This is a genomic window from Streptomyces sp. 3214.6, assembly GCF_900129855.1.
GTDB lineage: Bacteria > Actinomycetota > Actinomycetes > Streptomycetales > Streptomycetaceae > Streptomyces > Streptomyces soliscabiei.
Map to the genome: position 1 here is coordinate 8,172,625 of NZ_LT670819.1, position 115,343 is coordinate 8,287,967.

General features: G+C 70.8%; 97 protein-coding genes, 3 rRNA genes, 1 pseudogene and 1 riboswitch (2 of these 102 only partly in view). Of the genes and pseudogenes, 63 read left to right on the forward strand and 38 right to left on the reverse strand.

The features are described from left to right. The 4 genes from B5557_RS36970 to fxsA form a co-directional block, all read left to right on the forward strand. A protein-coding gene (locus tag B5557_RS36970; RefSeq protein ID WP_079663570.1) for an Lrp/AsnC family transcriptional regulator crosses the window boundary here: on the forward strand, window positions 1–398 show its 3' portion. 43 nt of this gene lie to the left of the window's left edge; the window shows 398 of its 441 coding nt (coding positions 44–441); the start codon falls outside the window, past its left edge; its stop codon occupies window positions 396–398. Between the two features lie 49 nt (window positions 399–447). Further along, entirely contained in the window at window positions 448–2,049 is a 1,602-nt protein-coding gene (locus B5557_RS36975) for an amidohydrolase (RefSeq protein ID WP_079663571.1), read from the forward strand. Between the two features lie 566 nt (window positions 2,050–2,615). Next, window positions 2,616–3,506 (forward strand): polyprenol monophosphomannose synthase, encoded by an 891-nt coding sequence (locus tag B5557_RS36980; protein WP_231976132.1) that lies wholly within the window; start codon window positions 2,616–2,618, stop codon window positions 3,504–3,506. 46 nt (window positions 3,507–3,552) lie between these two features. Next, window positions 3,553–4,092 carry an FxsA family membrane protein gene (gene fxsA, locus B5557_RS36985; protein ID WP_079663572.1) on the forward strand — a complete coding sequence of 180 codons (540 nt, stop codon included), beginning with the start codon at window positions 3,553–3,555 and terminating at the stop codon, window positions 4,090–4,092. A 227-nt stretch (window positions 4,093–4,319) separates the two neighbouring features. Here the strand turns inward: fxsA and B5557_RS36990 are convergent, their stop codons facing one another. The 4 genes from B5557_RS36990 to yczE all read right to left on the reverse strand — a co-directional run bounded on the left by B5557_RS36990 (window position 4,320) and on the right by yczE (window position 7,794). Continuing rightward, entirely contained in the window at window positions 4,320–4,694 is a 375-nt protein-coding gene (locus B5557_RS36990) for an RNA polymerase-binding protein RbpA (RefSeq protein WP_020128921.1), read from the reverse strand. A 278-nt stretch (window positions 4,695–4,972) separates the two neighbouring features. Beyond that, on the reverse strand, window positions 4,973–6,322 hold the full coding sequence (locus B5557_RS36995; protein ID WP_079663573.1) for an MFS transporter: 1,350 nt from the start codon (window positions 6,320–6,322) through the stop codon (window positions 4,973–4,975). A gap of 54 nt (window positions 6,323–6,376) precedes the next feature. After that, window positions 6,377–7,144, reverse strand: coding sequence for a glycerophosphodiester phosphodiesterase (locus B5557_RS37000; protein ID WP_079663574.1), 768 nt, complete (start codon window positions 7,142–7,144; stop codon window positions 6,377–6,379). After that, window positions 7,141–7,794 (reverse strand): membrane protein YczE, encoded by a 654-nt coding sequence (gene yczE, locus B5557_RS37005; protein ID WP_079663575.1) that lies wholly within the window; start codon window positions 7,792–7,794, stop codon window positions 7,141–7,143. The genes B5557_RS37000 and yczE overlap by 4 nt, the downstream gene beginning before the upstream one ends. Before the next feature lie 99 nt (window positions 7,795–7,893). Between yczE and B5557_RS37010 the strand changes: the two genes are divergently transcribed. Then, window positions 7,894–9,393, forward strand: coding sequence for an SCO1417 family MocR-like transcription factor (locus B5557_RS37010; RefSeq protein ID WP_079663576.1), 1,500 nt, complete (start codon window positions 7,894–7,896; stop codon window positions 9,391–9,393). Between the two features lie 327 nt (window positions 9,394–9,720). Here B5557_RS37010 and B5557_RS37015 read toward each other — a convergent pair whose 3' ends face one another. Both B5557_RS37015 and B5557_RS37020 read right to left on the reverse strand, forming a co-directional pair. Next, entirely contained in the window at window positions 9,721–11,283 is a 1,563-nt protein-coding gene (locus B5557_RS37015) for a hypothetical protein (protein ID WP_079663577.1), read from the reverse strand. A gap of 43 nt (window positions 11,284–11,326) precedes the next feature. Next, a complete protein-coding gene (locus tag B5557_RS37020) occupies window positions 11,327–11,521 on the reverse strand; it encodes a hypothetical protein (RefSeq protein ID WP_079663578.1) in 195 nt (64 codons plus the stop codon). A gap of 262 nt (window positions 11,522–11,783) precedes the next feature. Here B5557_RS37020 and B5557_RS37025 point away from each other — a divergent pair, with 262 nt between their 5' ends. The 5 genes from B5557_RS37025 to B5557_RS37045 all read left to right on the forward strand — a co-directional run bounded on the left by B5557_RS37025 (window position 11,784) and on the right by B5557_RS37045 (window position 17,454). Then, the gene (locus B5557_RS37025) at window positions 11,784–12,176 is read left to right on the forward strand and encodes an ankyrin repeat domain-containing protein (RefSeq protein WP_079663579.1); all 393 of its coding nucleotides are present in this window, start codon (window positions 11,784–11,786) and stop codon (window positions 12,174–12,176) included. A 324-nt stretch (window positions 12,177–12,500) separates the two neighbouring features. Further along, entirely contained in the window at window positions 12,501–13,922 is a 1,422-nt protein-coding gene (locus tag B5557_RS37030; protein ID WP_079663580.1) for a hypothetical protein, read from the forward strand. A 219-nt stretch (window positions 13,923–14,141) separates the two neighbouring features. Beyond that, window positions 14,142–15,269, forward strand: a complete 1,128-nt coding sequence (locus tag B5557_RS37035) for a glycosyltransferase family 4 protein (RefSeq protein ID WP_079663581.1) — start codon at window positions 14,142–14,144, stop codon at window positions 15,267–15,269. Further along, complete coding sequence (locus B5557_RS37040) at window positions 15,266–16,549, forward strand: glycosyltransferase (protein WP_079663582.1); 1,284 nt, start codon at window positions 15,266–15,268, stop codon at window positions 16,547–16,549. Before B5557_RS37035 ends, B5557_RS37040 begins: the two co-directional genes overlap by 4 nt. After that, window positions 16,546–17,454 carry an SGNH/GDSL hydrolase family protein gene (locus tag B5557_RS37045; RefSeq protein ID WP_079663583.1) on the forward strand — a complete coding sequence of 303 codons (909 nt, stop codon included), beginning with the start codon at window positions 16,546–16,548 and terminating at the stop codon, window positions 17,452–17,454. The genes B5557_RS37040 and B5557_RS37045 overlap by 4 nt, the downstream gene beginning before the upstream one ends. 30 nt (window positions 17,455–17,484) lie before the next feature. Here the strand turns inward: B5557_RS37045 and B5557_RS37050 are convergent, their stop codons facing one another. Genes B5557_RS37050 through B5557_RS37070 form a run of 5 tightly spaced genes read right to left on the reverse strand, consistent with a single transcriptional unit; the run spans window position 17,485 to window position 21,965 of the window. Continuing rightward, window positions 17,485–18,354 carry a biotin-dependent carboxyltransferase family protein gene (locus tag B5557_RS37050; protein ID WP_079663584.1) on the reverse strand — a complete coding sequence of 290 codons (870 nt, stop codon included), beginning with the start codon at window positions 18,352–18,354 and terminating at the stop codon, window positions 17,485–17,487. Continuing rightward, window positions 18,351–19,013 (reverse strand): 5-oxoprolinase subunit B family protein, encoded by a 663-nt coding sequence (locus tag B5557_RS37055; RefSeq protein ID WP_079665196.1) that lies wholly within the window; start codon window positions 19,011–19,013, stop codon window positions 18,351–18,353. Before B5557_RS37055 ends, B5557_RS37050 begins: the two co-directional genes overlap by 4 nt. A gap of 2 nt (window positions 19,014–19,015) precedes the next feature. Beyond that, on the reverse strand, window positions 19,016–19,792 hold the full coding sequence (locus tag B5557_RS37060) for a LamB/YcsF family protein (RefSeq protein ID WP_079663585.1): 777 nt from the start codon (window positions 19,790–19,792) through the stop codon (window positions 19,016–19,018). A 20-nt stretch (window positions 19,793–19,812) separates the two neighbouring features. Then, window positions 19,813–20,667, reverse strand: a complete 855-nt coding sequence (locus B5557_RS37065; RefSeq protein ID WP_443031309.1) for a putative hydro-lyase — start codon at window positions 20,665–20,667, stop codon at window positions 19,813–19,815. Then, window positions 20,664–21,965 (reverse strand): MFS transporter, encoded by a 1,302-nt coding sequence (locus B5557_RS37070; protein WP_079663586.1) that lies wholly within the window; start codon window positions 21,963–21,965, stop codon window positions 20,664–20,666. Before B5557_RS37070 ends, B5557_RS37065 begins: the two co-directional genes overlap by 4 nt. Before the next feature lie 136 nt (window positions 21,966–22,101). Here B5557_RS37070 and B5557_RS37075 point away from each other — a divergent pair, with 136 nt between their 5' ends. The 4 genes from B5557_RS37075 (at window position 22,102) to B5557_RS37090 (ending at window position 30,172) form a co-directional block, all read left to right on the forward strand. After that, window positions 22,102–22,803, forward strand: coding sequence for a GntR family transcriptional regulator (locus tag B5557_RS37075; protein ID WP_079663587.1), 702 nt, complete (start codon window positions 22,102–22,104; stop codon window positions 22,801–22,803). A 129-nt stretch (window positions 22,804–22,932) separates the two neighbouring features. Beyond that, the gene (locus tag B5557_RS37080) at window positions 22,933–24,462 is read left to right on the forward strand and encodes a hypothetical protein (RefSeq protein WP_079663588.1); all 1,530 of its coding nucleotides are present in this window, start codon (window positions 22,933–22,935) and stop codon (window positions 24,460–24,462) included. A 106-nt stretch (window positions 24,463–24,568) separates the two neighbouring features. Beyond that, complete coding sequence (locus tag B5557_RS37085) at window positions 24,569–25,447, forward strand: hypothetical protein (RefSeq protein WP_079663589.1); 879 nt, start codon at window positions 24,569–24,571, stop codon at window positions 25,445–25,447. A 102-nt stretch (window positions 25,448–25,549) separates the two neighbouring features. Beyond that, complete coding sequence (locus tag B5557_RS37090; RefSeq protein WP_079663590.1) at window positions 25,550–30,172, forward strand: hypothetical protein; 4,623 nt, start codon at window positions 25,550–25,552, stop codon at window positions 30,170–30,172. A 155-nt stretch (window positions 30,173–30,327) separates the two neighbouring features. On the opposite strand, the gene B5557_RS37095 is transcribed toward B5557_RS37090, so the two are convergent. Then, window positions 30,328–30,987, reverse strand: coding sequence for a hypothetical protein (locus B5557_RS37095; RefSeq protein WP_079663591.1), 660 nt, complete (start codon window positions 30,985–30,987; stop codon window positions 30,328–30,330). A 420-nt stretch (window positions 30,988–31,407) separates the two neighbouring features. Between B5557_RS37095 and B5557_RS37100 the strand changes: the two genes are divergently transcribed. The 5 genes and pseudogenes from B5557_RS37100 to B5557_RS37120 all read left to right on the forward strand — a co-directional run bounded on the left by B5557_RS37100 (window position 31,408) and on the right by B5557_RS37120 (window position 39,428). Continuing rightward, window positions 31,408–34,329, forward strand: coding sequence for a nitrate- and nitrite sensing domain-containing protein (locus B5557_RS37100; protein ID WP_079663592.1), 2,922 nt, complete (start codon window positions 31,408–31,410; stop codon window positions 34,327–34,329). Then, entirely contained in the window at window positions 34,326–34,757 is a 432-nt protein-coding gene (locus B5557_RS37105) for a roadblock/LC7 domain-containing protein (RefSeq protein ID WP_079663593.1), read from the forward strand. The genes B5557_RS37100 and B5557_RS37105 overlap by 4 nt, the downstream gene beginning before the upstream one ends. A gap of 9 nt (window positions 34,758–34,766) precedes the next feature. After that, complete coding sequence (locus B5557_RS37110) at window positions 34,767–35,162, forward strand: DUF742 domain-containing protein (RefSeq protein WP_079663594.1); 396 nt, start codon at window positions 34,767–34,769, stop codon at window positions 35,160–35,162. Window positions 35,163–35,186: 24 nt separating this feature from the next. After that, window positions 35,187–38,842 (forward strand): annotated as a pseudogene (locus B5557_RS37115) (hydantoinase B/oxoprolinase family protein). Next, complete coding sequence (locus B5557_RS37120; protein WP_079663595.1) at window positions 38,823–39,428, forward strand: GTP-binding protein; 606 nt, start codon at window positions 38,823–38,825, stop codon at window positions 39,426–39,428. The pseudogene B5557_RS37115 and the gene B5557_RS37120 overlap by 20 nt, the downstream one beginning before the upstream one ends. Window positions 39,429–39,578: 150 nt before the next feature. Here B5557_RS37120 and glpK read toward each other — a convergent pair whose 3' ends face one another. The 5 genes from glpK to B5557_RS37145 all read right to left on the reverse strand — a co-directional run bounded on the left by glpK (window position 39,579) and on the right by B5557_RS37145 (window position 45,724). Further along, window positions 39,579–41,099, reverse strand: coding sequence for a glycerol kinase GlpK (gene glpK, locus B5557_RS37125; protein ID WP_079663596.1), 1,521 nt, complete (start codon window positions 41,097–41,099; stop codon window positions 39,579–39,581). 47 nt (window positions 41,100–41,146) lie between these two features. After that, the gene (locus B5557_RS37130; RefSeq protein WP_079663597.1) at window positions 41,147–41,896 is read right to left on the reverse strand and encodes an MIP/aquaporin family protein; all 750 of its coding nucleotides are present in this window, start codon (window positions 41,894–41,896) and stop codon (window positions 41,147–41,149) included. 410 nt (window positions 41,897–42,306) lie between these two features. After that, window positions 42,307–43,980 (reverse strand): GGDEF domain-containing protein, encoded by a 1,674-nt coding sequence (locus tag B5557_RS37135; protein ID WP_079663598.1) that lies wholly within the window; start codon window positions 43,978–43,980, stop codon window positions 42,307–42,309. Window positions 43,981–44,111: 131 nt separating this feature from the next. Next, complete coding sequence (locus B5557_RS37140; protein WP_079665198.1) at window positions 44,112–45,302, reverse strand: lipid-transfer protein; 1,191 nt, start codon at window positions 45,300–45,302, stop codon at window positions 44,112–44,114. Continuing rightward, window positions 45,299–45,724: a Zn-ribbon domain-containing OB-fold protein gene (locus B5557_RS37145; RefSeq protein WP_079663599.1), complete on the reverse strand. Its 426-nt coding sequence runs from the start codon at window positions 45,722–45,724 to the stop codon at window positions 45,299–45,301. The genes B5557_RS37140 and B5557_RS37145 overlap by 4 nt, the downstream gene beginning before the upstream one ends. A 99-nt stretch (window positions 45,725–45,823) precedes the next feature. Here B5557_RS37145 and B5557_RS37150 point away from each other — a divergent pair, with 99 nt between their 5' ends. Together B5557_RS37150 and B5557_RS37155 are read left to right on the forward strand one after the other, a co-directional pair. Continuing rightward, window positions 45,824–46,633 (forward strand): M15 family metallopeptidase, encoded by an 810-nt coding sequence (locus B5557_RS37150; protein ID WP_079663600.1) that lies wholly within the window; start codon window positions 45,824–45,826, stop codon window positions 46,631–46,633. Between the two features lie 47 nt (window positions 46,634–46,680). Next, window positions 46,681–47,217, forward strand: a complete 537-nt coding sequence (locus tag B5557_RS37155) for an NUDIX domain-containing protein (RefSeq protein ID WP_079663601.1) — start codon at window positions 46,681–46,683, stop codon at window positions 47,215–47,217. 2 nt (window positions 47,218–47,219) lie between these two features. Here B5557_RS37155 and B5557_RS37160 read toward each other — a convergent pair whose 3' ends face one another. Further along, window positions 47,220–49,586, reverse strand: coding sequence for a glycoside hydrolase family 31 protein (locus tag B5557_RS37160; RefSeq protein WP_079663602.1), 2,367 nt, complete (start codon window positions 49,584–49,586; stop codon window positions 47,220–47,222). Between the two features lie 214 nt (window positions 49,587–49,800). Here B5557_RS37160 and B5557_RS37165 point away from each other — a divergent pair, with 214 nt between their 5' ends. Then, entirely contained in the window at window positions 49,801–51,768 is a 1,968-nt protein-coding gene (locus tag B5557_RS37165; protein ID WP_079663603.1) for an acetoacetate--CoA ligase, read from the forward strand. Window positions 51,769–51,792: 24 nt separating this feature from the next. Here the strand turns inward: B5557_RS37165 and B5557_RS37170 are convergent, their stop codons facing one another. Beyond that, entirely contained in the window at window positions 51,793–53,112 is a 1,320-nt protein-coding gene (locus B5557_RS37170) for an aminotransferase class I/II-fold pyridoxal phosphate-dependent enzyme (RefSeq protein WP_079663604.1), read from the reverse strand. A gap of 109 nt (window positions 53,113–53,221) precedes the next feature. Between B5557_RS37170 and B5557_RS37175 the strand changes: the two genes are divergently transcribed. Both B5557_RS37175 and B5557_RS37180 read left to right on the forward strand, forming a co-directional pair. Then, a complete protein-coding gene (locus tag B5557_RS37175; RefSeq protein ID WP_079663605.1) occupies window positions 53,222–54,430 on the forward strand; it encodes an MFS transporter in 1,209 nt (402 codons plus the stop codon). Window positions 54,431–54,454: 24 nt separating this feature from the next. Further along, window positions 54,455–55,348: a hypothetical protein gene (locus B5557_RS37180; protein ID WP_079663606.1), complete on the forward strand. Its 894-nt coding sequence runs from the start codon at window positions 54,455–54,457 to the stop codon at window positions 55,346–55,348. An 86-nt stretch (window positions 55,349–55,434) separates the two neighbouring features. On the opposite strand, the gene ptsP is transcribed toward B5557_RS37180, so the two are convergent. Beyond that, window positions 55,435–57,105, reverse strand: coding sequence for a phosphoenolpyruvate--protein phosphotransferase (gene ptsP, locus B5557_RS37185; RefSeq protein WP_079663607.1), 1,671 nt, complete (start codon window positions 57,103–57,105; stop codon window positions 55,435–55,437). Between the two features lie 79 nt (window positions 57,106–57,184). After that, a complete protein-coding gene (locus B5557_RS37190) occupies window positions 57,185–57,634 on the reverse strand; it encodes a PTS sugar transporter subunit IIA (RefSeq protein ID WP_079663608.1) in 450 nt (149 codons plus the stop codon). A 569-nt stretch (window positions 57,635–58,203) separates the two neighbouring features. Between B5557_RS37190 and B5557_RS37200 the strand changes: the two genes are divergently transcribed. The 14 genes from B5557_RS37200 (at window position 58,204) to B5557_RS37265 (ending at window position 74,094) form a co-directional block, all read left to right on the forward strand. Then, window positions 58,204–59,729, forward strand: a 16S ribosomal RNA gene (locus B5557_RS37200). A gap of 303 nt (window positions 59,730–60,032) precedes the next feature. Beyond that, window positions 60,033–63,153, forward strand: a 23S ribosomal RNA gene (locus tag B5557_RS37205). A 93-nt stretch (window positions 63,154–63,246) separates the two neighbouring features. Continuing rightward, window positions 63,247–63,363 (forward strand): 5S ribosomal RNA (rrf, locus tag B5557_RS37210). The 16S, 23S and 5S rRNA genes sit together here, the layout of an rRNA operon. Window positions 63,364–63,472: 109 nt before the next feature. Next, on the forward strand, window positions 63,473–64,081 hold the full coding sequence (locus tag B5557_RS37215) for a CDP-alcohol phosphatidyltransferase family protein (RefSeq protein WP_079663609.1): 609 nt from the start codon (window positions 63,473–63,475) through the stop codon (window positions 64,079–64,081). 113 nt (window positions 64,082–64,194) lie between these two features. Beyond that, the gene (locus B5557_RS37220) at window positions 64,195–66,690 is read left to right on the forward strand and encodes a mannose-1-phosphate guanyltransferase (RefSeq protein WP_079663610.1); all 2,496 of its coding nucleotides are present in this window, start codon (window positions 64,195–64,197) and stop codon (window positions 66,688–66,690) included. Window positions 66,691–66,855: 165 nt separating this feature from the next. Continuing rightward, window positions 66,856–67,692 (forward strand): DUF881 domain-containing protein, encoded by an 837-nt coding sequence (locus B5557_RS37225; protein ID WP_079663611.1) that lies wholly within the window; start codon window positions 66,856–66,858, stop codon window positions 67,690–67,692. Then, a complete protein-coding gene (locus tag B5557_RS37230; RefSeq protein WP_020133151.1) occupies window positions 67,689–68,021 on the forward strand; it encodes a small basic family protein in 333 nt (110 codons plus the stop codon). Before B5557_RS37225 ends, B5557_RS37230 begins: the two co-directional genes overlap by 4 nt. 5 nt (window positions 68,022–68,026) lie before the next feature. Continuing rightward, a complete protein-coding gene (locus tag B5557_RS37235) occupies window positions 68,027–68,860 on the forward strand; it encodes a DUF881 domain-containing protein (protein ID WP_079663612.1) in 834 nt (277 codons plus the stop codon). Window positions 68,861–68,942: 82 nt separating this feature from the next. After that, complete coding sequence (locus B5557_RS37240) at window positions 68,943–69,827, forward strand: FHA domain-containing protein (protein ID WP_079663613.1); 885 nt, start codon at window positions 68,943–68,945, stop codon at window positions 69,825–69,827. 42 nt (window positions 69,828–69,869) lie between these two features. Continuing rightward, the gene (gene ftsR, locus B5557_RS37245) at window positions 69,870–70,607 is read left to right on the forward strand and encodes a transcriptional regulator FtsR (protein WP_079663614.1); all 738 of its coding nucleotides are present in this window, start codon (window positions 69,870–69,872) and stop codon (window positions 70,605–70,607) included. An 84-nt stretch (window positions 70,608–70,691) separates the two neighbouring features. Further along, window positions 70,692–71,165: a bifunctional nuclease family protein gene (locus B5557_RS37250; RefSeq protein ID WP_004934251.1), complete on the forward strand. Its 474-nt coding sequence runs from the start codon at window positions 70,692–70,694 to the stop codon at window positions 71,163–71,165. Window positions 71,166–71,409: 244 nt separating this feature from the next. Beyond that, on the forward strand, window positions 71,410–72,093 hold the full coding sequence (locus B5557_RS37255) for a MerR family transcriptional regulator (RefSeq protein ID WP_173877778.1): 684 nt from the start codon (window positions 71,410–71,412) through the stop codon (window positions 72,091–72,093). Between the two features lie 69 nt (window positions 72,094–72,162). Beyond that, a complete protein-coding gene (locus B5557_RS37260; protein WP_173877779.1) occupies window positions 72,163–73,575 on the forward strand; it encodes a DNA polymerase IV in 1,413 nt (470 codons plus the stop codon). 120 nt (window positions 73,576–73,695) lie between these two features. After that, window positions 73,696–74,094, forward strand: a complete 399-nt coding sequence (locus B5557_RS37265; protein WP_231976133.1) for a nucleotidyltransferase domain-containing protein — start codon at window positions 73,696–73,698, stop codon at window positions 74,092–74,094. A gap of 5 nt (window positions 74,095–74,099) precedes the next feature. On the opposite strand, the gene B5557_RS37270 is transcribed toward B5557_RS37265, so the two are convergent. Further along, complete coding sequence (locus tag B5557_RS37270; protein WP_079663616.1) at window positions 74,100–74,471, reverse strand: PRC-barrel domain-containing protein; 372 nt, start codon at window positions 74,469–74,471, stop codon at window positions 74,100–74,102. 112 nt (window positions 74,472–74,583) lie between these two features. Continuing rightward, window positions 74,584–74,679, forward strand: a riboswitch (glycine riboswitch). 182 nt (window positions 74,680–74,861) lie between these two features. Between B5557_RS37270 and gcvP the strand changes: the two genes are divergently transcribed. Further along, window positions 74,862–77,747 (forward strand): aminomethyl-transferring glycine dehydrogenase, encoded by a 2,886-nt coding sequence (gene gcvP, locus B5557_RS37275; RefSeq protein WP_079663617.1) that lies wholly within the window; start codon window positions 74,862–74,864, stop codon window positions 77,745–77,747. A 294-nt stretch (window positions 77,748–78,041) separates the two neighbouring features. On the opposite strand, the gene B5557_RS37280 is transcribed toward gcvP, so the two are convergent. The 4 genes from B5557_RS37280 to B5557_RS37300 all read right to left on the reverse strand — a co-directional run bounded on the left by B5557_RS37280 (window position 78,042) and on the right by B5557_RS37300 (window position 82,191). Continuing rightward, the gene (locus tag B5557_RS37280) at window positions 78,042–78,461 is read right to left on the reverse strand and encodes a TOBE domain-containing protein (RefSeq protein ID WP_079663618.1); all 420 of its coding nucleotides are present in this window, start codon (window positions 78,459–78,461) and stop codon (window positions 78,042–78,044) included. Between the two features lie 142 nt (window positions 78,462–78,603). Continuing rightward, complete coding sequence (locus B5557_RS37285; RefSeq protein ID WP_079663619.1) at window positions 78,604–78,999, reverse strand: TOBE domain-containing protein; 396 nt, start codon at window positions 78,997–78,999, stop codon at window positions 78,604–78,606. Window positions 79,000–79,576: 577 nt separating this feature from the next. Next, window positions 79,577–80,128, reverse strand: coding sequence for a hypothetical protein (locus B5557_RS37295; RefSeq protein ID WP_079663621.1), 552 nt, complete (start codon window positions 80,126–80,128; stop codon window positions 79,577–79,579). A 107-nt stretch (window positions 80,129–80,235) separates the two neighbouring features. Continuing rightward, entirely contained in the window at window positions 80,236–82,191 is a 1,956-nt protein-coding gene (locus B5557_RS37300) for an APC family permease (protein WP_079663622.1), read from the reverse strand. A gap of 397 nt (window positions 82,192–82,588) precedes the next feature. On the opposite strand from B5557_RS37300, the gene B5557_RS37305 reads away from it, so the two are divergent. From B5557_RS37305 to B5557_RS37320, 4 genes are all read left to right on the forward strand, one after another. Beyond that, window positions 82,589–83,881: an extracellular solute-binding protein gene (locus tag B5557_RS37305; RefSeq protein ID WP_079665201.1), complete on the forward strand. Its 1,293-nt coding sequence runs from the start codon at window positions 82,589–82,591 to the stop codon at window positions 83,879–83,881. Between the two features lie 6 nt (window positions 83,882–83,887). Further along, window positions 83,888–84,886, forward strand: a complete 999-nt coding sequence (locus B5557_RS37310) for a carbohydrate ABC transporter permease (RefSeq protein WP_079663623.1) — start codon at window positions 83,888–83,890, stop codon at window positions 84,884–84,886. Between the two features lie 104 nt (window positions 84,887–84,990). Continuing rightward, window positions 84,991–85,755, forward strand: a complete 765-nt coding sequence (locus B5557_RS37315) for a carbohydrate ABC transporter permease (protein ID WP_231976499.1) — start codon at window positions 84,991–84,993, stop codon at window positions 85,753–85,755. A 55-nt stretch (window positions 85,756–85,810) separates the two neighbouring features. Beyond that, window positions 85,811–86,884 (forward strand): endo-1,4-beta-xylanase, encoded by a 1,074-nt coding sequence (locus tag B5557_RS37320; protein ID WP_079663624.1) that lies wholly within the window; start codon window positions 85,811–85,813, stop codon window positions 86,882–86,884. On the opposite strand, the gene B5557_RS37325 is transcribed toward B5557_RS37320, so the two are convergent. From B5557_RS37325 to B5557_RS37335, 3 genes are all read right to left on the reverse strand, one after another. Beyond that, on the reverse strand, window positions 86,877–87,917 hold the full coding sequence (locus B5557_RS37325; protein ID WP_079663625.1) for a LacI family DNA-binding transcriptional regulator: 1,041 nt from the start codon (window positions 87,915–87,917) through the stop codon (window positions 86,877–86,879). The genes B5557_RS37320 and B5557_RS37325 overlap by 8 nt on opposite strands. A 243-nt stretch (window positions 87,918–88,160) precedes the next feature. Continuing rightward, the gene (locus tag B5557_RS37330; protein ID WP_055632223.1) at window positions 88,161–88,349 is read right to left on the reverse strand and encodes a DUF5999 family protein; all 189 of its coding nucleotides are present in this window, start codon (window positions 88,347–88,349) and stop codon (window positions 88,161–88,163) included. Between the two features lie 389 nt (window positions 88,350–88,738). After that, window positions 88,739–89,329, reverse strand: a complete 591-nt coding sequence (locus tag B5557_RS37335) for a hypothetical protein (protein WP_079663627.1) — start codon at window positions 89,327–89,329, stop codon at window positions 88,739–88,741. Window positions 89,330–89,898: 569 nt separating this feature from the next. On the opposite strand from B5557_RS37335, the gene B5557_RS37340 reads away from it, so the two are divergent. Together B5557_RS37340 and B5557_RS37350 are read left to right on the forward strand one after the other, a co-directional pair. After that, the gene (locus B5557_RS37340) at window positions 89,899–91,416 is read left to right on the forward strand and encodes a glutamate-cysteine ligase family protein (protein ID WP_079663628.1); all 1,518 of its coding nucleotides are present in this window, start codon (window positions 89,899–89,901) and stop codon (window positions 91,414–91,416) included. 416 nt (window positions 91,417–91,832) lie between these two features. Further along, window positions 91,833–92,573, forward strand: coding sequence for a CPBP family intramembrane glutamic endopeptidase (locus B5557_RS37350; RefSeq protein ID WP_079663629.1), 741 nt, complete (start codon window positions 91,833–91,835; stop codon window positions 92,571–92,573). A 28-nt stretch (window positions 92,574–92,601) separates the two neighbouring features. Here B5557_RS37350 and B5557_RS37355 read toward each other — a convergent pair whose 3' ends face one another. Then, window positions 92,602–93,411: a PhzF family phenazine biosynthesis protein gene (locus B5557_RS37355; protein WP_079663630.1), complete on the reverse strand. Its 810-nt coding sequence runs from the start codon at window positions 93,409–93,411 to the stop codon at window positions 92,602–92,604. A gap of 190 nt (window positions 93,412–93,601) precedes the next feature. On the opposite strand from B5557_RS37355, the gene B5557_RS37360 reads away from it, so the two are divergent. The 8 genes from B5557_RS37360 to B5557_RS37395 all read left to right on the forward strand — a co-directional run bounded on the left by B5557_RS37360 (window position 93,602) and on the right by B5557_RS37395 (window position 101,769). After that, on the forward strand, window positions 93,602–96,412 hold the full coding sequence (locus B5557_RS37360) for a LuxR C-terminal-related transcriptional regulator (RefSeq protein ID WP_079663631.1): 2,811 nt from the start codon (window positions 93,602–93,604) through the stop codon (window positions 96,410–96,412). Window positions 96,413–96,499: 87 nt separating this feature from the next. Continuing rightward, on the forward strand, window positions 96,500–98,128 hold the full coding sequence (locus tag B5557_RS37365; protein ID WP_099938263.1) for an MFS transporter: 1,629 nt from the start codon (window positions 96,500–96,502) through the stop codon (window positions 98,126–98,128). Between the two features lie 45 nt (window positions 98,129–98,173). Then, window positions 98,174–98,695 carry a hypothetical protein gene (locus B5557_RS37370; protein WP_079663632.1) on the forward strand — a complete coding sequence of 174 codons (522 nt, stop codon included), beginning with the start codon at window positions 98,174–98,176 and terminating at the stop codon, window positions 98,693–98,695. 230 nt (window positions 98,696–98,925) lie between these two features. After that, window positions 98,926–99,141, forward strand: a complete 216-nt coding sequence (locus B5557_RS37375) for a hypothetical protein (RefSeq protein ID WP_079663633.1) — start codon at window positions 98,926–98,928, stop codon at window positions 99,139–99,141. Beyond that, the gene (locus B5557_RS37380) at window positions 99,138–99,770 is read left to right on the forward strand and encodes an HdeD family acid-resistance protein (protein ID WP_099937735.1); all 633 of its coding nucleotides are present in this window, start codon (window positions 99,138–99,140) and stop codon (window positions 99,768–99,770) included. The genes B5557_RS37375 and B5557_RS37380 overlap by 4 nt, the downstream gene beginning before the upstream one ends. A gap of 169 nt (window positions 99,771–99,939) precedes the next feature. Further along, window positions 99,940–100,374, forward strand: coding sequence for an SHOCT domain-containing protein (locus B5557_RS37385; RefSeq protein ID WP_079663635.1), 435 nt, complete (start codon window positions 99,940–99,942; stop codon window positions 100,372–100,374). 108 nt (window positions 100,375–100,482) lie between these two features. Then, window positions 100,483–100,917: a DUF7144 family membrane protein gene (locus tag B5557_RS37390; protein WP_079663636.1), complete on the forward strand. Its 435-nt coding sequence runs from the start codon at window positions 100,483–100,485 to the stop codon at window positions 100,915–100,917. A 15-nt stretch (window positions 100,918–100,932) separates the two neighbouring features. Further along, window positions 100,933–101,769, forward strand: a complete 837-nt coding sequence (locus B5557_RS37395; RefSeq protein ID WP_079663637.1) for a class II glutamine amidotransferase — start codon at window positions 100,933–100,935, stop codon at window positions 101,767–101,769. 39 nt (window positions 101,770–101,808) lie between these two features. Here the strand turns inward: B5557_RS37395 and B5557_RS37400 are convergent, their stop codons facing one another. Beyond that, entirely contained in the window at window positions 101,809–102,612 is an 804-nt protein-coding gene (locus tag B5557_RS37400; protein ID WP_079663638.1) for an SDR family NAD(P)-dependent oxidoreductase, read from the reverse strand. 122 nt (window positions 102,613–102,734) lie between these two features. Between B5557_RS37400 and B5557_RS37405 the strand changes: the two genes are divergently transcribed. Next, on the forward strand, window positions 102,735–103,343 hold the full coding sequence (locus tag B5557_RS37405) for a PadR family transcriptional regulator (protein ID WP_079663639.1): 609 nt from the start codon (window positions 102,735–102,737) through the stop codon (window positions 103,341–103,343). An 87-nt stretch (window positions 103,344–103,430) separates the two neighbouring features. Here the strand turns inward: B5557_RS37405 and B5557_RS37410 are convergent, their stop codons facing one another. Further along, entirely contained in the window at window positions 103,431–103,859 is a 429-nt protein-coding gene (locus tag B5557_RS37410; protein ID WP_079663640.1) for a type II toxin-antitoxin system Rv0910 family toxin, read from the reverse strand. A 139-nt stretch (window positions 103,860–103,998) separates the two neighbouring features. Next, on the reverse strand, window positions 103,999–104,187 hold the full coding sequence (locus tag B5557_RS45480) for a hypothetical protein (RefSeq protein ID WP_079663641.1): 189 nt from the start codon (window positions 104,185–104,187) through the stop codon (window positions 103,999–104,001). Between the two features lie 250 nt (window positions 104,188–104,437). On the opposite strand from B5557_RS45480, the gene B5557_RS37420 reads away from it, so the two are divergent. From B5557_RS37420 to B5557_RS37430, 3 genes are all read left to right on the forward strand, one after another. Beyond that, a complete protein-coding gene (locus tag B5557_RS37420; protein ID WP_079663642.1) occupies window positions 104,438–104,971 on the forward strand; it encodes a Clp protease N-terminal domain-containing protein in 534 nt (177 codons plus the stop codon). A 142-nt stretch (window positions 104,972–105,113) separates the two neighbouring features. Beyond that, complete coding sequence (locus B5557_RS37425; RefSeq protein ID WP_079663643.1) at window positions 105,114–106,118, forward strand: EamA family transporter; 1,005 nt, start codon at window positions 105,114–105,116, stop codon at window positions 106,116–106,118. Window positions 106,119–106,293: 175 nt separating this feature from the next. Beyond that, window positions 106,294–107,268 (forward strand): DMT family transporter, encoded by a 975-nt coding sequence (locus tag B5557_RS37430; protein ID WP_079663644.1) that lies wholly within the window; start codon window positions 106,294–106,296, stop codon window positions 107,266–107,268. An 18-nt stretch (window positions 107,269–107,286) separates the two neighbouring features. Here the strand turns inward: B5557_RS37430 and B5557_RS37435 are convergent, their stop codons facing one another. Then, the gene (locus B5557_RS37435; RefSeq protein WP_079663645.1) at window positions 107,287–107,919 is read right to left on the reverse strand and encodes an FMN-binding negative transcriptional regulator; all 633 of its coding nucleotides are present in this window, start codon (window positions 107,917–107,919) and stop codon (window positions 107,287–107,289) included. Next, window positions 107,919–108,602, reverse strand: coding sequence for a pyridoxamine 5'-phosphate oxidase family protein (locus tag B5557_RS37440; protein ID WP_079663646.1), 684 nt, complete (start codon window positions 108,600–108,602; stop codon window positions 107,919–107,921). The genes B5557_RS37435 and B5557_RS37440 overlap by 1 nt, the downstream gene beginning before the upstream one ends. 35 nt (window positions 108,603–108,637) lie before the next feature. On the opposite strand from B5557_RS37440, the gene B5557_RS37445 reads away from it, so the two are divergent. Then, window positions 108,638–109,972, forward strand: coding sequence for an aminotransferase class I/II-fold pyridoxal phosphate-dependent enzyme (locus B5557_RS37445; protein WP_079663647.1), 1,335 nt, complete (start codon window positions 108,638–108,640; stop codon window positions 109,970–109,972). 16 nt (window positions 109,973–109,988) lie between these two features. Here B5557_RS37445 and B5557_RS37450 read toward each other — a convergent pair whose 3' ends face one another. After that, entirely contained in the window at window positions 109,989–110,957 is a 969-nt protein-coding gene (locus tag B5557_RS37450) for a DMT family transporter (protein ID WP_079663648.1), read from the reverse strand. A 74-nt stretch (window positions 110,958–111,031) separates the two neighbouring features. Between B5557_RS37450 and B5557_RS37455 the strand changes: the two genes are divergently transcribed. Next, on the forward strand, window positions 111,032–111,934 hold the full coding sequence (locus B5557_RS37455) for a LysR family transcriptional regulator (protein WP_079663649.1): 903 nt from the start codon (window positions 111,032–111,034) through the stop codon (window positions 111,932–111,934). A gap of 30 nt (window positions 111,935–111,964) precedes the next feature. Here B5557_RS37455 and B5557_RS37460 read toward each other — a convergent pair whose 3' ends face one another. Further along, window positions 111,965–112,432, reverse strand: a complete 468-nt coding sequence (locus B5557_RS37460) for a pyridoxamine 5'-phosphate oxidase family protein (RefSeq protein WP_079663650.1) — start codon at window positions 112,430–112,432, stop codon at window positions 111,965–111,967. Between the two features lie 121 nt (window positions 112,433–112,553). Here B5557_RS37460 and B5557_RS37465 point away from each other — a divergent pair, with 121 nt between their 5' ends. Then, window positions 112,554–113,180, forward strand: a complete 627-nt coding sequence (locus B5557_RS37465) for a cysteine hydrolase (protein ID WP_079663651.1) — start codon at window positions 112,554–112,556, stop codon at window positions 113,178–113,180. A gap of 22 nt (window positions 113,181–113,202) precedes the next feature. On the opposite strand, the gene B5557_RS37470 is transcribed toward B5557_RS37465, so the two are convergent. Continuing rightward, window positions 113,203–113,706, reverse strand: a complete 504-nt coding sequence (locus tag B5557_RS37470; protein ID WP_079663652.1) for a Rieske (2Fe-2S) protein — start codon at window positions 113,704–113,706, stop codon at window positions 113,203–113,205. A gap of 192 nt (window positions 113,707–113,898) precedes the next feature. On the opposite strand from B5557_RS37470, the gene B5557_RS37475 reads away from it, so the two are divergent. The 3 genes from B5557_RS37475 to fabG all read left to right on the forward strand — a co-directional run. Next, the gene (locus tag B5557_RS37475; RefSeq protein ID WP_079663653.1) at window positions 113,899–114,654 is read left to right on the forward strand and encodes a HipA family kinase; all 756 of its coding nucleotides are present in this window, start codon (window positions 113,899–113,901) and stop codon (window positions 114,652–114,654) included. Then, window positions 114,651–115,067 (forward strand): DUF3037 domain-containing protein, encoded by a 417-nt coding sequence (locus B5557_RS37480; RefSeq protein WP_079663654.1) that lies wholly within the window; start codon window positions 114,651–114,653, stop codon window positions 115,065–115,067. Before B5557_RS37475 ends, B5557_RS37480 begins: the two co-directional genes overlap by 4 nt. 155 nt (window positions 115,068–115,222) lie before the next feature. Continuing rightward, window positions 115,223–115,343, forward strand: the 5' portion of a protein-coding gene (fabG, locus tag B5557_RS37485) for a 3-oxoacyl-ACP reductase FabG (protein WP_079663655.1). The gene runs 641 nt beyond the window's last position; the window shows 121 of its 762 coding nt (coding positions 1–121); it begins with the start codon at window positions 115,223–115,225; the stop codon falls past the right edge of the window.

The following is a 115,343-nucleotide window of genomic DNA, read 5'->3' on the forward strand; positions in this document are numbered from 1 at the left end:
ACGGGCGGATGAGTTACACCGATCTGGGCAAGGCCACGGGCCTGTCCACGTCGGCCGTGCACCAACGAGTGCGCCGGCTGGAACAGCGCGGCGTCATCCGTGGGTACGCGGCCGTCGTCGACCCCGAGGCCGTCGGGCTGCCCCTGACCGCCTTCATCTCGGTGAAACCCTTCGACCCCAGCGCCCCCGACGACATCGCCGACCGGCTGGCCGGCGTACCCGAGATCGAGGCCTGCCACAGCGTGGCCGGTGACGAGAACTACATCCTCAAGGTGCGCGTGGCCACCCCGCACGAGCTGGAGGAGTTGCTCGGACGGCTCCGGGCACTCGCGGGGGTGTCGACGCGGACGACGGTCGTTCTGTCCACCCCCTACGAGGCCCGGCCGCCGCAGATCTGAGGGGTCCCCCGTGCCGGGCGGCCGGGGGAGAGGCGCGAGACTGTTGCGCATGAGTGAGCGCGCCCCCCAGTCGAAGACCGTCCTGCTCCGCCGAGGAGAGGTCCACAGCCCCGCCGACCCGTTCGCGACCGCGATGGTCGTCGAGCGCGGCCAGGTCGCCTGGGTCGGCTCCGAGGGCGCCGCCGACGCCTTCGCGGACGGCGTCGACGAGGTGGTCGACCTGGACGGCGCCCTCGTCACCCCGGCGTTCACCGACGCCCATGTGCACACCACCTCCACCGGCCTCGCGCTGACCGGCCTCGACCTGTCCAGTGCTCCCTCCCTGGAGGCCGCCCTCGCCCGCGTGCGGGACTTCGCGGCGGCCCGACCGCAGGACAAGGTGCTGCTCGGGCACGGCTGGGACGCCTCCCGCTGGCCCGGCGGCCGTCCCCCGACGCGAGCCGAACTCGACACCGCCACCGGCGGCCGTCCCCTGTATCTGTCCCGCATCGACGTCCACTCGGCGGTCGTCACCACGGCCCTGCTGGACCTCACCCCCGGCCTCGTCGCCCCGGACGGCCCGCTCACCGCCGACGCCCACCACGTCGTCCGCGCCGCCGCGTTCGCAGCCGTGACGCCCGCACAGCGCACCGAGGCCCAGCGGGCCGCCCTCGCGCACGCCGCCTCCCTCGGCATCGGCTCCGTCCACGAGTGCGCCGGCCCCGAGATCTCCTCCGAGGACGACTTCACGGACCTGTTGCGGCTCGCCGCCGAGGAGAGCGGCCCGCGGGTCGTGGGCTACTGGGCCGAGCAGGATGTCGACAAGGCACGGCAGCTGGGCGCGCTCGGCGCCGCCGGCGACCTGTTCGTCGACGGGGCCCTCGGCTCGCACACCGCCTGTCTGCACGCCCCGTACACCGACGCCGGACACACCGGCGCCGCCTACCTGGGCGCCGCCGAGGTCGCCGCGCATGTGACGGCCTGCACCGAGGCCGGCCTCCAGGCGGGCTTCCACGCCATCGGGGACGCCGCCGTGACCGCCGTCGTGGAAGGCGTGCGGGCCGCCGCGGAGAAGGTCGGCCTCGCCCGGATCAGGGCCGCCCGCCACCGCGTGGAGCACGCCGAGATGCTCACACCCGAGACGATCGCCGCCTTCGCCGAGCTCGGCCTCACCGCCTCCGTCCAGCCCGCCTTCGACGCCCTGTGGGGCGGCGAGGAGGGCATGTACGCCCAGCGTCTCGGCGCCGAGCGGGCCCGCACCCTGAATCCCTTCGCGGCCCTCCTGCGCGCCGGTGTTCCGCTCGCCTTCGGCTCCGACAGCCCGGTCACCCCTCTCGACCCGTGGGGCACGGTCCGCGCCGCCGCCTTCCACCGCACGCCCGGGCACCGCGTCTCCGTACGCGCCGCGTTCACGGCCCACACGCGCGGCGGCTGGCGGGCGGTCGGCCGCGACGACGCGGGCGTCCTGGTTCCGGGCGCCCCCGCCGACTACGCGGTCTGGCGTACGGAGGAACTGGTCGTCCAGGCCCCCGACGACCGGGTCGCCCGCTGGTCCACCGACCCTCGTTCAGGCACCCCTGGACTGCCCGATCTGACCCCCGGCGCCGACCTCCCGGTATGCCTTCGGACGGTGGTGGGCGGCCGGACCGTGTTCGTGCGGCCGAGCGAGTGATCTCCCGGGGTGGCGCGGGGAGGATCACCCGTCCGCCCGTCGTCGCGCGACCTGCGTCTCCGCTCCGCTGACCAGGGCATTGGTGAAATACCCGCAGGTCGAACGGCTGTTGACAGCCGACGGCGGAAGGCCGGTAGGTTCGGCGGAGTCCACCACCGGACGCCCCGCCGGGGAATGTCCGCGCACTCGCCGCGGCGCCGCTGGGTCAGGGACGGTGTGCCGCACCGGCGCACCGCCACTGGCAGCCAGGCTCAGCGCCCGAGCCGCAGCGAGGGAACGTTCCGGCCGGTCGGGGAGGTGTGACCCGGGTGGGGCCCGGGCGCTCAGTAGACAACGGCATTCGGTCGACCCGCAGCCAGCGGGTCCCGGGCCGGCCCGAAGGGCGCCGGGCCCCCATCCGCAGCAGGCCTGTACGCACCCGCGGGGAAGGTGCGTACAAACAAGCTCAAAAGCACGTACATACCCGGCTCTCCCCCGTTCGACACCAGGAGTCGGTCGTCCTGGCATGTCGGCGCAGGCGAGGGCCACTATGGTGGTCCCCTGCGTACGGACACGAAGGGGCAGCAGTGAACGACGGCGACGGGACCCTCGCGGCACAGGACCGAGGGAGGCAGTTCGGTCCGCTCGGCACCGCCTTGGTGATCATTCCGACCTACAACGAGGCGGAGAACATCAAGAGCATCGTCGACCGGGTCCGCAAGGCTGTCCCCGAGGCCCACGTCCTCGTGGCCGACGACAACAGCCCCGACGGCACCGGCAAGCTCGCCGACGAACTGGCCGTCGGGGACGACCAGGTGCAGGTGCTGCACCGCAAGGGCAAGGAAGGCCTCGGCGCGGCCTACCTGGCGGGCTTCCGCTGGGGCCTGGAGAACGGCTACGGCGTGCTGATCGAGATGGACGCCGACGGCTCCCACCAGCCCGAGGAACTGCCCCGCCTGCTCACCGCGCTCAAGGGCGCCGACCTGGTCCTGGGCTCCCGCTGGGTGCCGGGCGGCCGGGTGGTGAACTGGCCCAAGTCCCGCGAGGTCATCTCCCGCGGCGGCAGCCTCTACTCCCGCCTCGCCCTCGACCTCCCCCTGCGCGACATCACCGGCGGCTACCGCGCCTTCCGCCGCGAGACCCTGGAGGGCCTCGGCCTCGACGAGGTCGCCTCCCAGGGCTACTGCTTCCAGGTCGACCTCGCCCGCCGCGCGGTCAAGGCCGGCTTCCACGTCGTCGAAGTCCCCATCACCTTCGTCGAGCGCGAGCTCGGTGACTCCAAGATGAGCCGCGACATCCTCGTGGAGGCGCTCTGGCGGGTCACGGCGTGGGGCGTGGGGGAGCGGGTCGGCAAGATCACCGGCCGCTCCGCCGACCAGCCGTCCGCCAAGCCGCTCAGCGCCACCGAGCCCCCCAAGGACGCGGCGCCCCCCAAGGACGAGCCTCACAAGGGTGCGGAGCCTCACAGCGGCGGTTGAACGTCCTCTTATGCCGCTCTGAGCCGGGTCCGGGCACACTGGGGGCATGACGACTGGCGCTCCGATCCCGACGTACCCCGCTTCCGCATCAGCATCCGCCCCCACCCGGCCCCGTCGCTCCCGTCTGCGGACGTTCCTGCCGCTGGGGCTCGCCGCGTGGCTGGTGCTGGAGATCTGGCTGCTGACCGTGGTCGCGGGCGTGGCGGGCGGATTCACCGTCTTCCTGCTGCTGCTCGCCGGGTTCCTGCTCGGCTCGGTGGTCATCAAGCGCGCGGGCCGGCGAGCCTTCCAGCAACTGAACGAGGCGCTCCAGCGCGGCACGGCCCCCACCCGGGGCGGCGGCAACGGCCTGATGATGCTCGGCGGCCTCCTGCTGATGATCCCGGGCCTGGCCTCCGACGCGCTCGGCCTGCTCCTGCTGCTCCCGCCGGTCCAGAAGGCCGTCGGCGCCTACGCGGAACGCACGGTCGACCGCAAACTCCGCGAGGCGAGCTCGGGCAGCCTGGGCGACGCCCTCCAGCAGGCCCGCATCCACCGCCCGGACGGCAAGGTGGTCCAGGGCGAGGTCATCAGGGACGAGCAGTAACACCACCCGGCCTGTCCCGCGTTCGATGACGAGGCCCGGGGGCCTGCCCCGGGCCGACGCGGTCCCCATGGGGTCCCGAGATGGGGTCCCGATGGGGGTCTGGGGGCGGAAGCCCTCAGAGCCGGTCAGCCGGGACCGGCGGAGCGCAGCACAACGACCGCGGGCGCCGTACGCATATCACGTACGGCGCCCGCGGTCATTGGCGCGCGTTTCTTGCCGGCCTCCCGCTACGCGGACTTGCGGCTGTCCCGGGGATGCACCGCAAGGTTCATCGCCCCGGACCGCAGAACGGCCAGCCTCTCCTCGAGGACCTCTTCCAGTTCCTCGCGGGTCCGCCGCTCCATCAGCATGTCCCAATGCGTACGCGCGGGCTTGGCCTTCTTCTCCTCAGGGCCGTCGCCGTCCACGAGGAGTGCAGGGGCTCCACAGACCTTGCACTCCCACTCCGGCGGAATCTCCGCCTCGACCGAGAAGGGCATCTCAAAGCGGTGCCCCTTCTCGCATGCGTACTCCACGGCCTGGCGCGGGGCCAGGTCGATACCGCGGTCCGTCTCGTAGCTGGTCACCACGAGGCGCGTGCCGCGAAGAGCTCGCTCACTCATGAATCGTGCCTCCCGGGCTTGTCGCCCACAGGACAGGTGTCGCTGTCGTCGTCATCCGGTCAACGTCCGGTCGGCGGTAAAGATTCCCGTTCCGTGTCCCGTTCCGGGTCGTGCGTCGCCGTCGTAGCCGCAGCCTTGTCAACCAGTGCAGTACCCACCGGCGCCCGGTTTGTCACATCTGAAAGGAGATGTCACCCAGCGTTTCGGCATCTTTGACGCGCAGTAACGGTACGCCTGGCAGGCCAAACGCGTACACTACCGCCCTTTCGCGTTGAGCGCTAAATCTTCTCGGGTACCTGGTTACCCGCGTTGCCGATCGCCCGCCGCACCGGCACCCGCGCGAGCAGGAGAAACCCGATGACGAAGAAGGCCACCAGCGAGACGATCGCGTCCCGGTAACTACCGGTCAGCTGGTAGGTAAAGCCGAACAGCAGCGGCCCCAGCCAGCTCATCCCCCGGTCGCTCATCTCGTAAGCGGAGAAGTACTCGGCTTCCTTGCCCGGCGGGATCAGATGGGAGAAGAGGGAGCGGGACAGGGCCTGGCTGCCGCCGAGGACCAGTCCGATGGCGGCCGCCAGCAGGAAGAAACCCATCGGCGCCCCGGCGGGCAGGAAGTACCCGGCGCCCAGGGTGAGCGTCCACGCCACGAGCGAGCCGAGAATCGTCCGCTTCGCGCCGTACGTCCGGGCCAGGCGCCCCATGCCCAGCGCGCCCGCCACGGCCAGCACCTGCACCAGCAGGACGGCGCCGATCAGCGTGGACTGGCCCAGGCCGAGCTCCTCGGAGCCGTAGACCGAGGCCTGGGAGATCACGGTCTGGATGCCGTCGTTGTAGACGAGGTACGCGAGGAGGAAGGCGAGGGTCAGCGGGTGGCGGCGCATGCCACGGACTGTCGCCGCCAGCTGCCGTAGCCCCGGAGCGGTCGCCTCCGCCGTCACGGCGGACGGCCGGTCGCGCAGCCGCAGCAGCGGAACGAGCGTGAAGCCGCCCCACCACAGGCCGGCGGAGGCCAGGCAGATGCGGACGGCCATCGACTCGGAGACGCCGAAGGAGTCGTGCGCGAGGTACAGCACCAGGTTGACGACCAGGACCAGTGAGCCCGCGACGTACCCGAAGGCCCAGCCGCGGGAGGAGACCGCGTCGCGTTCCTCGGGCGGGGCGATCTGCGGGAGGTAGGAGTTGTACAGCATCATCGCCACGGACTGGGCGGCGTTCGCCACGATCAGCAGCACACCGCCCAGCAGGTAGCGGTCGCCACCGAGGAAGAACATGCAGGTCGTGGCCGCGGCGCCGACGTAGGCGGCGGCGCCCAGCAGCGGCTTCCTGCGCCCGGAGCGGTCGGCTGCCGCGCCCACCAGGGGCATCACCAGGACGGCCACGATCACCGACAGGGACACCGAGTACGCGAAGAAGGAGCCCGCGCGGACCGGGACGCCCAGAGGATGCACGTATCCGCCGGAGTCCGCCGCCTCCTTGGCGACCGACGTCAGGTACGGGCCGAGGAACACGGTGAGCACGCTCGTCGAGTAGACCGAGCACGCCCAGTCGTAGAAGTACCAGCCGCGCTGTTCGCGCCGCCGCTCGGCGGCTTCGTCGAACGCCGCCGCCCGCACGGTGTCGGTGCCCACCCGTGCCCTCGCTTCCCGCTGCCGCAACCGCGCGCGGGCGGTGGCCCGAGGGGGTCAGGCCCAGACGCCCCGGTCCTCCATGACCTTGCGCAACGTGTCGATGTGATCGGTCATGATGCCATCGACTCCCAGGTCCAGGAGCCGGTGCATCCGATCCGCGTCGTTGATGGTCCACACGTGCACCTGCAGCCCGCGCGCGTGGGCGGTACGCACGAAGCGCGGGTCCACGACCTGGATGCCCGACTGGGCCTCGGGCACCTGCGCGGCTATCGCCGAGCGGCGCAGCGCCGCGGGCACGCCCCAGGACCGCAGTCGCAGGTTGAGCACGCCCCGGGTGCCGTACGACGTCGCCAGGCGCGGCCCCGCCAGTCGCTGGGCGCGCACCACGCGGGCCTCCGAGAACGAGCCGACGCAGACGCGGTCCCATGCGTCGGTGCGTGCGATCAGGTTGAGCAGGGGGTGCAGCGCGGGCTCGTCCTTGAGGTCGACGTTCCAACGCGCCTCGGGAAAGGTCTCCAACAGCTCCTCGAAGAGCGGCACCGGCTCCTTGCCTCCCACGCGCGCGTGCCGTACGTCCGACCACGGGAGGTCGGCGATGCGGCCGGCGCCGTCGGTCACCCGGTCCAGCGTCGTGTCGTGGAAGGCGACGAGCTTGCCGTCCCGGGTGGCGTGCACATCGGTCTCGAGGTAGCGGTAGCCCGTCTCGATCGCGCGCCGGAACTGCGCCACGGTGTTCTCCAGGCCGTCCGCGGCCCCGCCGCGGTGCGCGAACGGGATGGGCCCCGGATGGTCGAGGTAGGGGTGGCGTATGGGCGTGGTCACGGACGCAGTATCGCTCCCCGGGGTGTCCCGGTGGCAACGACCGTGCTGCCGCCGGATGCCGGGGGAACGGCGAAAACCCGCAGGAACAGCTGGGCCAGCGGGCCGATCGACACCGCGTAGAGCAGCGTGCCGACGCCGATGGTGCCGCCGAGGGCGAACCCGGTCACGACGACCGCCGCCTCCACCGCCGTCCGCATCAGCCGGATCGAGCGCCCGGTGCGCCGGTGCAGCCCCGTCATCAGCCCGTCCCGCGGACCGGGGCCGAAGTCGGCGGCGATGTACAGGCCGGTGGCCGCGCCGTTCAGTACGATGCCCGCGACCAGCAGCGGAACCCGCACGGCCAGGGTGTGCGCCTCGGGGACCAGCGCCAGGGTGGCGTCCATCGCGAGGCCCACGACGAAGACGTTGGAGACCGTGCCGAGGCCCGGGCGCTGGCGCAGCGGGATCCACAGCAGCAGCACCCCCGCGCCCACGAAGATCGACACGACGCCGATCGTCAGGCCGGTGAGCTCGGCCAGTCCCTGGTGGAGGACGTTCCAGGGCTCCAGGCCCAGACCCGCCTCCACGAGCAGGGCCGAGCTGGCGCCGTACAGCGCGAGACCGGCGTACAGCTGGACCAGCCGTCCGGTGAGATGTCCCCGGGTCGCCAAGAGGTGCCCCCTGTGGTCGTAGTGGCCTGACCCGTGACACTCTGTGGCTTGGAAGCGAACGCCATCCATGGCCAATTCGGGGAAGGTGGACTGGTAACCATGGCGCAGTGGACCTCGGCGGTGGGGGCCGCACAGCTGGCGCGGCTGCTCAAGTCCCAGCAGGACCGCCCCGCGGGCCCGGGCACGCGTCGCCCGCCCGCCTATCGCGCGCTCGCCGACGGCGTCCGGCTGCTGGTGCTGGAGGGCCGCGTCCCCGTCGCCGCCCGTCTGCCCGCCGAACGCGAGCTGGCCCTCGCCTTCTCCGTGAGCCGTACCACCGTCGCCGCCGCCTACGAGGCGCTGCGCGCGGAGGGGTTCCTGGAGTCCCGGCGCGGGGCGGGCAGCTGGACGGCGGTCCCGGCGGGCAACCCGGTCCCGGCGCGCGGTCTGGAGCCCCTGCCGCCCGAGACCCTCGGTTCCATGATCGATCTGGGCTGTGCGGCCCTGCCCGCGCCCGAGCCCTGGCTCACCCGCGCCGTACAGGGCGCGCTTGAGGAGCTGCCGCCGTACGCCCACACACACGGCGACTATCCGGCGGGCCTGCCCGCGCTGCGCGCGATGATCGCCGAGCGGTACACCGCGCGCGGGATACCGACGATGCCCGAGCAGATCATGGTCACGACCGGGGCGATGGGGGCCATCGACGCCATCTGCCATCTGTTCGGCGGGCGCGGCGAGCGCATCGCCGTCGAGTCGCCCTCCTACGCCAACATCCTTCAGCTGATGCGGGAGGCGGGCGCGCGGCTGGTGCCCGTCGCGATGGCGGAGGGGCTCGCGGGCTGGGACATGGACCGCTGGCGCCAGGTCCTGCGCGACGCCGCGCCGCGCATCGCGTACGTCGTCGCCGACTTCCACAACCCGACCGGTGCGCTCGCCGACGAGGACCAGCGGCGCCGGCTCGTGGAGGCGGCCCGCTCCGCCGGGACCGTCCTGGTCGCGGACGAGACGATGAGCGAACTGTGGCTCGACGACGATGTCGAGATGCCGCGGCCCGTGTGCGGCTTCGACCCCGCCGGGTCGACGGTGATCACGGTCGGGTCGGCGAGCAAGGCCTTCTGGGCCGGAATGCGCATCGGCTGGGTGCGCGCGGCTCCGGACGTCATCCGCAGCCTGGTCGCGGCGCGCGCCTACGCCGACCTGGGCACCCCCGTGCTGGAGCAGCTGGCCGTGAACTGGCTGTTCAGCACGGGCGGCTGGGCGCAGGCCGTCGAGTTGCGCCGCGCCCAGGCCCGAGTGAACCGGGACGACCTGGTCGCGGCGGTGCGGCGGGAGCTGCCGGAGTGGGAGTTCGCCGTGCCCAAGGGCGGGCTGACGCTCTGGGTGCGGGCGGGCGGGCTCTCCGGGTCGCGGCTCGCCGAGGCGGGGGAGCGGGTGGGCCTGCGAGTGCCGTCCGGGCCCCGGTTCGGGGTCGACGGCGCCTTCGAGGGGTACGTGCGGCTGCCGTTCACGGTGGGCGGCGCGGTCGCCGAGGAGGCCGCCACACGGCTGGCCGCCGCCGCGCGCATCGTCGAGAGCGGCGGCACAGCGGGCGGAGAGGGACCGCGCACGTTTGTCGCGTAGCGGGTGGGCGGGGGCGCCATGGGGCGGCGGCCTGCTTTTGGCGTCGCGTCCGCGGTGGCGGTTTCGGCGGTAATGGCTTCTGTCGGCGGCGGTCGCGTAGCGGGTGGGCGGGGTGTCGGGGGTGCCTGCCTTCCGGGTCCACTCCGCGACGGTGGCTTGTGCGGGCGCGGCCTCCGTCGGTGGCGGCCGCGCGGTCGGCGGTCGCCCGCGTTCGGGGGTCGCCCGCGTTCGGGGGTGGAGCGCGTTCGGGGGTGGAGCGGGCGGGCGGTTCTGTTCGTGAGGCGGGGGGCGGGTGTGTTGCCTGCCCGCGTGGGCGCCTGTTGTGCCCTACTCCGCGGCCACGGCCTCGACCGGTACCGGCGGCGACTCCGTGTCGGCCGGTGTGGACCGCGGCGGCAGCAGATCCAGCACCGCCCTGCGATGGGCGTCGCTCGTCGCGTCGTCGTAGGGATCCGGAGTCGCCGGCACCTGCAGCCGGTGCACCGGACCCGACCCCAGCCGGGCGTAGCCGCGCCCCGGCGGGACCTGGTCGACGGGCGTGGTGTGCGGAGGTGCGCCGAGCACCGTCTCCAGCTGCCCCCGCGACGCCGGCCCCAGCACGACACGCGCGCGCGTGTGCTGCCGTACGGCGTCGCTCAGGGAGTCCAGGGCGTCGAACTGTTCGGCCACCACCACCGTGACGGCGGCCGCGCGGCCGTGCCGCAGGGGGACCTGAAGGAGGGACTGCGGGTCCTTGCGGCCGTCCGCCTCGGCGAGGTGGGTGAAGGCGGTGGGGCGGTCCAGCACGATCCACAGGGGCCGCTTGGTGTCGTCCGGCGGCGCGTGACCCGACTGCCGGGCGTGGTTGGCGGCGATGAGCCGGCGCTCGGTCTCGCCGGCGGCCCACTCCAGGGCGGCCAGTGCTCCGGTCAGTCCGACCTCGATGCCCAGGACGCCGTCGCGGCCGGTCAGGCAGGCGTACTCGCCGGTGCCGCCGCCCTCGACGATCAGGACGTCGCCGTACTGCAGGGCCTGTAGGGCGAGGGAGCGCAGGAGGGTCGACGCGCCGCTGCCGGGCTGGCCGACCGCCAGCAGGTGCGGCTCGGTGGAGCGGAGGCCGGTGCGCCAGACGACCGGCGGGACGTCGCGCCGATCCTCGCCGAAGGCGAGAGGCAGCGTGCGCTGGACCCGGGAGGGGTCGGTGAAGCCCAGGACCGTCTCGCCCGGGGCGGTGACGAAGCGCTGGGCGGAGACGTCGGTGGGGAGGGGGCTGAGGACGCTGACCGTGAGTTCGTTGCCCTCCTCGTCCCAGACGAAGAGGTACTCGCGGCCGCGGCCGGACTTCGCGGCGAGGAGCTGCTCGATCCGCGCGCGGGAGGCGGCCTCGCCGTCGGGGAAGTACGCCGGGTAGCGGATCACGAGGTGGGTGACGCGGTCCTCGTCGTCGAACTCCTGGGTGGGGAAGACCTTCTCCCAGTCGCCGCCGTGGGCGTACAGAGGAGAAGGGTCTTCGGCCGTCGAGAAGTACGGGACCAGGGCCTCGTACAGCACCTGGAGTCGCTGGATCTGCGATTCGTCAGGGCCTTCGGGAGCCGGTGGGGTGCGGTCCCTGCCCTGCCAGGCCGCTGCCGCCATCAGGGTGATGACGGCGAGCAGCGGGCCGTACGGCACGAGCACCACGATCAGGATCGCCGAGGCCGCCAGGAACAGCAGCGGCCCGCGCTTGTCCTTGGGGGTCTCGGCCCACCTGCGCCGCCCGGCCGAGGCCAGCCGGCGCAGTCCGCGGGTGATCGTGATCAGCGGATGGAGGACATCGGTGGCGCCGTCGGCCGCCGTCCGGGCCAGCTCCCGGCTCCGGGCGATCTGTGCGCTGCCTGTGCTCAGGATGCGGGGGAGGGGGCGCCGGGCCACTGCTGTCTCCTGTAGGTGCGTGACGGACGGGGGACGTGCGGCGTCAGAACTTGATGCCGCCGAGGAGGCTGGCCAGGCTCTCGCCGCCGGCCTTGATGCTCGGGGCGATGGCCGTGCTGGCCATGTAGAACCCGAACAGGGCCGAGACGCAGGCGTGCGACGCCTTGAGCCCGTCCTTGCGGAAGAAGAGGACGACGATGATGCCGAACAGGACCACGCCTGACATGGACAGGATCATTTGGTTCTCCTGGTTCGCGGGGACAGTCACCATGAGTACTTCCAGGCTCACAGGATGTATCCATACGATAAAAGGTGCAACTGGGTGAAATACGGCTGATTTACCCCGGGTGGCGGTAGGTCTGCTGAGCCGCCGGAGCAGGGAAATTGCGTCGAACGGGGGCTGCCCGTGATCTTTGCCGTCTCCGGGACCGGCCGTGTGTCCGACGAGCCAGTACGCTGGCGATTCACCTGAACGGTTGTAGCGAGAGGCGGTCCGGCCGATGACTGAAGCCCCCGACCCCGAGGTCGTGGAGCTGGCGACCAAGATCTTCGATCTGGCCCGCCAGGGACAGACCGAGGAGCTCGTGGCGTACGTCGACGCGGGCGTCCCGGCCAACCTCACCAACGACCGCGGCGACTCGCTCATGATGCTCGCCGCGTACCACGGCCACGCCGACGCCGTCCGGGCCCTGCTGGCCCGCGGCGCCGAGGCCGACCGGATCAACGACCGTGGCCAGACCCCGCTCGCCGGGGCCGTCTTCAAGGGCGAGACGGAGGTCATCAGGGCCCTGCTGGAGGCCGGCGCCGACCCCTCCCAGGGCACGCCCTCGGCCGTCGACACGGCCCGCATGTTCGGCAAGAGCGACCTGCTGGAGCTGTTCGGCGCACACTGAGGCCGACCCTCCTGAGCAGGTCAACAGAAGTTCCTGACCAGGTAAATCAACGACCACGGGGGAGGCGGTACAAGGCCGCCGGAAATTTCGGTCGCGGCAGGTAGAACAGCCGGGTCATCATGACGTCGTGATTCACGGACGCGATGGCTGGGCAGGTGTTGCCGCACCGCGCGGGCCGTGATGCGGTCCGCATGGGCCACCGACGAGAGGCAGAGGAAAATGGTCTACAGCAAGCAGGAAACGGCGGGCGCCCCGACGTGTTGTCACGCGGCCAGGTAGTGCACGTCCCCGGTTGCGTCGACGCTTGATGTGAGGCTGTTTCCCATGTTCGATCCGGTCATAGCGCCCAGCGGTACGCTGCTCGGCCTGCTCCAGAGGGGCCGCGGCGACGGCACGCTGCACGCGCTCACCGCCCCGCGGGCCGAGGCCCTCGCGGCGCTGAACCACTGTGTGCTGCGGGACCCCCGCCACGACTGGCAGGTGGAGAACCGCTCCCTCTACTACGCCCGACTCTTCCTCGACCTCAACGGCGAGCTGGACGAGATCGAGGCCCACCTCTTCGACGTCGAGGACGTCTTCGACACCGAGGAGTCACGCACGGGCCTGGCCCTGGCCGTCCTCGGCCATCTCGCCTCCTACGGCCGGCGGGACGCCCTCGCCCTGCTGCGCAGATACGCCGCCACGGGCGCCAACTGGGCCTGGGCGCTGGACGAGCTCGCCCTGCGGGACGACGACGCCGCACTGCGGTCGCTCGCCGCACCCGTGCTCGCGCGGTTCGCCACCGACGCCGAGGGCGAGGCCGAACTTGCCACCGCGGTACGGGACGCCTTCGAGCCACGGCCCTGGCGGCTGTGGGCCGAGGATCCCCGCGACCACATCTCCACGCGCGTGCGTGCCGCTCATGAGGCCGGCTGTTTCGACCGCTGGCAACGGCAGATGAGCCCCGGCGGACCCCGCCCCGGCTGGAGCGTGGAGGCCGTGTTCGAGTGGGCCCAACAAGGCGTCGAACGCGGCGCCGCCCTCCACGTCCCCGCCGCCCGCTGCCTCTCCGCCGTGGCCGGGCCCGAGGACCGCCCAGAGATCGTGCAGGCGGCCAAGGACGGCACCGAGGGAGCCCGGTGCACCGCCCTGCGCTACCTCGCCGACTGCAACGATCCCGACGCCCCCGTCCTGATCGAACAGGCCGTCGCCACCGGCTCGCCGGCCGTCGTGGAGGCCGCCGTCGACGCCTTCGAACGTATGCGCAGCGTCGCCGCGGTCGACCGGGCCCGCGGCTGGGTCCACCGGCCCGACGCCCTGGGCGCCGCCGCCGGCCGCATGCTCGCCTGCCGGGGCGGCACCCAGGACAGCGACCTGGTCCTCGGCGCCCTGCGCGAGGCCGTACGCGGCGAGGGCTGCGACGCACCGAGCCTGTGGACCCTCGTCGACGGCGCCGGACGGCTCGGCATCGTCTGCGCGGCACCGGTTTTGCGCCATATCTACCGCGAGACGGCCTCCTCCCATCTGCGCGGTCGCTGCGCCCGCGCACTCGCCGCCACCGACCCCTCCTACGCCGCCGGCTTCGCCGTCGAGTGCCTGTGGGACTGCGAGGAGGGCACCCGCGAGATCGCCGCCCGGCACGCCGAGACCGGTGACGCCCGGGTCGTGGAACGCCTGCGCCGGCTCGCCGCCGACCCGGCCGAGGAGGCGGAGGTCCAGACGGCCGTACGGAGCCGGATCGGCCCCGACGCCGCCTCCGCCATGTGAACCCCGGGGAACGGGCCGCCGCCGGAGGGGAGCCTGGCGGCGGCCGGCCCGACGGGTGAACACCCGATGGCCAGTGGGGCGTACGGGCATGGACGCCGTCCGACCTGCGCGCTGCGCACCCGGTGAGCACCGGCCGCGCAGCGCAACGCTCATGGGACGTTTGTGTTTCGGAAAGATCCACTTTGACGCGGCCACGTCCAGGGCGGCGACAACACGGGTATGCGTGTCGTCATCGTGACCGAATCCTTTCCCCCCGACGTGAACGGCGTGGCCCATTGCGCCTTCCAGACCGCCCGACACCTCGTCGATCGCGGTCACGCCCCCGTCGTCGTCGCCCCGGCCACCGCTGCCGGGATCGGGCCGGACGCCGAAGCGCCCTGCCCCGTCGTCCGAGTCCCCTCCCTTCCGCTCCCCGGCTACCCCCAGGTCCGCGTCGCCCTCCCCAGCCGACGCGTCGCCGCCGCCATCGCCGAACACCGTGCCGACATGGTCCACCTGGCCAGCCCCTTCATCCTCGGCGTCCGCGGCATGGCCGCCGCCGCCCGGCTCGGCATCCCCGCCGTCGCCGTCTACCAGACCGACCTGGGCGGCTACGCCCGCACCTACATGGGCGCAGGCGAGGCCGCGGCCTGGCGCCGGATACGGTCCGTCCACGCCGCCGCCGACCTCACCCTCGCCCCCTCCAGCGCGGCCCTGCACGACCTGGACACGCACGGTGTGCCCCGGGTGAAGCTGTGGCCGCGCGGCGTGGACACCGTGCGCTTCCGCCCCGACCACCGCGACGAGGCACTGCGCCGCGCCCTCGCCCCGAACGGCGAGCTGATCGTCGGCTACGTCGGACGGCTCGCCGCCGAGAAGCAGGTCGAGCTCCTGGCCGACGCCTGCGGGCTGCCCGGCGTCCGCGTCGTCGTGGTGGGCGACGGGCCGAGCAAGCCCGGCCTGGAGGAGGCCCTGCCGGGCGCCGTCTTCCTGGGCAAGCGCACCGGCGACGAACTCGCCCGCATCTTCGCCTCACTGGACGTCTTCGTGCACACGGGCCCCTTCGAGACGTTCTGCCAGACCGTCCAGGAGGCCATGGCCAGCGGTGTCCCGGTGATCGCGCCCGCCGCGGGCGGCCCCCTGGACCTGGTCGCCCACGGGCGCACCGGCCTGCTCGTCCCGCCGCGCGACGCGCGGGCGGTGCGGGAGGCGGTGGCCTCGCTGGCCGCCGACCCCGCACAGCGGTTCGCCTACGGCGCCGCCGGTCGGGCCATGGTCGAGGGGCGCACCTGGGCCGCCGTCGGTGACCGGCTCATCGGCCACTACCAGGACGTGCTCGCCGCACGCCGACTGGTGGTGGCGGCATGAGCCCCGAGGTGAACGGCCTGGGCCGCGCCGCCGGCACCTGCTCCGGGCCGCTGCGGATCGTGCGCCTCGCCAACTTCGTGGCTCCCGCCTCGGGCGGGCTGCGCACGGCCCTGCGCGAGCTTGGCAAGGGCTACCGCGCGGCCGGCCACGAGCCGGTCCTCATCGTGCCCGGCGAGCGGGTGAGCGACCGGGAGACCGAGCAGGGCCGGGTGATCACCCTGCCCGGGCCGCTGCTGCCCGGCACCGGCGGCTACCGCGTGCTCACCGACAAACGGCGGGTCGCCCGCCTGCTGGAGGAACTCGCCCCCGACCGCCTGGAGGTCTCCGACCGCACGACGCTGCGCTGGACCGGCAAGTGGGCGCGCCGGGCCCGGGTACCCGCCGTGATGGTCTCCCACGAGACAGCGGACGGCGTCCTGCGCACCTGGGGCGTGCCCGAGGGGGCGGCCGGACGCGTCGCCGACGCCCTTAATCTCCGTACGGCGCACACGTACGCGCGCGTGGTGTGCACCACCGAGTTCGCCGAGCGCGAGTTCGTACGGATCGGGGCGCGGAACGTGGTCCGGGCGCCGTTGGGCGTCGACCTCGTCGAACGGCACCCCGCCCTGCGGGACGCCGGACTGCGGGCCGTCCACGCGCGCGCGGACGAGACCCTGCTGGTGATGTGCACCCGCCTCTCCGTGGAGAAGCGGCCCGGTACCGCGCTGGACGCCCTGGAGGCGTTGCTGCGGCGCGGTGTGCGGGCGGTGCTGGTCGTCGCGGGAGACGGCCCGCTGCGGCCGCGGCTGGAGCAACGGGCCCGGGAGCGCGGGCTGCCCGTGACCTTCCTGGGGCACGTCTCCGACCGCGGCGCCCTGGGCGCGCTCCAGGCCTCCGCCGACGTGTGCCTGGCACCAGGGCCCGCGGAGACGTTCGGGCTCGCCGCCTTGGAGGCGATGGCGTGCGGGACGCCCGTCGTCGCCAGCGCCTCGTCGGCGCTGCCCGAGGTGATCGGGGCCGCCGGGGCCACCGCGGCCGACCGCGGGGAGGCCTTCGCGGAGGCTGTCGAGCACCTGCTCGAGCGCCCGCCGGCGGCCCGCGGGGAGGCGGCACGCGCGCGTGCGGAGTGCTTCGGCTGGGGGACGGCGGTCGACGCGTTTCTCGCCGCGCACGACGCGATGCCGCCCGCCCGGAGCGACGCCTACGACCGGCCTGCGCCTGCGTCGGCACCGGCTCCTGCTCCGGCGACGGCACCGGTCGCCGCACCTGTCCGTCCGTTCGTGCCCGGAGGCCTCGGATGAGACGCGTGCGCTTCGTCGCCCTCGGGGACTCGCTCACCGAGGGTGTCGGGGACCCCGTGGGCGACGGGTGGCGCGGCTGGGCCGCGCTGCTCGCCGACGGGCTCGCCGGGGAGGCCGAAGGGGTCGAGGGGGTCGAGGGGGCGGCCGAGGGGGCTGAAGGACCCGCGGCGGCCGTGGAGTTCACCAACCTCGCGGTCAGCGGGGCGCAGACACGGGACGTGCTGGAACGGCAGCTCCCGGCCGGGCTGGAGCTTCGGCCCGACCTGGTCTCCGTCGTCGTCGGCGTCAACGACACCCTGCGCTGCACCTTCGACATCCATGCCGTGGCCGCCCGGCTCGACACGGTCTACGGTGCGTTCGCCGAGCAGGGCGCCGTCCTGCTCACCGCGTGCCTGCCCGACCCGGGCGCAACCCTCGGGCTGCCCGGCGCCCTCGCCCGGCCGCTCGCCCGCAGACAGCGCGCCGTCAACACCGTCGTCCATGCCCTCTCCGAGCGTTACGGCGCCGTCCACCTGCACGCCTCGGAGGGCGCCTGGCTCACCGACCGGGCCATGTGGAGCGCGGACCGGCTCCACCCCGGCGAACGGGGGCACCGGCAACTGGCCGTGCGCTTCCACGCGGTGTTGGCGGAGGCGGGCCTCGCGAGCGGGCCCGCGCCCTCGCCCGAGCCCGCGTTCCCGGCGCCCACGACGTCGGCGAGCCTGTGGTGGCTGGCGACCGCGGGCACCGGCTGGGTGGCCCGGCGGTGCACCGACCTGCTTCCGCAACTGCTCACCCTGGCGGCCGACGAGATGCGTCACCGCGCGCGGGGCACCAGCGCCCGGCTCGACCTGCGGGCCTCCGCGGCCGTGTCCGCCGCGCTCGCCGCCCTGTCGGTGGCGGAACGGCAGCCGGACGCCGCCTGAGACGCCCCGGGTGTCACCGTCGGCGTACCGTCACCGTCGCCGTACGGCCACGAAGCGGACCGGTGTTCCCGGTGGCGCCTGGGCGGCCGCCGGGAGGTCTGTCGCGCGGACCACCCCGATCACCGGGTAGCCCCCGGTGGTCGGGTGGTCGGCCAGGAAGACCACCGGCCGGCCCGCGGGCGGCACCTGTACGGCGCCCAGAACCATGCCCTCGCTGGCGAGTTCCCCGCTCAGGGCTCGTTCCAGCGCGGGCCCCTCGGTGCGCAGCCCGATGCGGTTGCTCGCCGAGGACACGCGGAACGTCCGCGAGGTGAAGGCCCGGACCGCGTCGGCGGTGAACCAGTCGTCCCGTGGGCCGAGCGTCACCCGCAGGACGAGCTCGGCCGGGGGCGCCGGCTGCGGGGCGACGTCCACGCGCGCGTGCGGGGCGAGTTCCTGCCCCAGGGGCAGGACCGTGCCGTCCGTGAGCGGGTCGGGGCCCAGGCCCGAGAGCAGGTCCGTGGAGCGGCTGCCGAGGACCGGCTCGACGGCGATGCCGCCGGCCACGGCCACATAGCCGCGTACACCGGACAGGGCCGGTCCGACGTCCAGCACCGCACCGGCGGGCACGCGTACGGCCGCGCCCCAGGCGACCGGTCGGCCGTCCACGGTGACCTGGCACGGCGCACCCCCGACCGCCACGGTCACGTCACAACGGGGCCTGAGGGCACAGCCGTTGAGCGTGGTCTCCAGGACGGCCGCGTCGGGCGCGTTGCCCACCAGCCGGTTGACGAGAGCCGCCGCGGGCGGGTCAAGCGCCCCGGAACGGGGGACGCCCAGATGCGCGTGTCCGGGACGACCCCGGTCCTGCAAGGTGGTGAGCGCCCCGGCGCGGACGACGCACAGTGCGCGGTCGCTCATACCGCTCCCACCGGCCGCGCCTGATCCGCCTGATCCGTCTGATCCGCCTGATCCGCGGGGACGAAGCGCACGCGCGTGCCCGGCGCGAGCATGGCGGCCGGTACGCGCGCGTGGTCCCACAACACGGCCTCCGTGGTGCCGATCAGCTGCCAGCCGCCCGGCGACGAGCGCGGGTACACGCCCGTGTACGGCCCCGCCAGCGCCACCGATCCCGCCGGGACGGCCGTGCGCGGAGTGGCCCGGCGCGGGACGTCGTAGCGCGCGGGCAGGCCGGTGAGATAACCGAAGCCGGGCGCGAACCCGCAGAAGGCGACCCGGAATTCGGCGGCCGCGTGGATGCGGGCCACCTCCCGCTCCGAGACCCCCCAGTGAGCGGCGACCTCGGCCAGGTCCGGGCCGTCGTAACGCGTCGGGATCTCCACGACGTCCTGCTCCCGTTGCGGCGCGGGCGGTACGTCGGCGGCGGCCAACTCGGCCGCCAGCCGGCCGGGGTCGGTCAGGCCGTCCAGGAGGACGGTGCGGGCCGCCGGGACGATCTCACGGGCACCGAGCAGGCCCGCCGCACGACGGCGCAGCAGCTCCGCGTGCAGGGCCTCTGCCTGCGCACCCGAGGCCACCTCGACCAGAAGGGCGTCATCGCCGACGGACAGAACGCGCAGACTCATACGAAGGCCTCCACCCGCACGCCCGACTCCTCCAGCCGGCGCCGGACCCGGCGGGCCAGCTCCACCGCCCCGGGCGTGTCGCCGTGCAGGCACAGGGAACGCGCGCGTACCTCGATGGAGGACCCCGCGTGGGAGGTGACCCGGCCGAGGCGGGCGAGGCTCACCGACCGTTCCACGACGGCGTCCGGGTCGCAGACCACGGCCCCGGCCTGCCCTCGCGGCACGAGTGTCCCCGCCTCGGTGTACGCGCGGTCCGCGAAGGCCTCCGGGACGGTCGGCAGCCCCGCCTTGCGGGCCAGCTCCAGCAGACGCGAGCCGGGCAGGCCGAGCACGGGCAGCGCGGCGTCGGCGAGGAGCACCCCGTCGACCACCGCGCCGGCCTGCTCCTCGTCGTGCACGACCCGGTTGTAGAGCGCGCCGTGCGGCTTCACATACGCCACGCGCGCGCCCGCCGCCCGGGCGAACACCTCCAGGGCGCCGATCTGGTACGCCACCTCGGCGGCCAGTTCGGCACTCGGCACATCCATGGCGCGACGCCCGAATCCGGCCAGGTCCCGGTAGGAGACCTGTGCGCCGATCCTCACGCCCCGCTCGGCCGCCAGCTCGCACACCCGCCGCATGGTGGCCGCGTCCCCGGCGTGGAAGCCGCAGGCCACGTTGGCGCTGCTGACGACGGACAGCAACTGCTCGTCGTCGGTCAGCTGCCAGCGGCCGAAGCCCTCGCCGAGGTCGGCGTTCAGATCGATCGCGGTCGTCGCGGTCGTCGCGGTCATGGTTTTTCCGTGTCTCCTTCTCAGGCCACGCGGTACTGCTCGTCGCGGGCGTCGGTGAGGAACATCTGTCCCGGGGCGTGGGTGAGGGCGAACGGCGGGCGCGAGGCCTTCACCGCGGCCTGCGGGGTCACTCCGCAGGCCCAGAACACCGGGATGTCGTCCGGCGCGGCCTCCACCGGGTCGCCGAAGTCGGGCCGGCCGAGGTCTTCGATGCCCAGTCCCGCCGGGTCGCCGCAGTGTACGGGGCTGCCGTGGACCGCCGGGAGCAGACTGCTCTCCCGGATCGCCGCCGCGAGATGCTGCGGCGGCACCGGCCGCATGGACACCACCATCGGGCCGTGCAGCCGGCCCGCGGACCGGCACTGACGGTTCGTCACGTACATCGGGACGTTGCGCCCCTGCTCGATGTGCCGGATCGGTACGCCCGCCCCGGACAGCGCCCTCTCGAAGGTGAAGCTGCAGCCGATCAGGAACGACACCAGGTCGTCACGCCAGTAGGCGCGCACGTCCGTCGGCTCGTCCACCAGCTCCCCGTCCGCCCACACCCGGTAGCGCGGCAGATCGGTGCGCAGGTCCGCACCCTCGGCCAGCACGGTGGTGACGGAGCCGGCGTCGGTGATGTCGAGGACGGGACAGGGCTTCGGGTTGCGCTGGCAGAACAGCAGCATGTCGTACGCCCAGTCCGCGGGCACCGAGATCAGGTTGACCTGGGTGTGGCCCGCCGCGACTCCGGCCGTGGGGCCGGTCAGGCCCGCCCGGAAGCGGGCCCGGGCGGTTTCGGGGCGCCACGCGTGCGCGTGCTCGTCGACGAAAGCGACGGGAGGGTCTTCGGTACGGGGCGGTCGGCGGTCCTGCGCGAGGATCGGACGGGTCACTCGAGTTCCTTCCCTCGGGTCTCCGGCAGCCCCAGCAGCGCCAGGGCGGCGATGGCGTAACCGATCGCGCCGAAGACCAGCGCACCGCCCACACCCCAGCTGTCGGCCAGGAAACCGACCGTGGTGGGGAAGACGGCGCCCACGGCGCGGCCGGTGTTGTACGTGAAGCCCTGTCCCGTGCCGCGCAGAGCGGTCGGATACAGCTCGCTCAGGAAGGATCCGAAGCCGCTGAAGATCGCCGACATGCAGAACCCGAGCGGGAAGCCGAGCACGAGGAGCAGGGTGTCCGCGCCGCTCGGGATGTTGGCGTACGCCAGGATGCACACCGCCGACAGCAGGGCGAACAGCCAGATGTTACGGCGCCGGCCCAGCCGGTCGGTGAGGTAACCGCCGGTCAGATAGCCGAGGAAGGCGCCCGAGATCAGGAAGGTCAGATAGCCGCCGGTGCCGACCACCGACAGGCCGCGCTCCGACTTGAGATACGTCGGCACCCAGGTCGCCAGCGTGTAGTAGCCGCCCTGCACACCGGTGGAGAGCATGCCCGCGAAGAGCGTCGTCCGCAGCAGTGGGCCCTTGAAGATCGCCGGGAACGATCCCTTCCGGGCACTCTGTTCGCGGGCGGCCGTGGCCTGCGGCGCGTCCTGCACCCGGCGCCGCATCCACACGACGAGCAGTGCGGGCAGGGCGCCCGTCCAGAACATCACGCGCCAGGCCATGTCGTCGCCGAAGAAGGAGAAGACCAGCGTGTACGCGAGGGCCGCGAGACCCCAGCCGACGGCCCAGGAGCTCTGGATCGCGCCGAGGGTGCGACCCCGGTGCTTCGCGCTCGCGTACTCGGCGACCAGGACCGCGCCGACCGCCCACTCGCCGCCGAAGCCGACACCCTGCAGGGAGCGGAAGACCAGCAGCGTCTCGTAGGTGGGCGCGAAGCCGCAGGCGACAGTGAAGACCGCGTAGGTGATCACGGTGATCATCAGGGCCCTGACCCGGCCGATCCGGTCGGCCAGGACGCCCGCCACGGCCCCGCCGATCGCGGAGGCCACCAGGGTGACGGTGGTGAACAGGCCGGTCTGGCCGCTGTCCAGACCGAAGTACGCCGCCAGCGCGACCATGCTCAGCGGCAGCGTGAAGTAGTCGTAGGAGTCGAGGGCGTAGCCGCCGAACGCGCCGGCGAAGGCGCGTCGGCCGCGCGGGCCGAGGGCGCGCAGCCAGGCCAGTGCGCCGCTGTCGCGGGTGTGTTCGGCCGTGGTGGCGCGGTCGTCGGTGGTCGGGGCCTGTCGTGGAGGGGTCGTGCTCATGGGGCACCTCGCTGAGGGAGGACGGAGGGTGCGGGGAGTGAGCCGTGCCGTGCCTGGAAAGGAAGGTAGAGGATCGTTGAACGATCCTTCAATACCCATGTTGTTTCGTTCTCGTGACTGCGGTTGAATTCCGGGCATGGCAGAGCAGCTGGCGGGACTGGCCGACGACCGCGCCCTCCTGGGCCGCACGAGCACGGCCGAACGGGTTTCGGACATCCTCAGGAGCCGTATCGCCGAGGGCTATTTCCCGCCCGGGACGCGATTGTCGGAGGACAGCATCGGCGGGGCGCTCGGGGTCTCCCGCAACACGCTGCGCGAGGCGTTCCGGCTGCTCACCCATGAGCGTCTGCTCGTCCACGAGTTGAACCGGGGCGTGTTCGTCCGGGTCGTGACCGTCGAGGACGTCGAGGACATCTACCGCACGCGCATGCTCGTCGAGTGCGCCGTGGTGCGCGGGCTCGGGGAACCGCCATACACGCTGGACGGTCTCCGGGCGAGCGTCACGGAGGGGCAGGTGGCAGCTCTCGAGAATGACTGGAAAGAACTGGGTACCGCCAACTTCCACTTCCACCGGGAACTCGTGGCCCTGGCCGGAAGCGCTCGCACCGACGAGCTGATGCGCAGCGTCTTCGCCGAGCTGCGGCTCGCCTTCCACCTCGTCGGCGAGCCGCGCCGGTTGCATGAGCCGTACCTCCAGCGCAACCGCCAGATCCTGCAGGCCCTGGAGGCCGGCGACAGGCAGGGGGCGGCAAAGCTGCTCGAGACCTACCTGACCGACTCGCTGGCGCGGGTGGTCGAGGTGTACCGACGAAGGGTGGGTGAGGACAGCGCTCCTTAGGCGTGCGGGGAACTGCGCGACAGGCCCCCACCGGCCCGCAGACGAAACACAACCGGTCGCCCGCCCCACCGCCGGAGGCGTTCCGCGTCGTTTGGGTCGATGTCAGACCGAGGACCTAGTCTGTGCACCGTGACTTCGCCTGCTTCGACGGACCGTGTTCCGCCCCAGCTCAGCGCGGGGCCGCGCCCCGCGCTGGGTCCGGCCGCCGACGAGGGGCTGGCGCGGCGGCTGCGCGCGCTCGCCTGCACGGCGCCGATCCACGACCTCGACGCGCGCAAGGCCAATCTGGCCGGTGAGTACTCGGTGTACGGCATGGCGGAGCTCGCCCTCGCCGCCATCGACCTGGTCACGCTCAACATGGACTTCGACACCGGCGCGGACCACGACCAGATAGTGGCCCGTCTCCTGCCGCGCATCGCCGCACAGGCCCCGCGGCGGCCCGTCGCCGAGCACGAGCGGGTGGCCCGCTGGGTCCTGGAGAACCTGATCAACGTCGGCAGCGTCGACCGCGGCTTCCGGGCCGCGTACGGCACGTTCGCACCGGACGGCACATATGTGCGCCGCGACTACGACTTCAAGCTGATCGAGGAGGTCCCCGGCTACGGCGGCGCGGTCTACCTCCGCACCACCGACGAGGCAGTCAACGTCCTGGTGGGCGCCCTCGACACCGACGTCACCAGCGCGCAGATCGCCGCCGAGGTCAAGCTCGAGGTGCTGATCCGCCGAGGCCGCCTCGCCGACGCCCAGCTGGCCGCCGAGCAGGCCCGCTACCGCACCGTGCAGTACTCGGAGACCCTGCGCCGCGCCCTGGAGGCCACCCGGCGCAACGTGCGCGCGGTGGACTGGCTCAACTCCGTGCCCGACATGATCGCCGAGGCCCTCGACCACGTCGCCGACCGCTACCGCCACGAGAACGCGATCCTCACCAACATCCGCAAGGCCCGCGACGAGATCGAGGACGCGGAGAACAAGCGGCGGGCCGCCGAACTCGTCGACATCGTCAAGGACTGCATCCGCCGGCACACACTGCTGCAGTCCCGGCTGCTGGAGGCCGGTCCGCTGTTCCGCGCCGAGCAGGACCGCCAGGCGTTCGCCACCCCCATGACTTCGTCGGGGATAGACCTGTACGGGCATCTCGTCGCGCCCGTGCTGCCGCTGCCGCTGGAGCAGGCGGTCCGGGTCACGGACGCGTTCTTCGCGCGCGGGACCGGACTGCGTACGCCGCCGTCCGTGCGGGTGGGCGACCTCGTCGACCTGCTGCTGACACCGCCGGTGGAACGGGAGCACCTGGGGGCGGAGATGCCGGAGCCGGACCTCATCGCGACGCCGGACGACAGCCGGTTCAGCGAGGAACAGCTGGCGATCGCCAAGGAGTTGCTCGACCTGCCGGCGGACGCGCCGCGCCGGCTGTCCGGACTGCTGGCGCAGGCGCGCGGCACCGGCGACCTCGATCTGCCGTACCTGGTGGCACTGCTGGCGGTGCACGCCGCCAGCCCGGCCGTGGGCACGGCCTACCGCCAGGGCGAGGAGAAACTGCTGTTCGCCGTGGACGACGGGACGGAACTGGACGACCCGGAGTTCGGCGGGGCCGACCTCATCGTCGGCACCGCCCTGCTGGACGCCGCGGGGATGGCGGCGGACCGCACGGAGGCGGCATGAGCCGGGCGGGGATTCGGACGGGGATTCGGACGGGGATTCGGACCGGGAGCCGAGCCGGGAACAGTATGGACGAGCACGAGAACGAGAACACCGAGGAGCCGAAGCCGTGACCGAGCACGTCGAGTGGAGCGACACGGAGGCCCCCTCCCCGGTGGCGAACGCCTCCGTCACCCCCGCCGACGCCGCCGACGCGGCGCGGCTGGTCGCCTTCGGGCTGCAGCCCAAACTGCAGCCCGCGCGGGACCAGGAGTACGCGGAGCTGCTGCGGCGCTACCGGGAGGACCCGGCGTTCGCCCGGCTCGCCGACGCCGTCGCTGCCGGGCTCGGTCTGATCGTGCTGGAGGTGTCCCCGCGCGCGGGGATGGCGGTGACCGCCGCCGAGGACTCGGTGTTCGCCGTGCGGATGGGGGACTACGCGCGTCGTACGTCCGCCGACGGCGGCGACCGCTTCCTGCACGGCCTCGCGCATCTCGCCGTCGCCGCGATGGCGTTCCCGCGGCCCGAGGACCTGGCCGACGACGGCTACATCGGGCGGGTCAGCGTCAACGGAGTCGACGCCTTCGTCCGCCAGGCCTGTCGGCGCTTGGAGGAGCGGGCCGAGGAGCAGGGCGAGAACACCGACCCCGCGACCGACGCGCCCGGCCTGGAGTCGGCCTGGCGGATCTGGGCCAGACGCAGTTCCACCGGCGCCACCAAGGACGCGCGCAGACTCGCCGGCTCGACGACCGGCATCGTCGGCAAGGCCGTCGGGTTCCTCACCGACTCCGGTTTCCTTCAGCGGACCGGCGACGACAACGGCGGAACCTACCGGACCACCGCGCGCTACCAGCTCCAGGTCCGTGACATGGCGGGCGGTGCCGCCATGGCCGAGCTGCTGGAGCTGGGCGTCGTCCCGGTCACCGACGGCACGCCGACGCTGCTGCCCCCCGAGGAGACCGACGATCTGGAACTGGTGGCCGACGCCGGACTCCCGTTCCATTCCTGAGGCCCTGAGGCCCTGAGGCCCTGAGGCCCTGAGGTTCCTGAAGCCTGAAGAACCGCCAACCCCCTGATCTGCCGATCTGCCGAAGACTTACGAGAGTCCGCCATGTACGAGCTGTCCCGGGTCCGCCTCTACTCCATCGGGCCTGCCGGTGCGCGCTATGCCGACACCGTGCTTGACCTGCGGGGCGTGGGCGACGTCGTGCCCGACCCCGCGCCCATGCAGGCGGAGTTCTTCGAGGAGGAGCCCGTCGGCCCGCCGCGCCGGCCCGCGCCCGCCGGCGTGCTCTTCCTGGAGAACGGCGGCGGCAAGTCCGTCCTGCTCAAGCTGATCTTCTCCGTGATGCTGCCGGGTCACCGCAACACCCTCGGCGGCGCCAGCTCCGGTGTGCTGCGCAAGTTCCTGCTCGCTGACGACTGCGGACACGTGGCGCTGGAATGGCAGCACGTGCTCACCGGTGAGTGCGTCGTCGTAGGCAAGGTCAGCGAGTGGCGCGGGCGGCAGGTGTCCAACGATCCGCGGAAGTTCGCGGAAGCCTGGTACTCGTTCCGGCCGGGGCCCGGGCTGAGCCTGGACAACCTGCCCGTCGCCGAGTCCACCGCGGTACGCCCGCCCGTGGAGGGGGCCTCCGGGGCGCAGGGGCGGCGGCGCACCATGAAAGGGTTCCGGGACGCCCTCACTGAGGCGGGGAAGGCGTATCCGCACCTGGAGGTGCACTGGGAGGAGATCCACGACCGGTGGATCGAGCACCTGGGCGAGCTCGGCCTGGACCCCGAACTCTTCCGCTACCAGCGGGAGATGAACGCCGACGAGGGTGAGGCCGCCGGCCTCTTCGCGGTCAAGAAGGACTCCGACTTCACCGACCTGCTGCTGCGCGCGGTGACCGACACCCGCGACACCGACGGACTCGCAGACCTGGTCAGCGGCTTCGGCAACAAGCTGGGCCGCCGCGCCGAACTGATCGCCGAACGCGATTTCACCGCCGGTTCGGTGGACCTGCTGGGGCGGATCGTCGACGCCGCCGAGGCGCGGGCACGCGCGCGTGACGTCCACTCCGGCGCCGAGCGGCGCACCCGCGCGCAGGCCCGTCGGCTGTCCGCGCGGGGCGTACGGGAGAAGGTGCGGGCCGGTGATCTCGCCCAGCGGGTCACGGCCGCCGCCTACGCCGTCACGCACTCCGAGGGGGCACGCGAGCGCAGTGCGCTGATCGCCGCCGAACTCGCCTTCCGGCACGCCTCGCTGGCGCTCGCCGCCGCCGAGAAGTCCGCCGCCGCGCAGAAGCGTGAACTCGCCGATGCCCGCACGCTGCACTCCGCCTGGCAGGCCGCCGAGGCCGTGCTGCGCCATCGCGCCGCCGCCGACCGCGTCGCCCGTGTCTCCGCGGCCATCCAGGAGGCCGAACGCGACGCCGCGCCCGCCCTCGCCGCCCGCGCCAAGGCCGCAGTCGACCTCGTCCGGGCTCTGCACGCGGCCGCCGAGAGCGCCGAGACCCTCGCCAACGAGGAGGAGGAGCGCTCAGCCGCCCTCCAGGACGTCGGCGAGTCCGCCCACCGGGACGCGACGTCCGCCGCCACCGACGCCCAACGCGCCCGCAGCGAGGTCGGGCACCTGCGCCAGCGCCTCGCCGAGGTGGAGCAGGAGACCGCCGAGGCCGTGCGCGCGGGCTGGCTCGACGACAGCGCGCCCGACGCCGATCCCGCGCGCGCGGCCCTCGCCGCCAGCGACGCCGAGAAGACGGCCGTCGCCGCCTGGGACACCGCCCGTGAGGCCTCGCGCAGAGCCTCCGAGCACGCCCGTGAGGCCGCCTCCACGGAGTCCCGCGCCGAGCTCACCGCGGCCCGCGCGGCGGACGCGGCGACGGCCGCCCAACGGTCGTACGACGCCGAGCAGCGGCTCGCCGAGTCCCTGGCCGGTGAGGAACGGCTCGCCGAACTGCTCGGCCTGACCGGGGGCGGGGCACCCCGGCAGATTCCCCGGCCTCGTCATGACGGCGAGCCGGACGACGGCTCCTCGCTCACGCCCGAGGACCTGGACCGCTGCGCCGACGAACTGCGCGAACTCCTCGACGACACCATCTCCTCCGCCGAACGGCAGCTTTTCGAGCTGCGCACCGCCGCCGCCGACGACTCCCGCATCCTCGGCGCGCTCGGCGACGGCGGACTGCTGCCGCCGGGGCCGGACGTGCTGGCCACCGTCGAGTTCCTCGGCGAGCACGGCATCCCCGCCCTGCCCGGCTGGCGCTACCTCGCCCAGGCAGTCGACCCCGTCGACCACGCACGCGTGCTCGCCGCCCGGCCCGAGCTGGTCGACGGCGTGATCATCACCGACCCCGACTCGCACGCACGCGCGCGGGAGGCGCTCGGTGAAGCCGCGCTGCTGCCACGCTCGGCGGTGGCCGTCGGCACGGCCGCCGCTCTGCTCGCACCGACCCCGGCCGCCGACACGCGGAGCGACGACGTCTTCCTCGTCCCGCCGAACCCGGCCATGCACGACGAGCACGCCGCCGACGAGGAACGACAGGCGCTGCGCGCGCGGGCGACCGAGCGGGACGAGGACATCCGCCGGCTCGCGGCACGCCTCGGCAAGGACCGGGAGCTGGCCGCCCGGCTGGCCTCCTGGCGTACCGGCTGTCCGGCCGGGCGGCTCACCGAACTCGCCCACGCCGCCGGGGAGGCGCGCGTGTTCGCCGAGGAGTCCGAGGCCGAGCTGGCCGAGGCGCGGACCGTACGAGCGGAGGCCGACGAGACCGCCGCCGAGGCCGCCCAGGTGCGCGACGAGCGCCAGGAGGCCGCGCAGAAGGCCCGGCGGGCCGCCGACGCTCTCGCCGGACTCGCCTTCCGGCTGCGCGAGCGGGCCGGCTGGCAGGTCAAGGTGCGCGAACTCGCCGACGAGGCCGCCGAGTCGGAGGCCCGCGCCCAGTCCTGCCTGGAGCGCGCCCGCGCCGCCGACGAGGACCGCCGCGGAGCCCAGCGCGCCGCCGACGACGCCCGCCGCACCGCCCGTGCGCTGCGCGCCGAACGTGCCGAGATCGCCGGCGCCCCCGACGACGTACCGGAAGCCGACCCGCACGCGTCCAGGGCGTCCCTGCCCGCCCTCCGCGAGGCCTACCGGGCCGCCTCCCAGCTGTACGAGAAGGTCGGCGTCGGTGCCGACCTGCGGGCCGAGCAGGCCCGCGCGGAGGGCGAAGAGAGCGCCGCCCGCACGGAGCTGGACCGGCTCAGCAACAAGGTCCGTACGCGCGCCGAGCAGCTGCTGCAGTCGCCCGACGGCTCCGACGGGCCGTCCCGGCAGGCCGCCGCCGCACGCGCGGAGGAGCTGGTGCAGCTCCTGGAGACCCGTATGTCCACCGCGAGCGAGCAGCTCGGGCGACTGCGCGGTGAGCACGAGCGGCTCGCGCCCGAGGACGGCGAGGCCCACACCGGGCTGGCCGAGGAGTTCCAGCCGCGCGACGCCGAACACGCGCAGGCGCTGTTGCGCACCGCGACGGCCGAACTCGCCTCCCGCGCCGAGGCGTTGAGCCAGGCCCGCGAGGCGCACGCCGAACTGCTGGCCGCCCACCGGGCCGCCGAGGACGCGGCCGGCGGTTTCGACGAGATCGCCGCGATGCTCCGCGACCTGCTGCGCGAACACCCGCAGGAGGAGGAGCAGGAGGAGCCGGAACCGTACCCCGGCACCCTGGAGGAGGCCCGCCATTCGGCCGCCGAGGCCCGCCGCTCGTTGCGCGGCTGCGCCGCCGACCTGTCCGCCGCCGAGTCCGCCGTACGCGAGGCCGGCGACATCCTCGTCCGGCATGCCAACTCCACCCGCTACGAGCAGGTCCGCACCCCCGCACGCCAGCAGATCCGTGAGCTGCCCGCCGCCGCGCTGCCCGAGCACGCACAGAAGTGGGCCGACGCGTTCGCGCCCCGACTGCGCGTCCTGACGGACGAGTTGGCGCAGCTGGAGCGCAACAGGGACTCGATCGTGGACCGGCTGCGTGGGCTCGTCGAGTCCGCGCTCGCCACCCTGCGCTCGGCCCAGCGGCTCTCCCGCCTGCCCGAGGGGCTCGGCGAGTGGTCCGGTCAGGAGTTCCTGCGCATCCGCTTCGAGGAACCGGATCAGGCCACTCTCACCGAGCGGCTCGGCGACGTCATCGACGACGCGACCCGGGCGGCCGTCAAGAAGAATTCCGACCTGCGGCGCGACGGCATGTCCCTGCTGCTGCGCGGGGTCGGCGCGGCCCTTGAGCCCAAGGGCGTCGCAGTCGAGATCCTCAAGCCGGACGCCGTCCTGCGCGCCGAGCGGGTTCCCGTCGGCCAGATGGGCGACGTGTTCTCCGGCGGCCAGCTGCTCACCGCCGCCATCGCCCTGTACTGCACCATGGCGGCTCTGAGGAGCAACGACCGGGGCCGGGACAAGCATCGGCACGCGGGCACGCTGTTCCTCGACAACCCCATCGGCCGCGCCAACGCGACCTATCTGCTGGAGCTCCAGCGTGCCGTCTCGGACGCCCTGGGCGTGCAGCTCCTGTACACGACGGGCCTGTTCGACACGACGGCGCTGGCTGAGTTCCCGCTGGTCATCCGGCTGCGTAACGACGCCGACCTCCGGGCGGGCCTGAAGTACATCAGCGTCGAGGAACACCTCCGCCCGGGCCTGCCGCAGCAGCCCCAGGCGGGGGAGGCGGTGCACAGCGAGATCACGGCGACCCGCATGTTCAAACGGCCGACACCCGACACCGCCCCCTGAGGGAGGGGAACATCAGGTCCGGGACCAGGTACCGCCTTGGCCCAGGCGTCGCGCGCGTGCCGCCGCCGACCACGAGTGGTCGAACTCGTCGATGCTCACGAGTCGCCGACCGCCTCAGCGTGCTGCCGCTCGCTTCAGGGGCGTGTCGGCCGGCCTCAGGAGTGGGACAGCTGCCCGGTGCCGCTCTGCCTGCGTATCCGCTCCTGCCGGCGCTCGGCCACCCGTGCCTGCCGTCGCGCCCGGCGGCGCTCGCGGCGCAACGAACGCGCCGTGCTGCTCGGTGTCGACACCACGCCGTTGCGCTGGTTCCACACCTGCCGCGTCACCCAGACGTCCAGCGCGCCCCAGGTGGCCAGCACCGTGCTGACCACACCGCTGATCACCATGGGGAAGGCCAGCCAGGATCCGGCGAGTGTGCACAGGAAGGCGACCATCGCCTGAATCAGTGTCACGGCGATGAGGAGCACCGCACGCACGGCCGCCGTACGCACCGGGTCGGGCATTCGGCGTCGACGTGCGGGCTCCTCCACCCACAACGGCCGGTAGGCCGCCCGCTGTTGCCCTGAGGCGGCCGCTCCGGGGGCGCCGGCCGCACCGGGCTGCCGGGCGCCCTCTCGCTTCGCACCGACGGACTTCGCGGCCGCCGGAACACCGCGGTCGGTCGACCCTCGCGTGCCCGTCGAACCGTCGCGCCGCTCCGCTGTCACATGCCTGTTCGCCGGAATGTCGCGATCCCGTGCCTCGGGATCCCGCAGCGCGGTACCGCGCGCCGCCGCGCCGTCCTCGGGTGCCTCACGCCGCTCCGCCGTGCCCATCACCGTGTCACTCCCCACCGCCAGCAGTCCGCTCGCCTCCGGATCGAAGACCCGGCTCCCCAGTGGCTGCCCGGCTTGCGCTGAATTACGCCGCCCAGGTGCGGCATACGGCTCGTGTGGCCGATTCCGCCCCCAATTCCCAATGAGTAGGACGAACGACCTGCCCCGAATGTTCCCGCGTTGCGAAAAATTCTGGCCAACTCGTCTACAGAGCCGGTCGGATCCGGCCTGGAGTCGCGCACCGGATTCGGGGAGGCAATCTCCCACAATGCCCTGACAACACACCATGTCTCGCCCTCGGTACGGAAGTTCAGCTTCCGGACCGCTCTTCGAGTTACCTGTGCGTCGGTAGTAGGCTCGCGCCGTTTGTTGACGCACATGCGTACCCCCTGTCGGTGGGGGTTCGAGCTGGGGGAGGCCATGCGCTTTCGCGGGAAGTCGATCCGCCGGAAGATCGTGGCGCTGCTCCTCGTGCCGCTGGTTTCCCTGACCGCGATCTGGGGCTTCGCCACGGTGCTCACGGGACGTGAGGCGAGCCGTCTGTTCACCATGTCGTCCCTCGTCGAGAAGGTCGGCTACCCCATCGAGGACACCGTCCGCGTCGTCCAGCAGGAACGCCGCCAGACCCTCGTCTACCTTGCCGACCCCCGTGCCTCCGACGCGCTGTCCGCGCTGCGCCGCACCCGGACCGCCACCGACGAGGCACTCGCCGAAATCCGAAAGAACGCCCAGGACCCCGACGTACGCGACGTCCTCGACCAGGAGGACGGCGAGAGCCTGACCGCGGTCCTCGACGCCTTCGACGGCGTCGACTCCCTGCGCCGCAGCGTCGAGGAGGGCACCGTCACCCGAGCCCAGGCCCTCGACCTCTACACCCAGCTGATCGACCCCTGCTACGCCCTGTTGGCGAAGATGGACGTGGTCGACAGCGTGGAGATGGACAAGCAGTACCGGGCGCTCGTCGGCGTGGCCCGCGCCCGTGAACTGCTCTCCCAGGAGGACGCCCTGCTCGGCTCCGCCCTGGTCGTGGGCAAGTTGAGCCGCGAGGAGCTCCGCGACGTCTCCGACCTTGCGGCCCAGCGGGGAGTGGTCTACGACATCAGCCTCGCCCAACTGCCCACCGCGGAGCGCGAACGCTACGAGAGCTTCTGGAAGAACGCCACCACCGCCCCGCTGCGGACGGTCGAACAGGCTGTCGTCGCCACCACGCCCGGCCGCCTGCCTCGAGGCGTCAGCGCCCGGAACTGGGACACCGCGGCCGGAAACGTCCTCGACGAGCTCGGCACCCTGGACGAGCAGGCCAACGACCGCTATCAGGACCGTGTCGGTCCGGTGGCGACGGAGGTCATCGTCAAGGCGGTCGTCGCCGGTGTCTTCGGGCTGATCGCCCTGCTCGTCTCCCTCGTCCTGTCCGTGCGCATCGGCCGCGGCCTCATCCGCGACCTGCGTCAGCTTCGGCTGGAGGCCCATGAGGCGTCCGGAGTGCGGCTGCCCAGCGTGATGCGCCGCCTGTCCGCTGGCGAACAGGTCGACGTGGAGACCGAGGTTCCGCGGCTGGAGTACGACAAGAACGAGATGGGCGACGTCGGCCAGGCCCTCAACACCCTCCAGCGCGCCGCCGTCGAGGCCGCAGTCAAGCAGGCCGAGCTGCGGGCCGGCGTCTCCGAGGTCTTCGTCAACCTCGCCCGCCGCAGCCAGGTCCTGTTGCACAAGCAGCTCACCCTGCTCGACACCATGGAGCGTCGCACCGAGGACACCGAGGAACTCGCCGACCTCTTCCGCCTCGACCACCTCACCACCCGCATGCGCCGACACGCCGAGGGTCTGGTGATCCTCTCCGGCGCGGCACCTTCCCGGCAGTGGCGCAAGCCCGTTCAGCTGATGGACATCGTGCGCGCCGCGGTCGCCGAGGTCGAGGACTACGAACGCATCGAGGTCCGCCGCCTGCCCCGCCTTGCGGCGACCGGCCCGGCCGTCGCCGACCTCACCCACCTGGTGGCCGAACTCCTGGAGAACGCCACGGTGTTCTCCCCGCCGCACACCGCCGTCCAGGTGTTCGGCGACCGGGTCGCCAACGGTTTCACCCTCGAGATCCACGACCGTGGCCTCGGTATGGCGCCCGAGGCTCTCCTGGAGGCCAACCTCCGGCTCGCCGAGACACCGGAATTCGAGCTGTCCGACACCGACCGCCTCGGGCTGTTCGTGGTCAGCCGCCTCGCCCAGCGGCAGAACGTCCGCGTCTCCCTGCAGCCCTCGCCGTACGGGGGGACGACCGCCATCGTCTTCATCCCCGACGCACTGCTGACCGACGACGTCCCCGACACCAACGGCATCGGCTTCCGCCTCGACCGCCCCCGGCCCCCGAAGGAGCCGGAGCCCGGGGAGACCCGCAGGGCCGCTCTCTCCGCGGCCTCGGTGCAGCTTCCCGGTCTGCCCGCCTCGATGCTCGACGGACCCGTCGAGCTGGAGGCCCCCGTCGACCTGGACGCCCTCGGAGGTTTCCCGGCCCCGCTGGAGGACGACGACGAGCACGGCGGCCTGTTCCGTCCGCGCCGCTCCCTCACCCGTGCTGAGGACGAGCCGGCCGCCGGTGCCTTCGACCAGCACCGCAGGCTGCCCGACGGCCTCGGCGACCCCGAGGGGCCGGTCAGTGACGACCCGGCCGCCCCGGTACCGCTGCTGCCCGGTTCGCGCACGCCCAAGCTGGTCAGCTCGCACGGGCGCCCGGTCACGGACCAGCGGCCCCGGCGGGCGGAGACGGACACAGAGCCCCCGGCCAGGCCCGGCCCCCGCCGTGTGGAGGGCGAAGGCCCGGCGCCTCTGCCGTCCCGCCGCCGCGGCACGACGGCACAGATCCCCCGCAACGGCGGCCCCGTCGAGCGGCCCGCACCGCCGGAACACCCCGGGCGGGACGCAGACGAGCAGTCCCAGCCTCCAGTCCTCCCACGGCGCAGCCGGCAGAGCCCTGCGCTGCCCACCGACCCCGACGACACGGCTGGGCGCGCCGCGACCGAGGCCCCCGGGACGCACGGGAGCGCACAGGCCGGTGACTGGGGCAGCGGCACCCGGAACCCAGGAACCGCGCCTCATGACAACGGCTCCGGCACCCGAGCGCTGCCGCGGCGCGTGCGCCAGGCGAACCTGGCCCCGCAACTTCGGCAAGGCCCGGATCCGCGCACCGAGAACCGTGCCGACCCCGCGGACCGGGACGCCGACGAGGTACGCAGCCGCATGGCCTCGCTCCAGCGGGGCTGGCAGCGTGGCCGCGTAGAGAACGCCGCGGGCGACGACGCCCACAGCGGCACAGCACCACAAGGAACGACAAAGGGGGACGGTCGATGACCGCACCGAAGGCGACCGGCCACAGCACCACCAACGGCGAGCTGAACTGGCTCCTCGACGAACTCGTCGACCGCGTCGCCAGCATCCGCAAGGCCGTCGTCCTCTCCGGCGACGGCCTGCCCACCGGCGTGTCCAAGGACCTGTCCCGGGAGGACGGCGAGCACCTGGCCGCCGTCGCCTCCGGCTTCCACAGCCTCGCCAAGGGCGTCGGTCGCCACTTCGAGGCCGGCAGCGTCCGCCAGACCGTCGTCGAACTCGACGACGCCTTTCTGTTCGTCACGGCCGCCGGTGACGGCAGCTGCCTCGCCGTCCTCTCGGACGCGGACTCGGACGTGGGGCAGGTGGCGTACGAGATGACGCTCCTCGTCAAGCGGGTCGGCGTACATCTGGGCACCACCCCGCGCACCGATCTGCCCTCGGGCGGGTAGTGGGAAGGCATGAGCACAGACGGTCAGGGAAACAGTCGCTGGTTCGACGACGAGGCCGGACCGGTCGTGCGTCCGTACGCCATGACGCGCGGCCGTACCACCAGTGCGATGCAGCACCGCCTGGATCTGATCGCGGTGGTCGTGGCCGAGTCCCACGCCGACGAGGCGGAACAGGATCCCGGGCTGTCCCCGGAGCACGTGGGCATTGTGGAGCTGTGCCAGGACGCGCCGCAGTCGGTCGCCGAACTCGCCGCCGGACTCAACCTGCCCATCGGAGTGGTGCGGGTCCTCGTCGGAGACCTCGTGGACGCGGAATTCGTCCATGTGAACCGACCGGTCCCCCCTGCCGAACTGCCCGACGAGAGTATTCTGCGCGACGTGATCAACGGCCTCCGAGCGCTGTGAGCAGCGCGGAAGCGAGGTGAGGACGTGACCGGCTGGCAGTTCTGGGTGGATCGGGGCGGCACCTTCACCGACATCGTCGCGCGGCGCCCCGACGGCCGGCTGCTGACGCACAAACTGCTGTCGGAGAACCCGGCGCGGTACGCCGACGCGGCGGTCGCCGGTGTCCGTGCCCTCCTGGCGGGGGCACCGGACCCCGTCGAGACCGTCCGCATGGGCACGACGGTCGCGACCAACGCGCTGCTGGAACGCAAGGGCGAGCGCACGCTGCTCGTCATCACCCGCGGGTTCCGCGACGCGCTGCGCATCGCCTACCAGAACCGCCCCCACATCTTCGCCCGCCGGATCGAGCTCCCGGAGCTGCTGTACGAGCGGATCCTGGAGGTCGACGAGCGCATCGCCGCCGATGGCAGCGTCCTGCGCGCCCCGGACCTGGACGCCCTCGCGGGCCCCTTGCGGGAGGCGTACGACGACGGGATCAGGGCCGTCGCCGTCGTGTGCATGCACAGCCATCTCCACCCCGCCCACGAACAGGCCGTCGGGCAGCTCGCCGCCCGTACGGGCTTTGCGCAGATCTCGCTGTCCAGCGAGGTCAGCCCCCTCATGAAGCTCGTCCCGCGCGGGGACACCGCCGTCGTCGACGCCTACCTGTCGCCCGTGCTGCGCCGCTACGTCCGGCACGTCGCCGACGAGCTGCACGGTGTGCGACTGATGTTCATGCAGTCCAACGGAGGTCTTGCCGAGGCGAGCCAGTTCCGCGGCAAGGACGCCATCCTGTCCGGGCCCGCGGGCGGCATCGTCGGCATGGCCAGGATGTCCCAGCTCGCGGGTTTCGACCGGGTCATCGGCTTCGACATGGGCGGCACCTCCACGGACGTCTCCCATTACGCGGGCGAGTACGAACGCGTCTTCACCACGCAGATCGCGGGCGTACGGCTGCGCGCCCCGATGCTGGACATCCACACCGTCGCCGCGGGCGGCGGATCCGTCCTCCGTTTCGACGGCTCCCGCTATCGGGTGGGACCGGACTCGGCCGGCGCGGCCCCCGGGCCGGCCTGCTACCGCGGTGGCGGCCCGCTCGCCGTCACCGACGCCAACGTGATGCTCGGCCGCATCCAACCCGCCCACTTTCCGAAGGTGTTCGGGCCCGACGGCGATCAGCCGCTCGACGACGCCCTCGTACGCGACCGCTTCACCGCCCTCGCGCGTGAGATCCATGAGCAGACCGGCGACGACCGCACGCCGGAGCAGGTCGCGGAGGGCTTCCTGCAGATCGCCGTCGCCAACATCGCGGGCGCGGTGAAGCGGATCTCCGTCCAGAAGGGCCACGACGTCACCCGCTACGCCCTCACCACCTTCGGTGGTGCGGGCGGACAGCACGCGTGCATGGTCGCCGACTCGCTCGGCATCCGTACCGTGCTCGTGCCACCCATGGCGGGCGTGCTGTCCGCGCTCGGCATCGGACTCGCCGACACGACGGCCATGCGCGAACAGTCCGTGGAAGCGCCCCTGGAGGCCGCCGCACTGCCCGTGATCCTCAAGACCGCCGACGATCTGGAGGAGGCGGCCCGCGCGGAACTGCGCGCCGAGGACATCCCCGACGACCGCGTCCGCATCACCCGCCGCGCGCAGCTCCGCTACGACGGCACCGACACCGCCCTCACTGTCGAGCTGACCGAACCCGCCGTGATGAGGCGGGCTTTCGAAGAACGTCATCGCGCCACGTACTCCTTCACGCTCGACCGCCCGATCGTCGTCGAAGCACTCTCCGTGGAAGCCACTGGCATCACCGAACCCCCCGATCTGTCCGCCCTCGCCCCGTACGAAGGCCACACCGCCGCACCCCGGACCGTCCGCCTCCACACCGGCGGCGCCTGGCGCGACGTACCCCTTCACCGCCGCGAGGACCTCCCTCCCGGCGAGACCGTCACCGGCCCCGCGATCATCACCGAGGCCAGTGCCACCACCGTGGTCGACGACGGCTGGGAGGCCACGACGAGCCACGACGGGCATCTGGTCATGGAACGCGCGGCGATTACGCAGAGTTCCGATCTCGACACAAAAGTCGATCCGGTTCTCCTTGAAGTCTTCAACAACCTCTTCATGTCCATCGCCGAACAGATGGGCGCCCGACTGGAGTCCACGGCCCAGTCCGTCAACATCAAGGAGCGCCTCGACTTCTCCTGCGCCCTCTTCGACCCCGACGGGAACCTGGTGGCCAACGCCCCGCACATCCCCGTCCACCTGGGATCGATGGGGACGAGCGTCAAGGAGGTCATCCGCCGCCGCGGCACCTCCATGCGCCACGGCGACACCTACGCGGTCAACGACCCCTACCACGGGGGCACGCACCTCCCGGACGTCACGGTGATCACCCCCGTCTTCGGCGCCGGCACAGCCGAGCCCGCCGAAGTCACGGAGAGTGAGTCAAAGCTCCTCTTCTACGTCGCCTCACGCGGCCATCACGCCGAGATCGGCGGCATCGCCCCCGGGTCCATGCCGGCGGACAGTCGCACCATCGAGGAGGAGGGCATCCTCTTCGACAACTGGCTGCTGGCGCAGAACGGTCGATTCCGCGAAGAGGAGACCCTCCGTCTCCTCACCGAAGCGCCGTACCCCTCGCGCAACCCCCGGACCAACCTCGCCGACCTTCGCGCCCAGATCGCCGCCAACCACAAAGGCGTCGACGAAGTGGCCCGCATGATCGAGGACTTCGGACTCGACGTCGTACAGGCCTACATGAGGCACGTCCAGGACAACGCGGAGGAAGCCGTGCGCCGCGTCATCGACGCCCTGGACGACGGCGCCTACGCCTACGAGACCGACTCGGGCGCCGTCATCCGGGTACGCGTGCGCGTGGATCGCGAGAACCGCTGTGCGACCGTCGACTTCACCGGCACCTCACCGCAGCTGACCACCAACTTCAACGCGCCTTATTCCGTCGTCAACGCGGCCGTCCTGTACGTCTTCCGGACCCTGGTCGCCGACGACATCCCGCTCAACGACGGCTGCCTGCGCCCCCTGAGGATCGTCGTGCCGCCCGGTTCCCTGCTCGCGCCCGAACCGCCCGCCGCCGTCGTGGCCGGGAATGTGGAGACCTCCCAGGCGATCACCGGCGCCCTCTACGCCGCCCTCGGCGTCCAGGCCGAGGGGTCCGGCACCATGAACAACGTTACCTTCGGCAACGAACGCCACCAGTACTACGAAACCGTCGCCTCCGGATCCGGCGCGGGTGACGGCTTCCCCGGCGCGAGCGTCGTCCAGACCCACATGACCAACTCCCGGCTGACCGACCCCGAAGTCCTCGAGTGGCGGCTGCCCGTCCGACTCGAGGAGTTCGCGGTCCGGCCCGGCAGCGGAGGCGCGGGGCGATGGCGTGGTGGGGACGGCGCGGTCCGCCGCATCCGGTTCCACGAGCCCATGACCGTCTCCACTCTGTCCCAGCACCGCCGGGTCCCCCCGTACGGTCTTGCGGGAGGCGCCCCCGGCGCGCTGGGCGCCAACCGGGTGGAACGCGCGGACGGGACGGTGGTCCGGCTCGGCGGCAGCGACTCCGTGGACGTCGGCCCCGGCGACGTACTCGTCATCGAGACCCCTGGAGGCGGAGGCTACGGCCCGCCGCCCCACACCCCCAGTCAAGCCATCAAGCAGGAGAAGTGATCGATGATCTTCGGGCGTTCTGAGCGCGGCAAGCCCCCGGTCGAGCCCGTCACGCTCAAGATCCTGGTGGCCGGCGGCTTCGGCGTGGGCAAGACCACTCTGGTCGGCGCCGTCAGCGAGATCAAGCCGCTGCGCACCGAGGAGTACCTCACCGAGGCCGGCCGCCCGGTCGACGACACCACCGGCGTCGAGGGCAAGCACACCACCACCGTCGCCATGGACTTCGGCCGTATCACCCTGCGCGAGGATCTGGTGCTGTACCTGTTCGGGACGCCGGGTCAGGAACGGTTCTGGTTCATGTGGGACGAGCTCTCCGAGGGAGCGCTCGGCGCCATCGTGCTCGCCGACACCCGCCGCCTGGAGGACTGCTTCGCCGCCGTCGACTACTTCGAACGACGCTCCATCCCCTTCCTCATCGCCGTCAACTGCTTCGAGGGAGCCGCCTGTTACCCGGAGGCAGACGTGCGCCAGGCCCTCGACCTCGACGACGGCGTACCGGTGGTGCTGTGCGACGCCCGTGACCGAAGGTCGGTCCGCGACGTGCTGGTCGGCGTGGTCCAGCACGCGATGGACTACGGCGCCGAACGTCGCGAGGCCGTCACCACCTGAGGGACGGCCGCCGACAGGCACGGCCCGTACCCCCGCCGACTGGGGTACGGGCCGTGGTTCAGGGGGAAACGCGGCGCGAGGAGCCGCACGCGCGTGTGGCACAAGCGAGACACACACGCGCGTGCAGCGGAACACCCGCACGCGCACGCACTAGCCTTCACCGTCCTGCAGCCAACCGAAGCTCTTCTCCACGGCCTTGCGCCAGTTGTGGTACTCGCGGTCCCGCACCGACGCCTCCATCGCCGGAGACCACTCGGCGTCCTTCTGCCAGTGCGTCCTGAGCTCGTCGAGGTCGTTCCACACGCCGGTGGCCAGGCCCGCCGCGTACGCCGCGCCCAGGCAGGTCGTCTCGGAGACCCGCGGCCGGATCACGGGCACCCCGAGCACGTCCGCCTGATGCTGCATCAGCAGGTTGTTCTTGGTCATGCCCCCGTCCACCTTCAGGGTGGTGATCCGCACCCCGGAGTCCTGGAACATGGCGTCCACGACCTCGCGCGTCTGCCAGCTCGTCGCCTCGAGCACCGCCCGTGCGAGGTGGGCCCTCGTGACGTAGCGGGTGAGTCCGGTGACGACGCCACGCGCGTCGGAGCGCCAGTACGGCGCGAACAGCCCCGAGAACGCGGGCACGATGTACGCGCCGCCGTTGTCGTCGACGCTCGCCGCCAGGCTCTCGATCTCGTCAGCCGTACGGATGATGCCGAGCTGGTCCCGGAACCACTGCACCAGCGCACCCGTTACGGCGATCGAACCCTCCAGGCAGTAGACAGGCGCCTCACCACCGATCTTGTACCCCATCGTCGTCAACAGCCCGCTCTTCGAGGCCACCGGCCGGTTACCGGTGTTGAGCAGCAGGAAACTCCCCGTCCCGTACGTGTTCTTCGCCGTGCCCACGTCGTAGCAGGCCTGGCCGAACACCGCCGCCTGCTGGTCGCCCAGCGCCGAGGCGACGGGCACGCCGGCGAGTTGGCCGACCGCCGTGCCGTACACCTCGGCGGAGGACCTGATCTCCGGCAGGACGGCCTCCGGCACGTTCATCGCGGACAGGACGGAGGTGTCCCACTGGAGGGTCTCCAGGTTCATCAGCATGGTGCGCCCGGCGTTGGTGACATCGGTGACGTGCCGACCGCCGTCGGTGCCTCCGGTGAGGTTCCAGATGAGCCACGAGTCGATGGTGCCGAAGGCGATCTCGCCGTGCTCGGCGCGCGCCCGCAGGCCCGGCACGTTGTCCAGCAGCCAGGCCGCCTTGGGCCCCGAGAAGTAGCTGGCCAACGGCAGCCCGGTCTGCTCACGGAATCGGTCCGGCCCGTCGGATCCGCCCAGCTGAGCGCAGAGCGCCGCCGTACGTGTGTCCTGCCACACGATCGCGTTGTGCACCGGCTTGCCCGTGGCGCGGTCCCACAGGACGGTCGTCTCGCGCTGATTGGTGATGCCGAGGGCGCTGATCTGATCGGCGCGCAGCCCGGCTTTGGCGAGCGCCCCGGCGACCACCGCCTGCACCTTGGACCAGATCTCGGTGGCGTCGTGCTCCACCCAGCCCGGTTTGGGGAAGATCTGGCGGTGCTCACGCTGGTCGACGGCGACGATCGCGCCGTGGCGGTCGAAGACGATGCAGCGGCTGGAGGTGGTGCCCTGGTCGATTGCGGCGACGTACTTCTCGGCGTTGTCCGTCATGGCTACCCCTTGGGCTGGGTTGAGAAGGCTGCGCGGGTGTCGGACGATCAGAAGGCCGCGTTGTAGAGGAGCCCCGCGAGCGCTCCGCCGACGAGCGGTCCCACGACCGGGATCCAGGCGTAACCCCAGTCCGAGGTGCCCTTGTTCGGGATGGGCAGGAAGGTGTGCACGATGCGCGGCCCGAGGTCGCGCGCCGGGTTGATGGCGTAGCCGGTGGGCCCGCCGAGGGAGAGTCCGATGCCGACGACGAGCAGGGAGACGATCAGCGCCGTGGTTCCGGATTCGCCGAGCCCCTTGGTCAGCCCGAAGGCGAGGATCGGCAGGACCAGGGCGATCGTCGCGATGATCTCCGTGATCAGGTTGGCGACCGGGTTCCGGATCTCGGGAATGGTGGAGAAGATGCCCAGCGTGGGAGTGGGCTCCTCGGCCTTGCCTTCGGTGGTGTCCTGCTGCTGGACGTTCGCCTGGAACTGGGCGAGGTACACCAGGTACGCGAGGACGGCTCCCAACATCGCACCAGCCATCTGGCCCAGCAGATACACCCACACCTTGCCCCACTTGCCCGTGTCGACGGCGATCCCGAGGGTGACGGCCGGATTGAGATGCCCGCCCGACAGCGGTGCAGCGGTGTACGCCCCCGCCAGCACGCCGAACCCCCAGCCGAAGGCAATCACGACCCATCCCGAGGCCCGGGCCTTGGAGTACCTGAGAGTGACGGCGGCGCAGACTCCCGCGCCGAACAGGATGAGGATCGCGGTACCGATGACCTCGCCTACGAATATGTCTCCGTTGCTCATGGCGGCTCCTTGGCCCGGTCCGAGGCGGATCGACCCCGGTGCTCCGTGCAGGGTGCGGTTCCCGTGGCTGCTTCGGCCGGGGCAGGGAGATCCCGCGCCCCACCCGGCGTCCGTGACGAGCGTGCCGTCGTAGCCGAATCGCCTGTGGGGGAGCGGGACTTCCGTCGGGAAGTCCCCCTGGCGCGCGCCTGGATACACCGAGAATGTACGGCGATGTCGGCTGACACCGGGAAGTGTTCACCGGTGCCCAGGGAGCGTCAAGGAGGCCGACAGCAACGGTTGGGGGCGCGCAGCACGGACCGTCGAAGCCGACGCCCGGGGGAGAGGGCGCCCGGGGGGCGCCCATCCGAGCCCAGCACCGGGGGCGGCTTCCACGGTCGGCCGCCTCTTGTGAGTTCCCGACCGTCAGGTCAGTTCATCCCGGACTCCGCCCCGACCGCGCCCGTACTCGCGGGAGCCATCGGCTGCGACCCGCGCCGGATCTCGTATCCGGCCAGCCCGGCGCGGCCCACCACCCAACTCGCGCCGCTCAACGACTTCGCACCTTTCTTCAAGGGCACCAGACACGCCGCCGCCTGCCGGTGATCGCTCACGCTGCCCGGTCGGCACAGGACCGTGGCCAGCGACAGCGTGACCGGGCGTCCGCCCGCCGACCAGGGCGCGTCCAGCACGGAGGCAACCAGCGGATCCAGGCCTTCCGGATCGGCCAGCACCAGAAAGTCGTCCCCTCCGATGTGTCCCACGCGCGCGTGCTGTCCGCAGCGCGCATGCCCTGTCGCCGCGATCCGCAGAGCCGCTCCCACCGACCGGATCAGCTCGTCACCCGCCGCGAACCCGGCCTCGTCGTTGACCTGCTTGAAGTGGTCGATGTCCAGCCAGCTCAACGCGAACGGCCGCCCCTCCGCGAGCCGCCGGTCCACCTCCCCGGTGATCGCGTCCGAACCGGGCAGCCGGGTCAGCGGATTGAGTCCGGCCGCCTCCTCGACCCGGGTCTCGGCCAGCGCCCGGACGAGGTCCGCGAGCCGGACGACGCCCATGCATCGCCCGCTGCGGTCGACGACGGCCACATCGTCGGAGGTGCGGTCCCGGTCGCCGACCGCGAGCACGTCCAGTACCTCCCAGGCCGTCGCGTCCACGCCCACCGTCCGCGGTGGATCGCCCAGTCTGGCCGCAGGGCGGTCCGCGTACAGGGCGTGGCCGTAGCGCCCCGACATCGACAGCAGGAAGCGCGACCGGTGCACCGAGCGGACCGGAACCCCCTCGCGGTCCACGAGCAGCACCCCGGACACATCCGGGGACCCGGTGAGCAGCGCCCGTACCTGTCCGGCGGAGGCGGTCGCGGGCAGCAGCGCGGCCGGACGCACGAACTCCCGCACCGACGGCCCCGACGGGGACGCCGGTGCAGGGCCGCGGCCGAGGGGCGGAACGTACACGTCGGCGGCGGGCAGGCGGCTGGGCGGCGCGAACAGTGCGCCCTGCGCCAGCTGCGCCCCCGCCGACAGCGCGGCCGCGCACTGCAGTTCGGTCTCCACGTCCTCGACGACCAGGAACGCCTTCAGCTCGTCGCACAGGGTCCGCATCGCGCGTACCGCCGCGGGCCGTGCCAGGAGCGAGGCGTCGAGCTTCACCAGGTCCGGCGCGATGTCGACGAGCAGCCGCAGGGGCGCGTCCCCGTCCCCGACCCCGTCCGCGCTGATCCGGAAGCCGTGGCCCCGAAGTGCGGCCACGGCCTCCAGGAGCGCGCGCTGGGGGACGTGCGTGTAGGGCGGGACGACGTCCAGCGTCACCTCCCACGGCAGCCGCCCTGCCTCGCGCACGGCGTCGTGCAGCGCGGTGAGCCCGCCGAGATCGGCCAGGGTGCCGGCGAACACGTTCACGTGCAGGGGCAGCAGGGTCTCCTTGCGAACCGCCGCGCGAACCGCCAACACGGCCAGCCGGCCGTCGAGTTCGGGTTCCCGGCGAGCCCTTGCCAGGATGTCGCCGGCCTCGGGGCGGGCAAGTATCTCCAGCCCCACGACCCCTCCGGTGGTCAGGTTGACCACCGGCTGGAAGGCGAAGCGGAGAGTGTCCGTCCAGGAGTGCACGGGAGCATGATGGCGCTGCGGGCGCGCGCCCAGGCGCAGTTCATGAGACGTTCACACAGGATTCCGGGGCGATCGCAGGGTGTGTGAAAGGTCGGCTGGACGGCCGTGTCACGCCGGAGACTCCCTTCCGCTCACCGTACGACGACCACCGCCGAACCGTGCCCGAACAGCCCCTGGTTCGCTGTGACGGCCACGCGCGCGCCCGGTATCTGGCGATCGCCCGCCTGTCCCCGTAGCTGCCAGGTGACCTCGCAGACCTGGGCGATCGCCTGCGCCGGCACCGCCTCGCCGAAGGAGGCAAGTCCTCCGCTCGTGTTCACCGGTATACGGCCGCCGGGAGTCGTCGCTCCGTCCCGCAGCAGTTTGGCGGCCTCACCGTCGCCGCACAGCCCCAGGTCCTCGTACCACTGCAACTCCAGGGCGGTGGACAGGTCGTAGACCTCGGCCAGGGACAGGTCCTCGGGACCGATGCCCGCCTCTTCGTAGGCGGCTCGGGCGATCGAGGCCCGGAAGGTCTCACCGGCCGGCTCCGCCGCCGGTGCGGAATCGGTCGCGATGTCCGGCAGATCCAGCACTGTGTTGGGGTAACGCGGCGTGACGGTGGACACGGCCCTGATCCGCACCGGTTCCGCCGCCCCGTGCCGACGGGCGAACTCCATGCTGGAGAGCACCAGGGCCGCTCCGCCGTCCGACGTCGCGCAGATGTCCAGCAGCCGGAGCGGATCGGCGACCACAGCCGACGCCGCCACCTCCTGCGAGGTGACCCGCTTCCGATAGCGCGCGTTCGGATTCAACGCTCCCATGGCCGCGTTCTTAACCTTGACCTGGGCGAAGTCCTCCGGTGTGTCCCCGTGCACCGCCATGCGCCTGCGCGCGTACAGCCCGAAGTACGTCGGATTTGTCGCGCCGAGTATCCGGAAGCGCAGCCAGTCGGGGTCGTCCGGCCGGTCCCCGCCGGCCGGACGGAAGAAGCCCTTGGGGGCCGCGTCCGCCCCCACCACGAGCACCACGTCCGCGAGACCCGCGAGGATCTGGGCCCGGGCCGTGTTGATCGCCTGAGCCCCCGACGCGCACGCGGCGTACACGCTCGAGACCCGGGCTCCCTGCCATCCCAGGGCCTTCGCGAACGTCGCCCCGGCCACGTACCCCTGATAGCCGCCACGCACCGTGTCCGCGCCGACGATCGAACCGACCTCCCGCCAGTCCACGCCCGCGTCGGCGAGGGCCGCCCGCGCCGCCGTCACGCCGTACTCGACGAAGCTGCGCCCCCACTTGCCCCACGGATGCATCCCCGCGCCGAGCACCGCCACCTCTGCTGTCATCCCGCCACCCCCGTCGGCCGCCATCGCCAGGTCGTCCAGGTCGTCTCCGCATCCTCATCGAGCACGCCCGGGACGACCTCCACCTCCATGCCCACTGTCAGATCGGCGACAGTGACCCCGGGAACCGCCTGTCCCAGCACCACGATCCGCTCGGACTCCAGCTCCACAGCGATCAACGCATACGGGTCCCACGGAAGTTCCGGATCGGTCACGTAGGGTGACGGAGGGCGGTATCGGCTGTCCGTATAGGACCAGACACGCCCGCGTCGTGAGAGCGGGACCTCCTCCAGATCGCCGCCCCGGCAGCCCGGATTGCGGCAGTGCGTGTCCTCACGCGGGAAGAAGACCGACCCGCATGCCGAACAGCGCGTCCCCAGCAACCTGAAGTCCTCCCCGTCTTCGGTGAACCACCCGGCGACCACGGGCGTGCGTGTACGCGACAAGGTTCCCTCCCGGGCCATGGAATCTGACGATACGTCAGGAGTGTGGCACGACCCTCCGGAATTGGGCAGGGAGGAGACATGACACGACTTCCCGGCGCAGTACGCGGTGTGGTCGCCGCACTGGCCGCCCTGCTGGCCGTGACCACCGCCTCCGCCACCGCGCGGGCCCACACCGACCCCAAGGCCCCCGCGGACTTCGTGGCCCTGAGAACCGTGGACCCGACGATCCTTCAGGAGATGCGCTACGCCACCCCGCACACCTTCGTCGGCGAGCCCATCGACGGCTACCGGCAGCCGATCTGCATCCTCACCCGGCCGGCGGCCAAGGCGCTCCACCGGGCCCAGACGAAGCTGCTCCGCCAGGGATACACACTCAAGGTGTACGACTGCTACCGGCCCCAGCGCGCCGTGAACCATTTCGTCCGCTGGGCGCAGGACTTGAACGCCCAGGGAATGAAGGGGGAGTTCTACCCGAACGTCGACAAATCCCGTCTGTTCGAGGACGGCTACATCGCCGAGAAGTCCGGTCACAGCCGCGGCTCGACGACGGACCTCACCATCGTGCGGCTCCCGGCCGCGCCGACCAGGCCCTATGTCCCCGGTGAACCCCTCGTTCCCTGCTACGCCCCACCACAGCAGCGCTTCCCCGACAACTCGGTCGACATGGGCACGGGGTTCGACTGCTTCGACACCCTCGCCCACACCCTCGACCCGCGCATCCAGGGCGAACAGCGCGCCAACAGGCTGCTCCTCAAGAGCACCCTGGAGAACCTCGGTTTCGTGAACCTCGCCGAGGAGTGGTGGCACTACACCTTCAAACCCGAGCCCTATCCGGACACCTACTTCGACTTCCCCGTGTCCGCCGACTCCCTCCCCAGGCAGCACTGAACCGCCTCCGTACGACGCCCTCCCCAAGATCGGATACGCTCCGCCGCGTGTCCGAAACTCTGCACTCCACTTCGAACTCCGCGCGCGACTCCCACTGTTCGAGCTGCGGAGCGCCCTACGGGGAGGGCGTCACCGGCTGGCCCCGCGCCTGTCGGGCCTGCGCCGCCGTGGCCTACCGCAACCCGCTGCCGGTGGCCGTCGCACTCCAGCCGGTGTACGACACCAAGGGCACCGCCCTGGTCGTCATCACCCGCACCATCGCCCCCGCGCGCGGGGGCGTCGCACTGCCCGGCGGCTACATCGACGACCGTGAGGACTGGCGGCAGGCAGTCGTCCGTGAACTCATGGAGGAGACCGGCATAGCCGCGACGCCACGTGAGGTGCGGCTGGCCGACGCCATGAGCTCCCCCAACGGCCATCTGCTGCTGTTCGGGCTCCTTCCGGAGCGTCCCGCGGACCGCCTCCCGACATCCGCCGCCACGGACGAGACCGAGGGCTGGCACCTCCTGCGCAGGGCCGAGGAACTCGCCTTCCCCCTGCACACGCACGCCGTGCGGGCGTTCTTCGAAGGCCGCTACATCTGAGCTCAACGCTCGCCGAGCCCGCGAACGCGCACCGGGTGGGACGGCACGCGCACGCCGTCCTCGCCCTCCTGCTCGACGACGACCCGCGAGCCCTCCCAGCGGGCCACGTACCGCTCGATCTCCGGCTCCGCCCAGCCGTCGCCCGCGTCCCGCACCACCAGACCACCACCCGTCCGCCCCCGGACCGGCGCCCACACCTCCAGCTCCACAGCGCCGTCGTCTCCCCGCACCGGCATGACGGCACCCGCGCGCGCGAGCACCGGAATACGCGACAGGGGAGCGTCCACGAGCACCTGCCCCGGCCCCTCGTACGCCTGCCCCGTCGCCGTGTCGTACCAGCGCCCCCTCGGCAACTGCACCGCACGTCGGTCGGCGCCTGGGTCGAGCACCGGCGCCACCAGCAGGCAGTCACCCAACAAGAACGCGTCCTCGCAGTCCCGCAACGCCCGGTTACCGGGCGCTCCCCACCACACCGGGCGCACATAAGGGGCTCCCGTACGCCGGGCCAGATGCGCCAACGTGATGAAATACGGCAACAGCCGCCGACGCTCGACGAGCGCCACGCGTGCGTGCTCCAACACCTCGGGCCCGAACTCCCACGGCTCCCGGCGTCCCGCCCGCAGACTCGCATGCGTGCGGAACAGAGGCAGGTACGCGCCCAGCTGGAACCAGCGCAGATACAGCTCCGGAGACGGACTGCCGTCGAAACCCCCCACGTCCGGCCCCGAATACGGCACCCCGCACAGCCCGAGCCCCATCACCAGGGACAGCGACGACCGCAGTCCCGGCCAGCCCGTGGCCACGTCCCCGGACCAGGTGCCGCCGTAGCGCTGCAGGCCCGCCCAGCCGGACCGGGAGAAGACGAACGGACGCTGGTCCGCCACCAGCTCCCGCAGCCCCTCGTAGGCCGCCCGCGCCATGCACAGCCCGTACACGTTGTGCGCCTCGCGATGATCACCGCCGCGCCCCTCCAGGGAGTGCCGGGCCGACCGGGGCAACGTCGACTCCCCGAAAGCGGCGAACGACGTCGGCTCGTTCATGTCGTGCCAGAAGCCTGCGAACCCCTGGGCGAGCCGCTCGGCGTAGAGACCTCCCCACCACTGCCGCACGCGCGCGTGCGTGAAGTCCGGGAAAACGGCTTCCCCCGGCCACCCGACGCCCTCGACGAGCCGCCCCGACGCCTCCCGCACGAACGCGTCCTCCGCGACCCCACTGTCGTACACGGCGTTGCCAGGCGCGGCCTTGACCGCCGGGTCGACGATCGACACGAGTCGTATTCCGTCCCGCCGCAACTCCTCGGCGAGCACCGACAGCTTCGGGAAGCGGTCCTCGTCGACGGTGAACACCTGGTGCTCGTCGTAGTGGTCGATGTCGAGGTGGACCGCGTCGAGCGGCAGGCCGTGCTCGTGATAGCCCGCCACGATCCGGCGCACCTCCTGCTCGCTGCCGAAGCCCCAGCGAGCGTGATGGTGTCCGAGCGCCCACGCGGGCGGCAGCGCCGGCGCCCCGGTGAGCGAGGCCCAGGCGAGCAGCACGCGCGCGGGGGTGCCCACGATCACCCAGCAGCGCAACGGTCCGCCGTCCATCCGCACCTCGCACCCACCGGACCGGTCATGCCCCGAGCCGGCTCCCTCCTCACCCTCCCGCAGCGCGACCGAGCCGTCCCAGGAGGTGTCGTGGAACACCAGGTGCGTGCCCGCGTCGGCCACCACCAGCTGCACCGGCATCGTGACGTAGAGCGGATCGTCCTCGCGACCGTACGCGTGCCCGGGATCCGTGTTCCACAGCCGGTACGTCCCGTCGCGCAGACGCGGCCCGGACGCCCGCCCGCCGAGACCGAAGAAGCGCGCGTCGGCCGAGACCTCCGAGCGCTGCATCCAGCGCGCCGGTCCTCCGCCCTGCGGCTCCCACCACCGGGGCGGCAGATCACGGCGCAGCACCACGCCTCCCGGCGTGCACACCTCCACGGCGCCGTGCCGCGAGACCACGACCGTCACCCGCTCGGCGACAACCCGCCATCCACCGTCCTTGTCCGGCTCCAGCACCGCCCGAGGATCCGGCTCCGGACAGCGGCCGGCCAGCGCGTACGACGGCTCCGGCTCGGCACCGTCCCAGCCCCAGAACACGGCCCCGTTCACCGCGACGCGGATCGTCAGCTCCGAGCGGCTGAACCGGAGCGTCCCACCGCCGGGTCCCGGCTCCACCTCCTGCACGAGACCCGGCACCCGCGCCCGCTCGGGACCCCGCACCGGCAGCCCGGTGGCATCGGCGCGCCTCCTGCGCCACGCGGCCCGCACCGTGCGCAACCCCCGGCCCGCACCCGCGGGACCGACCCGCTTCATCGAACGCACCAGGTCACGACCGTCCATGCTGTTCACCCTGTCACTGACCGCGCCGCGCGCGCGGGTCGTTCAACTTGCGTTCACCCGGGGTGGGGCCACATCTTCACGACACGGACTGTGCGCGACCCACCCTGGTGCAGAAGTCGATCACATGGCATCGTCCGTGTCAGCCGCGTCACGCGCTCCACCCCAGCTCGTGCGCGGGCGACGCACACGACGCGCAGAGTCCGGGAGCCGCCCCATGTCGACCGTGAACCCCGAGCCGCTCTGGCGGCCCGATCCGCAGCGCATCGCCCGGGCCCAGGTCGCGAAGTTCCAGACCTGGGCGGCCGAGCAGCACGGGGCCCCTTCCGAAGGCGGCTATCCGGCACTGCACCGCTGGTCCGTCGACGAGCTGGAGACGTTCTGGAAAGCCGTCACGCAGTGGTTCGACGTACGGTTTTCGACACCCTACGCGCGCGTGCTGGGCGATCGCGCCATGCCCGGCGCCCAGTGGTTCCCCGGAGCGACGCTGAACTACGCCGAGCACGCCCTGCGCGCCGCGGCCACCCGCCCGGCGGAACCGGCCCTGTTGTACGTCGACGAGACCCACGAACCCAGCCCGGTGACCTGGTCCGAGCTACGCCGCCAGGTCGGCTCGCTGGCGGCCGAGCTGCGCGCCCTCGGCGTGCGCCCCGGCGACCGGGTCAGCGGCTACCTCCCGAACGTCCCGCAGGCCGTCGTGGCTCTCCTCGCCACGGCCGCCGTGGGCGGCGTCTGGACCTCCTGCGCCCCCGACTTCGGCGCCCGCAGCGTCCTGGACCGCTTCCAGCAGGTCGAACCCGTCGTCCTGTTCACCGTCGACGGCTACCGCTACGGAGGCAAGGAGCACGACCGCCGTGACGTCGTCGCCGAACTCCGAGCCGGACTGCCCACCCTGCGCGCCGTGATCCACATCCCCCTCCTGCGCACCGAACCGCCCCAGGGAGCCCTGGACTGGTCGGCCCTGACGGCCGCGGACGAGGAACCCGTCTTCGAACCGGTCCCCTTCGACCATCCCCTCTGGGTGCTCTACTCCTCCGGCACGACCGGCCTGCCCAAGGCCATCGTCCACTCCCAGGGCGGCATCCTGGTCGAACACCTCAAGCAGCTCGGCCTGCACTGCGACCTGGGCCCCGAGGATCGTTTCTTCTGGTACACCTCGACCGGCTGGATGATGTGGAACTTCCTCGTCTCCGGTCTCCTGACCGGCACGACGATCGTCCTCTACGACGGCAGCCCCGGTTACCCCGACACGGGCGCCCAGTGGCGCATCGCCGAACGCACGGGCGCCACCCTCTACGGCACCTCGGCGGCGTACGTCATGGCCTGCCGCAAGGCGGAGGTCCACCCGGCCCGCGCATTCGATCTCTCCCGCGTCCAATGCGTCGCCACCACGGGCTCGCCGCTCCCGCCCGACGGCTTCCGCTGGCTGCACGACGAGGTCCGCGACGACCTGTGGATCGCCTCCGTCAGCGGCGGCACGGACGTGTGTTCCTGCTTCGCCGGGGCGGTCCCGACGCTCCCGGTCCATACAGGCGAACTCCAGGCCCCCTGCCTGGGCACCGACCTGCAGTCCTGGGACCCGAACGGTCACCCGGTCATCGACGAGGTCGGTGAGCTCGTCGTCACCAACCCCATGCCGTCGATGCCGGTCCGCTTCTGGAACGACCCCGACGGCAGCCGCTACCACGACAGCTACTTCGACACCTACCCGGGCGTATGGCGGCACGGCGACTGGATCACCGTCACCTCGCGCGGCTCCCTCGTCATCCACGGCCGCTCCGACTCCACGCTCAACCGGCAGGGCGTGCGCATGGGCTCGGCCGACATCTACGAGGTCGTCGAGCGGCTCTCCGAGATCAAGGAATCTCTGGTCATCGGCATCGAACAGGCCGACGGCGGCTACTGGATGCCCCTCTTCGTGCACCTCGCGCCCGGGGCTGTCCTCGACGAGGCACTGCTGGGCCTCATCAAACAGTCCATCCGCGAACACCTCTCGCCACGCCACGTCCCCGACGAGGTCATCGAGGTACCCGGAATCCCGCACACCCTCACCGGAAAACGCATCGAGGTCCCGGTCAAACGCCTCCTCCAGGGCACCCCACTGGAAAAGGCCGTCAACCCGGGTTCCGTCGACAACCTGGAGCTCCTGCACTTCTACGAAGACCTCGCCCGCAAGCGAGTCTGAGAGCACCTCGCGAGAGACGACGCCTCAGCCGCCGTAGGTGGCCTCGGACTCGCCGAGCACGGAAGCGAAGTCCGAGGCCAACCGCACCGCGTCGGCCGGCTCCAGCTCGGCGACGGAGATCCGCACCCCGGGACCGGACGCCGACCGGAACCGGGCTCCCGCCGCGACCCACCAACCGTGCGACCGCAGCCCGTTCACCACGGCCGACTCGTCCCGCACCGGCACCCACAGGTTCATCCCACTCACACCGTGGCCGTCGATGCCCCGGGCTACGAGTTCCCGGAGCAGCACATCCCTGCGCAGCGCGTACGTCTGCCGCGCACGCTGCACCAACGCGCGCGTGTCGTCGTCGGTCAGCAACCCGTACACCGTCTCCTGCAGGAGATGACTGACCCAGCCCGACGTCAGCAGCAGCCGACCGTCGTGGCGAGCCAGCGTGGTCGCGTCGCAGGCCGCGGCGGCCCACCGCAGATCCGTGCCCAGGAACTTGCTCACCGTCCGCACATGCACCCAGCGCAGCAGCCCTCCTGAGGCGAGGGTCCACAAGGGCGCGTTCGCGATCACGGAGGCATGGTCGTTCTCGACGACCAGCAGATCCGGCCCGTCCCGCAGCACGCCGACGAGCGCGTCCCTGCGCGTCTCGGAAAAACAGCCCCCATAAGGGTTCTGCGCGCGCGGACTGCACACCAGCGCGCGTGCCCCCGCCCCCAGGGCCGCTCGAAGCGCCTCGGGCCGCACACCCTCGTCGTCGACGGCCACCGGCACGATGCGCAGGCCCAGCGCGGTGACCAGGTCCAGCAGATGGTGATAGCCGGGATCCTCCATGGCGACCGCGTCACCGGGCCGCAGCTCCACCGACAGCAGCCGTCCGATCAGATCCAGCGCCCCGTGCGCGAACGTCACGTGATCCACCGGTACGCCGTCGGGGCGCAACCATGCGCGTACGGCCTCCTCCAACCGTTCCAACCTCGGCGTCGAACGATGGGAACGGGCGCCGGGAGACAGGCGTGAAGGCGGCACCAGAGCGGGCAGCAGCGCGGGATCGGGATGGCCGCCGGCCAGGTCCCGCAGCCCGCTCGGAACCCTGGGCGGCCTGCGGGACGCCACGGCGGGGACCGGGGCCACGACAGTGCCGCCCCGCCCGCGCGTGACCACGATGCCCCGCCCTCGCAACTCCTTGTAGGCCGTCGCGACCGTACCCGCACTCACCCCGAGTTCGTCCGCGAGCCGTCGCACCGGGGGCAGCGCGGCCCCTGGCCGCAACACGCCCTCGGCCACGCCCCGTTCGACGGACCCGGCAATCCCCTTGGCCGTCGTACCGCTGATCCCATATTGTGTTGCCACATTGCCAATTATGTATCAATACATAACGGCAAGGGGGAGCCACATGCATCCGATCCGTCGCGCAGTCACCTGGCCAAGTCGGATACCCGGAGGCCGTGACGGACGCGCGATGCTGACCGTCGCCCTCGTCGACCGCATCGGAAGCGGTCTGTGGGCATCGGTCAGCGTCCTGTACTTCACCTACGTCTGCGGCCTCTCCCTTGGCGAGGTCGGCACCCTCGTCGCCGTCGCCGGAGCCGTCGGGATAGCAGGCGCGCCGCTCGGCGGCCGACTTGCGGACCGCTTCCCGCTCACCCGCGTACTCATCGCGGTCCAACTGCTGCGGGCCCTGGCCTCCTTCGCCCTCCTCACCACGGACCGATACGCCCTCCTGGTCACCTGCTGCGCCCTCGGCAGCCTGGGTGACAGAGCCGCCAACGTCCTCACCAAGCTCTACGCCACCCGCGCCGCCGGCCCGGATCGCGTTCGGTACCAGGCGATCCACCGCACCGTCGCGAACGTGGGCTGGGCGCTCGGCGGCCTGGCCGCAGCGGCGGCCCTCGCCGTCGGCGACACCGCCGCATACCAGTGGCTCCTCGTCGGCGACGCCCTGTCCTTCGCCGCCTCCGCCCTGCTCACCCTCCGCTGCGGTGAACCGTCCTCCCGAACCCGCACCGTGATCACGGCCAAGGACTCCAGGCCCACCGTCAGACCGGTCAGCCCATGGCGCGACCGCACCTACCTCGCCTACGTGGCCACCGACACCGTCCTCTTCCTCGACGACGCGGTATTCAAAGTCGGCCTACCCCTGTGGATCGGCCACGCGACCACTGCACCGCACGGCCTCGCACCCCTCCTGCTCGTGCTGAACAACGTCCTGGTCGTGGCACTTCAGGTCCCGCTGGCCCGGTTCGGCGCGACCACGACCGCAGCCCGCGCCCTCCTGATCCCGCTCTCGGCGGCCTTCGCCCTGGGCGGCGTCGCGATGACGGCAGCGACGACCGGCGGACCTCTCACCGCCCCCCTGCTCCTCACCGCGGCGGCCGTGTTCTTCACCCTCGCCGAGATGCTGCACGCCACGATCTCGTGGGAACTCTCCGTCGCCCTGGCCCCCGACACCGCCCAGGGCGCCTACCTCGGCGTCCACGGCCTGGCCCAGTCCGCCCAGCGCAGCCTCGGACCACTCGCCGTCACCACCGCGATCGCCGTCGGCCCTCTCGGCTGGCTCACCTTCGGCGGCGGAATCGCCGTGACCTGCATGTTTCAACACCACCTGGTCCGCGACCGACTCAAGCAAGGCCCGTTGTCAGTGCCGTCGATTACTGTGAGTGAGCATTGATCGACTGTGCACACAGGGGGAAACATGGCACACACCGACCGCCAGACCATGCGACGCGTCCTGCGCCGTGAAATCGCGGGCACCATCGGCCTGCTCACCGACGAGCATGACTTTCTCGCCATGCGGGACTACCGAACCTTCACGTTCGACGATCACACCACCTACCTCCAACAGGTCGAAGACCTCCTGAGGACACGCGCCCTCCAAGGCACCCACACCACCGTGGCCCTCTTCGACCCCCAGGAGTACGCCGCATACTGCGCCGCAAAGGGTCTCGACCCCGACATCCCCGCCAACCGCACCCGTTTCACGGCCGAACTGGCGACCACGGGCCCTACCATCCCTTACGAGGGCCAACCCCTCGCCGACCTCGTGCCGGCCCTCGTCGACGAGGCCGTCCGGCAGGCGACCTGGGAGTACGCGGCCACTCTCCTGGCCCGCCTCGGCGCCTGCGCCACCTGCGGTGAAGACATCGGCCGCGCAGCCTTCACCCGCGCATCGAACCTCGTCACCCGCATCCTCGAAACCGCACCACCCGGCAACCGACACCTCGTCTGCAGCGTTACAGGCACCCCCGAAACACTGGTTGCAGTCCTCCACTCGGATGACGAGGCCAACGCCGCCCCACAACTCGACGAGGCCGAAGCGCTCGAGTTCACCACCGTCCTCGCCCTCGGCCTCGCCACCCAGAGCCCTGGCGGCCTGGTCATGCGCACCACCGCTGACGGCGCCTCCGACCGGATCTACGGGTGGCGGCTGCGCGGCGACGGCCTCGAACCCCTGACCGCTGGCGAGGTCTTCGACGCCTATTGCACCGACGCCGAATCCGGCGACCTCATCTCACCCGAGTCAGGAGTGGACTACTGCTTCCCACCGGACCTCGAACCGGAGGGACCGCCACCGGGCCACCAACACTGACCGGAAGGGACGCCCACGCACAGCAGGGGCGCTCCACCCGACGGCGGAGCGCCCCTGCTCACCGGCCGATCGCCGACCGGATCCGACTACTCGCCGGACAACACGGCCTGCGCCGCGCCACGCGCCTCCTCGGCGGTGTCCGCCGCACGTGCCGCAGCAGCGGCACGCTCGCACTGCGCCAGCGTGTACTTCGCCAGCGAGGCCCGCACATAGGGAATCGATGCCGAGCCCATGGAAAGAGAGGTGACCCCCAGACCCGTCAGCACGCACGCCAGCAGTGGATCGGCCGCCGCCTCGCCGCACACACCGCAGCTCTTGCCCTCGGCCGAGGCCGCCTCGGCCGACAGGGCTACGAGGTCGAGCAGAGCGGGCTGCCATGGGTCCTGCAGCCGGGACACCGCACCCACCTGCCGGTCGGCGGCGAAGGTGTACTGCGCGAGATCGTTCGTACCCAGCGACAGGAACTCCACCTCCTGCAGGATCGAACGAGCCCGCAGAGCGGCCGACGGAATCTCCACCATCGCACCGAACTTCGCCCGCAGTCCCGCCGCACGGCACGCGTCGGCGAACGCCTTCGCGTCGGTGCGGTCCGCCACCATCGGCGCCATCACCTCGAGGTAGACCGGAAGCCCTTCGGCAGCCTTCGCCAGCGCCGTCAGCTGAGTCCGCAGGACGTCGGGATGATCCAGCAGCGTCCGGAGCCCCCGCACGCCCAGCGCCGGGTTGGGCTCGTCGGCCGGCGTCAGGAAGTCCAGCGGCTTGTCCGCCCCCGCATCCAGCACACGTACGACGACTCGCCCCTCGGGGAACGCCTCGAGCACCTGCCGGTAGGCCTCGACCTGCTTCTCCTCGGACGGCGCGTTCTTGCTGTCGTCGAGGAAGAGGAATTCGGTACGGAAGAGCCCGACACCTTCCGCACCGGCCTCGACGGCAGCCGCCACATCGGCCGGCCCGCCGACGTTCGCCAGCAGCGGCACCTTGTGACCGTCGGCGGTGGCACCCGGCCCTGTCGAGGCGGCCAGCGCCGCCTTGCGCTCGGCCGCCGCAGCCTGGAGCTCAGCCTTCTTCGCGTCGCTCGGGTTCACGAAGATGTCGCCGGTGCTGCCGTCGACGGCGATCACCGTTCCTTCGGCGAGCTCACCGGCACCCGGCAGGGCCACGACGGCCGGCACGCCGAGGGCGCGGGCGAGGATCGCACTATGACTCGTCGGCCCGCCCTCCTCGGTCACGAAACCGAGTACCAGCGTCGGGTCCAGCAGGGCGGTGTCGGCGGGCGCCAGGTCCCGGGCGACGAGTACGTACGGCTCGTCACTGTCCGGGACACCCGGCATCGGGACACCCAGCAGACGGGCGACGATACGATTCCGCACATCGTCGAGGTCGGCCACACGCCCGGCGAGGTACTCACCGGCTCCTGCCAGCAACTCGCGATAGGCGGCGAAAGCGTCGTAGACGGCACGCTCGGCCGTGCTGCCGACGGTGATCCGCCGGTCCACGTCGACCATCAGCTCGGGGTCCTGAGCCATCATGGCCTGAGCTTCGAGCACTGCCTGGGCTTCGCCCCCCGCCAGGTTGCCGCGCGCCATCAGATCGGCCGCCACAGCTTCGACGGCCTTGCGGGCGCGCCCCTGTTCGCGCTCCGCCTCCTCCGCAGGGATCTGCTTGGCAGGCGGTTCGAGCACCGCCGTTCCCATGTGCCGAACCTCGCCGATCGCCACACCGTGACTCACGCCGACGCCTCGCAGCGTTGTCTCCATCTCACCCGTCTCCGATAGTGCGGCGGGTCCCGCCGCCGCGGTGATTGTCCTCTGTGCCGCCGCATTGACGGCGTCGGCACTACTGCCAGGAAAAGAGAGCGTCGCCGGCTTTCACATCGCCGTCTTCACGGAGGTCGCCGAGCGACTCGGCTGAGGCCTCCAGGGCGACGATCGGGCAGACCGGGGACTTGCCGGCCTGTTCCACGGCGACAGGGTTCCACCGCACGATGCTCTGCCCGCGCGTGACCGTGTCGCCCTTGTTCACGAGCACCTCAAAGCCCTCGCCATTGAGCTGCACGGTGTCGATCCCGAGATGCGTGAGCACCCCGCGTCCTGCGGCGTCGACCACGACGAAGGCATGTGGGTGGAGGGAGACGATGACGCCGTCCACGGGTGCGACGGCCTCGGAAGGCTCGCGCACCGGGTCGATCGCCGTGCCCGGGCCAACCATGGCTCCGGAGAAGACCGGATCCGGTACGCCGGCCAGTCCGATGGCGCGTCCTGCAAGAGGGGACGTCACGGTGGTCATGGGAAGCCTCCCAGGGGTGGAGATGTATGGGCCGTTACTGCCTGTCCAGGACCGCGCACTGTGCAGAAGGGTATGTCATATGAAGTACCGGTTCCGCACGAGAGCTCACGATCCGTGGTCTAGACCACTAGCGTAGTCGATTTGCAGCGCCTCCGCGGCCCCGTGTACAGTCGTACTCCTGCTTGAGGGTGAGCGACGCGATCAAGCGCGCTTGCTGAGCAGCACCCAACTTGTCAGATCCTATCTCTGGATCATCTTCTGCATGCCTGCAGGACGGTGGTCAAGAGGCCGGAAAAACCCTGATAGAGTCGGAAACGCAAGACCGAAGGGAAGCGCCCGGAGGAAAGCCTGAGAGAGTCTCTCGGGTGAGTACAAAGGAAGCGTCCGTTCCTTGAGAACTCAACAGCGTGCCAAAAATCAACGCCAGATATGTTGATACCCCGTCCCCGGCAGTGATAGCCGAGGATGAGGTTCCTTTGAAAAAACACAGCGAGGACGCTGTGAACGGCCGGGCTTATTCCGCCTGGCTGTTCCGCTCTCGTGTGTGTGCACCGGATTACCGGTAAACATTCACGGAGAGTTTGATCCTGGCTCAGGACGAACGCTGGCGGCGTGCTTAACACATGCAAGTCGAACGATGAACCACTTCGGTGGGGATTAGTGGCGAACGGGTGAGTAACACGTGGGCAATCTGCCCTTCACTCTGGGACAAGCCCTGGAAACGGGGTCTAATACCGGATATCACTTCCACTCGCATGGGTGGGGGTTGAAAGCTCCGGCGGTGAAGGATGAGCCCGCGGCCTATCAGCTTGTTGGTGAGGTAATGGCTCACCAAGGCGACGACGGGTAGCCGGCCTGAGAGGGCGACCGGCCACACTGGGACTGAGACACGGCCCAGACTCCTACGGGAGGCAGCAGTGGGGAATATTGCACAATGGGCGAAAGCCTGATGCAGCGACGCCGCGTGAGGGATGACGGCCTTCGGGTTGTAAACCTCTTTCAGCAGGGAAGAAGCGAAAGTGACGGTACCTGCAGAAGAAGCGCCGGCTAACTACGTGCCAGCAGCCGCGGTAATACGTAGGGCGCAAGCGTTGTCCGGAATTATTGGGCGTAAAGAGCTCGTAGGCGGTCTGTCGCGTCGGATGTGAAAGCCCGGGGCTTAACCCCGGGTCTGCATTCGATACGGGCAGACTAGAGTGTGGTAGGGGAGATCGGAATTCCTGGTGTAGCGGTGAAATGCGCAGATATCAGGAGGAACACCGGTGGCGAAGGCGGATCTCTGGGCCATTACTGACGCTGAGGAGCGAAAGCGTGGGGAGCGAACAGGATTAGATACCCTGGTAGTCCACGCCGTAAACGGTGGGAACTAGGTGTTGGCGACATTCCACGTCGTCGGTGCCGCAGCTAACGCATTAAGTTCCCCGCCTGGGGAGTACGGCCGCAAGGCTAAAACTCAAAGGAATTGACGGGGGCCCGCACAAGCAGCGGAGCATGTGGCTTAATTCGACGCAACGCGAAGAACCTTACCAAGGCTTGACATACACCGGAAACGGCCAGAGATGGTCGCCCCCTTGTGGTCGGTGTACAGGTGGTGCATGGCTGTCGTCAGCTCGTGTCGTGAGATGTTGGGTTAAGTCCCGCAACGAGCGCAACCCTTGTTCTGTGTTGCCAGCATGCCCTTCGGGGTGATGGGGACTCACAGGAGACTGCCGGGGTCAACTCGGAGGAAGGTGGGGACGACGTCAAGTCATCATGCCCCTTATGTCTTGGGCTGCACACGTGCTACAATGGCCGGTACAAAGAGCTGCGAAACCGTGAGGTGGAGCGAATCTCAAAAAGCCGGTCTCAGTTCGGATTGGGGTCTGCAACTCGACCCCATGAAGTCGGAGTTGCTAGTAATCGCAGATCAGCATTGCTGCGGTGAATACGTTCCCGGGCCTTGTACACACCGCCCGTCACGTCACGAAAGTCGGTAACACCCGAAGCCGGTGGCCCAACCCCTTGTGGGAGGGAGCTGTCGAAGGTGGGACTGGCGATTGGGACGAAGTCGTAACAAGGTAGCCGTACCGGAAGGTGCGGCTGGATCACCTCCTTTCTAAGGAGCACTTCTAGGCAGCCGCAAGGTTGTCCAGAGGCCAGTACATCGGCGTACGTCCGATGCTGGTTGCTCATGGGTGGAACGTTGATTATTCGGCATTCTCAGTCATCTCGGGCTGTAAGTACTGCTCTTCGGAGCGTGGAAAGCTGATCACGAGTGGCGGGGGTGCCGGGCACGCTGTTGGGTGTCTGAGGGAATGAACCCCTCAGTTGCCGGCCCCAGTGAACTCCAGCCTGTTGGTTGGGGGTGATGGGTGGCTGGTCGTTGTTTGAGAACTGCACAGTGGACGCGAGCATCTGTGGCCAAGTTTTTAAGGGCGCACGGTGGATGCCTTGGCACCAGGAACCGATGAAGGACGTGGGAGGCCACGATAGTCCCCGGGGAGTCGTCAACCAGGCTTTGATCCGGGGGTTTCCGAATGGGGAAACCCGGCAGTCGTCATGGGCTGTCACCCATACCTGAACACATAGGGTATGTGGAGGGAACGCGGGGAAGTGAAACATCTCAGTACCCGCAGGAAGAGAAAACAACCGTGATTCCGGGAGTAGTGGCGAGCGAAACCGGATGAGGCCAAACCTACGACGTGTGAGACCCGGCAGGGGTTGCGTCGTGGGGGTTGTGGGATCTCTCTTCCACGGTCTGCCGGCCGTGGGACGAGTCAGAAACCGTTGATGTAGGCGAAGGACATGCGAAAGGTCCGGCGTAGAGGGTAAGACCCCCGTAGTCGAAACGTCAGCGGCTCGTTTGAGAGACACCCAAGTAGCACGGGGCCCGAGAAATCCCGTGTGAATCTGGCGGGACCACCCGCTAAGCCTAAATATTCCCTGGTGACCGATAGCGGATAGTACCGTGAGGGAATGGTGAAAAGTACCGCGGGAGCGGAGTGAAATAGTACCTGAAACCGTGTGCCTACAAGCCGTGGGAGCGTCGGGCAAGCACTTGTGCTTGCCTCGTGACTGCGTGCCTTTTGAAGAATGAGCCTGCGAGTTTGCGGTGTGTTGCGAGGTTAACCCGGGTGGGGTAGCCGCAGCGAAAGCGAGTCCGAACAGGGCGTTTCAGTAGCACGCTCAAGACCCGAAGCGGAGTGATCTAGCCATGGGCAGGTTGAAGCGGAGGTAAGACTTCGTGGAGGACCGAACCCACCAGGGTTGAAAACCTGGGGGATGACCTGTGGTTAGGGGTGAAAGGCCAATCAAACTCCGTGATAGCTGGTTCTCCCCGAAATGCATTTAGGTGCAGCGTCGTGTGTTTCTTGCCGGAGGTAGAGCACTGGATAGGCGATGGGCCCTACCGGGTTACTGACCTTAGCCAAACTCCGAATGCCGGTAAGTGAGAGCGCGGCAGTGAGACTGTGGGGGATAAGCTCCATGGTCGAGAGGGAAACAGCCCAGAGCATCGACTAAGGCCCCTAAGCGTACGCTAAGTGGGAAAGGATGTGGAGTCGCAGAGACAACCAGGAGGTTGGCTTAGAAGCAGCCACCCTTGAAAGAGTGCGTAATAGCTCACTGGTCTAGTGATTCCGCGCCGACAATGTAGCGGGGCTCAAGCGTACCGCCGAAGTCGTGTCATTCACATAATAGGGCCAACGCCTGTGTGGATGGGTAGGGGAGCGTCGTGTGCCGGGTGAAGCAGCACCGGAAGGTAGTTGTGGACGGTTCACGAGTGAGAATGCAGGCATGAGTAGCGATTCACACGTGAGAAACGTGTGCGCCGATTGACTAAGGGTTCCTGGGTCAAGCTGATCTGCCCAGGGTAAGTCGGGACCTAAGGCGAGGCCGACAGGCGTAGTCGATGGATAACCGGTTGATATTCCGGTACCCGCTGTGAAGCGTCAAACATTGAATCAGGCGATGCTAAGTCCGTGAAGCCGTTCCGGACCCTTCGGGGAATGGAAAGTGGTGGAGCCGACGGACCAGACTTGTAGTAGGTGAGTGATGGGGTGACGCAGGAAGGTAGTCCATCCCGGGCGGTGGTTGTCCCGGGGTAAGGGTGTAGGGCGAATGGTAGGCAAATCCGCCGTTCATATAGTCTGAGACCTGATGCCGAGCCGATTGTGGCGAAGTGGATGATCCTATGCTGTCGAGAAAAGCCTCTAGCGAGTTTCATGGCGGCCCGTACCCTAAACCGACTCAGGTGGTCAGGTAGAGAATACCGAGGCGTTCGGGTGAACTATGGTTAAGGAACTCGGCAAAATGCCCCCGTAACTTCGGGAGAAGGGGGGCCACGCTTGGTGAGAGCACTTGCTGCTCGAGCTGGGGGTGGCCGCAGAGACCAGCGAGAAGCGACTGTTTACTAAAAACACAGGTCCGTGCGAAGCCGTAAGGCGATGTATACGGACTGACGCCTGCCCGGTGCTGGAACGTTAAGGGGACCGGTTAGTCACATTTCGGTGTGGCGAAGCTGAGAACTTAAGCGCCAGTAAACGGCGGTGGTAACTATAACCATCCTAAGGTAGCGAAATTCCTTGTCGGGTAAGTTCCGACCTGCACGAATGGCGTAACGACTTCTCGACTGTCTCAACCATAGGCCCGGTGAAATTGCACTACGAGTAAAGATGCTCGTTTCGCGCAGCAGGACGGAAAGACCCCGGGACCTTTACTACAGTTTGATATTGGTGTTCGGTTCGGCTTGTGTAGGATAGGTGGGAGACTGTGAAGCTTGGACGCCAGTTCAGGTGGAGTCGTCGTTGAAATACCACTCTGGTCGTGCTGGATGTCTAACCTGGGTCCGTGATCCGGATCAGGGACAGTGTCTGATGGGTAGTTTAACTGGGGCGGTTGCCTCCTAAAGAGTAACGGAGGCGCCCAAAGGTTCCCTCAGCCTGGTTGGCAATCAGGTGTTGAGTGTAAGTGCACAAGGGAGCTTGACTGTGAGACCGACGGGTCGAGCAGGGACGAAAGTCGGGACTAGTGATCCGGCGGTGGCTTGTGGAAGCGCCGTCGCTCAACGGATAAAAGGTACCCCGGGGATAACAGGCTGATCTTCCCCAAGAGTCCATATCGACGGGATGGTTTGGCACCTCGATGTCGGCTCGTCGCATCCTGGGGCTGGAGTCGGTCCCAAGGGTTGGGCTGTTCGCCCATTAAAGCGGTACGCGAGCTGGGTTTAGAACGTCGTGAGACAGTTCGGTCCCTATCCGCTGCGCGCGCAGGAACATTGAGAAGGGCTGTCCCTAGTACGAGAGGACCGGGACGGACGAACCTCTGGTGTGCCAGTTGTTCTGCCAAGGGCATGGCTGGTTGGCTACGTTCGGGAGGGATAACCGCTGAAAGCATCTAAGCGGGAAGCCTGCTTCGAGATGAGTGTTCCCACCTCCTTGAGAGGGTAAGGCTCCCAGTAGACGACTGGGTTGATAGGCCGGATGTGGAAGCCCAGTAATGGGTGAAGCTGACTGGTACTAATAGGCCGAGGGCTTGTCCTCAGTTGCTCGCGTCCACTGTGTTGGTTCTGAAACCACGAACGGCCCCATGCCCATGGTCACGGGTGTGGTGCGGCTGAAACAGTTTCATAGTGTTTCGGTGGTCATAGCGTGAGGGAAACGCCCGGTTACATTTCGAACCCGGAAGCTAAGCCTTACAGCGCCGATGGTACTGCAGGGGGGACCCTGTGGGAGAGTAGGACACCGCCGAACTCCTTTTAGAGCTCTGGCTCTTGGGCATACAGCCCAAGAGCCAGAGCTTTTTTGCGTTGGGGTATGGTCAGGGGGCATCGTTGGCTCATTTTCTACTGGAGGCCCCCGGGTGGAGGTCCAGGAGACCCGTGTCCAGACAAACCGGGTGCTCACCATCCCGAACATCCTCAGCATGGCGCGTCTCGTCGGCGTGCCCGTGTTCCTGTGGCTGATCCTCCGACCTGAGTTCGGAGGCCCGCAGAGCGACGGCTGGGCCCTTCTCGTGCTGGCTTTCAGTGGGGTCAGTGACTATCTGGACGGCAAGCTCGCGCGGCGCTGGAACCAGATCAGCAGCCTCGGCCGGCTCCTCGACCCCGCTGCGGACCGGCTCTACATTCTCTCGACTTTGGTCGGTCTCACCTGGCGGGACATTCTTCCTCTCTGGTTGACAGCTGTACTTCTTGCGCGCGAGCTGGTTCTGCTGGTGATGGTGGGCATCCTCAGACGTCACGGGTATCCCCCGCCGCAGGTGAACTTCCTGGGGAAGGCGGCCACCTTCAACCTCATGTACGCCTTCCCGCTGCTTCTGCTCAGTGACGGAAGTGGATGGCTGGCGTCACTCGCTGCTATTTTCGGATGGGCGTTCGCCGGATGGGGTACAACGCTCTACTGGTGGGCAGGAGTCCTCTACGTGGTTCAGGTCCGCCGCCTCGTTCGTGCGGACGCCCTGGCCGACTGACCTCGCCGATCGGCAGCAGCAGTGGCTCGATGGCCCGCGGCGGGAAAGTGCGGGACAATCTGGACGGGTGAAGTCGGCTAGACCGTCGTCTCTTTTAGGAGGACGCTTCCGACATGAAGGCCGTCGTGATGGCCGGAGGCGAAGGCACACGCCTTCGCCCTATGACCTCAAGCATGCCCAAGCCGCTCCTGCCGGTGGCCAACCGGCCGATCATGGAGCACGTTCTGAGGCTGCTCAAAAGGCATGGGCTCAACGAGACCGTCGTAACAGTCCAGTTCCTGGCGTCTCTGGTCAAGAACTACTTCGGTGACGGCGAGGAGCTCGGAATGGAGCTCAGCTATGCCAACGAGGAGAAGCCACTCGGTACCGCCGGAAGCGTCAAGAACGCAGAGGAGGCGTTGAAGGACGACGCCTTCCTCGTCATCTCCGGCGATGCCCTCACGGACTTCGACCTCACCGAGCTGATCAACTTCCACAAGGAAAAGGGTGCGCTCGTCACCGTCTGTCTGACGCGTGTGCCCAATCCGCTGGAATTCGGCATCACCATTGTCGACGAAGAAGGCAAGGTCGAGCGTTTCCTGGAGAAACCGACATGGGGCCAGGTCTTCTCGGACACCGTGAACACGGGTATCTACGTCATGGAGCCCGAAGTCTTCGACTACGTCGAGGCCGATGTTCCCGTCGACTGGTCCGGTGATGTCTTCCCGCAGCTGATGAAGGAAGGCAAGCCGGTCTACGGCTTTATCGCCGAGGGCTACTGGGAGGACGTCGGCACACACGAGAGCTACGTGAAGGCCCAGGCCGACGTGCTTGAGGGCAAGGTGGACGTCGAGCTCGACGGGTTCGAGATCTCGCCCGGCGTGTGGGTGGCCGAGGGCGCCGAAGTACACCCCGACGCCGTACTCCGGGGGCCCCTGTACATCGGGGACTACGCGAAGGTCGAAGCCGGCGCCGAAATCCGCGAGCACACGGTCGTCGGATCCAACGTCGTCGTGAAGAGCGGGGCGTTCCTGCACAAGGCCGTCGTGCACGACAACGTGTACGTCGGGCAGCACAGTAATCTGCGAGGCTGTGTCGTCGGGAAAAACACCGACATCATGCGGGCGGCCCGGATCGAGGACGGCGCCGTCATCGGCGACGAATGCCTGATCGGTGAAGAATCGATCGTGCAGGGCAATGTGCGGGTCTATCCCTTCAAGACCATCGAAGCCGGTGCGTTCGTCAACACATCGGTGATCTGGGAGTCGCGGGGGCAGGCGCACCTCTTCGGCGCCCGCGGGGTTTCCGGAATCCTGAACGTCGAGATCACGCCCGAGCTGGCCGTGCGTCTCGCCGGGGCCTACGCCACGACCCTCAAGAAGGGATCGACGGTCACCACGGCCCGGGACCACTCCCGTGGCGCCCGTGCGCTGAAGCGGGCGGTCATCTCCGCGCTCCAGGCCAGCGCCATCGACGTACGCGACCTGGAGAACGTACCGCTGCCCGTGGCGCGGCAGCAGACCGCGCGGGGGAGTGCCGGCGGGATCATGATCCGGACCTCGCCCGGGGTTCCGGACTCCGTGGACATCATGTTCTTCGACGGGCAGGGCGCCGACCTGTCGCAGGGCAGTCAGCGGAAGCTGGACCGGGTGTTCGCGCGGCAGGAGTACCGGCGGGCGTTCCCCGGGGAGATCGGGGACCTGTACTTCCCGGCCAGCGTCTTCGACTCGTACACCGGGTCGCTGCTACGGAACGTGGACACGACCGGGATCACCGAATCCGGGCTCAAGGTCGTCGTGGACGCCTCGAACGGCAGCGCCGGGCTGGTGCTGCCGAGCCTGCTGGGGAAGCTCGGGGTGGACTCGCTGACCATCAACCCCGGCCTGAACGAGGCCAGACCGACGGAGACGGGCGACCAGCGGCGCTCCGGGCTCGTGCGGCTCGGGGAGATCGTGGCCTCGTCGCGGGCCGCGTTCGGCGTGCGGTTCGACCCGGTGGGTGAGCGGCTCTCCCTCGTTGACGAGAAGGGCCGCATCATCGAGGACGACCGTGCGCTCCTCGTGCTGCTCGACCTGGTGGCCGCCGAGCGGCGCAGCGGGCGGGTGGCCCTGCCGGTCACCACCACGAGGATCGCCGAGCAGGTGGCGGCGTATCACGGGACGCAGGTCGAGTGGACGACGACGTCGCCCGACGACCTCACGCGGGTCGGGCAGGACGAGACGACCATCTTCGGCGGAGACGGCAAGGGCGGCTTCATCGTCCCGGAGTTCAGCAGCGTCTTCGACGGTACGGCGGCTTTCGTGCGGCTGATCGGGCTGGTGGCGCGGACACAGCTCACCCTCAGCCAGATCGATGCGCGGATCCCGCGGGCGCACGTCCTGAAGCGGGATCTGGCGACCCCGTGGGCCGTCAAGGGTCTGGTGATGCGGCGGGTTGTCGAAGCGGCCGGAGATCGCTTCGTGGACACCACCGATGGTGTACGGGTGGTGGAGACGGACGGGCGTTGGGTGATGGTGCTGCCCGACCCGGCCGAGGCCGTCACCCATCTGTGGGCGGAGGGTCCGGACGACGCGTCTGCGCAGGCCCTGCTCGACGAGTGGTCGTCGGTCGTGGACAGCGCCGGACGCTGAACCACGCGCACACGCGCGTGCCGGACACGTGCCCCCAAGGGGCTGGTCCGGCACGCCGGTGGGGCCATTCGGAGGTACCGGGCGCGACGTGCGACGATGTGCGGCATGCCGCAGCAGCCCCCCGTTCGGAGCACACCCGCGCGCGCGTCGCGTCCGGACGCGTCCATGTCGCTGCTCACCAACGTCATGGACCACAGCCTCGACGACGGGTATGCCGAGGCCGCCGCCCGTAAGCGGGCCGAAGGCGCGGGCGGCCTGCCCAAGACGGTGCGGGCGAAGCTCGGTCTCGCCGCGGGGCTGGTGCTCGCGGCCCTCGTGGTCACCGTCGGGGCGGCGCAGGCGCGGGTCGCGGCTCCGGTCGTCGCCAAGGAGCGCGACGAACTGATCGATCGCATCGACCGCGAGACCAAGGCTGCCGACAAGCTCGAGAGCACCGTCGACAAGCTGCGCGACGACGTGAGCGCCCGGCAGCAGAAGGCGCTCAAGCAGAGCGGGGGCAGTGACCGGGCGGACTTGGTGGGCATCCTGTCGGGCGCCGTCGAGGTGCACGGTCCGGGCGTCAGGCTGGTCGTGGACGACGCCAAGGAGGCCACCACGGGCGGTGACGGTGACCCGCGCGAGACCTCCGGTTTCTCCGACACCGGGCGGGTCCGGGACCGTGACATGCAGCGTGTGGTGAACGGGCTGTGGGCGTCGGGCGCCGAGGCCGTCTCCATCAACGGACAGCGGCTGACGGCGCTGTCGGCGATCAGGGCCGCGGGGGAGGCGATACTGGTCGACAACAAGCCGCTGGTGCCGCCGTACACGGTGCTCGCTGTGGGGGACGGGAAAAATCTCAGTACCCGGTTCCAGAACAGCGCCGACGGGCTGTATCTCAACGCCCTGCAGGAGAACTACGGCATCCGGACGGCCATCTCTGTGGCGAACGACATCCGGCTGCCCGCCGCACCAAGTGTGATCGTACGTACAGCACAGCCGAGAACTGAGAAGGACGCATCGTGATCGCCGTACTGGGCCTCGTCGTGGGAGTCGTGGCCGGCCTGTTGGTCCAGCCAGAGGTTCCGGCAGCCGTCGTGCCGTATCTGCCGATCGCCGTGGTGGCGGCGCTGGACGCCGTGTTCGGCGGGCTGCGCGCCATGCTCGACGGCATCTTCGACGACAAGGTGTTCGTGGTGTCGTTCCTGTCGAACGTGGTCGTGGCCGCCCTGATCGTGTTCCTGGGTGACGAGTTGGGTGTGGGGTCGCAGCTGTCCACGGGTGTCGTGGTCGTCCTCGGCATCCGGATCTTCTCCAATGCCGCGGCGATCCGTCGGCACGTCTTCCGGGCGTGAGGCCAATGAGCGAGCAGGATGAGGCGCCCGGGAACAGGCTGCGCAAGGAGTTGCCCGACGAGGTGCCCGTGACGTCGTCCGAGGACGGTGCGGCCGAGAAGCCGGCCGAGCCCGTGCTGACCGGCCGGCAGCGGCTGGTTCAGGGGCTGTGGCCGCCGCGGGTGTCGCGGGCCCAACTCATCGTGGCGCTGCTGCTGTTCGGCCTCGGTTTCGGCCTTGCGGTCCAGGTCGCCTCCAACAGCGACAGCGGCAACGCTCTGCGCGGTGCGCGGCAGGAAGATCTTGTACGCATCCTCGATGAACTCGACGACCGCAGTCAGCGTCTTGAGGACGAGAAGCAGGGACTCGAGAAGCAGCAGCAGGAGCTGGAGAACAGCTCCGACCAGGCCGAGGAGGCCCGGAAGCAGACGGTCGAGAAGGAGAGGCAACTCGGCATTCTGGCGGGCACGGTGGCTGCGCAGGGGCCCGGCATCACGATGACCATCGAGGACACGAAGGGGACGGTCAAGGCCGACATGTTGCTCGACGCGATCCAGGAGCTGCGCGCGGCCGGGGCCGAGGCGATCCAGGTGAACGGTGTACGGGTCGTCGCCGGCACGTACCTGACGGATTCCGGCAAGAGCGTGAGCGTCGACGGGAACAAGATCAACGCGCCCTTTCGTTTCAAGGTCATCGGCAACCCGCAGGACCTCGAGCCGGCGCTGAACATCCCTGGAGGCGTGGTGCAGACTCTTGAGAAGGAGCAGGCCACCGTGACCGTCGAGCGGTCGGACAAGATCGTCGTGGACGCCTTGCGAGCAGCGAAGCAGCCTGACTACGCTCGGTCGTCGGTCCAGTGAACCGGTGGTGCATGGGGGCCGTCCGGCAGGGGCATGAGGTTGCGGGGGGTCGACGCACTGATCGGGTGGTGCGTGGTGGAAACTGTCTGGTGGACATGGACGTTGTGAAGGTGTCCGGGTCGGCCGGTGTATTCAGTCAGGGTTCGTCCTGCCCCACGGGCGGGTCTGTTTCGGTCAAGGGGAATCGCCCGTGAAGTTGTTTGCGAAGTTGTTCGGCAAGAGCGCGCGAGAGGGCAGCGACAACGCGACCGCTCGTCATCGCGCACAGCCTGACGCAGAGGGTCAGCGGCCGCTGTTCAGGGACCAGGTGGGTGGTCCGGGCGGCGACATTTCCGGAGGTCAGGGTGCGGCGTCTGTTGACCCTGCGCAGTCCGGCGGCATAGGTTTCGGCCAACCGTCAACCTCAAGTGCGGGTGGAGGGTTTTCCCCTATGTCGGCCCTGGTGTGTACGAGGTGCGGTAACCGCAACGCGGAGAACAGCCGCTTCTGCTCCAATTGCGGCGCTCCGTTGCGTCCCGGGCTGACGCCCGAGCGCGCGTCGGAGACGACCTCCACCATCTCCATTTCCGGTCTTGAGGCCTACGACGCCGAGGCCACCGGTCAGACGCAGTTGCCCGCGCTGTCTCCCGAGGCACAGGCCGCGGTCGACGCGCTGCCGCTGGGTTCCGCGTTGCTGGTCGTGCGCCGCGGTCCGAACTCGGGCAGCCGCTTCCTGCTGGACGGCGACCTGACGACGGCCGGCCGTCACCCGCAGAGCGACATCTTCCTCGACGACGTGACGGTCTCTCGTCGCCATGTGGAGTTCCGGCGCAACCCGGACGGCACGTTCCGGGTTGCGGACGTCGGCAGTCTGAACGGCACGTATGTCAACCGGGAGCGGATCGACGAGGTCGCTCTGTCGAACGGTGACGAGGTGCAGATCGGCAAGTACCGGCTGGTCTTCTACGCGAGCCAGCGGGGCTACTGACCTTCCCCCGGACACCGTCCGGGGGGACCCCAGGGAAGGTCCATGCTTCGAACACCGAGGGGCGGTGCCGGCCACGGCGCCGCCGCCGCGGACGGTGGTCCGATGAGCATCGGCACCGTGTTGAACGCGCTGCGTGACGAGTTTCCCGAGGTCACCATCTCCAAGATCCGTTTCCTGGAGTCGGAAGGGCTCGTCGAGCCGCAGCGGACCCCGTCGGGGTACCGCAAGTTCAGCGCGGAGGACCTCGAGCGCCTCGGTCACGTACTGAGGATGCAGCGGGATCACTATCTGCCGCTCAAGGTCATCCGTGAGCATCTGGACGCCATGGAGCGCGGTGAGGCCGTGCCGTTGCCGTCCGTCGGCCGGCAGCGGGACGGCGAGGCGGTGCTGGAGCCCTCGGAGGGTCCCACCGTCGCCCGGATCGGCCGGTCCGAGCTGCTGGCGGCTGCCGGAATCGGTGAGCCGGAGCTCGCGGAGTGGGAGTCGTACGGGCTCGTCGTGCCCTTGGAGGACGGGGTCTACGACGCCGAGGCGGCCACGGTGGCCGCGCTCGTGGCGGAGCTGGGCAGGTTCGGGATCGAGCCTCGGCATCTGCGTGTGATGAAGGCTGCGGCCGATCGTGAGGCCGGGCTCGTGGACCAGGTGGTGGCTCCGCTCAGGCGTCACCGCAATCCGCAGACCAGGGCCCATGCGGAGGCCCGTACGAAGGAACTCGCGGGGCTCACGGTGCGGCTGCATGCTGCGCTGGTGCAGACCGCGCTCGGGGTGCGGCTGCCCTGAGCGGGCGGTTTCGCCCAGGGGGGATCGGTCACCCGTTCCCGGCCCGACTACCCAAACGTCCCGGGCACGGCCTAGGGTTGCTGTGTGAACGAGCTCGATGTCGTAGGTGTCCGGGTCGAGATGCCCTCCAACCAACCGATCGTGCTGCTGCGCGAAGTGGGAGGCGACCGTTACCTTCCCATCTGGATCGGACCGGGGGAGGCGACGGCCATCGCCTTCGCCCAGCAGGGCATGGCCCCCGCGCGACCGCTGACCCACGACCTGTTCAAGGACGTGCTGGAGGCCGTCGGCCAGGAGCTCACCGAGGTGCGCATCACGGATCTGCGCGAGGGCGTCTTCTATGCGGAGCTGGTCTTCGCCAGCGGGGTCGAGGTGAGCGCGCGGCCGTCCGACGCCATAGCGCTGGCGCTGCGTACGGGGACGCCGATCTATGGCAGTGACACGGTGCTCGACGACGCGGGGATCGCCATCCCGGACGAGCAGGAGGACGAGGTGGAGAAGTTCCGCGAGTTCCTCGACCAGATCTCGCCCGAGGACTTCGGCACCAGCAACCAGTAGTCGGCACACAGGCGTGACACGGGCGTCCCGTACGGGGCGCCCGTCCTGTTCACGGCAAATGCCGGCGGCGAGTGAGAGCGTCCTACGGCTCGTTCTCGGCGCATTCGGCTAGCCTTTCCCCGCGGTGGGGTACGGGAAACCACTCCTAGGGTGATTATCACTCGGCGTGCCGAGTGTGGCGATCGTTGACGCACCCCTGGTGACTGCCTACCGTCGAGAAGGCAGGTCAAGGACGGAGGTCGGCGTGAGAAGCAGCGGCGACGGTACGGCTGGGGGTGCCCCCGGACTCGGTGTCGGGGGGAGCGGTCCGTACCCTCCCCCAAGCTCTCAGCTGCGCTCGGGCAGGGGGTATCCCCCGCACGGCAGCGCGGCCGATCACGCCCCTCATCGACCGGCGGCCGTGCCGAGCAGCGGAGGGGCGACATCCATGGCGTCCGAGCAGATCGGCTATCGCGGCCCGACGGCCTGTGCGGCCGCGGGCATCACCTATCGGCAACTGGACTACTGGGCCCGCACCGGGCTCGTCGAGCCGAGTGTGCGGCCCGCCCACGGGTCGGGTACGCAGCGGCTGTACAGCTTCCGGGACGTTGTCGTCCTGAAGATCGTCAAGCGTTTCCTCGACACCGGGGTGTCGCTGCAGAACATCCGCACCGCCGTCCAGCATCTGCGGGAGCGCGGGTTCAGCGACCTGGAGCGCATGACGCTGATGAGCGACGGCGCCACGGTCTACGAATGCACCTCTCCGGACGAGGTGCACGCGCTGCTCCAGGGCGGTCAGGGGATCTTCGGGATCGCGGTGGGCGTGGTGTGGCGGGACGTCGAGAGCGCACTGTCGCAGTTGCACGGTGAGCGGGTCGACACCGGTGAGACGCTCGTCGGGCACAACCCGGCGGACGAGCTGGCACGTAGGCGCAACCGGGCGGTCTGAGGCTCGTCGCGCGACGTGAGGGGCGGCTGTACGACCTCATTGTCAGTGGTGTGGTGCAGCATCGGACATGTGAGAAACGCGCCCACGATCCTGCACCTCGACATGGATGCCTTCTTCGCGCAGGCGGAGCAGGCGTCCAAGCCGAGTCTGCGCGGGAAAGCCGTGGTCGTGGGCGGTCTGGGGCCCCGCGGAGTGGTCGCGACCGCCTCGTACGAGGCGCGGGTCTTCGGGGTGCACTCGGCGATGCCCATGGCCCAGGCGCGCAGGCTGGCTCCCAACGCCGCCTATCTCGCTCCGCGCTTCGCGTTCTACCGGTCGATCAGCGACCAGGTCATGGAGCTGCTCGGGGCGCTGTCGCCGCTGGTGGAGCCGTTGAGTCTGGACGAGGCCTTCGTGGACCTGGAGGCCGGGGAAGCGGCCTGGGACAGCGAGTCGGCGCGACTGGCGGGCATCAGGCTGCGCGCGGACATCCGGGCGGTCACCGGGCTCACGGGTTCGGTGGGTCTGGCCTCCTGCAAGATGCTCGCGAAGATCGCCTCGGAGCAGGCGAAACCCGACGGTCTCGTGCTGATCGAGCCGGGCACCGAGCGGGCGCTGCTCGGGCCCATGTCGGTGCGGACCCTGCCGGGGGTCGGCCCGGCGACCGGCGACCATCTCAGGCGGGCCGGGATCACCACGGTCGACGAGATCGCCGAGGCCGGTGAGGACGAGTTGGTTCGGCTTCTGGGCAAGGCCCATGGGCATGCCCTGTACGCCATGGCGCTGGCGCATGACGACCGGCCCGTGGTGGCCGAGCGGGAGACCAAGTCGGTGTCGGTCGAGGACACGTACGACGTGGACATCCACGATCGGGTCCGGGTCGAGCTGGAGGTGCAGCGGCTGGCGGACCGGTGTGTGCGGCGGCTGCGGGGGGCGGGTCTGTCGGGGCGGACCATCGTGCTGAAGGTGCGGCGGTACGACTTCTCCACGCTCACCCGGTCCGAGACCCTGCGCGGTCCCACGGACGAGCCGGCGGTGATCCGGGAGGCGGCGGCCCGGTTGCTGGAGTCCGTGGACACGACGGGCGGGGTGCGGCTGCTCGGTGTGGGCGTCAGCGGGCTGGCGGACTTCACGCAGGAGGACCTGTTCGCACAGGCGGCGGAGGAGCGGGCGGAAGGGCCCGAGGAGGAACTCGCGGACGAGCCCGTCGGCGAGGAGCCGGTGCCGGTCGAGCACCAGTGGCGGCCGGGACACGACGTGCGGCATGCCGAACTCGGCCACGGGTGGGTGCAGGGCAGTGGGCTGGGCCGGGTCACGGTGCGCTTCGAGACGCCCGAGTCGGAGCCGGGCCGGGTGCGGACGTTCCGGACCGACGACCCGGAGCTGGAGCCGGCGGATCCGCTGCCACTGGTGCGGCGAATACCTGACGAGGACGGCCGGACCGGGAACTCTCGGCGAGACGAATCAGTTACACAGAGTGAAGCGGCTCGCGGTGTGGGGTGAGTCGGAGGGGTGGCGGTGTCCTGAGAGGTGGCGCCGGTAGAGGAGGGTGAAAGCCGGATGAAATTGCACGGAGGTCGGGTCGTGGACGCGGGTGGGGTGTCGCCGGAGCGTGAGGCGGAGATGCGGCAGGTGGTGGATCGGGTCGCCCGCTGGTCCGTAAACCGGAGCGACGTGGTCGGGCTGCTCCTCGTCGGGTCATGTGCGCGTGGTGCCGCGCGTCCCGATTCGGACGTCGATCTCGTGCTGTTGTCGACGGCCGCTGACCGGTACGGTGCCGACGACGCGTGGGCGGGTGAGCTGTCCCTGGGGGAGCTGGTCCGTGTGCGGGAATGGGGGCCCATCACCGAATGGCGGTATGTCACCGCTTCCGGTCTGGAAGTGGAGGTGGGCGTCGGTTCTCCCGGCTGGGCGCGGGCCGATCCGGTCGACGACGGCACGCGGAACGTCGTGACGGACGGCGCCCGGCCGCTGTACGACCCTACCGGGATCCTCCGGGAGCTGATACAGGCCTGTGCCTGAGGGGCTCAACTCTCGTCCGTGCCCGCGAGCCGGCCGAAGTCGTGGTCGGGGAGCGGAGGCGGGGCGGCCACGTCGAGGCCGTAGTGGTGGTAGAGCTGGAGTTCCTGTTCCGGAGAGAGATGGCGGCCCACGCCGAAGTCCGGGGCGTCCTTGATCAGAGCCCGGTCGAAGGGAATGTGCAGGGTGCCCTCGACCAGCTCGCTGGGCTCCAGAGGGACGAAGGCGTCGCGGGAGAACAGACCGGTGCGTATGGCCGCCCACTCCGGCACTCCGGTGGCGTCGTCGAGGTAGACCTCGTCGACGGTGCCGATCTTGGTGCCGTTGCGGTCGAATGCCTTGCGGCCGATCAGGTTGCGCGGATCGATGTCGGTCTGCACGGGCCCTCCACATGGTCGCAACTCATCCGTAAGCACTACAAAAGAGCACTTTGGGACGGGCGGCCACTCGAGAGGGTGGCGTTGACCTCGCTGGTAGTCTGACAACGGCTGCTGACCCCGTGCGGGAGAGTCCTCCGGACACCATCGGAGGCGCCGAAGGAGCAAATCCTCCCCGGAATCTCTCAGGCTCACGTACCGCACGGACGAGGTCACTCTGGAAAGCAGGGCGGGTGCCGACGGCGTCGACGGCGTCCGCTCTCACCGACGGTGAAAGCCGGCTGTCCTCGGGCGGCCGGTGAAGCTCTCAGGTTGAGATGACAGAGGGGGAGGCCGTCCGGGTACCCGCGCCGTGGTGACCCTCGAAGGTCGTCAGACCAGGAGGCCTCAGAAATGACCGCCGATCGCATTCCGCTCTCCGAACTCGAACAGGGAATCCCCTTCGAGCAGCGCCACATCGGGCCCGACCTCGAGGCGCGGGCCAAGATGCTCGCGCAGGTCGGCTACGGCTCGCTCGACGAGCTCACCGCCGTCGCCGTCCCGGATGTGATCAAAAACGCCGACACTCTGGACCTGCCGGGCGCGCGCACCGAGGCCGAGGTGCTGGCCGAACTGCGCTCGCTGGCCGACCGCAACCAGGTTCTCGACTCGATGATCGGGCTCGGGTACTACGGGACGTTCACGCCGCCCGTCATCCTGCGCAACGTCATGGAGAACCCGGCCTGGTACACGGCCTACACGCCGTACCAGCCGGAGATCTCGCAGGGTCGGCTCGAGGCGCTGCTGAACTTCCAGACCATGGTCGCCGAGCTGACCGGGCTGCCCACCTCCGGTGCGTCGCTGCTCGACGAGGGCACGGCCGCCGCCGAGGCCATGGCGCTGTCCCGGCGGATGGGGAAGAACAAGAAGGGCCTCTTCCTCATCGACGCGGACGTGCTGCCGCAGACCATCGCCGTGATCGAGACCCGGGCCGAGCCGACCGGCGTGGAGGTCGTCGTCGCGGACCTGAGCGACGGCATTCCGGCGGAGCTCGCCGGGCGCGAGATCAACGGCGTGCTCGTGCAGTACCCCGGAGCCTCCGGTGCGGTGCGTGACCTCAAGGCGATCGTCGACGAGGCACACGGGCTCGGCGCGCTCGTCACGGTGGCCGCGGATCTGCTCGCGCTGACGCTGCTGAAGTCGCCCGGTGAGCTGGGGGTGGACATCGCGGTCGGCACGACGCAGCGGTTCGGGGTGCCGATGGGCTTCGGCGGGCCGCACGCCGGCTACATGGCCGTCCACGAGAAGTTCGCGCGCAGCCTGCCCGGGCGGCTCGTGGGCGTGTCCGTCGACGCGGACGGGCACAAGGCCTACCGGCTCGCACTGCAGACGCGTGAGCAGCACATCCGGCGTGAGAAGGCCACGAGCAACATCTGCACGGCGCAGGTGCTGCTGGCGGTGATGGCGGGCATGTACGCCGTCTACCACGGGCCGGAGGGGCTGCGGGCGATCGCCCTGCGCACCCACCGGTACGCGGCGATCCTCGCCGCCGGGCTCGAGGCCGGCGGAGTCGAGGTCGTGCACGGGTCTTACTTCGACACACTGACCGTGCGGGTGCCGGCGAAGGCCGCCGAGGTCGTCGCCGCCGCGCGGAAGCAGGGGGTCAACCTGCACCTCGTCGACGCCGACCAGGTGTCGATCGCCTGCGACGAGACGACCGGGCGGGCGCAGGTGGCGGCGGTCTGGGCCGCCTTCGGCGTGGACGGCGACATCGAGTCGCTCGACACGGCCACCGCCGACGCCCTGCCCGCCGGGCTGCTGCGGTCCGACGCGATTCTGACCCACCCTGTCTTCCACCGGCACCGCTCCGAGACCGCGATGCTGCGCTATCTGCGCAGGCTCGCCGACCGGGACTACGCGCTGGACCGGGGCATGATCCCGCTGGGCTCCTGCACCATGAAGCTCAACGCGACCACCGAGATGGAGCCGGTCACCTGGCCCGAGTTCGGGCAGTTGCACCCCTTCGCGCCGGCCGAGCAGGCGGAGGGCTACCTCACACTCATCCGTGAGCTGGAGCAGCGGCTCGCCGAGGTCACCGGGTACGACAAGGTGTCCCTGCAGCCGAACGCCGGGTCGCAGGGGGAGCTGGCGGGGCTGCTCGCCGTCCGCGGGTACCACCGGGGCAACGGGGACGAGCAGCGGACGGTCTGCCTGATCCCGTCCTCCGCACACGGCACGAACGCGGCCAGTGCCGTCATGGCGGGCATGAAGGTCGTCGTCGTGAAGACCGCCGAGGACGGCGAGATCGACGTCGAGGACCTGCGGGCGAAGATCGAACAGCACCGGGACGAGCTGGCGGTGCTGATGATCACCTACCCGTCCACGCACGGCGTCTTCGAGGAGCACGTCGCGGACATCTGCGCGCAGGTGCACGAGGCGGGCGGGCAGGTGTACGTCGACGGCGCCAACCTCAACGCGCTCGTCGGGCTCGCCAAGCCGGGGCACTTCGGCGGGGACGTCTCGCACCTGAACCTGCACAAGACGTTCTGCATCCCGCACGGCGGTGGCGGCCCGGGGGTCGGGCCGGTCGCCGTACGGTCGCATCTGGCGCCGTATCTGCCGAACCACCCGCTGCAGCCCGCCGCCGGGCCGGAGACGGGTGTGGGGCCGATCTCGGCGGCTCCCTGGGGCTCTGCCGGGATCCTGCCGATCTCCTGGGCCTATGTGCGGCTCATGGGCGGCGAGGGGCTCAAGCGGGCCACGCAGGTCGCGGTGCTCAGCGCCAACTACATCGCCAAGCGGCTGGAGCCGCACTATCCGGTGCTCTACACCGGCCCGGGCGGGCTGGTCGCGCACGAGTGCATCATCGACCTGCGGCCGCTGACCAAGGCGACCGGGGTGAGCGTCGACGACGTCGCCAAGCGGCTCATCGACTACGGATTCCACGCGCCGACGATGTCGTTCCCGGTGGCCGGGACGCTGATGATCGAGCCGACCGAGTCCGAGGACCTCATCGAGCTGGACCGTTTCTGCGAGGCGATGATCGCCATTCGCGCGGAGATCGAGAAGGTCGGGGCCGGCGAGTGGCCGGCCGAGGACAACCCGCTTCGGGGCGCCCCGCACACCGCGGCCGCGCTCGGCGGGGAGTGGGTGCACGCGTACACGCGTGAGGAGGCCGTCTTCCCGGCCGGGGTCTCCGCCGCCGACAAGTACTGGCCGCCGGTTCGCCGGATCGACCAGGCCTTCGGCGACCGGAACCTGGTCTGCTCGTGCCCCCCGCTGGACGCGTACGAGGACTGAGCGGGCGAGGCGCTGCTCGGCTGGGGTTGCCCAGCCGAGTCGCCGTCCTTGCCGATGATCGGGGCACCTCCCGGTGACCGGGCAGGGCCGGTCCGGGGCGGCTGCGGTCGGGGGTGCGCGGGGCACGGCGGTGATCCCGACTCTTCTGCGCGCTGCGGAGTCGCTCAGGTCCCGGCCCGCGAGCCGGACGTGTTCGGCCCGCTCACGGGCCAGGGTCTCGCGGCGCTGAGCCAGGAGTCCGTCGCACCTCTAGCGACGCGCCCCCCACGGCGTTCTGTGCCGTGGGCGGTGACTCTAGTCGGTGGCCAGGGACACCTCGGTCGCCTTGATCAGCGCGATGACGTCGGAGCCCACGAAGAGACCGAGGTCGGTGGCCGCGTCCTTGGTGATCGCCGCGGTGAGTTCGCCGCCCGCCACGGTGATCTTCACCGCGGCCATGGCGCTGCCGATCACGAGACCGGTGATCGTGCCGGGGAGCCGGTTGCGGATCGAGAGGCCGTCGACCGGGCCGGTGGCCAGCGAGACCTCCGTCGACTTCACCAGCGCGCGGACGGCGGTACCGGTGGTGAGGCCGAGGTGGTTCACGGCCTCCAGTGTGATGGCCGCCGTGACGTCCTGGCCGCCGGCCAGGCGGATCGTGACGGTGGCCATGACCTCGCCGGGGTGGACGGCGGTGACGGTGCCGGGGAGCTGATTGCGGATGCTCAGGGTCATGGGCACCAACGGTAGGGCTCCGCTCGGTTTATGCCGGGTATGCGTGGATCTGCGTCGCCTTGACGCTTACCCAGACCCTCGCACCCGGGTGCGGGTCGAGCTCCGCGGCGGCGACCAGGAGGAGGCCGCCGCCCGTCGTCGTTCAGGTGCGGTCGATGTGTACGTTTGTCGACTTCACGCGGGCCGTGGCCTCCATGCCGACCTCCAGTCCCAGTTCCTCGACGGCCTCGCGGGTGAGCAGGGAGACCAGACGGTGCGGGCCGGCCTGGATCTCCACCTGGGCGGCGACGTCGCCGAGCTTGATCGCGGTGACGATGCCGGGGAAGGCGTTGCGGACCGAGGTGTACGGGGTGTCCTCGGCGGGGCCGTCGGCCCGGGCGAGTGCCACGGAGAAGGCGGCGAGGTCCTTGCCGTCGATGAGGCGCCGTCCGGCCTCGTCGCGATGGGTCGCCACCCGGCCGGCGTCGGCCCAGCGGCGTGCGGTGTCGGGGCTCACGCCGAGCAGCCGTGCCGCCTGGCCGATTGTGTAGCTCTGCATGCCGGTCACGATAGGGCCGCGAGCGGCAGGTGGTGGACGTGGGGCGGGGACCGGGTCGTGGAGGTGCCGAGCGCGACCGCGGGGGACGGTCGGTCGACCACGGCAGAGCCCGCGCGCGCCGACCGCGCTCACGGCGGCATGCGCACGGCCGACCTGACGGTTGATGCCCGGCTTGCCGCGGTCTGCGCACTCGTCCACATGAACCCCGCCCACCAGCGCACCCTGGCCGTCCTCGGCGCCGCGAGCGGTACCGGCGAACGCACGGTGGAGCGGGGTCGGGCCGAGGCGCAGGACATCGGCCGGATCGAGCGGAAGTCCCGCCTCGGCAGCCGGGCGGGGTTCGCGGACGGCCCCCTTCGGAGCGGGCTGGACAGGCGCTGCGGCCGGCTGGGGCGCGCTGCGGCTGAAGACAGCGGCCGGGGACAGAGGGGGCGTGGTGGACGCCGACGCGCTCGCTGTCGAGTGGCCCAGGTCAAGGGGCCATTGTGCCGCTTCGGCGGACGGGCCTCAGGGCGGATCGTGGTGCGGCCGCCGCGGCGGAGGCCGTTCGGCGGGAGTCAGGGGCGCCGAGTGTCCTTCAGGGCAGGCCGGAGGCCTTGAGGATCGCCTGTGCGATCGGGTCGTCGATCTCGTGACGCAGGCGCTCCAGTACCTCTGCGCCTTCCCGCAGGGTGCCGCGTTCCAGGGAACGGCGTGCTCCTGTGTCGAGTTCGTGCCAGAGCAGCGGGTCTCCGGTGAGCACCCGGGGGTCCAGCTCCAGCCGGTGTCCGTGGGCGTCGGACAGGACCAGGTGGGCGGAGGCCCCGGCGTACTGGCGTACGGCGACCAGCGCGTCGGTGCGCACCTGGCGCCGACGGACCGGGCCGCTGACGGCCAGCAGGCCGGGGCCCGCGGCGACCCTCGGGGGGAGGAGCACGGCGAGGACGCCGGCGGAGAGGGTCAGCCACAGCAGGGCACGGGGAAGGGTGAGGGTCTCCGCGTCCCAGTCGACCAGGAACGTCAGAGCGCAGAAGCCGAGCGCGCAGCCCGTCGCGAGCCGGACGTCGGCGCGCCGGCGGCGGTCGACGGTCGGGTACGCCGGTGCACCGCCGCCGCGGCCTTGCCCCTGCCCTGCTTCCGGCCCTTGCATGAGCCCGAAGGTAGGCCGCTCCGGGGGCCGGGGGGAGGGGTGCTGACGGGGTTCTGACGTTGTCCGGCCGGATTCTTACGCGTTTCTGACGATGCCGGGTCCCGGGATCAGCCGGTGTGGACGCGGGGACGGCGGGCGCGGTCCGGTTCCGCCTCGCGCAGGACCTCGCGGGTGACCGGGGCGACCTCGCCCTGGCCGAAGAGGAAGAAGCGCAGGAAGTTGGCGAAGGGGTTGCCCTCGGTCCACTCGAAGTAGATGTGCGGGAGGCAGCCGGTGGAGTCGCGGGTGTGCAGGAGCAGCGCGGCCAGGGCGTTGGAGATGGAGGACGACTCCAGGGTCAGGACGCGGTAGCGGTTGTGCAGGACCTCTCCGCGCACGGTGAGACCGGACTCGAACTCGGACGGGTCGACGACGGTCACCTCAACGAAGACGAAGTCCTCGCCGGGAATGTCGTTGTCCTCGCGGATCTGCTCGATCTTGTCGCGGTACTCGGCCTTGTCGCGCTGGTCGGGCTCGTTGGCGATGAACCGTATTTTGCGGCTGGCCATGTCCCGGATGAAACGTTCCGCCATGTCGTCGAGCGTCACGCTGGTCACGCGGAGCTCGAAGGCGCGGGCGAGGCGGGAGAGCAGGGAGACGAGGATGATGCCGGCGATGAAGCAGGCGCCGATCTTCACGCCGTCGGGGCGTTCGATGACGTTCACGACAGTGACGTAGAGCAGGACCGCCGAGACGACGGCGAAGCCGATGGTCCAGCCGCGTTGCTGGGCGCGGCGGGCGGCGATGGTCACGGCGATGGCCGCGGAGGACATCAGGACCAGGACGCCGGTGGCGTAGGCGCCGCCCTGGGCGTCGACGTCTGCGTCGAAGATCCAGGTGACCAGGAAGGCGATCAGGGTGAAGACGATGACCATGGGGCGCACGGCGCGGGCCCAGTGCGGGGCCATGCCGTACCGGGGGAGGTAGCGGGGCATCAGGTTGAGCAGTCCGGCCATGGCGGAGGCGCCGGCGAACCAGAGGATGGCGATGGTCGAGACGTCGTAGACCGTGCCGAAGGCGTTGCCCAGGTACTCGTGGGAGAGGTAGGCGAGGGCGCGGCCGTTGGCCTGGCCGCCGTCCTCGAACTCCTTCTCCGGGATCAGCACCGTGGTGATGAAGCTGGTGGCGATCAGGAAGACGCTCATGATCAGGGCAGCGGTCGTCAGCAGCTTCTTGGTGTCCCGGATGCGGCCCTCGGGGTTCTCCGGGGTGTCGTCCGGGTCGCCCTGGACGTGGGGCATGACCGCGACGCCGGTCTCGAAGCCGGACAGACCCAGCGCCAGCTTGGGGAAGACCAGCAGGGAGACGCCGATCATCGCGAAGACGTTGCCGTGCTCGGCGGTCAGGGCGTTGGACCAGTCGGTGACCACATGGCCCTCGGTGAGCACGTGCCACAGGCCCACGGCCACCACGACCGCGTTCAGGCCGAGGTAGACGACCACCAGGGCGACGGCGACCCCGATGGCCTCCAGGAAGCCCTTGAGGAACACCGCGCCGAGCAGGGCGACGAGGATGAGCGTGATCACCATCTGCTGGTCGTGCAGGGTGCCGGTGAGGTGCGGGTTCTCGACCAGGTGGGTCGAGGCGTCGGCGGCTGACAGGGTGATGGTGATCAGGAAGTCGGTGGCGGCGAAGCCCAGCAGGGTCAGGACGAACAGCTTGCCCTTCCAGAAGGACAGCAGCCGCTCCAGCATGGCGATCGAGCCCTCGCCGTGCGGGCTCTCCTCGGCAACCCGCCGGTAGACCGGCAGGGCGCCCGCCAGGGTGACGATGACGAGCACGACGGTCGCGACGGGGGAGAGCAGACCGGCCGCGAGCGCGGCGATGCCCGGCTGGTAGCCGAGGGTGGAGAAGTAGTCGACGCCGGTCAGGCACATGACCCGGTACCAGCGCTGCCCCTTGGGCTCGGGCTTGGCCTCGGCGCTCGGGGCCGGCTGCTGAGCGTGCCCCTTGCCCATGTCGGACAGGCCCTCCAGCATCCAGGCGCGCAGGCGACTGGGGGGAGGGTGCTCGGTGGTGGCCATCGGCGTGCTCCTGATGTGCGGCTCAGCGTGTGGTTTCGGCCATCACGCGGACGGCGGCATCAGCGTAAGCGGAGAGTGACGCCTGAGCCCACGGATCATGGGCCGGACGGCGTCAAGCTTCCGTTAAGACTGGTCACGGGCCGGACGCCCGGCCCCCGGTGCGGATGGGCTCGTTTCCGGCCACGGGGGCTCGCGGCGCGCCGCGCTCCGTAATGTTCGCCACCGAATCCGAATGTTTCGGCGCCTTCGGTGATCCCTTCAGGCCTTGTTTCTTGAGCGGGCCCCTGGATTGCCTGTGTTCAAGGGGTTGCCACCCGTCGGAGGGTGTCTCTAGGGTGCGGCAGCAGCGAAGCTTTCTGGATCTGGTTCGAAACTTTCGATCAACAAGGAGCGCATGATGGGTGACCCGGCACTCTCCCGCCGCGGGTTCCTGGCGGCCTCCGCCGCGGCCGGTCTGAGCATGACGGCACTGAGCGCCTGCGGCGGCGACTCGGACGGGGGGTCGTCGGGGACGACCACGATCGAGTGGTGGAACATCTCCACCACCCAGCCGGCCAAGAACGTCTGGGCCGCTCTGGCCAAGCAGTTCGAGGCGCAGAACCCCAAGGTGAAGATCAAGATCGTCCAGTTGGAGAACGACGCCTACAAGTCGAAGATGACGGCGCTGACCGCCTCGGGGAAGCTCCCCGACATCTTCCACACCTGGGGCGGCGGTGTCCTGAAGCAGCAGGTCGACGCCGGGCTGGTCGAGGACCTCACGGACCGGACGAAGGAGTGGGGAGAGGGCCTGCTGTCGGTCGCCCGCGAGCCCTACCTGCTGGACAAGACGGTGTACGGCATCCCGTTCGACATCGGCATGATCGGGTTCTGGTACAACAAGGCGCTCTTCAAGCAGGCCGGCATCAGCGCCCCGCCCACCACCTGGAGCGGTTTCCTCGACGCCGTACGCAAGCTGAAGGCCGCCAAGATCACCCCGCTCGCCCTGGCCGGCAAGGAGAAATGGCCCGGCATGTACTACTGGGCGTACCTGGCGATGCGCACCGCCGGTGTCGAGGCCCTGCAGAAGGCCGGGGTCGACAAGGACTTCACCGGAGACGGGTTCGTCCAGGCCGGTCAGCACCTGAAGGACCTCGTCGATCTGCAGCCGTTCCAGAAGGGCTTCCTCGGCGCCGCTTACTCCAGCCCCACGGGCCAGGCCGCCGCCGTCGGCAACAGCAAAGCGGCGATGGAACTCATGGGCCAATGGGCGCCCTCGGTGGAGGCCGACTCGGGCAAGGGGCTCGGCGCGAACCTCGGCTTCTTCCCGTTCCCGGCGGTTGAGGGCGGCAAGGGTGTCATCACCGAGGTGTTCGGCGGGGGCGGCGGGCACGCCCTGCGCAAGGGCGCCCCGCAGGCGGCCGTCGACTTCCTGAAGTTCTTCGCCTCGGCCGCCACGGACACCGAACTGGTCAAGAAGACCGGAGTGCTGCCCGTCGTCCCGGCCGCCGACAGCGCCATCACCGACCCCAACGTCAAGGCCGTACAGGCGCAGCTGAAGGCCGCCACCGGCTTCCAGCTCTACCTCGACCAGGCGTACGCGCCCGCCCTCGGCCAGGAGGTCAACGACAGCGTCGCCGCCCTCATCGCCGGCTCCAAGTCACCGAAGCAGGTCACCGAGTCGATCACCAAGGTCGCGAAGGAAGAGCAGTAGCAGGCGATGACCTCCACCTTCCTCCCGGACAAGCGCAGCGGCCCGGACGTCCACCTCCCGCCCCCGGCCGCGGACAGCGGCCGGGGCCGGGCGCGGCGGCGGGCCCTGCACTGGCTCACCGCCGTCGGTTTCCAGGCGCCCGCACTGGTGCTGTTCGGCACGCTCGTCCTGCTGCCGATGCTGTTCGCGCTGTACGCCTCGTTCTTCCGCTGGGGCGGCTTCGGCATGCCCGAGGACTACATCGGCGGCGACAACTTCACCCGACTCTTCAAGGACCCGGTGTTCCTGGGCGACCTGTGGCGCTGCCTGCTCCTGGTCGGACTCTCGCTCCTCCTCCAGCTGCCGTTCGCGCTCGCCCTGGCGGTCGCGCTCAACCAGAAGATCCGCGGCCGGGCCGTGTACCGGATGCTGTTCTTCGCGCCGTACATCCTCTCCGAGGCGATCACCGGCGTCCTGTTCAGCATGATCTTCGCCCCGGACGACGGCCTCGCCGACCACGTCTTCGGCGCGATCGGGCTGGACGGGGTGGGCGGGCAGTGGTTCGCCGACCCCTCCACCGTCATGGCCACCCTCTTCCTGGTCATGACGTGGAAGTTCTTCGGCTTCCACATGATGCTCTACCTGGCCGGGCTCCAGTCCATCCCGGCCGAGTTGACCGAGGCGGCCCTGATCGACGGTGCCGGCCCCTGGCAGCGCTTCCGCAACATCACCCTGCCGCTGCTCGCGCCCACCCTGCGGATCAGCGTCTTCCTGTCGGTCATCGGCGCGATCCAGCTCTTCGACCTGGTGTGGGTCGTCACCGCGGGCGGTCCCGACCACCACTCCGAGACGATGGCCGTGACCATGTTCCAGTACGGCTTCAAGCGCTACCAGGTCGGCTACGCCAGCGCGATCAGCGTGGCCATGTTCGGCATCAGCCTCGTCTTCGCCCTCGCCTACCAGCGGTTCGTGCTCCGCCGCGACCTTCAGGGCGCCACCACGACCATGCGAGGAGGCGGCTCGTGAGCGTCGTCAAGACCGGCCGGAGCGCCCGCGGGACCGGCCGGGGCGTCCGCAGGACCGGCCGGACTCTGCCGTTGCACCTGATCCTCGGGATCATCGGCGCGGTGATGGCTGTACCGCTCGTCTACGCCATGCTGTCCGGCTTCAAGTCCACCGACCAGCTCTCCCGCAACCCCATCGGGCTGCCCGACCCCTGGGTCACCTCCAACTACACCGACATCCTCGGCTCCGGTTCGTTCTGGAGGATGGTCGGCAGCAGCACGCTCATCGCGGCCGGGACGACCGTGCTGGTCGTCGCGGTGTCCGCGCTCGCCGCGTTCTCCTTCGCCCGGTTCGCCTTCCGCGGGCGGGAGATGCTGTTCACCCTGTTCACCCTGGGGCTGATGTTCCCCTTCGCGGTGGCGGCGCTGCCGCTGTTCCTGCTGCTGCGCTCCATGGACCTGCTGGACAACCCGCTCGGCGTGATCCTGCCGCAGGCCGCGTTCGGGCTGCCGATGACCATCGTCATCCTGCGCGGGTTCTTCCGGGAGATCCCGGCCGAGCTGGAGGAGGCGGCCACCCTCGACGGCTGTGGGCCGCTCGGCTTCTTCTGGCGGATCCTGCTGCCCATGGCCAGGCCCGCCCTCGGCACGGTCTCCGTGCTCGCCGTCGTCGCCAGCTGGAACAACTTCCTGCTGCCCCTGCTGGTCTTCAACGAGCCCACCTGGTGGACCATCCCGATCGGCGTCCAGCAGTTCCAGGGCCAGTACTCCGCGGACTACGCGCGCGTCTTCGCCTATCTCGTCCTCGCCATGGTTCCCGCCCTGGCCTGCTACTCCGTCGCCGAGCGCCAGCTCGTCGGCGGTCTCGCCGCCGGCGCCTCGAAGGGATGACGCGCGCCCGCGGATCCGTACGGCTCACACCCACCCCCAAGTGAGGAGTCGCCCCATGCCCAGCACCGCCGCCCGCACCCGGCTCAGACTCGCCGGAACCCTCGCCGCCGTCCTCGTCGCCGCCGGCGTCGTCACCGGACCGGCCGCCCAGGCCCACGAGAGTCCGGCGCACGGAAAGCCGCGGGCCACCCTCGCCGACCTCGCGCAGCGCCACGGCCGCTACTTCGGCAGCGCCACCGACAACCCCGAACTCACCGACACCGCCTACACGAAGATCCTCGGCAGCGAGTTCGACATGATCACCCCCGGCAACGGCATGAAGTGGTACGCCACCGAGCCGCAACAGGGCGTCTTCGACTGGACCAACGGCGACGAGATCGTCGGCCTCGCCCGGGCGCACCACCAGAAGGTCCGCGCCCACACCCTCGTCTGGCACAGCCAGCTGCCCGACTGGCTGACCGGCAAGGAGTGGACGGCCGACGAGCTGCGGGCCGTCCTGAAGAAGCACATCCAGACCGAGGTGCGCCACTACCGGGGCAAGGTCTACTCCTGGGACGTCGTCAACGAGGCGTTCAACGAGGACGGCACCTACCGCGAGACGATCTTCTACAAGACGCTCGGCCCCGGCTACATCGCCGACGCGCTGCGCTGGGCCCGCCAGGCCGACCCGAAGGCGAAGCTCTACCTCAACGACTACAACATCGAGGCCGTCGGCCCGAAGAGCGACGCCTACTACCGGCTCGCCAAGGAGCTGAAGGCGCAGCGGGTCCCGCTCGACGGCATCGGCCTGCAGGCCCATCTCGCGCTGCAGTACGGCTATCCGACGACCCTTGAGGACAACCTCCGCCGCTTCTCCCGGCTCGGCCTGGACACCGCGCTCACCGAGGTCGACGTACGGATGCTGCTGCCCGCGACCGACGAGAAACTGGCCCAACAGGCCGACTGGTACCGGGACATGACGGAGGCGTGCCTCGCGGTGCGGCGATGCGCCGGCATCACCGTCTGGGACTACACCGACAAGTATTCGTGGATTCCGGCCTTCTTCCCCGGCGAGGGGGCCGCCCTGCCGTGGGACGAGCAGTTCGCGCCGAAGCCGGCGTACTACGCGATCCGGGACGCGCTCAGCTAGCGGTGCGGGGCGGGGCGGTACTCGAACGCACCACCAGCTCCGTGCCCAGTTCCACCCGCGGCGAGTCGGGGCGCTCGCCGCGGGCCAGGCTCAGGACCGTGCGGACGGCGAGTTTGCCCATGTCGGCGAGGGGCTGACGGACGGTGGTCAACGGCGGGGCCGACCAACGGACCTCCGGGAGGTCGTCGAACCCGACCACGCTCATGTCCTCGGGGGCCCGCAGTCCGCGCCGGCGCAGCGCCTCGATGGCGCCGAGGGCCATCTGGTCGCTGGCCGCGAACACGGCGGTCGGCGGCTTCGGCAGGTCGAGGAGGGCGGTGCAGCCGGTGAACCCCGACTCGGGGCGGAAGTCGCCGGGGACGACGAGCGTTTCGTCGACGGAGAGCCCGGCCGCCTCCAGGGCCGCCCGGTAGCCGTCGAAGCGGGCCCGGGAGCACAGCAGCCGGGGCGGCCCGGCGATCAGGCCGATCCGGCGGTGGCCCAGCGACAGCAGGTGCTCGGTGGCCGCCAGACCGCCCGACCAGTTCGCGGCGCCGATGGTGGGGGTGTCGGCGGCGGGGGAGCCTGTCGGGTCGACGACGACGAGCGGGACGCCCAGGATGCGCAACTGCTCGTGCAGGGTGGGTTCCAGGGCCGAGGTGACGAGGATGACGCCGTCGGAGGCGCGGGAGCGCAGGTTGCGCATCCACTCCCGGGCGTCGCCAGAGCGGCCGTGGATGGCCGACACCACCGTGCCCACCCCGGCCGCGTGGGCGATTTCCTCGACGCCTCGGATGATCTCCACCGCCCAGGGGCTGTCGAGGTCGTTGAAGACCAGGTCCAGCAGGGCGGCACGGGTGGGGGAGGCGGCGGGGCGCTTGCGGTAGCCGTGCACCCGCAGCAGGTCCTCGACCCGGGCCCGGGTCTGCGGAGAGACGTCCGAACGCCCGTTGACCACGCGGGACACCGTCGGCACCGAGACGCCGGCCTGGCGGGCGATCTCCGTGATCGTGACTCTGCCCCGGGACGCCGACGCCGTATCGTCCGCTGTCACTTCGCCACCTCCGTCGCGTCGCTTCGGACGCTGCGCCGAAACTTCCAGGAGTCTTCCGGAAAGTACGGGACCGTGGGAAGAAATACAGACATTCACAGGGAACGCATCGCGCGGGAACCGGGGGACTACGGGGAGTGAGCGGCCTCGGACACGCGTCGGGGCCGGTGCGCAGTGGATGATTGCGGCCGGCCCCTCAGGTCTCCGGACGGCGGTCCCACGCCGTCCGGGTCGTGCGGGTGGTGCTCAGGCGGCGGTCACGACCCGGTGGGGGGCGATGACCTGGCCGTCAGGCAGGAGCTCACCGGTGTCCTCGAAGAGCAGGACGCCATTGCACAGCAGGCTCCAGCCCTGTTCCGGGTGGTGCGCCACGAGGCGGGCGGACTCCCGGTCGGCTGAGGTCGCTGTCGGGCACGGTGGCTGGTGCTGGCACATGGATGGGAACTTCCGCTCTGGCGTGATGAGTGAGATGGCTGTCGTGTCTGACCCGCGGCTTGAAGCGTCGTTCATGGCCGCCCCCCGTTGTGATAAGTCGGTCGGAACCCAGTGTTGCCCTACGGAGGTCGATCCGCAGGGATTTCGCGGCACCGCTTCTCACAGGTTCATGACGCGTCACCCGCGCGGGCGGTTCATCTCAACCGCACTGTCACTTCGGATGGTTCCTGGTGGTCGGATGGGGCTAGTCCCGGGCCGGACACGCCAGGCGTACGGAAGGGCGCGGAGGGTGGTGAGGGTTCCGGATCGTGGGCCGGCCCCGGCACCCCCGTACCCCGCCACCGGGCCGCGGGGACGGGGTACGGGGGTGCCGGGGCCGGCCGGGTCGGTCAGGCCGGTGAGCCGAGCAGCGGGGGCGGCGCCGGCGTCACCCGCAGGGTCAGCACCGGGAGCAGGTCGGCGACGCGGTGCGGACTGTGGGCAGCGATCCCGGGCGGCGCCGGGGCCAGCGGCACCAGCAGGTCGGTCGGGGCGGGATGGCCCGTCGTGCCGTCCGAGGCGCTGTCGCCGTGCAGCCAGAGCGTGAGCATGTACAGCCCGGGCACCGACAGCAGTCGCGCCTGGTAGGGCTGGGTGGTCGACTCGGCCTGGCGCAGGGCGCGTTCGGTGGAGGCGATGTAGGGGCCCTCGAAGAAGTGCGAGAACGCCCAGCCGTCCGGGGTGAGTCGGGTCTCGGCCGCGGCCACCGCGCGGTCGTCGCAGCGGATCAGGAAGCGCCAGCCGGCCAGCCTTGTCGCGGCCACGCCTTCGGGAGTGATCCGCTCCAGGACGTGCAGCGGAAGCGGGAGTTCGGGGGTGGCCTCGCCCTGGGCGGCGCGCAGGGAGGGCGTACGAGCCTCGCGGACCGCGGTGGGGGAACCGAGTGCCGTGAGGACGGAGCGAAGTGCGGGCGCGGGAGCCGGGGGGACATGCAAAGGCATGGTGGGTCGCCTCTCATTCGACAGGCACGGTGGCGCGAGGGCGGGGGCGGACGGCGCTGTCAGCTAGCTCTCGACAGGTCGGAGAGGCGGGGCCCCGGGTCTGGGGTTGCCGGGGTGCGCGAGCGGCCTGCCGTCACCTCGACGACAGGCTCCTTCGACCGTGGGCGCCAACCTTCTCTGCCTTGTTCGCGGAGTTTATACGACACGTGTTCAGACTGTGTTTCGTCTAGTCGATTCCGGGACACTCGGCAAGGGTTCATTCGGTCGGTGATACGTGTGAATCATCCCGATTCAGAGCGGGCCGCGACGCGATGACCTCGGGTTATGAGTGCGGAGTGGTCGGCCCATTGTCGTCGGCGTTTTTCACGAGTTCCGAGTTCAGGAAAGGGCGACCGGCCGCATGCCCGGTGAATGTGCCACCGGTCACCGCCGGTGGCTTTCGGTCAGCGTAGCGTGTGCGTGCGCGGCCGGGGGGCGTTATCGATCGGCTCGGCTGGGCATCATCCCCCCTGACCCGGGACATCCGGCGGCCGGATCGCCGGCCCGCCCATGCGAGGAGGGACGCTTCGATGGGGGAGAAGGTCGTGGCAGGCGCGTTCGACCTGTCCGATCGTCAGCACTACCGGGACAAGCTGCGGCGGTGTCTGACGGGGCTTGAGCGGCTCCTGGCCCAGAAGCGCTTCGACCGCCCCAAGAACCTGATGGGGCTCGAGATCGAACTGAATCTCGCGGGCGCCGACGGTCTGCCGAAAATGCTGAATGGGCAAGTGTTGGAGAGGATCGCGAGCCGAGATTTCCAAACAGAACTCGCCATGTTCAACCTGGAAGTGAACATAGCTCCCCATCGATTGGGAGGGCGGGTATTCGATCGGCTCGCGGAGGAACTCCGTACGTCACTGGCATATGCCCATCGAAAGGCGAGCGAGGTCGATGCGGGAATCGTGATGATCGGTATTCTGCCGACTCTCGACCGTGACGACCTGGTCTCGTCCAACCTTTCCGACGTCGATCGCTACACGCTCCTCAACGACCAGATCGTGGCCGCCCGCGGAGAGGACTTCGCGCTCGAGATCGACGGCGTGGAGCGGCTGTCGTGCACCTCGAAGTCGATCGTGCCCGAGGCCGCCTGCACCTCCGTGCAACTGCATCTGCAGGTCACGCCGGGCCGTTTCGCCGCGGTGTGGAACGCGGCGCAGGCCGTCACTGCCGCGCAGATCGCCGTCGGCGCCAACTCGCCGTTCCTGTTCGGCCACGAGCTGTGGCGGGAGTCGCGGCCCCCGCTCTTCCAGCAGGCCACCGACACCCGGCCGCCGGAACTGCAGGCGCAGGGCGTGCGGCCGCGGACATGGTTCGGGGAGCGGTGGATCAGCTCGGCGTACGAGCTGTTCGAGGAGAACCTGCGCTTCTTCCCGCCGCTGCTGCCCATCTGCGACGAGGAGGACCCGCTGGAGGCCCTGGCGGCGGGCAGGGTGCCCTCGCTCGCCGAGCTCGTCCTGCACAACGGCACCATCTACCGCTGGAACCGGCCCGTCTACGGCATCGCCGACGGCGTCCCGCACCTGCGGGTGGAGAACCGGGTGCTGCCCGCCGGGCCGACGGTGACGGACGTGGTCGCCAACGCCGCCTTCTACTACGGCGTGGTCCGGGCCCTGGCCGAGGAGTCCCGGCCGGTCTGGTCCCGGCTGCCGTTCGAGGCGGCCGCGGCCAACTTCGACGCGGCCTGCCGGTACGGGATCGACGCGCGGCTGCAGTGGCCGCGGCGGGGGCGGCTGGGCGGTGTGGTCGAGGTGGACGCGGTGAGTCTCGTCCGCGACGAGCTGCTGCCGCTGGCCGAGGCGGGACTGAACGGGTGGGGGGTCGAGCCGGCCGACCGTGATCTGTATCTGGGGGTCATCGAGGAGCGGTGCCGGCGGCGGGCCAACGGGGCGACGTGGCAGGTGGCTACGTTCCACCGGGCGGTGGAGGCGGGGTTGTCGCGGGATGCGGCCCTCGCCGCCACGACGCGACGGTATGCGGAGCTGATGCACCACGGGGAGCCGGTGCACACCTGGCCTGTGGGGGTGCCCGAGGTTGTTCCTCTCGGGTGAGGCCTGAGGCCTGAGGGCTGAGGGCTTTGCGTGGTTCGCCGTCCGCGAGCGCCTGGGGCTGGTCGCGGCGGGAGAAGGCGAAGGGCGGCAGGCCGCTCCGCACGGCGGCCGCAGCGTCCCCGGCGGCGGTGAGGACGACGGCGGTGAGGACGACGGCGGTGGCGACGGCCTCGGTGCGTCGGCTCATCCGAGGGTGGGGGTCGCTGCCGCCCGCCCCACACTGATCGGGCAAGCTGTGACGTCCCATGACGGTGGCGACCCTCCCTGTCGGCCTGGCGTCCCCGGTGGCGCAAGCGCTCCGCACGACATGCGGTAGGGACGGGGAGGCGGCGGGGTCACGCAACTGGAGGCACGTGTGCAGGTGGAGGCAGGGGTAGGTGGCTGATTCTCTTCCGCAGGAGCGGCTCTCGAGACGGATGCTCCGGGACGAGACGCTGCTCGTTCTGGGGCTTTCACTCGGTGCGAGCGGTGTGTCCGCCCTGATCAGTTTTGTTGGATCGGTCACCAAACCGGGAGGTCTGAAGGACCAGGCGGCGACCCTCAACGCCTCGGCCGCGCCGGGCCGCCCGTGGCTCGATCTCGCCTGGCAGCTGTTCGGGATCGCCTCGGCGCTCGTCCCCGTCGCCCTCGTCGCGCATCTCCTGCTGCGCGAGGGACAGGGGCTGCGGACGCTGGGCTTCGACCGCACCCGGCCCTGGCCGGACCTCGGCCGCGGGGCGGCGATCGCGGCGGTGATCGGCAGCACCGGCATCGCCTTCTATCTGGTGGCCCGCGGTCTCGGCTTCAACCTCACGGTGGTGCCGGAGGCGCTGCCGGACGTGTGGTGGAAGTACCCGGTGCTGGTGATGTCCGCGATGCAGAACGCGATCCTCGAAGAGGTCATCGTCGTCGGCTATCTACTGCGCCGGCTCGGCCAGTTGGGCTGGACGCCGGGCACCGCGCTCGTCGCCAGCTCCGTGCTGCGCGGCTCGTACCACCTCTACCAGGGCATCGGCGGCTTCATCGGCAACATGGTGATGGGCGTGGTCTTCGTCTACCTCTACCGGCGCTGGGGACGGGTGGGGCCCCTGGTCGTGGCGCACTCCCTGCTCGACATCGGGGCCTTCGTGGGATACGCGCTGCTGGCCGGGAAGGTGGGGTGGCTGCCGACGGCGTGAGCCACCCCGCTTGGGGCGGACCCGGTTTCTAGGCGAGCAGCTCGCCCTCGATGACCGTGACCGCGCGTCCCGCCAGCAGGGTGCGGTCGCCGCGTACCTCGGTGCGGACACGGCCGGAGCGCGGGGACGCCTGCAGGCCGGTCAGGGCGGTGCGGCCGAGGCGCTCGGACCAGTAGGGGGCCAGGGCGGTGTGGGCGCTGCCCGTCACCGGGTCCTCGTCGATGCCGAAGTTCGGGAAGAAGCAGCGGGAGACGAAGTCGTATCCCAGCTCCGGGTTCTCGGCGCGGGCGGTGGCGATGATGCCGCGACGGGAGTAGGCGGCCAGGGCCTTGTGGTCCGGCCGCAGCGCGTGGACGGTCTTCTCGTCGGCGAGCACGACCAGCAGGTCGCCGATGTGCGGGCCGGTGTCGTGGCAGTCGAGCGGCTCGGCGCCCAGGGCCTCGGCGACCCCGGCCGGGACCTCGACCCTGGTCAGCGGCGCGGTCGGGAAGTCCAGGGTGATCGAGCCGTCCTCGGCGGGCGTCGCGATGAGCACACCGCTGCGGGTGGCGAAGCGCACCGGCCCCGGGTGGGCGCCGGTGGAGTGCAGGACGTGGGCCGTGGCGAGCGTGGCGTGGCCGCACATGTCGACCTCGGCGACGGGGGTGAACCAGCGCAGGGCCCAGTCCGCCTCGCCGCCCTCGGGGAGCGGGTGGGCGAACGCCGTCTCGGCGTGGTTGACCTCCAGGGCGATGTTCTGGAGCCGGGTGTCGTCCGGGAAGGCGTCCAGGAGGAGGACCCCGGCCGGGTTGCCGGCGAAAGGGTGGTCGGTGAAGGCGTCGACGATTCGAATCCGCATGCCGGTGACGGTAGGGGGTCGGCCGAGCCGTCGGCCAAGGCCAATCGGCGAGTCCTGGCCCGATTCGGCCACCGCCGTGAGCGGGCCGCACCGTTGGGCCGCGGATCCCTCGAAGCGCGTCCGGGGCGCAACCCTGGGACCCTGGGAGCGAGTGCTACCCATGATCTGACGACCACGGGCGGTGAGCGCCATGGCCGGTGTCGAGGAGGTCGCTCCGCAACCGACGGCTGCGGACGCCGATCCCCAGGGGGAGCCGTTCTTGCGCACACGGTTCGTCGTACCGGCCCGGCCGGTGACGTTCCTGCGGCGCGAGCGCCTGGTCAACCACCTCGACCAGGCGCTGCGGACACCCCTGACCATGGTCAACGGCGCCGCGGGCGCGGGCAAGACGGTGCTGGTCGCCGACTGGACCGCGGCGCGCGAGGCGCCCGTCGCCTGGCTCACCACCGACGCGGCGGAGCAGGGGCCGGGCATGTTCTGGGCGTATCTGCTCCAGGCCCTGCGCGCCTCGGGCGTCTCCCTCCCCGCGGAGATCGGCTGCCCCACGGACGCGAGCCACATTCCCCCGACACTGCTGGCGCGGCTCGCCGCCGAGCTGTGCGCCAGGGACCGGCCCGCGATCGTGGTGCTCGACGAGTACGACCGGGTGAGCGACCCGCAGATCGCAGAACAGCTGGAGTTCGTACTGCACCACGCCGGCGACGGCCTGCGTCTGATCCTCGTCAGCCGTACGGAACCGCTGCTTCCGCTGCACCGGTACCGGGCGGCCGGCCGGCTCACCGAGATCCGGGCCGCGGAACTGGCCTTCACCTGCGAGGAAGCGGCCGAGCTGCTGGAACTGCACGGCCTGCGGCTTCCGGCGCACGCCACACAGGGGCTCGTCGAACGCACCCGGGGCTGGGCCGCAGGACTGCGGCTGTGCGCCCTCGCCGCGCGGGAGAGCCCGGATCCGGAGAGGTATCTGAAGGAGTTCGAGGCCGACCGCACCACGGTCGCCGACTTCCTGCTGGCGGAGGTGCTCAGGCGGCAGTCGCCCGAGACGCAGGACGTCCTGCTGCGGGTCAGCGTCCTCGACCGTTTCTGCCCGGAGCTGGTGAACGCCCTGACCGAGCGCACCGACGCCGGGCCGATTCTGGTCGGTCTGTGCCGCGACAACGCGTTCGTCGAGCACCTCGCGCAGGACTGGTACCGGCTCCACCCGCTGTTCGGGGAGATCCTCCGGGCCCATTTGCGGATGCGGTCGCCGGGTCTGGAACCCGAACTGCACCGGCGGGCCGCGCGGTGGCTGCGGGGCTCGGGATCCCTCGCGGAGACGCTGGGGCACGGCGCGGCCGCCGGCGACTGGGAGTTCACCGCCGACGCCCTCGTCGACGACCTGGCCATCGGCTGGCTCTTCACCGGCCTGCGCTCCGACGAACTCGCCGAACTCTTCTCCCGGATGGGGCCGGAGGCCAGGAGCCCCGCCTCGGACCTGGTCCGTGCGGCCCGCGAGCTTTCCCGCCGTGACCTCGGTCGCGGTCTGACCCACCTGCGTCGCGCGGAGGAGAGCCTGGCCGCCGAACTGGGCCTGACCGCAGCAGAGTTGGGGCTGCCGCGGGAGCAGGTGGAGCGGTGGGAGTGGGCGGGGCCGGGAGAGTCGGGGGAGCGCGGCTCGGAGAGGGGAGGCGACGGTCTTGCGGCCGAAGGCGCGTTGACGGCGGCCGGGTGGAGTCCGGCGGGCGAGGCGTCCGGCCTCGCGGCGGTCCGGTTGAGCTGTGCGCTGCTGGAGGCGCTGGCCGCCCGGCTGACCGGGGCGCCCGGCCGGGCGGAGCTGGCCGCGGCGGCCGCCGAGACGCTGCGCGACCAGGTACCCGCGCAACTGCTGGAGAGGCATCCCGAACTCACCGCCCTGCTGCTGGCCCACCTGGGTTCGGCGCGGCTGTGGGCCGGGCGGTTCGACGATGCGCGTGCCGCCCTGTCGAGGGTGGCCGGGGCCTCGGCAGGCGCGTCCACGGCGCTCGCCCGGGAGGACTCGCTCGGCCGGCTGGCTCTGATCGACTATCTGAACGGCTGGCCCGGCAGGGCGGAACGCACGGCGCGGGCCGCGCTGACCGAGACGGAGCGTTACGGCCTGCCCCAGCCGTCCGGTTCCGGCATGGGACGGCTGGTCCTGGCCGCCGTCGCCGTGGACCGCGACGAGTTGCGCCGGGCCCGGGCACTCCTCGACGAGGCGGCCGGCTCGCACCCCGCGCTGCGGGACCCGGTCATGGAGGCGGGCCGGGCCATCGCCACCGCCCGCCTGCACCTGGCCCGTGGCGACCCCAGCGCCGCACGCGCGGCCGCGGAACGAGCCGTCCCCGCCGCCGTGCTCTCCCCCTGGGCGCAGGGGCAGACCGCGCTCGTGGTCTCCGCCGCACACCTGGCCGAGGGCCGCCCGGAGACGGCCTTCGAGGTGCTGCGGGCGACGCCCGACCAGCAGCCCGCGTGCGCGGTGGCGGCCGCGCGGGCCCAGCTCGCCGCGGGCCGGCCCGGCGCCGCGGCCGACCTGCTCGACGGCGTGCGCGCCGAGGGCCGTGCCGGCCCGGCCGTGACCGTCCGCGCCGCGTTGGTGCTGGCGCAGGCGGCGGACGAGGCGGGCGACGTGACCGACGCGCGCAGGCTCGTCGCCCAGGCACTGCGCGAGGCACGACGCGAAGGGCTGCGACGTCCCTTCCGCGAAGCCGGGCTGTGGATCCGCCCTTACCTGGCCACGGCCTTCCCCCGGGGACCGGCCGCGGACTGGCTCACCCCCGGGGTGCCGTCGTCCGACGGTGCACCGCCCCCGGTCGTGGAGGAGCTGAGCGGACGCGAACGCGACGTGGTGCGCAGGCTGGCCCTGATGATGTCGACGGAGGAGATCGCCGCCGACCTGTACGTGTCGGTGAACACGGTCAAGACGCACCTCAAGAGCGCCTACCGGAAGCTGGCGGTCAACCGCCGAGGCGACGCGGTACGCCGCGCCCGCCAGCTGAACCTGCTGTGACCGACCTGGTCGTCCGGGCTGTGAAGTTCCCCCCTCGTGGGTGAGGCGGCGGCCGGATTTCTCGGCTGCGATGGTGTCGTGGACACCGTGACCCGCTGGCGGGCCCTGATGGTCCTGGGCACCGCCCAGTTCCTGATGGTCCTGGACACGTCCGTCATGAACGTCTCGATCAGCCAACTGGTCGAGGACTTCGACACCGAGGTGACGGCCATCCAGGCCGTCATCACCCTGTACGCCCTGGTCATGGCCGCCTTTATGATCATCGGCGGCCGGTTCGGGGACATCCTCGGACGACGACGGATCTTCCTCCTCGGCCTCGTCGTCTACGCCACGGGATCGGCCCTCACCGCCGTCGCCCCCACCCTGTGGGTGCTCACGCTGGGCTGGTCGGTCATCGAGGGGCTGGGCGCCGCGATGGTCCTGCCGGCCATGGCGGCGCTGGTCGCCGAGTCCTACCGGGGGCGGGACCGGGCCGTGGCCTACGGCGTCATCGGCGGTCTGGCGGGCGCGGGGATCGCGGTCGGCCCGCTGCTGGGCGGCTGGGTGACGACGTATCTCACCTGGCGGCTGGTCTTCGCCGGTGAGGTCGTGGTCGTGCTGGTGATGCTGTGCTTCCGCCGGGTGATCACGGAGTCCCCGCGCACCGGGCCACGCCCCCACCTCGACGCGGTGGGCGCCGCGCTCTCGGCGGCCGGACTGGCCCTCGGCGTGCTCGGGGTCCTGCAGAGCGGCACGTGGGGCTGGGTGCAGCCCCGCAACCCGCCCTTCACCGTCCTGGGTTTCTCGCCCACCCTGTTCGTCGTCGGCGCCGGAGCGGCCGTCCTCGCCGTCTTCGTGCACTGGGAGCGGCGCCGGGACGCGCACGGCTCGGAGCCACTGGTGCATCTTGCTCTGCTGCACAGGCCCGCGCTGCGATCCGGCCTGATGTGTCTGCTGAGCCAGAACCTCATCCTGCTGGGGCTGTTCTTCACCATCCCGCTGTATCTCCAGGTCGTGCAGGGCTTCGACGCCTTCGAGACCGGCCTGCGCCTGCTCCCCGTGTCGGTCACCATGCTCGCGGCCTCGATGGGCGCCACCCGGCTGGGGCGGGTGGCGGGACCACGCCGAGTGGTCCGGCTCGCGCTGCTGACCCTGGCCGCGGCCATCGTGTGGCTGCTGGCCACCATCGACCCCGTCATCGACGACGCGCAGTTCGCCGGGGCGATGGCACTCCTCGGGGTGGGCATGGGCCTGCTCGCCTCACAGCTGGGCAACGTCGTTCAGTCCTCCGTGGGCGAGGACGAACGCAGCGAGGTGGGCGGGCTGCAGTTCACGGCGCAGAATCTGGGCTCCGCGCTGGGCACCGCGCTCATCGGATCGCTGCTGGTCGGCGCCCTGGCCCAGGCCTTCACCACAAGTGTGGAGGAGCATCCCCGGCTCTCGGAGGAGACCCGTCGGCAGACCGGGGTCGCCCTGGAGGCCGGCATCTCCTTCGTCCCCACCGAGCAGGTGCGCTCTGCGGCCGAGGACGCCGGGCTGCCGCCCGCCGAGGTCGACGCCCTCGCGGACTCCTACGCCTCGGCGCAACTAGACGGTCTGAAAGCGGCGATCCTGGCCGCCGGTGGGATCACGCTCGCCAGTTTCCTGGTCACGCCGCATCTGCCGACGCGGAAGGCCGAACGTCCGAGCCGGCCCGGGACCGGCATGCCGGCCGGCACGACCGGGCCGTCGCGCTGACCCGCCCGACCGACCGAACCGTCCGACTCGTCGAGGGAGGCCGCGATGTCCAGGCCCGGTCACATCGCGGCGGCCCGGGCGCGCGCCGCCGAGCGTCGGGCCCCCGCCGACCACTCCGGCGGCGTCTACGGGTCCATGCTCGCGGCCTCGGTGGTCGTCGGCGCGGGCAGCCTGGGCTCGTTCCCGCGCCTGGAACTTGTGCTGCTGCTGTTGCTCACCGGCGTCGTTTTCTGGATCGCGCATGTACACGCCCAGCTGTTCGGGGCGCGGTTGGCACGGCGAACCCCGGACCGGGGGATCGTGCTCAAGGTGTGCCGCGACGAGTGGCCGATCCTGCAGGCCGCCATTCCGCCGGCCCTCGCCGTGGCCGTCAGCCCCTTGCTCGGCCTCGACCTGCAGGGCGCCGTCTGGCTCGCGCTCGCGGTCGCCGTCGCGGGCCAGGTGGGCTGGTCGGCGTCCGCGGCACGGCGCGACGGCGCCTCGTGGCGCCTGGTCGTCACCACCGCCTCGGTGAATCTCGCGCTGGGTCTGCTGATCATCGCTCTCAAGCTCTTCCTGAAGCACTGAAGCACTGAAGCACTGAAGCACTGAAGCACTGAAGCACTGAAGCACTGAAGCACTGAAGCACTGAAGCACTGAAGCACTGAGGCGCTGAGGCGCTGAATTGGGCGGCGCGGGTGCCGTTCTGCAGCGGCGGTCTATCACCTTCACCGGGTGAAGCCGTCCGTCCCCCGGGGACGCAGGATCGAGGGGAAAGGGCGCAGTCCGCCTGTCCCAGGCCGTCCCGGGAGCAGCTCATGCGCTACGAGATCCGCGTCGACGGACAGATGTCGGAGGTACTGACCAGGGCCTTTCCGGAACTGGACCATGTGGTCATGTCCGGTCAGACCCTCCTGTTCGGATACGTCGTCGACGAGGCGCACCTGTACGGGCTGCTGGCCCGCTGCCAGTCCCTGGGGCTGCGGGTCCTGGAGATGCGCCAACTGCCTGCCGGGCGCGAGGAGGAGTCATGAGCGTGTCGCCTGGTCCCGCACCGCACAACGAGCCGCTGGGCAACGATCCCGCCGACACCCTGGCCGTGCTCGGCCGCTCCTGGACGTGGATCCTCGGCTCGGCGGTCGCCAGCTTCGTACCGGGCGTCCTGATCCTGGTCTGGCCGGACGAGACCCTGCACGTCCTGGCGGTCCTCATCGGCCTGTACCTGCTGGTGACCGCGGTGTTCCGGTTCGTCGCGGCCTTCGCCCGGGAGGACCACGGCGAACGGCTGACCGGCCTCCTCCTGGCGATGCTGTACGTGGTGGCCGGGGTGCTGTGCCTGAGACACCCCCTGCAGACGATCGCGGCGCTCTCCCTGGTCGTCGGCGTCCTGTGGCTGGTGTCCGGCATGCTCACCCTCTACACGGCCCTCGCGGCCAAGGACCTCCCGCACCGGGGCGTCGTCCTCGGCGCGGCGGTGTTCGCGATCGTGGCGGGGATCGTGGTGCTGGCGCTGCCCACCGAGTCGGCCCGCGCGCTGACGCGGCTGCTCGGCCTGTGGCTCGTCCTGCTCGGTCTGGTCGAGGCGGCGGTCGCCTTCGCGTGGCGCGCCGCGCTGCGCAGGGTGCGTAAGGCGGGGCCGGGAGCTCCTGCCGGGACGGTCTGAGCCGGGCTGCTCCGACCCGTTGCGCGGACTCTCGTGCACAGACTCTCACCCGTCTCGGGTGAGGCCGCGGGCCGCTTGCCGTGGGCACGCTGAGAACGGCACGCGACGGCATGTCGGTACACCGGATGTCGTCGGGATGGCGGGCGAACGCCCGGAACGGAGGAGAGACATGAGTGGGGACACGTACCTCGCGTACGACTATCCGCTGCTGAGCGCCTTCTGGACCATGCTGGTCTTCTTCCTGTGGATCATGTGGTTCGTCCTGCTGTTCCGGATCGTCGTCGACATCATCCGCGACGACGACCTCGGCGGCTGGGCCAAGACCGGCTGGATGGTGTTCTGCATCGTCCTGCCCTTCCTGGGCGTGTTCGTCTATGTGATCGCCCGGGGCAAGAACATGGGGCGCAGGGAGATCGCGCAGGCGCGTGAGCAGCAGAGGGCCTTCGACAGCTACGTCCGCGAGACGGCCAGGGGTGCCGACGCCGGTCCCTCCAGCAGCGTCGACGAACTCGCCCGGCTGTCCGAGATCCGCGCCCGCGGCGACATCACGGACGAGGAGTTCGCCAGGGCGAAGCAACTGGTCCTCAGCGGCTCACGACACTGAGCGCGCAACACACTGAGCGCGCAACACACTGAGCGCGCAACACGCAACACGCAACACGCAACACACAAGCGACAACGGGCAACACCCCAAGCGAATCGAGGCATCGGGATGACGACACACAGCACCCACGCGCCGTCGGTCAAGCGGCACACGGCCAAACAGCACTGGGCCGAGGGCCTGATGGTGTTCGCGGCCGTCACACTCATGCTCTCCGGAGTGCTCGACATCTTCCGCGGCATCATGGGAATCGCCCAGGACGACATCCTCATCACGACCCGCAACTACGTCTTCCAGTACGACGTCACCGGCTGGGGCTGGGTCCACCTCGCCCTGGGTGTGGTCGCCGTGATCGTCAGTCTGGGGCTGTTCCAGGCGGCGCTGTGGGCGCGGGTGGCCGGCGTGGCCATCGCCGGGCTGATCGTCATCGCCAACTTCCTGTCCCTGCCGCAGTATCCGGTCTGGTCGGTCGTGGTGATCGCCTTCTCGGTGTTCGTCATCTGGGCTCTGTGCGTGGTGAAGCCGGACACGTCCGAAGAACGCTGACCGAAAGGTTGGACGATGTGCCGTTGGCTCGCCTATTCGGGCACCCCCGTGCTGCTGGAAACGATCCTGTACCGGCCGGCGCACTCACTGATCGACCAGAGCCTGCACTCCCGGATGGGCGTCGAGACGACCAACGGTGACGGGTTCGGCGTCGGCTGGTACGGGCCGGGCGTGGACACCCCCGCGGTGGTCCGGGAGATCGGCCCGGCCTGGAGCAACCGCAATCTGCGGGAGATCGCCGGGCACGTCCGCTCGTCGCTGTTCTTCGCCCACATCAGGGCCTCGACCGGCTCGGCGGTGCAGCAGACCAACTCCCACCCGTTCCGGCACGGCCGCTGGATGTGGATGCACAACGGCGCCATCGCCGACTTCCACCGGCTCCGCCGGGACCTCGCCCTCGCCGTCGACCCGGAACTCTTCCTCGACATCGAGGGGTCGACGGACTCCGAGATGATGTTCTTCCTGGCGCTCACCCTCGGCCTGGAGGAGGATCCACCCGGCGCCGTCGCCCGGATGGCGGGCCTGGTGGAACGCACCGGACACGAGCACGGGGTGGAGTTCCCGCTCCAGATGACGATCGCCGTGACCGACGGGGAGCGGCTGTGGGCCTTCCGCTACTCCAGCCAGGGAACCTCACGCTCGCTCTTCTACAGCACCCGCGTGGAGACACTCCGGGCGCTCCACCCCGACGTGGCGTTCCTGCGCGAGGTCTCCGACGAGACCCGCCTCATCGTCTCCGAGCCCCTGGGCAACCTGCCCGGCGCCTGGAACAAGGTCCCCGAGAGCACGTACGGCGTGGTCCAGCCCGACGGGGACGACAACCTCGTCCACTTCGCCCCGCAGGCCGCGTAGAGGGGAAGGTCTCCCCCAAGGCGGGCCGAAGGCCGGAGGTCAGTGCACCGAGAACCCGCCGTCGACGAAGATCGCCTGCCCGGTGACGTAGCCGGAGCCGCGTCCGGCCAGGAACACGGCGGCTCCGGCGAAGTCCTCGGCCAGGCCGTTGCGCCCGGCCATCGTGCGTGCGGCGAGCGCCGCCACCCGCTCCGGGTCGGACGCCAACCGTGCGTTGAGCGGCGTCATGACGAAGCCGGGCACCAGGGTGTTGCAGGTGACTCCGTACGGCGACCACGCCTCGGCCTGTGAGCGGGCCAGCGACTCCAGCGCCCCCTTGGAGACCCCGTAGGCGCCGCTCTGGACGAACGCCCGGTGCGCCTGCTGGGAGCTGATGTGGATGATCCGTCCGAAGCCCCGCTCGGCCATGCCGGGTCCGAAGCGTCGGCCCAGCAGGTAGGGCGCCTCCAGGTTCACCGCCATGGTGGCGTCCCACACCTCCTCGTCCAGCTCGCCCATCGGCGGCCGCAGGTTGATGCCGGCGCTGTTGACGAGGATGTCGGGCTCACCGAACGCCTCGACCGCCCGCTCCGCCGCAGCGCGCACCCCGTCCCGGGTGCTCAGGTCGGCGCTCGCCCAGGCCGCCCGGCAGCCGTCGGCCGTGAGCTCGTCGACCGCGGCGGCGAGTTCCGCCTCCTTGCGTGCCACGACCACCACGCTCGCGCCCGCCCGGGCGAGGGCCCCGGCGACGGCCCGGCCGATGCCGGAACTGCCGCCCGTCACGACGGCGACCCGGCCGTCCAGCGAGAAGAGTTGAGAGAGGTAACCGTTCGAGGCGGTGTGCGAAGTGCCGTCCGATGCCATGTCCGCACTCTAAGGGGCAGAGTCTAGCCAAGCGAACTGTTCCGATATATCGTTGACGCATCGCGACAGATCGGCGATGGAATGAACAGAGATGCACAGATGGCGGAGACGGAGTGATGGCAATGCGCGACCACGGATTCGACGGTGGACACCGGCGGCGCGGCGAGGGACGGCGTGCGGCCTTCGGGCCCTTCGGCCCGGGTGGTCCGGGGTTCGGTCCCGGTGGCCCCGGTTTCGGCGGCTTCGGTCCCGGTCCCTGGGGTGGGCGAGGGCGCGGGGGGCCCAGGGGGAGGGCGCGGCGCGGTGACGTACGGGCCTCGATCCTGGCCCTGCTGAAGGACCGGCCCATGCACGGTTACGAGATGATCCAGGAGATCGCCGAGCGCAGCGGCGGGGCGTGGAAGCCCAGCCCGGGCTCGGTGTACCCGACCCTGCAACTCCTGGAGGACGAGGGTCTGATCAGCAGCGAGAGCGAAGGCGGCAAGAAGCTGTTCTCGCTCACCGAAGAGGGTCGCACGGCGTCCGGGGAGGGCCCGGAGGCCCCCTGGGAGGAGGCCACGCGCGGGGTCGACTGGGAGGCCCTCGGTGAGATCCGCCAGGCCGGCTTCGGTCTGATGGAGGCCTTCGGGCAGGTCTGGAAGACCGGCAGCAAGGAACAGCGCGAGAAGGCGCTCACGGTCATCAACGACGCCCGCAAGAAGCTGTACCTCATCCTCGCCGACGAGGACTGACCGCCGTCGTACGACGACGGCCGGGCGCCCCGTGGAGTTGTCCGCGGGGCGCCTTCGGGTGCGCGGTGCGCCGGGTGCGGCCCCTGGTCAGGCGACCAGGCCGTCCAGTTTGCGCAGCGACTCGTTCAGGGCGGCCGTCCCGGAGTCCTTCAGCTTGCCCGCCATCAGCGACACGGCCGCGCCCGTGAACTCACCGTCGATGCGGACCTTCGTGGCGTCGCCGTCGGGGGTGAGGGTGTAGCGCGTGGCGACGGACACCGCCATGGGGCCCTTGCCGCGGATGACCAGCACCCGGGCCGGTTCCAGCTCCGCGACCGTCCACTCGACCTCCGCGGGGAAGCCCATCAGCTTCATGTTCTCCTGGAAGGTGGCGCCCACCTCGAGGGTCTCGGGGCCGCCCCCGGGGAAGTTGGTGTGGGTCGCGTTCCACTCCCCGTACGTCGGCCAGTCGGTGAGCTGGGCCCACACCTTCTCGGCCGGCGCCTGGATGCGTGCCTCCGCGCTGACTTCGGCCATGCGACCACCTCTTCGTATCGGGCTCTGTGTCGGACCGCGTATCGGACTCTGTATCGGCCAACTCGGGCTGCGGTGTCGCGGAACGTAGCTCCACCGCCTCGAACATTCAATACTGACGAACCGTCAGAAAGTGTGGAGCTCACCCCGCCCGGCGTATCACCGCCGTGTCGAACACGTCCCACGCGCGCGGGAAGGGCCCCTCCTCATGGCAGTGCCTCGCCTGCCGGAACAGGTCGGCGGGCAGTGCGCCCTTTGGAGCGTAGACCCTGTAGACGTACTGTCGGCCGTCGGCCGCCCGCAGGGCCGCCGGCCGGCACCCGCTCTCCATGTCCGTGGGGGACGTCCGGGCGGGGCTCGGTGGTTGCGTGCGGGGCGGGCGGCAAGGCGACGCGCGCCCCTGAAGGCGAAACGGCTCGATCTCATCCGTAGGGAGGAGATTCCGCCGCCCCCGCTCCGCTCTGCGTGGGACCCGAAGATGCTTCCTTCCGGGGATGACGGCGCCCTGCCGGGACTGATGGGGTAGGGATGTGCAACCCCGCATTCCCCGGCAGTCGCCCCGCGAACAGGCGGCACACGCCATGGACGACGATCCCCGGTTCGGCGCCGAGCCCGCGGCGGCGCTCGCCGCCGCCCGCAGACGGGCGGTCCGGGACGGGGACCGGCAGATCGACACCGCCCACGTTCTGCACTCGCTCCTTGAGCACGACCCCCGGACCCGTGCGGCCTTCGACGGCGGACCCCAGCTCGCCCGGCTGCTCGGCTACCTCGTCCAGCGCAGCATCGGCTACGGCCTGCGCTGGCAGAGCGGTGTCGAGGACTCCGGGGCGCTGCCCGTCGTGACCGTCGTCGAGGGCTTCTCTCCGCTGGCCGCGGCCGCGCTGGAGCACGCGTGCGCGCGGGCCGACCGGCGTGACGGCGCGCCGGCCCGGGGCGTCGACCTGCTCGCGGCGATCGTCGCGGATCCGCAGGCGCGGGCTGTCGAGGTCCTCACCCATGCCGGCGTCGACGTGTACGAGCTGCGCGCACGGATCGAGGACGGCCTGGAGGAGCACGACGAGGACGGCCTGGACGGCCACGAGGCGTGTGCCGGGGGCGGCGGCCCGGCCTACTGAGCGGACTTCCGTCCCCCCGCCCGCACGACGCCCGCCTGGACGCCGCCCACCCACACGATCCGCCCGCTCGCCCGGTCCGGCCCGTCCAGCCGATGAGACAGGTGTCAACGGGGGTGACGCTCATGTCGTCGCCTGTCATCATGTGCCGGTGCATACGTCTGTGAGCAGTCAGGGCAGCCGCGGGAAGGGCCTCGGGCTCGGTCTGGCGGTCGGGTCGGCCATCGCCTTCGGCGGATCAGGGGTCGCGGCCAAGCCGCTGATCGAGGCGGGCCTGGACCCGCTGCACGTGGTGTGGCTACGGGTGACCGGCGCGGCCCTGGTGATGCTGCCGCTCGCCGTGCGCCATCGCGCACTGCTGCGCACCCGGCCGGGCCTGCTCGCCGGGTTCGGTCTGCTCGGCGTGGCCGGAGTGCAGGCGTTCTACTTCGCCTCGATATCCCGGATCCCGGTCGGCGTCGCGCTGCTCGTCGAGTACTTCGCGCCCGCCCTCGTGCTGGGCTGGGTGCGGTTCGTGCAGCGGCGGCCGGTGACGCGTGCCGCCGCGCTCGGCGTGGTCCTCGCGGTGGGCGGGCTGGCCTGTGTCGTCGAGGTCTGGTCGGGGCTGAGCTTCGACGCCGTGGGACTGCTGCTCGCGCTGGCCGCGGCCTGCTGCCAGGTCGGCTACTTCGTCCTGTCCGACCAGGGCAGCGACTCGGGCGACGATGCCCCCGACCCCCTCGGCGTCATCGCGTACGGCCTCCTGGTGGGCGCCGTCGTGCTGACCGTCGTCGCCCGCCCGTGGGGCATGGACTGGGGCGTGCTCGCGCACACCGCGGGCATGAACGGCGCCGATGTCCCCGCCTGGCTGCTGCTCGCCTGGATCGTGCTGATCGCGACGGTCGTCGCGTACGTCACCGGCGTGCTCTCCGTGCGCCGGCTCTCCCCGCAGGTGGCGGGCGTGGTGGCCTGTCTGGAGGCCGTCATCGCGACGGTCCTCGCGTGGGTGCTGCTCGGCGAGCATCTCTCGGCGCCGCAGATCGTCGGCGGCGCGGTGGTGCTGCTCGGCGCGTTCATCGCACAGTCGTCCGCTCCCGCCAAGGGCTCCCCGGAGCCGGTGGCCGCCGGCGGGCCCGAAAGGGAGTTGTCGGCCCGCGGCACGGCTGCCTAGAGTGCTGATCATGCCTTCGAACGCACTCGTTCTTCCGCCTCCGGCCGCCTGAGGCGGGCCCTCCTGAGCACGCCCGGCACCTGCTGCCGGGCGGAACGGTGCTGCCCGCAGAAGAAGTCCGCGGACCGCTGCCCATGCGGCGGTCCCTTCCCGACCTTCTGTGTGGAGAGAACGCGTGTCCCCCCTTTCCGGCCTTTCAGGCTCTGCTTCTGTCTCCCTGCCCGTTCGGCGGGCCCTGCTCTACTTGATCGTCGCGGGCGCCGCCTGGGGTACGGCCGGCGCCGCCGCCTCGCTGGTCTACCGGACCAGCGACCTGGGTGCCGTCGCCCTGTCGTTCTGGCGCTGCGCGGCCGGGCTGGTCGTGCTGCTGGCCGCCCGACCCCTGCTGCGCCCGCGCGCCGCGACCACCACGGTGCCCGTGCCGGCACCCGGGCTGCCGCGCCGCCGGGCACTGCGGTCCACGGTCATGGGCCTGGGCCTCGCGCTCTTCCAGACGGCGTACTTCGCGGCCGTGTCCGACACCGGACTGGCCGTGGCCACGGTCGTCACCCTCGGTGCGGGGCCTGTCCTCATCGCGCTCGGCGCCCGGCTGACCCTGGGGGAGCGGCTCGGCCGCGGCGGGGTACTCGCCGTCGCCGGGGCGCTCGCCGGACTGGGGGTGCTGTTCGCCGGCAGCGGTGGCTCGGCCGTCCATCCCCGAGGTGTGCTGCTCGCGCTGCTGTCGGCGGCCGGGTACAGCGCGATGACCCTGCTCACCCGGCGCTGGGGCCGCGACGGCGACGCCGACGCCTCTGCCACCACCGTGGGGGCGTTCGCCGTCACCGCCCTGTGTCTGCTGCCGTTCGCCCTGGTCGAGGGGCTGGTGCCGCACAGCGCCGAACCCCTGCGGGTGCTGGCACTGCTGGCGTACATCGCGGCGGTGCCCACGGCTCTCGCCTACGCCCTCTACTTCGCGGGCGCGGCCGTCGTACGGTCCGCGACCGTCTCCGTGATCATGCTCCTCGAACCGGTGAGCGCGGCGGTGCTGGCCGTCGGCCTCCTCGGCGAACGCCTCACCGCCACCACCCTCACCGGCACGTCGCTGATGCTGGCCTCGGTCGCCGGCCTGGCCCTCGCGGAGACACGGGCCGCCGGTCCGGCGTCGGCCTGACGGAAAGCCCCCGCGCCGTCATGTCCGGCGGCGGCGCAGGAGGTGGGCGAGGGCCGCCGCGTCTCCCGGGCCGCCGCGGGCGGCCAGGCCCGTGGCGATGCGGTCCTGGGTTTCGGGCGGCCGGTGGGCCGCGTACTTGAACTTCGCCCGTACGGCGGTCACTTCGAGCCGGATGCCTCGGATGCCGGAGAGCATGCGTCCGTACGGCTCCTCGCCGACCGTGGGCCGGGCCGAGCCGCCTTCCGGCTGGAAGTGGCCCAACTGGCGGTGCAGCAGATCGGCCTTGGCGGCTGGATCGTCCACGATGTGCGCCGTGCAGCGGAGTTGGACGGCCGTGTAGAAGCTCGTCGGGGTGCCGTGCTCGGCGGGGGCACCCGGCGGCGCCTGCCACGGGCCGGGGACGAAGACGTAATCGTCGACGACGCTCAGTGTCACCGCCGGGTTCGCCTGCAGGGCGGACCACAGCGGGTTGGGCCGGGCCAGGTGGGTGACGGCTTCGCCCGCGTCGGGGTCGTAGGCGAAGTGCAGGGGCTGGACGAACGGGGGCTCCCCCGGCGGCCCGTTGACGGCGAGCTGGCCGAAGTCATGGACCGACAGCCACTGTTGCCACTCGGCGTCCTCGCGAGGCGCGTCCCAGGGATGGATGAGCATCACAACACCGTGAGGTAGCCGGGGAGTTCGGTGCCGGGTGCGAGGTCTGCCTCCGGGAGGGGCGTGCCGTAGCCCTTGCGCAGCGGGAGCACGCCGGCCCAGTGGGGGAGGGCGAGGTCCTCCGGCTCGTCGTTCACGCCGCCCGTGCGGGTCTTGGCCGAGACCTCGTTCAGATCGAGGCGGATCACCGCGGTCGCCGCCAGTTCCTTCTTGTTGGCGGGGCGCGCGTCGGCGGCCCGGCCCGGGACGACGTGGTCGACGAGGGCGTCGAGCGCCGTCAGCTTCTCCTGCGGGTCCGTGACGTCATGGGCGATGCCGTGCACCACGACCGAGCGGTAGTTGATCGAGTGGTGGAAGGCCGAGCGGGCCAGCACCAGCCCGTCGACATGAGTGACCGTCAGACACACGGCCAGCCCCGGGTCCGCCTGTCCCGTCATCCGCAGCGGACGCGAGCCCGTCGAGCCGTGCACATAGAGCGTCTCGCCTGCCCGGCCGTACAGCGTCGGCAGCACGACCGGCGTGCCGTCGCGGACGAAGCCGAGGTGGCAGACGTAGCCCTCGTCGAGTATCGCGTGCACCAGATCCTTGTCGTACGAGGCCCGCTCCGCGCTCCGGGTGGGGATCGTGCGGTCGGTCGGAAGGTAGGCGGCGGCCTGTGTCGTCGTCTCCGGGGACCCCTGCATGACACTCTCCATTGCACTAGTGCATAATAGGCTTTGTGCTAGGAGAGTATCCGATCAAAGGTCGGCGCGCAGCAGACATTTCCGCGAGCATCGAGGCGGCAGTGGGTGCGGGTGAGCTGAGTCCGGGGCAACTGCTGCCCCCCATGCGGGAGTTGGCGACGGCCCTGGAGGTGAACCCGAACACCGTCGCGTCCGCCTATCGCACCCTGCGTGAGCGCGGGGTGATCGAGACCGACGGCCGCCGGGGCAGCCGGGTGCGGTCCAAGCCCGCCACGACCGGGCGGGAGGCCATCCGGGTGGAGGTGCCGGAGGGCGTGCGGGACGCCGCGGCCGGCAATCCGGACACGGCTCTGCTGCCGCCGCTGGCGCCGGCGTTCGCGTGGGCCGCCGCGCAGGGCGACCGGGAGCCGGTTCTGTACGGGCACGCGCCGGTCGAACCCGAGCTCGCCCGGCTGGCCCGGGCCGAACTGGACGCGGACGGCGTGCCGGACGGACCCGTGGCCGTCGCCTCCGGCTCCCTGGACGCGATCGAGCGCGTCCTCGCCGCGCATCTCAGGCCCGGCGATACCGTGGCCGTCGAGGATCCCGGGTGGGGCTCGCTGCTGGACCTCGTGCCGGCGCTCGGGCTGCGCACCGTGCCGGTCGGCCTCGACGACGAGGGACCGCTGCCCGACGACGTACGCCGGGCCCTGGAGGCCGGGGCGCGCGCCCTGATCGTCACCGACCGGGCGCAGAACCCGACCGGCGCGGCGGTGAGCGCCGCACGCGCGCGTGCCCTGCGCTCCGTGCTGCGGGCACACCCGGGGACACTGCTCGTCGAGGACGACCACGGGCATCGGATCGTCGACCTCCCCCTGCACCCCCTGGCGGGCGTCACCCGGCACTGGGCCTTCGTGCGCTCGGCCGCCAAGGCATACGGGCCCGACCTGCGCTTCGCCGTCCTCACCGGGGACGACGTCACGCTCGACCGGGTCCGTGGGCGGCAGCGGCTGGGACCCGGCTGGGTCAGCCGGATCATCCAGCGGGCGGTGCTGCGGCTGACGGCCGACGGCGCGGTGGACGCACGGGCGGTGGCGGCTGCGTACGGCGGCCGACGTGACGCGCTGATCGCCGCCCTGGCTCGGCGGGGGGTCGAGGCGCGGGGGCGCAGTGGAATGAACGTGTGGGTTCCCGTGCCGGACGAGACAGGGGCCGTCGCCCGGTTGCTGCACGCGGGCTGGGCGGTCGCGCCCGGGGCGCGGTTTCGGATCGCGTCGCCGCCGGGGATCCGGATCACTGTGTCGACGCTGACGCAGGAGGAGACCGAGGCGCTGGCGGAGGTGATCGCCTCGGCGGTCGGGTCGTCGCCGTTGCGGAACTACGCCGGGTGAGACATCTCGCCCGTGCTCACGACCTGCCTCCCGCCTGGGTCAGCGCTGCTCCTGCCAGGACTATGGCCGCTCCCACCGGGGTCGACCAGCTCAGCTGTTCGCCCAGCAGGGCGACTCCCGCCGCCGTCGCTATGACCGGGATGAAGTACGTGACCATCTGGGCCGTCGTCGGGCCGACCTCCGCGACCAGGCCGTACTGGAGGAGGAGGGCGAGGCCCGTGCCGAGCGCCCCCAGGGCGGCCGTCGCGAGCAGGGGAACGACGGGGAAGTGGATCGGGAAGGTGGTGAACAGCGGGGTGACCACGGCCAGTTGCACGGTGGCCAGGAACAGTTGCGCGCCGGTCATCGACAGGGCCGAGGAGCCGGTGTGCGCCAGGGTGCGGCGGAGGTAGATCCAGCCGATCGGGTAGCTGAGCGAGGCCAGCAGGGCCAGGGTCGTGCCCCACGCGTCCAGGCCGTGGAAGCCCTGCCAGGCGCCCAGTACCGTGAGGACGCCGAGGAAGCCGAGGCCCAGGCCCGCGACGCGCAGCCGGTTCGGCCGGTCCTCCGACAGGGCCACCAGGGACAGGGCCATGCCCCACAGCGGTGAGGTCGCGTTGCAGATGCCGGCGAGGGTGGACGGGATCGTCAGCTCCGCGTAGGCGAACAGGGAGAAGGGCAGGGCGTTGATGAGGAACGCGGACACCGTCAGATGCGCCCAGGTGCGCGCGCCGCGCGGGAGCCGCTCCCGCTTGACCGCCATCGCGGCCGCCAGCACCGTCGTACCGAACAGCAGTCGGCCCAGGGTGACCTGGAACGGGGCGTAGCCCTCGGTGCCCACCTTGATCAGCAGGAAGCTGAAACCCCAGATCAGCGACAGCGCGCCGAAACGCAGGCGCCAGTCGAGGGTGCGGCGGGGGTGGCCGGAGGCTCCCGCCGGCGTGGGGGTTTCGCAGGCTTTGGGGGAGGACGCGCGGGGGCCGGCCGGGGGCGTGGCGGTGGTCATGGGGTCAAGGGTGCCGAGACTTATCGCTTAGCACAATCGAGAATTTTCGAGCGGTACCTCGTAGCATTGCTTACATGTTGAACCTGGAGCGCCTGCGCACCCTCGACGCCCTCGCCCGGCACGGATCGGTCAGCGGGGCCGCCATGGGCCTGCACATCACCACGTCGGCCGTCTCGCAGCAGCTGGCCAAGCTGGAGCGGGAGGTCGGGCAGCAGCTGCTCGCCAAGCGCGGCCGGGGGGTGCGGCTGACGGACGCGGGGCGGCTGCTCGCCGAGCACGCGGGCCGGATCCTGTCGCAGGTCGAGCTCGCACAGGCCGATCTGGAGGCCCAACGCGGGCAGGTGGTGGGGGAGTTGAGGCTGTCCGCGTTCCCGACGGCGGCGCGCGGACTGTTTCCCGTCGCGCTCGCCGAACTACGCAAGGCGCACCCGGGGCTGCGGCTGCGCTCGTGCGAGCTGGAGCCGGAGCACGGCATCGCCGGCGTCGTGCGCGGCGACCTCGACCTCGCCGTCGTCCTGGACTGGTACAACAAGCCGATGCCGATTCCGGACGGGCTGGTCAAGGCGCCCATCCTCGACGACCCCGCCGAGGTCGCGATGCCGGCCGGGCATCCGCTCGCCGGCCGGGACGAGGTGGACCTCGGGGAGTTCGCCGAGGACGAGTGGATCACCTGGGGCGAGGGCGAGTTCTGCCACGAGTGGCTGATGTTCACCCTGCGCTCGCGGGGCATCGAACCGATCGTCGGCCACCGGGCGGCCGAGACGCACACCCAACTCGGGCTGGTGGCCGCCGGGTTGGGAGTGTGCATCGCCCCCCTGCTCGGACGCCACCCGATGCCCGAGGGGGTTGTGACGGTCTCGCTGCGGCAGCGGGTGCGTCGGCATGTGTACGTGGTCTGGCGGGCGGACGCCGACCGCCGCCCGTCGATCCGGGCGGCGGTCGAGGCGCTCAAGGCGGCCGGGGAGTCCGTGAGTTGAGCCGGCCGATCCGTTCCGTGCGCCGCCCGGCTACGCACCGCCCAGCTTGCGGAAGTCCCAGGACACGATCTTCTCCGGCTTCAGCCGCACCCACGCGTGCCGCCCGTCGTGCGGCATCGCGTCCAGGCCGAAGTTCTTGCGCGCGAACAGCGTCTCCACCGCGTCGAGTTCCGCGCACAGCTGCCCGGTGCGCGGGATCTCGCCCACGAACTCCACGGCACCGGACAGCTCGACGCCCCGCAGCGCGTCGTACTCCTCACCCGTGTCGATCACGATCGCGACCCGGGGATCGCGGCGCAGGTCCGACCAGCGCTTGCTGCGCACGACCGAGTACAGCCACAGCGCGGTACCGTCCCAGAGGAACCACAGGGCGCTGACGTGCGGGGCGCCGTCGGTGGACACGGTCGCGACGCGGCAGGTGCGGTGGACGGTGAGGAACGCGTCCAGCTCGCCCGGCGTCATCATGATCTTCCGGCCCCGGCGCTGAGTGACGGTCATCCGGCCCCCATTTCTTGTGCTGTCTTGAAATTTGACGTTGCGTCAGAAAAGGATGGTTCTTCTTCCTTCTCCAGGCAACGGTGACTAGTGTCGCCCGCCCACAGCGACTTCCGGAGGAGCCGTGTCCTCGTACGACGTGCTCAGCGAGCTCCTCGACCCCGCGAGCACCGTCCTGCTCACGGTGGAATGCCAGCAGGGAGTCGTCGGACCGGACGCCGCGCTGCCCGAACTCGCCCGCGAGGCACGGGAGTCGGGCGTCCTCGACCGGATCGCCCGGCTGGTCGACGCCGCCCACGAGAGCGGCGTCCAGGTGATCCACGCCATCGCCGAACGCCGCCCCGACGGCCGGGGCGCCGCCCGCAACGCCCGACTGTTCCGTGCCGTCGAACGCCTGCCCGTCCAGCAGCTCACCGGCACCGCCGCCGTCCGCGTCGCGCCGCCGATCCGGGTCGCCGAGGCCGATCTCGTCGTACGGCGGCTGCACGGACTGTCCCCGATCCAGGGCACCGACGTGGACCCCCTGCTGCGCAACCTGGGCTGCCGCACGCTCGTCGTCACCGGGGTCTCGGCCAACGTGGCGATCCCCAACACCGTCTTCGACGCCGTCAACCGAGGCTACACGGCCGTGGTGCCCTCGGACGCCGTCGCGGGGGTGCCGGCCGACTACACCCCCGCGATGATCCGCCACACCCTCTCCCTGGTCGCCACGGTCGCGACCACGGACGAGGTGCTGGACTGCCTCCGGTGAACCCTCTGAGGCGGACCGGCCGTCAGGCCAGGGTGATCGAGTCGCCGCTGACGTTGATCTTGACCTCGGGCAGCGGCTTCCGCGCGGGCCCGCTCTTCACGCTGCCGTCCGCGATCGAGAAGTTGCTGTTGTGACAGGGGCAGTTGATCACGCCGTCGGAGATGGACTTCACCGCGCAGCCCTGATGGGTGCACACGGCGGAGAACGCCTTGTAGGTACCCGCCGTCGGCTGGACGACGACCACCTTCTCGGACTCGAAGACCTTGCCGCCGCCCTCGGGTATGTCGGCCGTCTTGGTGAGCGCGGCGCCGGCCCCGGCGTTGTCGCCACCGCCCGTGCCGCCGGTGCTCGCGGCCTCGGTGGAGCCGGTGGAACCCGAGGTGCCGGCCGACGACGACGAACTCGACGAGTCGTCGTCGGAGCCTCCGCACGCGGTCAGCGCCACGGAGAGCCCCGCGGCTCCGGCGGCTGCCACGACAGTACGGCGGGCAGGCCCCGACGCGGACTTGATCGATGCGCTGGTCATGCTGGGGGTTCCCTTCCAGGGGGGTCGCGTGGATCTGCCGACAGGTACGAGCCGCGGGCACCGCTTGTTCAGCGCCCGCGCCAAGTCCGGACAGTGTCGAGATCTTGACCCGTTCGGCATGAGCGCGGCGTAAGCCAGAGCTGTCGCCAAGCTGTCGGCCGTGCATCGCCGCAGGCCCAGTAACCTGGGGCGATGCTCAAGGAAGTCACCGCGACCCGCTATGTCACCCCCCTGCGTGAGGGCGGCTCCTTGCCGGGACTCGTCGAGGCCGACGACTTCGGTATGTACGTCATGAAGTTCACCGGCGCCGGCCAGGGCCGCAAGACGCTCGTCGCGGAGGTCGTCTGCGGCGAACTCGCCCGCAGGCTCGGCTTCCGGGTGCCCCGGCTGGTGACCGTGGAGCTCGACGTCCTGCTGGGCCTCGGCGAACCCGACCAGCAGGTCCAGGAGCTGCTGAAGTCCAGCGGCGGCACCAACCTCGGCATGGACTTCCTCTCCGGCGCCCTCGGCTTCGACCCGCTGGCGTTCCCGGTGAGCCCCGAGGAGGCCGGCCGGATCGTCTTCTTCGACGCGCTGGTGAACAACGTCGACCGGTCCTGGCGCAACCCCAACCTCCTGGTGCACCGCGGCGAGCTGGTCCTCATCGACCACGGCGCCACCATGATCTGGCAGCACAACTGGCCCACCGCCGAGACCTCCGCGGCCCGCCCCTACGACGCCTCCGACCACGCGCTGGCCCCCTTCGGGCCGGACGTCGAGGCCGCGGCGGCGGAGCTGGCCCCGCAGATCACCGCAGACCTCCTCGCCGAGGTCACCGCCGAGATCCCCGACGTCTGGCTGACGGGCGAACCCGGCTTCGACACCCCGGACGCGCTCCGGCGCGCCTACGCGGCACCGCTCCTCGCGCGCGCCGCCGTCATCCACGACCGCATCAAGGGGACCCAGTGACCGAGCGCCACATCATCAGGCCGGGCCAGGGCGGCGACCGGGATGTCTTCGAGTACGCCCTGCTGCGCGTCGTCCCACGGGTCGAGCGCGGCGAATGCATCAACGCGGGGGTGCTGGTCTACTGCCGCGGCCAGGACTACGTCGGCGCCCGCACCCACCTTGACGAGACGAAGCTGCTGGCGCTGGACCCGGAGGCGGACGTGGCCGGGGTGCGGGCCGCCCTGCGGGCGGTCGAGGGCGTGTGTGCGGGCGGCGTGTCGGCCGGGCAGGCGGCGGTTGACGACGCCGGCCGCCGCTTCCGCTGGCTGATCGCGCCACGCTCGACGATCGTCCAGCCGGGCCCGGTGCACACGGGGCTGACCGCCGATCCGGCCGCCGAGACGGAGCGGCTGCTGGACCTGCTGGTGAGGTAATGGATCACACCGGCGACGTGTGGCGTTGACACCGGGTGCCAGGGCTTCTAGCGTCACGTCTGCCGAAGGTACTAAGCGGTCGCTCACCAGTCGGGTGCATCGAACGCCCACCCCCCGGGCGCAACAGGCTTTCTCAAGGGCGAGGAGAACCAGCAATGTCCACCACTGAGCAGCGGGTCGCCGTGGTCACGGGCGCGGCGCGCGGCATCGGAGCCGCCACCGCCGTACGACTGGCCGCGGAGGGCCGCGCGGTCGCGGTCGTCGACCTCGACGAGG

Bases quoted from the DNA above. Each gene is read 5' to 3' on its own strand.
- B5557_RS37330 (WP_055632223.1), bottom strand. From the start codon at position 88,349: ATGTGCCAGCACCAGCCACCGTGCCCGACAGCGACCTCAGCCGACCGG.
- B5557_RS37120 (WP_079663595.1), top strand. From the start codon at position 38,823: ATGATCTTCGGGCGTTCTGAGCGCGGCAAGCCCCCGGTCGAGCCCGTC.
- B5557_RS37090 (WP_079663590.1), top strand. From the start codon at position 25,550: ATGTACGAGCTGTCCCGGGTCCGCCTCTACTCCATCGGGCCTGCCGGT.
- B5557_RS37150 (WP_079663600.1), top strand. From the start codon at position 45,824: ATGACACGACTTCCCGGCGCAGTACGCGGTGTGGTCGCCGCACTGGCC.
- B5557_RS36975 (WP_079663571.1), top strand. From the start codon at position 448: ATGAGTGAGCGCGCCCCCCAGTCGAAGACCGTCCTGCTCCGCCGAGGA.
- B5557_RS37475 (WP_079663653.1), top strand. From the start codon at position 113,899: ATGCTCAAGGAAGTCACCGCGACCCGCTATGTCACCCCCCTGCGTGAG.
- B5557_RS36990 (WP_020128921.1), bottom strand. From the start codon at position 4,694: ATGAGTGAGCGAGCTCTTCGCGGCACGCGCCTCGTGGTGACCAGCTAC.
- B5557_RS37315 (WP_231976499.1), top strand. From the start codon at position 84,991: ATGGCTGTACCGCTCGTCTACGCCATGCTGTCCGGCTTCAAGTCCACC.
- B5557_RS37010 (WP_079663576.1), top strand. From the start codon at position 7,894: ATGGCGCAGTGGACCTCGGCGGTGGGGGCCGCACAGCTGGCGCGGCTG.
- B5557_RS37460 (WP_079663650.1), bottom strand. From the start codon at position 112,432: ATGACCGTCACTCAGCGCCGGGGCCGGAAGATCATGATGACGCCGGGC.
- B5557_RS37340 (WP_079663628.1), top strand. From the start codon at position 89,899: ATGGGGGAGAAGGTCGTGGCAGGCGCGTTCGACCTGTCCGATCGTCAG.
- B5557_RS37225 (WP_079663611.1), top strand. From the start codon at position 66,856: ATGTCGCTGCTCACCAACGTCATGGACCACAGCCTCGACGACGGGTAT.
- B5557_RS37075 (WP_079663587.1), top strand. From the start codon at position 22,102: ATGGCAGAGCAGCTGGCGGGACTGGCCGACGACCGCGCCCTCCTGGGC.
- B5557_RS37360 (WP_079663631.1), top strand. From the start codon at position 93,602: ATGGCCGGTGTCGAGGAGGTCGCTCCGCAACCGACGGCTGCGGACGCC.
- B5557_RS37160 (WP_079663602.1), bottom strand. From the start codon at position 49,586: ATGGACGGTCGTGACCTGGTGCGTTCGATGAAGCGGGTCGGTCCCGCG.
- B5557_RS37030 (WP_079663580.1), top strand. From the start codon at position 12,501: ATGTTCGATCCGGTCATAGCGCCCAGCGGTACGCTGCTCGGCCTGCTC.
- B5557_RS37405 (WP_079663639.1), top strand. From the start codon at position 102,735: ATGCGCGACCACGGATTCGACGGTGGACACCGGCGGCGCGGCGAGGGA.
- B5557_RS37045 (WP_079663583.1), top strand. From the start codon at position 16,546: ATGAGACGCGTGCGCTTCGTCGCCCTCGGGGACTCGCTCACCGAGGGT.
- B5557_RS37300 (WP_079663622.1), bottom strand. From the start codon at position 82,191: ATGGCCACCACCGAGCACCCTCCCCCCAGTCGCCTGCGCGCCTGGATG.
- B5557_RS37025 (WP_079663579.1), top strand. From the start codon at position 11,784: ATGACTGAAGCCCCCGACCCCGAGGTCGTGGAGCTGGCGACCAAGATC.
- B5557_RS37280 (WP_079663618.1), bottom strand. From the start codon at position 78,461: ATGACCCTGAGCATCCGCAATCAGCTCCCCGGCACCGTCACCGCCGTC.
- B5557_RS37040 (WP_079663582.1), top strand. From the start codon at position 15,266: ATGAGCCCCGAGGTGAACGGCCTGGGCCGCGCCGCCGGCACCTGCTCC.
- gcvP (WP_079663617.1), top strand. From the start codon at position 74,862: ATGACCGCCGATCGCATTCCGCTCTCCGAACTCGAACAGGGAATCCCC.
- B5557_RS37020 (WP_079663578.1), bottom strand. From the start codon at position 11,521: ATGATCCTGTCCATGTCAGGCGTGGTCCTGTTCGGCATCATCGTCGTC.
- B5557_RS37295 (WP_079663621.1), bottom strand. From the start codon at position 80,128: ATGCAAGGGCCGGAAGCAGGGCAGGGGCAAGGCCGCGGCGGCGGTGCA.
- B5557_RS37385 (WP_079663635.1), top strand. From the start codon at position 99,940: ATGAGTGGGGACACGTACCTCGCGTACGACTATCCGCTGCTGAGCGCC.
- B5557_RS37035 (WP_079663581.1), top strand. From the start codon at position 14,142: ATGCGTGTCGTCATCGTGACCGAATCCTTTCCCCCCGACGTGAACGGC.
- B5557_RS37285 (WP_079663619.1), bottom strand. From the start codon at position 78,999: ATGCAGAGCTACACAATCGGCCAGGCGGCACGGCTGCTCGGCGTGAGC.
- B5557_RS45480 (WP_079663641.1), bottom strand. From the start codon at position 104,187: ATGGAGAGCGGGTGCCGGCCGGCGGCCCTGCGGGCGGCCGACGGCCGA.
- B5557_RS37410 (WP_079663640.1), bottom strand. From the start codon at position 103,859: ATGGCCGAAGTCAGCGCGGAGGCACGCATCCAGGCGCCGGCCGAGAAG.
- B5557_RS37070 (WP_079663586.1), bottom strand. From the start codon at position 21,965: ATGAGCACGACCCCTCCACGACAGGCCCCGACCACCGACGACCGCGCC.
- ftsR (WP_079663614.1), top strand. From the start codon at position 69,870: ATGCTTCGAACACCGAGGGGCGGTGCCGGCCACGGCGCCGCCGCCGCG.
- B5557_RS37335 (WP_079663627.1), bottom strand. From the start codon at position 89,329: ATGCCTTTGCATGTCCCCCCGGCTCCCGCGCCCGCACTTCGCTCCGTC.
- B5557_RS37165 (WP_079663603.1), top strand. From the start codon at position 49,801: ATGTCGACCGTGAACCCCGAGCCGCTCTGGCGGCCCGATCCGCAGCGC.
- B5557_RS37390 (WP_079663636.1), top strand. From the start codon at position 100,483: ATGACGACACACAGCACCCACGCGCCGTCGGTCAAGCGGCACACGGCC.
- B5557_RS37355 (WP_079663630.1), bottom strand. From the start codon at position 93,411: ATGCGGATTCGAATCGTCGACGCCTTCACCGACCACCCTTTCGCCGGC.
- fxsA (WP_079663572.1), top strand. From the start codon at position 3,553: ATGACGACTGGCGCTCCGATCCCGACGTACCCCGCTTCCGCATCAGCA.
- ptsP (WP_079663607.1), bottom strand. From the start codon at position 57,105: ATGGAGACAACGCTGCGAGGCGTCGGCGTGAGTCACGGTGTGGCGATC.
- B5557_RS37305 (WP_079665201.1), top strand. From the start codon at position 82,589: ATGGGTGACCCGGCACTCTCCCGCCGCGGGTTCCTGGCGGCCTCCGCC.
- B5557_RS37180 (WP_079663606.1), top strand. From the start codon at position 54,455: ATGGCACACACCGACCGCCAGACCATGCGACGCGTCCTGCGCCGTGAA.
- B5557_RS37435 (WP_079663645.1), bottom strand. From the start codon at position 107,919: ATGCTCATCCATCCCTGGGACGCGCCTCGCGAGGACGCCGAGTGGCAA.
- B5557_RS37455 (WP_079663649.1), top strand. From the start codon at position 111,032: ATGTTGAACCTGGAGCGCCTGCGCACCCTCGACGCCCTCGCCCGGCAC.
- glpK (WP_079663596.1), bottom strand. From the start codon at position 41,099: ATGACGGACAACGCCGAGAAGTACGTCGCCGCAATCGACCAGGGCACC.
- B5557_RS37050 (WP_079663584.1), bottom strand. From the start codon at position 18,354: ATGAGCGACCGCGCACTGTGCGTCGTCCGCGCCGGGGCGCTCACCACC.
- B5557_RS37320 (WP_079663624.1), top strand. From the start codon at position 85,811: ATGCCCAGCACCGCCGCCCGCACCCGGCTCAGACTCGCCGGAACCCTC.
- B5557_RS37100 (WP_079663592.1), top strand. From the start codon at position 31,408: ATGCGCTTTCGCGGGAAGTCGATCCGCCGGAAGATCGTGGCGCTGCTC.
- B5557_RS37420 (WP_079663642.1), top strand. From the start codon at position 104,438: ATGGACGACGATCCCCGGTTCGGCGCCGAGCCCGCGGCGGCGCTCGCC.
- B5557_RS37380 (WP_099937735.1), top strand. From the start codon at position 99,138: ATGAGCGTGTCGCCTGGTCCCGCACCGCACAACGAGCCGCTGGGCAAC.
- B5557_RS37110 (WP_079663594.1), top strand. From the start codon at position 34,767: ATGAGCACAGACGGTCAGGGAAACAGTCGCTGGTTCGACGACGAGGCC.
- B5557_RS37140 (WP_079665198.1), bottom strand. From the start codon at position 45,302: ATGACAGCAGAGGTGGCGGTGCTCGGCGCGGGGATGCATCCGTGGGGC.
- B5557_RS37060 (WP_079663585.1), bottom strand. From the start codon at position 19,792: ATGACCGCGACGACCGCGACGACCGCGATCGATCTGAACGCCGACCTC.
- B5557_RS37440 (WP_079663646.1), bottom strand. From the start codon at position 108,602: ATGCAGGGGTCCCCGGAGACGACGACACAGGCCGCCGCCTACCTTCCG.
- B5557_RS37265 (WP_231976133.1), top strand. From the start codon at position 73,696: ATGCGGCAGGTGGTGGATCGGGTCGCCCGCTGGTCCGTAAACCGGAGC.
- B5557_RS37235 (WP_079663612.1), top strand. From the start codon at position 68,027: ATGAGCGAGCAGGATGAGGCGCCCGGGAACAGGCTGCGCAAGGAGTTG.
- B5557_RS37105 (WP_079663593.1), top strand. From the start codon at position 34,326: ATGACCGCACCGAAGGCGACCGGCCACAGCACCACCAACGGCGAGCTG.
- B5557_RS37375 (WP_079663633.1), top strand. From the start codon at position 98,926: ATGCGCTACGAGATCCGCGTCGACGGACAGATGTCGGAGGTACTGACC.
- B5557_RS37350 (WP_079663629.1), top strand. From the start codon at position 91,833: ATGCTCCGGGACGAGACGCTGCTCGTTCTGGGGCTTTCACTCGGTGCG.
- B5557_RS37370 (WP_079663632.1), top strand. From the start codon at position 98,174: ATGTCCAGGCCCGGTCACATCGCGGCGGCCCGGGCGCGCGCCGCCGAG.
- B5557_RS37190 (WP_079663608.1), bottom strand. From the start codon at position 57,634: ATGACCACCGTGACGTCCCCTCTTGCAGGACGCGCCATCGGACTGGCC.
- B5557_RS37310 (WP_079663623.1), top strand. From the start codon at position 83,888: ATGACCTCCACCTTCCTCCCGGACAAGCGCAGCGGCCCGGACGTCCAC.
- B5557_RS37400 (WP_079663638.1), bottom strand. From the start codon at position 102,612: ATGGCATCGGACGGCACTTCGCACACCGCCTCGAACGGTTACCTCTCT.
- B5557_RS37130 (WP_079663597.1), bottom strand. From the start codon at position 41,896: ATGAGCAACGGAGACATATTCGTAGGCGAGGTCATCGGTACCGCGATC.
- B5557_RS37095 (WP_079663591.1), bottom strand. From the start codon at position 30,987: ATGGGCACGGCGGAGCGGCGTGAGGCACCCGAGGACGGCGCGGCGGCG.
- B5557_RS37395 (WP_079663637.1), top strand. From the start codon at position 100,933: ATGTGCCGTTGGCTCGCCTATTCGGGCACCCCCGTGCTGCTGGAAACG.
- B5557_RS37470 (WP_079663652.1), bottom strand. From the start codon at position 113,706: ATGACCAGCGCATCGATCAAGTCCGCGTCGGGGCCTGCCCGCCGTACT.
- B5557_RS37450 (WP_079663648.1), bottom strand. From the start codon at position 110,957: ATGACCACCGCCACGCCCCCGGCCGGCCCCCGCGCGTCCTCCCCCAAA.
- B5557_RS37220 (WP_079663610.1), top strand. From the start codon at position 64,195: ATGAAGGCCGTCGTGATGGCCGGAGGCGAAGGCACACGCCTTCGCCCT.
- B5557_RS37175 (WP_079663605.1), top strand. From the start codon at position 53,222: ATGCTGACCGTCGCCCTCGTCGACCGCATCGGAAGCGGTCTGTGGGCA.